Origin of the sequence: Polynucleobacter sp. (assembly GCF_030693775.1) — a bacterium.
Taxonomy (GTDB): domain Bacteria; phylum Pseudomonadota; class Gammaproteobacteria; order Burkholderiales; family Burkholderiaceae; genus Polynucleobacter.
In genome coordinates, this window is sequence record NZ_JAUXZY010000005.1 from 226337 (window position 1) to 339968 (window position 113632).

The 113632-nt window shown below is 50.0% G+C and carries 116 protein-coding genes, 2 tRNA genes and 4 pseudogenes (2 of these 122 cut by a window edge); 49 read left to right on the forward strand and 73 right to left on the reverse strand.

Translation table 11 applies throughout. The features are described from left to right. The 5 genes from aroE to mpl all read right to left on the reverse strand — a co-directional run. A protein-coding gene (aroE, locus tag Q8M75_RS09170; protein ID WP_305488745.1) for a shikimate dehydrogenase crosses the window boundary here: on the reverse strand, positions 1-366 show its start. It extends 552 nt beyond the left edge of the window; the window shows 366 of its 918 coding nt (coding positions 1-366); it begins with the start codon at positions 364-366; its stop codon lies off the left edge, out of view. 76 nt (positions 367-442) lie between these two features. Beyond that, positions 443-1300, reverse strand: a complete 858-nt coding sequence (locus tag Q8M75_RS09175; protein WP_305489110.1) for an energy transducer TonB — start codon at positions 1298-1300, stop codon at positions 443-445. A gap of 16 nt (positions 1301-1316) precedes the next feature. Continuing rightward, positions 1317-3413 carry a ribonuclease catalytic domain-containing protein gene (locus Q8M75_RS09180; protein WP_305488746.1) on the reverse strand — a complete coding sequence of 699 codons (2097 nt, stop codon included), beginning with the start codon at positions 3411-3413 and terminating at the stop codon, positions 1317-1319. Next, positions 3373-4107, reverse strand: coding sequence for a 3-oxoacyl-ACP reductase FabG (gene fabG / locus Q8M75_RS09185; RefSeq protein WP_305488748.1), 735 nt, complete (start codon positions 4105-4107; stop codon positions 3373-3375). The genes Q8M75_RS09180 and fabG overlap by 41 nt, the downstream gene beginning before the upstream one ends. A 21-nt stretch (positions 4108-4128) precedes the next feature. Then, complete coding sequence (gene mpl, locus Q8M75_RS09190) at positions 4129-5535, reverse strand: UDP-N-acetylmuramate:L-alanyl-gamma-D-glutamyl-meso-diaminopimelate ligase (RefSeq protein WP_305488750.1); 1407 nt, start codon at positions 5533-5535, stop codon at positions 4129-4131. Positions 5536-5561: 26 nt separating this feature from the next. Between mpl and Q8M75_RS09195 the strand changes: the two genes are divergently transcribed. From Q8M75_RS09195 to Q8M75_RS09225, 7 genes and pseudogenes are all read left to right on the forward strand, one after another. Next, on the forward strand, positions 5562-6089 hold the full coding sequence (locus Q8M75_RS09195) for a TlpA disulfide reductase family protein (protein ID WP_305488752.1): 528 nt from the start codon (positions 5562-5564) through the stop codon (positions 6087-6089). A gap of 270 nt (positions 6090-6359) precedes the next feature. Further along, positions 6360-6806 (forward strand): type II 3-dehydroquinate dehydratase, encoded by a 447-nt coding sequence (aroQ, locus tag Q8M75_RS09200; RefSeq protein ID WP_305488753.1) that lies wholly within the window; start codon positions 6360-6362, stop codon positions 6804-6806. Between the two features lie 46 nt (positions 6807-6852). Further along, positions 6853-7335, forward strand: a complete 483-nt coding sequence (gene accB / locus Q8M75_RS09205; RefSeq protein WP_305488755.1) for an acetyl-CoA carboxylase biotin carboxyl carrier protein — start codon at positions 6853-6855, stop codon at positions 7333-7335. A gap of 30 nt (positions 7336-7365) precedes the next feature. Next, positions 7366-8730, forward strand: a complete 1365-nt coding sequence (gene accC / locus Q8M75_RS09210; RefSeq protein ID WP_305488757.1) for an acetyl-CoA carboxylase biotin carboxylase subunit — start codon at positions 7366-7368, stop codon at positions 8728-8730. 22 nt (positions 8731-8752) lie between these two features. Beyond that, positions 8753-9682, forward strand: a pseudogene (gene prmA / locus Q8M75_RS09215) (50S ribosomal protein L11 methyltransferase); the annotation flags it as partial. Between the two features lie 132 nt (positions 9683-9814). Continuing rightward, the gene (locus Q8M75_RS09220; protein WP_305489112.1) at positions 9815-10336 is read left to right on the forward strand and encodes a DUF3426 domain-containing protein; all 522 of its coding nucleotides are present in this window, start codon (positions 9815-9817) and stop codon (positions 10334-10336) included. 26 nt (positions 10337-10362) lie between these two features. Continuing rightward, entirely contained in the window at positions 10363-11322 is a 960-nt protein-coding gene (locus Q8M75_RS09225; RefSeq protein WP_305488759.1) for a carbohydrate kinase family protein, read from the forward strand. Positions 11323-11435: 113 nt separating this feature from the next. Here the strand turns inward: Q8M75_RS09225 and Q8M75_RS10120 are convergent. From Q8M75_RS10120 to Q8M75_RS09250, 5 genes and pseudogenes are all read right to left on the reverse strand, one after another. Then, a pseudogene (locus Q8M75_RS10120) lies at positions 11436-11710 on the reverse strand (histone); the annotation flags it as partial. Between the two features lie 336 nt (positions 11711-12046). Then, a complete protein-coding gene (locus Q8M75_RS09235; protein ID WP_305488762.1) occupies positions 12047-13231 on the reverse strand; it encodes a ribonucleotide-diphosphate reductase subunit beta in 1185 nt (394 codons plus the stop codon). A gap of 46 nt (positions 13232-13277) precedes the next feature. After that, the gene (locus Q8M75_RS09240) at positions 13278-16241 is read right to left on the reverse strand and encodes a ribonucleoside-diphosphate reductase subunit alpha (protein ID WP_371131780.1); all 2964 of its coding nucleotides are present in this window, start codon (positions 16239-16241) and stop codon (positions 13278-13280) included. Between the two features lie 305 nt (positions 16242-16546). Then, the gene (gene ampD, locus Q8M75_RS09245) at positions 16547-17356 is read right to left on the reverse strand and encodes a 1,6-anhydro-N-acetylmuramyl-L-alanine amidase AmpD (RefSeq protein ID WP_305488764.1); all 810 of its coding nucleotides are present in this window, start codon (positions 17354-17356) and stop codon (positions 16547-16549) included. 2 nt (positions 17357-17358) lie between these two features. Further along, positions 17359-18207: an inner membrane protein YpjD gene (locus tag Q8M75_RS09250; protein ID WP_305488766.1), complete on the reverse strand. Its 849-nt coding sequence runs from the start codon at positions 18205-18207 to the stop codon at positions 17359-17361. Positions 18208-18227: 20 nt separating this feature from the next. Between Q8M75_RS09250 and ffh the strand changes: the two genes are divergently transcribed. Then, positions 18228-19610, forward strand: coding sequence for a signal recognition particle protein (gene ffh, locus Q8M75_RS09255; RefSeq protein ID WP_305488768.1), 1383 nt, complete (start codon positions 18228-18230; stop codon positions 19608-19610). Between the two features lie 24 nt (positions 19611-19634). On the opposite strand, the gene Q8M75_RS09260 is transcribed toward ffh, so the two are convergent. Then, positions 19635-21380: a proline--tRNA ligase gene (locus Q8M75_RS09260; protein ID WP_305488769.1), complete on the reverse strand. Its 1746-nt coding sequence runs from the start codon at positions 21378-21380 to the stop codon at positions 19635-19637. A gap of 48 nt (positions 21381-21428) precedes the next feature. On the opposite strand from Q8M75_RS09260, the gene Q8M75_RS09265 reads away from it, so the two are divergent. Further along, positions 21429-22004, forward strand: coding sequence for an RNA pyrophosphohydrolase (locus tag Q8M75_RS09265; protein WP_305488771.1), 576 nt, complete (start codon positions 21429-21431; stop codon positions 22002-22004). Positions 22005-22030: 26 nt separating this feature from the next. Beyond that, entirely contained in the window at positions 22031-22606 is a 576-nt protein-coding gene (locus tag Q8M75_RS09270) for a CNP1-like family protein (RefSeq protein WP_305488773.1), read from the forward strand. A 24-nt stretch (positions 22607-22630) separates the two neighbouring features. Here Q8M75_RS09270 and proB read toward each other — a convergent pair. The 4 genes and pseudogenes from proB to rplU form a co-directional block, all read right to left on the reverse strand. Beyond that, a pseudogene (gene proB, locus Q8M75_RS09275) lies at positions 22631-23407 on the reverse strand (glutamate 5-kinase); the annotation flags it as partial. Positions 23408-23431: 24 nt separating this feature from the next. Then, positions 23432-24538 carry a GTPase ObgE gene (obgE, locus tag Q8M75_RS09280; protein ID WP_305488775.1) on the reverse strand — a complete coding sequence of 369 codons (1107 nt, stop codon included), beginning with the start codon at positions 24536-24538 and terminating at the stop codon, positions 23432-23434. A 92-nt stretch (positions 24539-24630) separates the two neighbouring features. Continuing rightward, positions 24631-24891, reverse strand: a complete 261-nt coding sequence (gene rpmA, locus Q8M75_RS09285; RefSeq protein ID WP_305488778.1) for a 50S ribosomal protein L27 — start codon at positions 24889-24891, stop codon at positions 24631-24633. A 33-nt stretch (positions 24892-24924) separates the two neighbouring features. Next, complete coding sequence (rplU, locus tag Q8M75_RS09290) at positions 24925-25236, reverse strand: 50S ribosomal protein L21 (protein WP_108468359.1); 312 nt, start codon at positions 25234-25236, stop codon at positions 24925-24927. Positions 25237-25310: 74 nt separating this feature from the next. Here rplU and Q8M75_RS09295 point away from each other — a divergent pair, with 74 nt between their 5' ends. Continuing rightward, complete coding sequence (locus Q8M75_RS09295; protein ID WP_305488782.1) at positions 25311-26315, forward strand: polyprenyl synthetase family protein; 1005 nt, start codon at positions 25311-25313, stop codon at positions 26313-26315. Positions 26316-26411: 96 nt separating this feature from the next. After that, positions 26412-26488 (forward strand) — tRNA-Pro (locus tag Q8M75_RS09300). A 24-nt stretch (positions 26489-26512) separates the two neighbouring features. On the opposite strand, the gene Q8M75_RS09305 is transcribed toward Q8M75_RS09300, so the two are convergent. Next, positions 26513-27457: a reductase gene (locus tag Q8M75_RS09305; RefSeq protein WP_305488783.1), complete on the reverse strand. Its 945-nt coding sequence runs from the start codon at positions 27455-27457 to the stop codon at positions 26513-26515. A 55-nt stretch (positions 27458-27512) separates the two neighbouring features. On the opposite strand from Q8M75_RS09305, the gene Q8M75_RS09310 reads away from it, so the two are divergent. Then, positions 27513-28280: a fumarylacetoacetate hydrolase family protein gene (locus Q8M75_RS09310; RefSeq protein WP_305488785.1), complete on the forward strand. Its 768-nt coding sequence runs from the start codon at positions 27513-27515 to the stop codon at positions 28278-28280. A gap of 109 nt (positions 28281-28389) precedes the next feature. On the opposite strand, the gene Q8M75_RS09315 is transcribed toward Q8M75_RS09310, so the two are convergent. Both Q8M75_RS09315 and Q8M75_RS09320 read right to left on the reverse strand, forming a co-directional pair. Next, positions 28390-29409: a 2-dehydropantoate 2-reductase gene (locus tag Q8M75_RS09315; RefSeq protein ID WP_305488787.1), complete on the reverse strand. Its 1020-nt coding sequence runs from the start codon at positions 29407-29409 to the stop codon at positions 28390-28392. Positions 29410-29522: 113 nt separating this feature from the next. After that, the gene (locus Q8M75_RS09320) at positions 29523-30929 is read right to left on the reverse strand and encodes a sodium:solute symporter family protein (RefSeq protein WP_305488788.1); all 1407 of its coding nucleotides are present in this window, start codon (positions 30927-30929) and stop codon (positions 29523-29525) included. Between the two features lie 106 nt (positions 30930-31035). Between Q8M75_RS09320 and Q8M75_RS09325 the strand changes: the two genes are divergently transcribed. Further along, positions 31036-32010 (forward strand): squalene/phytoene synthase family protein, encoded by a 975-nt coding sequence (locus Q8M75_RS09325; RefSeq protein WP_305488790.1) that lies wholly within the window; start codon positions 31036-31038, stop codon positions 32008-32010. Here Q8M75_RS09325 and Q8M75_RS09330 read toward each other — a convergent pair. Further along, positions 31988-32503 (reverse strand): methylated-DNA--[protein]-cysteine S-methyltransferase, encoded by a 516-nt coding sequence (locus Q8M75_RS09330; protein WP_305488793.1) that lies wholly within the window; start codon positions 32501-32503, stop codon positions 31988-31990. The genes Q8M75_RS09325 and Q8M75_RS09330 overlap by 23 nt on opposite strands. Before the next feature lie 143 nt (positions 32504-32646). On the opposite strand from Q8M75_RS09330, the gene Q8M75_RS09335 reads away from it, so the two are divergent. Genes Q8M75_RS09335 through zapD form a run of 5 tightly spaced genes read left to right on the forward strand, consistent with a single transcriptional unit; the run spans position 32647 to position 36706 of the window. Next, positions 32647-33768 (forward strand): GspE/PulE family protein, encoded by a 1122-nt coding sequence (locus tag Q8M75_RS09335; protein ID WP_305488795.1) that lies wholly within the window; start codon positions 32647-32649, stop codon positions 33766-33768. Positions 33769-33770: 2 nt separating this feature from the next. Continuing rightward, positions 33771-34817: a type II secretion system F family protein gene (locus Q8M75_RS09340; protein ID WP_305488798.1), complete on the forward strand. Its 1047-nt coding sequence runs from the start codon at positions 33771-33773 to the stop codon at positions 34815-34817. Then, on the forward strand, positions 34814-35311 hold the full coding sequence (locus Q8M75_RS09345) for an A24 family peptidase (protein WP_305488800.1): 498 nt from the start codon (positions 34814-34816) through the stop codon (positions 35309-35311). Before Q8M75_RS09340 ends, Q8M75_RS09345 begins: the two co-directional genes overlap by 4 nt. Next, a complete protein-coding gene (gene coaE / locus Q8M75_RS09350) occupies positions 35272-35943 on the forward strand; it encodes a dephospho-CoA kinase (RefSeq protein ID WP_371131781.1) in 672 nt (223 codons plus the stop codon). The genes Q8M75_RS09345 and coaE overlap by 40 nt, the downstream gene beginning before the upstream one ends. A 10-nt stretch (positions 35944-35953) precedes the next feature. Continuing rightward, positions 35954-36706: a cell division protein ZapD gene (gene zapD / locus Q8M75_RS09355; protein ID WP_305488802.1), complete on the forward strand. Its 753-nt coding sequence runs from the start codon at positions 35954-35956 to the stop codon at positions 36704-36706. Here the strand turns inward: zapD and Q8M75_RS09360 are convergent. From Q8M75_RS09360 to secA, 4 genes are read right to left on the reverse strand one after another with little or no spacing between them, the layout of a single operon-like run. Beyond that, positions 36681-37124, reverse strand: a complete 444-nt coding sequence (locus Q8M75_RS09360; protein ID WP_305488804.1) for an NUDIX domain-containing protein — start codon at positions 37122-37124, stop codon at positions 36681-36683. The two genes, zapD and Q8M75_RS09360, sit on opposite strands and share 26 nt — an antisense overlap. A gap of 6 nt (positions 37125-37130) precedes the next feature. Then, positions 37131-37988, reverse strand: a complete 858-nt coding sequence (locus Q8M75_RS09365; RefSeq protein ID WP_305488806.1) for an ATP-binding protein — start codon at positions 37986-37988, stop codon at positions 37131-37133. Between the two features lie 4 nt (positions 37989-37992). Continuing rightward, the gene (gene argJ, locus Q8M75_RS09370; RefSeq protein ID WP_305488807.1) at positions 37993-39231 is read right to left on the reverse strand and encodes a bifunctional glutamate N-acetyltransferase/amino-acid acetyltransferase ArgJ; all 1239 of its coding nucleotides are present in this window, start codon (positions 39229-39231) and stop codon (positions 37993-37995) included. A 2-nt stretch (positions 39232-39233) separates the two neighbouring features. Continuing rightward, positions 39234-41984: a preprotein translocase subunit SecA gene (gene secA / locus Q8M75_RS09375; protein WP_305488809.1), complete on the reverse strand. Its 2751-nt coding sequence runs from the start codon at positions 41982-41984 to the stop codon at positions 39234-39236. A gap of 55 nt (positions 41985-42039) precedes the next feature. Here secA and Q8M75_RS09380 point away from each other — a divergent pair, with 55 nt between their 5' ends. Then, positions 42040-42558, forward strand: coding sequence for a hypothetical protein (locus Q8M75_RS09380; RefSeq protein WP_305488811.1), 519 nt, complete (start codon positions 42040-42042; stop codon positions 42556-42558). On the opposite strand, the gene lpxC is transcribed toward Q8M75_RS09380, so the two are convergent. The 19 genes from lpxC to bioB all read right to left on the reverse strand — a co-directional run bounded on the left by lpxC (position 42555) and on the right by bioB (position 63579). Then, a complete protein-coding gene (gene lpxC / locus Q8M75_RS09385; RefSeq protein ID WP_108468343.1) occupies positions 42555-43469 on the reverse strand; it encodes a UDP-3-O-acyl-N-acetylglucosamine deacetylase in 915 nt (304 codons plus the stop codon). The two genes, Q8M75_RS09380 and lpxC, sit on opposite strands and share 4 nt — an antisense overlap. Positions 43470-43514: 45 nt before the next feature. Next, positions 43515-44015 (reverse strand): peroxiredoxin, encoded by a 501-nt coding sequence (locus Q8M75_RS09390; RefSeq protein ID WP_305488816.1) that lies wholly within the window; start codon positions 44013-44015, stop codon positions 43515-43517. A gap of 113 nt (positions 44016-44128) precedes the next feature. Then, on the reverse strand, positions 44129-45472 hold the full coding sequence (gene ftsZ / locus Q8M75_RS09395) for a cell division protein FtsZ (protein WP_305488817.1): 1344 nt from the start codon (positions 45470-45472) through the stop codon (positions 44129-44131). A gap of 46 nt (positions 45473-45518) precedes the next feature. Continuing rightward, a complete protein-coding gene (ftsA, locus tag Q8M75_RS09400) occupies positions 45519-46748 on the reverse strand; it encodes a cell division protein FtsA (protein WP_305488819.1) in 1230 nt (409 codons plus the stop codon). A gap of 21 nt (positions 46749-46769) precedes the next feature. Further along, positions 46770-47627, reverse strand: a complete 858-nt coding sequence (locus Q8M75_RS09405; RefSeq protein ID WP_305488822.1) for a cell division protein FtsQ/DivIB — start codon at positions 47625-47627, stop codon at positions 46770-46772. Continuing rightward, a complete protein-coding gene (locus tag Q8M75_RS09410) occupies positions 47624-48601 on the reverse strand; it encodes a D-alanine--D-alanine ligase (protein ID WP_305489117.1) in 978 nt (325 codons plus the stop codon). Before Q8M75_RS09410 ends, Q8M75_RS09405 begins: the two co-directional genes overlap by 4 nt. Before the next feature lie 7 nt (positions 48602-48608). After that, positions 48609-50048 carry a UDP-N-acetylmuramate--L-alanine ligase gene (gene murC / locus Q8M75_RS09415; protein WP_305488824.1) on the reverse strand — a complete coding sequence of 480 codons (1440 nt, stop codon included), beginning with the start codon at positions 50046-50048 and terminating at the stop codon, positions 48609-48611. Beyond that, positions 50045-51118, reverse strand: coding sequence for an undecaprenyldiphospho-muramoylpentapeptide beta-N-acetylglucosaminyltransferase (gene murG, locus Q8M75_RS09420; RefSeq protein ID WP_305488826.1), 1074 nt, complete (start codon positions 51116-51118; stop codon positions 50045-50047). Before murG ends, murC begins: the two co-directional genes overlap by 4 nt. Next, positions 51115-52350, reverse strand: coding sequence for a putative lipid II flippase FtsW (ftsW, locus tag Q8M75_RS09425; RefSeq protein WP_305488828.1), 1236 nt, complete (start codon positions 52348-52350; stop codon positions 51115-51117). Before ftsW ends, murG begins: the two co-directional genes overlap by 4 nt. Then, positions 52347-54017 carry a UDP-N-acetylmuramoyl-L-alanine--D-glutamate ligase gene (gene murD / locus Q8M75_RS09430; protein WP_305488830.1) on the reverse strand — a complete coding sequence of 557 codons (1671 nt, stop codon included), beginning with the start codon at positions 54015-54017 and terminating at the stop codon, positions 52347-52349. The genes ftsW and murD overlap by 4 nt, the downstream gene beginning before the upstream one ends. 10 nt (positions 54018-54027) lie before the next feature. Further along, complete coding sequence (gene mraY, locus Q8M75_RS09435; RefSeq protein WP_305488832.1) at positions 54028-55197, reverse strand: phospho-N-acetylmuramoyl-pentapeptide-transferase; 1170 nt, start codon at positions 55195-55197, stop codon at positions 54028-54030. Beyond that, positions 55188-56630 (reverse strand): UDP-N-acetylmuramoyl-tripeptide--D-alanyl-D-alanine ligase, encoded by a 1443-nt coding sequence (murF, locus tag Q8M75_RS09440; protein ID WP_305488834.1) that lies wholly within the window; start codon positions 56628-56630, stop codon positions 55188-55190. Before murF ends, mraY begins: the two co-directional genes overlap by 10 nt. Further along, a complete protein-coding gene (locus Q8M75_RS09445) occupies positions 56630-58171 on the reverse strand; it encodes a UDP-N-acetylmuramoyl-L-alanyl-D-glutamate--2,6-diaminopimelate ligase (RefSeq protein WP_305488835.1) in 1542 nt (513 codons plus the stop codon). Before Q8M75_RS09445 ends, murF begins: the two co-directional genes overlap by 1 nt. Then, on the reverse strand, positions 58168-59883 hold the full coding sequence (locus Q8M75_RS09450; RefSeq protein WP_305489119.1) for a penicillin-binding protein 2: 1716 nt from the start codon (positions 59881-59883) through the stop codon (positions 58168-58170). The genes Q8M75_RS09445 and Q8M75_RS09450 overlap by 4 nt, the downstream gene beginning before the upstream one ends. 47 nt (positions 59884-59930) lie before the next feature. Then, the gene (gene ftsL, locus Q8M75_RS09455) at positions 59931-60197 is read right to left on the reverse strand and encodes a cell division protein FtsL (RefSeq protein WP_305488837.1); all 267 of its coding nucleotides are present in this window, start codon (positions 60195-60197) and stop codon (positions 59931-59933) included. After that, positions 60194-61168 carry a 16S rRNA (cytosine(1402)-N(4))-methyltransferase RsmH gene (rsmH, locus tag Q8M75_RS09460; RefSeq protein WP_305488840.1) on the reverse strand — a complete coding sequence of 325 codons (975 nt, stop codon included), beginning with the start codon at positions 61166-61168 and terminating at the stop codon, positions 60194-60196. Before rsmH ends, ftsL begins: the two co-directional genes overlap by 4 nt. Before the next feature lie 12 nt (positions 61169-61180). Further along, complete coding sequence (mraZ, locus tag Q8M75_RS09465) at positions 61181-61609, reverse strand: division/cell wall cluster transcriptional repressor MraZ (protein WP_305489120.1); 429 nt, start codon at positions 61607-61609, stop codon at positions 61181-61183. A gap of 297 nt (positions 61610-61906) precedes the next feature. Further along, the gene (coq7, locus tag Q8M75_RS09470) at positions 61907-62530 is read right to left on the reverse strand and encodes a 2-polyprenyl-3-methyl-6-methoxy-1,4-benzoquinone monooxygenase (RefSeq protein ID WP_305489122.1); all 624 of its coding nucleotides are present in this window, start codon (positions 62528-62530) and stop codon (positions 61907-61909) included. A gap of 14 nt (positions 62531-62544) precedes the next feature. Continuing rightward, entirely contained in the window at positions 62545-63579 is a 1035-nt protein-coding gene (bioB, locus tag Q8M75_RS09475; RefSeq protein WP_305488842.1) for a biotin synthase BioB, read from the reverse strand. An 87-nt stretch (positions 63580-63666) separates the two neighbouring features. Between bioB and bioA the strand changes: the two genes are divergently transcribed. From bioA to bioD, 3 genes are read left to right on the forward strand one after another with little or no spacing between them, the layout of a single operon-like run. Next, on the forward strand, positions 63667-65022 hold the full coding sequence (gene bioA, locus Q8M75_RS09480; protein WP_305488845.1) for an adenosylmethionine--8-amino-7-oxononanoate transaminase: 1356 nt from the start codon (positions 63667-63669) through the stop codon (positions 65020-65022). Positions 65023-65027: 5 nt separating this feature from the next. Further along, positions 65028-66302, forward strand: coding sequence for an 8-amino-7-oxononanoate synthase (locus Q8M75_RS09485; protein ID WP_305488847.1), 1275 nt, complete (start codon positions 65028-65030; stop codon positions 66300-66302). Further along, positions 66299-67045, forward strand: coding sequence for a dethiobiotin synthase (gene bioD, locus Q8M75_RS09490; RefSeq protein WP_305488849.1), 747 nt, complete (start codon positions 66299-66301; stop codon positions 67043-67045). Before Q8M75_RS09485 ends, bioD begins: the two co-directional genes overlap by 4 nt. On the opposite strand, the gene Q8M75_RS09495 is transcribed toward bioD, so the two are convergent. After that, the gene (locus Q8M75_RS09495) at positions 67016-68728 is read right to left on the reverse strand and encodes an AMP-binding protein (RefSeq protein WP_305488852.1); all 1713 of its coding nucleotides are present in this window, start codon (positions 68726-68728) and stop codon (positions 67016-67018) included. The two genes, bioD and Q8M75_RS09495, sit on opposite strands and share 30 nt — an antisense overlap. A gap of 109 nt (positions 68729-68837) precedes the next feature. On the opposite strand from Q8M75_RS09495, the gene Q8M75_RS09500 reads away from it, so the two are divergent. Next, positions 68838-70034 (forward strand): M20 aminoacylase family protein, encoded by a 1197-nt coding sequence (locus Q8M75_RS09500; RefSeq protein WP_305488854.1) that lies wholly within the window; start codon positions 68838-68840, stop codon positions 70032-70034. Positions 70035-70052: 18 nt separating this feature from the next. Here Q8M75_RS09500 and Q8M75_RS09505 read toward each other — a convergent pair whose 3' ends face one another. From Q8M75_RS09505 to apaG, 3 genes are all read right to left on the reverse strand, one after another. Further along, complete coding sequence (locus Q8M75_RS09505) at positions 70053-70829, reverse strand: enoyl-CoA hydratase (protein WP_305488857.1); 777 nt, start codon at positions 70827-70829, stop codon at positions 70053-70055. 46 nt (positions 70830-70875) lie between these two features. Beyond that, a complete protein-coding gene (locus Q8M75_RS09510; RefSeq protein ID WP_305488859.1) occupies positions 70876-72051 on the reverse strand; it encodes a murein transglycosylase A in 1176 nt (391 codons plus the stop codon). 128 nt (positions 72052-72179) lie between these two features. After that, positions 72180-72554 (reverse strand): Co2+/Mg2+ efflux protein ApaG, encoded by a 375-nt coding sequence (gene apaG, locus Q8M75_RS09515; protein ID WP_305488861.1) that lies wholly within the window; start codon positions 72552-72554, stop codon positions 72180-72182. A gap of 84 nt (positions 72555-72638) precedes the next feature. Between apaG and rpe the strand changes: the two genes are divergently transcribed. Genes rpe through trpC form a run of 5 tightly spaced genes read left to right on the forward strand, consistent with a single transcriptional unit; the run spans position 72639 to position 77251 of the window. Continuing rightward, positions 72639-73358 carry a ribulose-phosphate 3-epimerase gene (gene rpe, locus Q8M75_RS09520; protein WP_305488862.1) on the forward strand — a complete coding sequence of 240 codons (720 nt, stop codon included), beginning with the start codon at positions 72639-72641 and terminating at the stop codon, positions 73356-73358. Further along, entirely contained in the window at positions 73358-74863 is a 1506-nt protein-coding gene (gene trpE, locus Q8M75_RS09525) for an anthranilate synthase component I (protein ID WP_305488864.1), read from the forward strand. The genes rpe and trpE overlap by 1 nt, the downstream gene beginning before the upstream one ends. Next, entirely contained in the window at positions 74847-75419 is a 573-nt protein-coding gene (locus Q8M75_RS09530) for an aminodeoxychorismate/anthranilate synthase component II (RefSeq protein WP_305488866.1), read from the forward strand. Before trpE ends, Q8M75_RS09530 begins: the two co-directional genes overlap by 17 nt. A gap of 3 nt (positions 75420-75422) precedes the next feature. After that, entirely contained in the window at positions 75423-76451 is a 1029-nt protein-coding gene (gene trpD, locus Q8M75_RS09535) for an anthranilate phosphoribosyltransferase (RefSeq protein WP_305488867.1), read from the forward strand. After that, positions 76448-77251: an indole-3-glycerol phosphate synthase TrpC gene (trpC, locus tag Q8M75_RS09540; protein WP_305488869.1), complete on the forward strand. Its 804-nt coding sequence runs from the start codon at positions 76448-76450 to the stop codon at positions 77249-77251. The genes trpD and trpC overlap by 4 nt, the downstream gene beginning before the upstream one ends. Here the strand turns inward: trpC and Q8M75_RS09545 are convergent. Next, positions 77248-77823 carry a hypothetical protein gene (locus Q8M75_RS09545; RefSeq protein ID WP_305488870.1) on the reverse strand — a complete coding sequence of 192 codons (576 nt, stop codon included), beginning with the start codon at positions 77821-77823 and terminating at the stop codon, positions 77248-77250. The genes trpC and Q8M75_RS09545 overlap by 4 nt on opposite strands. A 131-nt stretch (positions 77824-77954) precedes the next feature. On the opposite strand from Q8M75_RS09545, the gene Q8M75_RS09550 reads away from it, so the two are divergent. Further along, positions 77955-78314 carry a winged helix DNA-binding protein gene (locus Q8M75_RS09550; protein WP_305488872.1) on the forward strand — a complete coding sequence of 120 codons (360 nt, stop codon included), beginning with the start codon at positions 77955-77957 and terminating at the stop codon, positions 78312-78314. Between the two features lie 6 nt (positions 78315-78320). Here the strand turns inward: Q8M75_RS09550 and ychF are convergent, their stop codons facing one another. Further along, positions 78321-79415: a redox-regulated ATPase YchF gene (gene ychF / locus Q8M75_RS09555; protein WP_305488874.1), complete on the reverse strand. Its 1095-nt coding sequence runs from the start codon at positions 79413-79415 to the stop codon at positions 78321-78323. 40 nt (positions 79416-79455) lie between these two features. On the opposite strand from ychF, the gene Q8M75_RS09560 reads away from it, so the two are divergent. The 5 genes from Q8M75_RS09560 to Q8M75_RS09580 are packed head-to-tail and all read left to right on the forward strand — an operon-like array spanning position 79456 to position 84371. Beyond that, positions 79456-80742, forward strand: a complete 1287-nt coding sequence (locus tag Q8M75_RS09560; RefSeq protein WP_305488876.1) for an FAD-dependent monooxygenase — start codon at positions 79456-79458, stop codon at positions 80740-80742. After that, a complete protein-coding gene (locus Q8M75_RS09565; RefSeq protein ID WP_305488877.1) occupies positions 80739-81476 on the forward strand; it encodes a DsbC family protein in 738 nt (245 codons plus the stop codon). Before Q8M75_RS09560 ends, Q8M75_RS09565 begins: the two co-directional genes overlap by 4 nt. 2 nt (positions 81477-81478) lie before the next feature. Beyond that, complete coding sequence (locus tag Q8M75_RS09570; RefSeq protein WP_305488879.1) at positions 81479-81775, forward strand: HigA family addiction module antitoxin; 297 nt, start codon at positions 81479-81481, stop codon at positions 81773-81775. A gap of 7 nt (positions 81776-81782) precedes the next feature. Further along, positions 81783-83540, forward strand: a complete 1758-nt coding sequence (locus Q8M75_RS09575; RefSeq protein WP_305488881.1) for a M61 family metallopeptidase — start codon at positions 81783-81785, stop codon at positions 83538-83540. Positions 83541-83561: 21 nt separating this feature from the next. Then, positions 83562-84371, forward strand: a complete 810-nt coding sequence (locus Q8M75_RS09580) for a uracil-DNA glycosylase (RefSeq protein WP_305488883.1) — start codon at positions 83562-83564, stop codon at positions 84369-84371. Here Q8M75_RS09580 and Q8M75_RS09585 read toward each other — a convergent pair. Beyond that, complete coding sequence (locus tag Q8M75_RS09585; protein WP_305488885.1) at positions 84351-84620, reverse strand: hypothetical protein; 270 nt, start codon at positions 84618-84620, stop codon at positions 84351-84353. The genes Q8M75_RS09580 and Q8M75_RS09585 overlap by 21 nt on opposite strands. Positions 84621-84651: 31 nt before the next feature. On the opposite strand from Q8M75_RS09585, the gene hemA reads away from it, so the two are divergent. The 7 genes from hemA to rmuC all read left to right on the forward strand — a co-directional run bounded on the left by hemA (position 84652) and on the right by rmuC (position 90670). Continuing rightward, positions 84652-86040 carry a glutamyl-tRNA reductase gene (hemA, locus tag Q8M75_RS09590; protein ID WP_371131782.1) on the forward strand — a complete coding sequence of 463 codons (1389 nt, stop codon included), beginning with the start codon at positions 84652-84654 and terminating at the stop codon, positions 86038-86040. Continuing rightward, a complete protein-coding gene (gene prfA, locus Q8M75_RS09595; protein WP_305488887.1) occupies positions 86041-87120 on the forward strand; it encodes a peptide chain release factor 1 in 1080 nt (359 codons plus the stop codon). 35 nt (positions 87121-87155) lie between these two features. After that, a complete protein-coding gene (prmC, locus tag Q8M75_RS09600; RefSeq protein ID WP_305488889.1) occupies positions 87156-88037 on the forward strand; it encodes a peptide chain release factor N(5)-glutamine methyltransferase in 882 nt (293 codons plus the stop codon). Between the two features lie 73 nt (positions 88038-88110). Beyond that, positions 88111-88419, forward strand: coding sequence for a Grx4 family monothiol glutaredoxin (grxD, locus tag Q8M75_RS09605; RefSeq protein WP_305488891.1), 309 nt, complete (start codon positions 88111-88113; stop codon positions 88417-88419). Positions 88420-88585: 166 nt separating this feature from the next. Further along, positions 88586-88885 carry a DUF1778 domain-containing protein gene (locus tag Q8M75_RS09610; protein WP_305488894.1) on the forward strand — a complete coding sequence of 100 codons (300 nt, stop codon included), beginning with the start codon at positions 88586-88588 and terminating at the stop codon, positions 88883-88885. Beyond that, positions 88882-89373 carry a GNAT family N-acetyltransferase gene (locus Q8M75_RS09615; protein WP_305488896.1) on the forward strand — a complete coding sequence of 164 codons (492 nt, stop codon included), beginning with the start codon at positions 88882-88884 and terminating at the stop codon, positions 89371-89373. Before Q8M75_RS09610 ends, Q8M75_RS09615 begins: the two co-directional genes overlap by 4 nt. A 19-nt stretch (positions 89374-89392) precedes the next feature. After that, the gene (rmuC, locus tag Q8M75_RS09620; protein ID WP_305488899.1) at positions 89393-90670 is read left to right on the forward strand and encodes a DNA recombination protein RmuC; all 1278 of its coding nucleotides are present in this window, start codon (positions 89393-89395) and stop codon (positions 90668-90670) included. Between the two features lie 106 nt (positions 90671-90776). Here the strand turns inward: rmuC and Q8M75_RS09625 are convergent, their stop codons facing one another. After that, positions 90777-91361 carry a phasin family protein gene (locus tag Q8M75_RS09625; protein ID WP_305488901.1) on the reverse strand — a complete coding sequence of 195 codons (585 nt, stop codon included), beginning with the start codon at positions 91359-91361 and terminating at the stop codon, positions 90777-90779. A gap of 173 nt (positions 91362-91534) precedes the next feature. Between Q8M75_RS09625 and Q8M75_RS09630 the strand changes: the two genes are divergently transcribed. Beyond that, positions 91535-92866 carry an MFS transporter gene (locus tag Q8M75_RS09630; protein WP_305488904.1) on the forward strand — a complete coding sequence of 444 codons (1332 nt, stop codon included), beginning with the start codon at positions 91535-91537 and terminating at the stop codon, positions 92864-92866. Here the strand turns inward: Q8M75_RS09630 and Q8M75_RS09635 are convergent, their stop codons facing one another. The 8 genes and pseudogenes from Q8M75_RS09635 to petA form a co-directional block, all read right to left on the reverse strand. Continuing rightward, on the reverse strand, positions 92867-93769 hold the full coding sequence (locus Q8M75_RS09635) for a hypothetical protein (protein WP_305488906.1): 903 nt from the start codon (positions 93767-93769) through the stop codon (positions 92867-92869). 3 nt (positions 93770-93772) lie between these two features. Next, positions 93773-94453: a hypothetical protein gene (locus tag Q8M75_RS09640; protein ID WP_305488908.1), complete on the reverse strand. Its 681-nt coding sequence runs from the start codon at positions 94451-94453 to the stop codon at positions 93773-93775. A 416-nt stretch (positions 94454-94869) separates the two neighbouring features. After that, a tRNA-Thr gene (locus tag Q8M75_RS09645) sits at positions 94870-94945 on the reverse strand. 57 nt (positions 94946-95002) lie between these two features. Continuing rightward, positions 95003-95371 (reverse strand): annotated as a pseudogene (locus Q8M75_RS09650) (ClpXP protease specificity-enhancing factor); the annotation flags it as partial. 46 nt (positions 95372-95417) lie between these two features. Beyond that, positions 95418-96029: a glutathione S-transferase N-terminal domain-containing protein gene (locus tag Q8M75_RS09655; RefSeq protein WP_108468304.1), complete on the reverse strand. Its 612-nt coding sequence runs from the start codon at positions 96027-96029 to the stop codon at positions 95418-95420. Between the two features lie 48 nt (positions 96030-96077). Next, a complete protein-coding gene (locus Q8M75_RS09660; RefSeq protein WP_305488915.1) occupies positions 96078-96854 on the reverse strand; it encodes a cytochrome c1 in 777 nt (258 codons plus the stop codon). A gap of 41 nt (positions 96855-96895) precedes the next feature. After that, positions 96896-98296: a cytochrome bc complex cytochrome b subunit gene (locus tag Q8M75_RS09665; protein ID WP_305488917.1), complete on the reverse strand. Its 1401-nt coding sequence runs from the start codon at positions 98294-98296 to the stop codon at positions 96896-96898. A gap of 11 nt (positions 98297-98307) precedes the next feature. Next, a complete protein-coding gene (petA, locus tag Q8M75_RS09670) occupies positions 98308-98910 on the reverse strand; it encodes a ubiquinol-cytochrome c reductase iron-sulfur subunit (protein ID WP_305488918.1) in 603 nt (200 codons plus the stop codon). Between the two features lie 140 nt (positions 98911-99050). Between petA and mscL the strand changes: the two genes are divergently transcribed. Then, positions 99051-99485, forward strand: a complete 435-nt coding sequence (gene mscL / locus Q8M75_RS09675) for a large conductance mechanosensitive channel protein MscL (protein WP_305488920.1) — start codon at positions 99051-99053, stop codon at positions 99483-99485. Between the two features lie 53 nt (positions 99486-99538). After that, positions 99539-100708, forward strand: coding sequence for a S1C family serine protease (locus tag Q8M75_RS09680; RefSeq protein WP_305488922.1), 1170 nt, complete (start codon positions 99539-99541; stop codon positions 100706-100708). A 1157-nt stretch (positions 100709-101865) separates the two neighbouring features. On the opposite strand, the gene Q8M75_RS09685 is transcribed toward Q8M75_RS09680, so the two are convergent. After that, complete coding sequence (locus Q8M75_RS09685) at positions 101866-103026, reverse strand: porin (protein WP_305488923.1); 1161 nt, start codon at positions 103024-103026, stop codon at positions 101866-101868. A gap of 206 nt (positions 103027-103232) precedes the next feature. Here Q8M75_RS09685 and Q8M75_RS09690 point away from each other — a divergent pair, with 206 nt between their 5' ends. Beyond that, complete coding sequence (locus Q8M75_RS09690) at positions 103233-104849, forward strand: sel1 repeat family protein (RefSeq protein ID WP_305488925.1); 1617 nt, start codon at positions 103233-103235, stop codon at positions 104847-104849. A gap of 117 nt (positions 104850-104966) precedes the next feature. On the opposite strand, the gene Q8M75_RS10125 is transcribed toward Q8M75_RS09690, so the two are convergent. The 9 genes from Q8M75_RS10125 to hisI form a co-directional block, all read right to left on the reverse strand. Next, positions 104967-105206 (reverse strand): DUF86 domain-containing protein, encoded by a 240-nt coding sequence (locus Q8M75_RS10125; RefSeq protein WP_371131785.1) that lies wholly within the window; start codon positions 105204-105206, stop codon positions 104967-104969. Between the two features lie 9 nt (positions 105207-105215). Further along, positions 105216-105338, reverse strand: a complete 123-nt coding sequence (locus Q8M75_RS10130) for a hypothetical protein (RefSeq protein ID WP_371131783.1) — start codon at positions 105336-105338, stop codon at positions 105216-105218. Beyond that, positions 105335-105625: a nucleotidyltransferase family protein gene (locus tag Q8M75_RS09700; protein ID WP_305488928.1), complete on the reverse strand. Its 291-nt coding sequence runs from the start codon at positions 105623-105625 to the stop codon at positions 105335-105337. The genes Q8M75_RS10130 and Q8M75_RS09700 overlap by 4 nt, the downstream gene beginning before the upstream one ends. An 82-nt stretch (positions 105626-105707) precedes the next feature. After that, positions 105708-106580 carry a twin-arginine translocase subunit TatC gene (gene tatC, locus Q8M75_RS09705; RefSeq protein ID WP_305488929.1) on the reverse strand — a complete coding sequence of 291 codons (873 nt, stop codon included), beginning with the start codon at positions 106578-106580 and terminating at the stop codon, positions 105708-105710. 3 nt (positions 106581-106583) lie between these two features. After that, positions 106584-107072 (reverse strand): Sec-independent protein translocase protein TatB, encoded by a 489-nt coding sequence (gene tatB, locus Q8M75_RS09710; protein ID WP_305488931.1) that lies wholly within the window; start codon positions 107070-107072, stop codon positions 106584-106586. 35 nt (positions 107073-107107) lie between these two features. Continuing rightward, positions 107108-107341 carry a Sec-independent protein translocase subunit TatA gene (gene tatA, locus Q8M75_RS09715; protein ID WP_305488933.1) on the reverse strand — a complete coding sequence of 78 codons (234 nt, stop codon included), beginning with the start codon at positions 107339-107341 and terminating at the stop codon, positions 107108-107110. Positions 107342-107358: 17 nt separating this feature from the next. Next, a complete protein-coding gene (locus Q8M75_RS09720) occupies positions 107359-107715 on the reverse strand; it encodes a histidine triad nucleotide-binding protein (RefSeq protein WP_305488934.1) in 357 nt (118 codons plus the stop codon). 47 nt (positions 107716-107762) lie between these two features. Beyond that, positions 107763-108149: a phosphoribosyl-ATP diphosphatase gene (locus tag Q8M75_RS09725; RefSeq protein ID WP_305488936.1), complete on the reverse strand. Its 387-nt coding sequence runs from the start codon at positions 108147-108149 to the stop codon at positions 107763-107765. 9 nt (positions 108150-108158) lie between these two features. Further along, complete coding sequence (hisI, locus tag Q8M75_RS09730) at positions 108159-108563, reverse strand: phosphoribosyl-AMP cyclohydrolase (protein ID WP_305488937.1); 405 nt, start codon at positions 108561-108563, stop codon at positions 108159-108161. Between the two features lie 111 nt (positions 108564-108674). Between hisI and Q8M75_RS09735 the strand changes: the two genes are divergently transcribed. Both Q8M75_RS09735 and Q8M75_RS09740 read left to right on the forward strand, forming a co-directional pair. Next, positions 108675-109028 carry a type II toxin-antitoxin system RelE/ParE family toxin gene (locus Q8M75_RS09735; protein WP_305488939.1) on the forward strand — a complete coding sequence of 118 codons (354 nt, stop codon included), beginning with the start codon at positions 108675-108677 and terminating at the stop codon, positions 109026-109028. A 3-nt stretch (positions 109029-109031) separates the two neighbouring features. Further along, positions 109032-109352: a helix-turn-helix domain-containing protein gene (locus tag Q8M75_RS09740; protein ID WP_305488941.1), complete on the forward strand. Its 321-nt coding sequence runs from the start codon at positions 109032-109034 to the stop codon at positions 109350-109352. Here the strand turns inward: Q8M75_RS09740 and hisF are convergent. The 4 genes from hisF to hisB all read right to left on the reverse strand — a co-directional run bounded on the left by hisF (position 109349) and on the right by hisB (position 112242). Continuing rightward, positions 109349-110107 (reverse strand): imidazole glycerol phosphate synthase subunit HisF, encoded by a 759-nt coding sequence (gene hisF, locus Q8M75_RS09745; protein ID WP_305488943.1) that lies wholly within the window; start codon positions 110105-110107, stop codon positions 109349-109351. The two genes, Q8M75_RS09740 and hisF, sit on opposite strands and share 4 nt — an antisense overlap. A gap of 3 nt (positions 110108-110110) precedes the next feature. Further along, positions 110111-110887, reverse strand: coding sequence for a 1-(5-phosphoribosyl)-5-[(5-phosphoribosylamino)methylideneamino]imidazole-4-carboxamide isomerase (gene hisA / locus Q8M75_RS09750; protein ID WP_305488946.1), 777 nt, complete (start codon positions 110885-110887; stop codon positions 110111-110113). Between the two features lie 15 nt (positions 110888-110902). Then, entirely contained in the window at positions 110903-111574 is a 672-nt protein-coding gene (gene hisH, locus Q8M75_RS09755) for an imidazole glycerol phosphate synthase subunit HisH (protein ID WP_305488947.1), read from the reverse strand. A gap of 80 nt (positions 111575-111654) precedes the next feature. Further along, positions 111655-112242 carry an imidazoleglycerol-phosphate dehydratase HisB gene (hisB, locus tag Q8M75_RS09760; protein ID WP_305488949.1) on the reverse strand — a complete coding sequence of 196 codons (588 nt, stop codon included), beginning with the start codon at positions 112240-112242 and terminating at the stop codon, positions 111655-111657. A gap of 139 nt (positions 112243-112381) precedes the next feature. On the opposite strand from hisB, the gene hisC reads away from it, so the two are divergent. After that, entirely contained in the window at positions 112382-113449 is a 1068-nt protein-coding gene (hisC, locus tag Q8M75_RS09765; RefSeq protein ID WP_305488951.1) for a histidinol-phosphate transaminase, read from the forward strand. On the opposite strand, the gene Q8M75_RS09770 is transcribed toward hisC, so the two are convergent. Continuing rightward, positions 113442-113632: the 3' portion of a DNA-binding transcriptional regulator gene (locus tag Q8M75_RS09770; protein WP_305488953.1), read on the reverse strand. It continues 130 nt past the right edge of the window; only the last 191 of its 321 coding nucleotides appear in the window; its start codon lies off the right edge, out of view; its stop codon occupies positions 113442-113444. The genes hisC and Q8M75_RS09770 overlap by 8 nt on opposite strands.

A 113632-nucleotide genomic window follows, 5' to 3' on the forward strand; every position in this document is an offset into this window, starting at 1 on the left:
CACTAGGCCAGCGCCATCGGTATTGTCGCCATAGAGCAGCCCCTCATGTTGCCAGAGGGTATTCACTGCGCCAGCAAGTTTTGCGCGCGGCGTCAAGACGTCAGCTAAGGCTTGTGCATCGAGCTTAAACGGCACCGTGACGTTCATGCCTTTGCCGCCCGCAGCAAAAAAAGTGTTTGCTGCCTTGGCAAATTCTCCCAGCTCTGGCATCAGCATGCCGTAATGCATGGCTTGCGCCGTTTGCTGTGCAAAGCGCCGATGGATGGTGGGCGACTTGCTGTGGGCAATGGGGTTGCCCGCAACCGCATACACATCCACGCCTGAAAAATCAGCGGGATTGGTTTGCAGTTCAGATGGCTTACTCATCTGCGGCTCAATGGGAGGTGTTGGTAAATTAGATGCATGCTATGAGTGTATCGAATAAAGCAGTATGCGTGCTCATCTATGGACGTAATTCCAAACGATTGCCTTCAAGACGGTTTATCGACCCATCCCGCGTGAACTCAAAGGTGGATACCCAATCGAGCACATCGATTTGCTTGCGCATCTCCGGCGGAAAAGGCCCATAGGGCGCAGCGGCCCGCACAATGGCGACTGCTTGGCGATCTAAGTCAGCGATACCCGAGGAGCGGCGTACCTCAACACCTTCCTTGCCGCTTGTACTGTTGGCAATTTTTCCTTGGGCATCGACACTCACGACTAACACCACACTGCCATAGAGCGGCCTGCCATTAACTCGCGGAAAAAACGTACTGCCGTATGCCTCAATCTTTTGCCGCATCGCATCGTAATAACTGGCAAAGACCACGGCTTTGGTGCTGCTCGCCGTCAATACCGCCCGACGCGGCTCTTTGCCATTAGCTTGAATACGTTTTGCTAGCTCTGCCTCTAAGGCATTGAGCTGCGAGACGACCCGTTGCTCTTCACCACTACGCCGACCTGCAGCAGCATCTTTTTCAGTCTGCATGCGCGAGAGCATTTGTTTTTGATTCTTTTCTAAAGCCTCAAGCTGGGCTTCGGCACTCAAGCGCGCCCGGTGAATCGCACTGGCATCTTGATCCAAGGTAACTCCGCCGCCTTGCAAATCGGCCTGCGCCAGTTTGACTGCTTTTTTAGGTGGCGTTGGACTGCTGGAGTTGACTAGCACCACACTCAATGGCGTATTGAGCCTGCGCTCTTGGATCTCACCATAACTCCAACAAACGGATAAGAAAATCGCATGCAAGATCAGCGATAAGATTAGGGCAAACCAAAATGGATGGTGACGCCACCACCAATGCAAACGATCCTTTAAGCGCATTTGCACGTAGCTACTCTCACGAAATCGGCGTATCGCCTACCGGGGCTGGATCTGCCGACGGCAGCTCGGCTTCTGGCGTATCCAATTCTGGCGGGGCGGATTCGGATTTTTCAATCTGATTGACGCGTACGCTAGCGCTGAGTTGCAGTAGATCGGTTTCTAAAATAGCAATCTCGGCACGGGTCATGCGGGGATGCGACGCAAGCTCCGGTATCGGCAAATGCAGCGGAATATCTTCTAGGCGACTCATTCCTTCTTTGAGATGGCGCGCAAAGACGGTGCGCGGCAGCGGCTCCTGCGCTAACCACCGCAAACACCAGTACTTCTCCATCCGATCTTGGTACTCCGCATAGGACTGATAGCAGGTTTCAAAATCGGCAGCAATCCCCATGAGGCTTGCGTCGCGCGGCTGAAACGGTGCCACCATTTTTGCCGTGACGCCATGCTTGGCCAAGGCAATCAATTGCCACTGATTCACCAAATCCGAATAGCGCCGCAACGGGGAAGTGCACCAGGCGTAATACTCCAAACCCAAACCTTCGTGCGGTGCCGGCGTCGTTTGCATGCGCGTGCGTTGTGGACCCCAGCCTTTCTGGGTTCGAAATAAAGCCGGCAAACCATGATCTGCAAGCAACTGCCCCCAGGTGCTATTGCAATAAATCATCCACTCCGCCACGATGGTGTCCAATACCGATCCCCGTGATCGCGGATGAATATCAACTTGCTCTACCCCATTGACTTGGCTAATCTGAAACTGAAAATCGCGCTGAAGGGCATTGGGATCGACCACGCCGAGTTGCTCGACACGCAAGCCATTTTTTGCGCGCTGCTCCTGACGCTTCGCATGCAATTTTTGTGCTGCGCGCCAGAGAATCAGTAATTCATGTTGAAACGTAAAGGTATTGTCAGCACCGGGAGCATATTCAGGGTCCGTAAATTGATTAACCGCTTCTTCCAAGTGCTCTAACCGTAAATTGGCAGCAATCGGCACCAATTCAATTCGCGTTTGCGCCGACTGATCAATCAAAGCACCTTCTGCGTCGATATCAACATAAATCGACACCGCCGGTCTTGCACTGCCCGTATCCAAAGAAAAACGTGCAATCACCGCATCCGGCAGCATCGTAATCTTGTCGCCCGGCATATAGACCGTTGACATACGGGCCCGCGCGACCTGATCGAGTGAATCATCCTTGCTAATCACCAGGCCCGGTGCAGAGATGTGCACACCAATCCGGTGACCTCCCTCCGGCAAGGCGGTGACTGACAAAGCATCATCAATTTCAGTAGTGGCAACATCATCAATCGAAAAGGCCTGAACTTCAGCAGTGGGCAATGTTGCAATCGCTGCGTCATAAACTGCATCGGCAATCGCCGCATCCGCATGGTGTCCAGAGCCGTTCGGAAAGTTTGCCTTTAAAAACATGCCCTGGTGATAGGCCAGCGGCGACTCTAAGGCACCGCAACGCATCATCATTTGCGGTGGCGATTCACCAGTCTCATTGCAGGCCGCTAAAAATGCTTTATAGGCTAAGGTATTTTTATCGGGATTAAAGAGGAGTTGTTTAGCTTGCGATACCAAGCCCTCTGGAAAGCGTCCTGCGACTAACTCTGCTTGCCATTGACCCTGCTGCTCCAGTTCACGCTGTTTGCGCTCGAGGGCTGCAATACCAGCATCGAGTTGTTCTTTGGGGGCACGCATAAATCGGCCACGCTGCTTGCGCCGAAAATACACCGGCGCGGATTGCAAAGCAATCGCTAATGCAGCCTGTTGTGCTGCACTAACTTGGCCACCAAAATACTCTGAAGCAATGTCAGTAAACGCGAACTCCCCTTCAGGGGCGCAATCCCAAAGCAATTGCAAATCAATCTCGGCAGCCAAGGTATTGGCTTCGTCCATCATGCTTTGCGCATCGGGCTTTTCAAAGCGCAGCCAAACTTCTTTGGCTTTTAGCTTGAGTTTCTTGCCTGATAGGCCAGTTGCCTGCCACGACTGGGCATCGCCCTCGCCCGTGGTCGATTGCACGGTAGCAGCTTTAATGTCGCCGCCTTCCTCATAAAGAAGGTGCATATTAAAGGGAGATCCCGCCGCTAACTTCGAGGGTACTGCCATTGATGTAGCTAGCTTCATCGCTGGCTAAAAATACATACACATTGGCGATTTCGTCAGGAGTACCAAGGCGCCCCATCCACGTGCGTTTCGCAATGTCTTCCAAAATGGCACTTGGCATTGCCATCACCATTTCAGTGCCCACAAAACCCGGGCAAACAGCATTGACTCGAATGCCTTTCGGGCCGAGCTCACGAGCCCAGGTTTTGGTAAAGCCAATCACACCAAACTTGGTTGCCGAATAATTGGTCTGACCAAAGTTGCCATACAGGCCGACCACGCTGGACGCATTCACAATAGCGCCACGTTTAGCTTCCAGCATGTGCGGTACTACCAATTGGGTGCAATTAAACACACCCTTCAGATTGACATCAATCACCGCATCAAATTGCATTTCGGTCATCTTCACGAGGCGCGCATCCTGCGTAATACCCGCGTTATTAATTAAGATATCAATCCGTCCATGCTTTTGCATGATGGCATCCACCGCCGCCTGAATGCTATCCCGATCGGTCACATTCATGGCATACGCTTCTGCATTCGGAATCTGCGCGGCACACTGTTCAAGCGCGGCTAAATTGATATCGGCCAGCATGACTTTTGCGCCCTCCTCGGCAAAGCGAATCGCGGTCGCTAAACCAATGCCCTTAGCGGCCCCTGTAATGATGGCAATCTTGTCTTGTAATCGTGCTGGCATAAAAATGCTTTCTATGTTGTTTTAGTTTGCTGCTGCAATCATGGCCTGCAGTAATTTTTGATGCACACCGCCGAAGCCCCCATTGCTCATGACCAATACGTGATCGCCTGGCCTCGCTTCCTTGCTAACCGCGCTCACCAAGCTCGCTAAATCATCAAATGCGGATGCGCGGCCCGGCTGATCCTGATTTAAGGGGCTAAGCACTTCCGCCAAATTCCAACCCAAGGTCTCTTTGCCACTAGGAGCGCCATAGGCATAAATGCGATCGGCTGCCTCTAGGCTTGCCGGTAACTGGGCCTTCATCACACCCAATTTCATGGTGTTGGAGCGAGGCTCGAGTACCGCCAATATCCGCGCATTGCCGACCCGGCGGCGCAAGCCATCGAGGGTGGTGGTGATTGCCGTAGGGTGGTGTGCAAAGTCATCGTAGATCGTGATGCCATTATGCTGGCCAACCGTTTCTAAGCGGCGTTTTACATTTTTAAATTGAGCTAGGGCGCTGGCCGCATCGCGTGGATTAATGCCAATGTGCTGTGCTGCTGCAATCGCAGCTAGGGCATTGAGTTGATTGTGGCGACCCATCACGCCCGAATCCGGGGCCCAGCAAACCGTAGCCACTTCATTGCCTTCATGCAGTACTGTGAAATCATCATTGGGATGCGGCTGCATCGACCAGGTGTTATTGGCATCCATACCAAAGCGTGCCACCGGCGTCCAAGTGCCGCGCTCGAGCACCCGCTCCAGTGAGGCTTCTGCGCCATTCACTACCAAACATCCTTCGCTCGGCACCGTTCGCACTAAGTGATGAAACTGGGTTTCGATGGCAGCGAGATCTGCAAAAATATCGGCATGATCGAACTCCAGATTGTTCAGCAAGGCAGTACGCGGCCGGTAATGCACAAACTTACTGCGCTTATCAAAAAAGGCAGTGTCGTATTCGTCGGCCTCAATTACAAAGTAGGGGCTTTTACCCAGCCGTGCTGAGACCGTGAAATTCAGTGGCACGCCGCCGATTAAATAGCCCGGCTCTTTGCCATTGAATTCCAAAATCCAAGCCAGCATCGCTGAGGTAGTGGTTTTGCCGTGGGTTCCTGCCACCGCCAAAACATGTCTGCCGTAGAGTACTTGCTCACCCAGCCACTGCGGGCCAGAGACATAAGGCAATCCTAAATTGAGAATCGCCTCCATTAATGGATTGCCACGCGAGACCACATTGCCGATGACAAATAAATCGGGCTTGCTACCCAGTTGCGATAATTGCTCGCTAGAGTATCCTTCGATAAGCTCTATACCTTGGGCCTCGAGCTGGGTACTCATCGGCGGATACACATTGGCATCGCATCCCGTTACGCGGTGGCCGGCCTGCCGTGCGATGGCAGCGATGCCGCCCATAAAGGTGCCGCAAATGCCCAAGATGTGTATATGCATGATTGAATTTTAGCGAAGGAGTGCGCATGAACCGAAGACAAATGGGAATCATCACTGGAATGAGTCTGGTTGGACTTGCTGCAGGCCTCATCACCGCCAGCTGGATTTACCGCGATGGCACTGCAAGCGAAGAGTCGGTTACCGCATTACTTGCCAATCCCTGGACCAAACCCGACAACACTGCGGTCAACACCGCGGAATGGCAAAACCGGGTGCTGGTAGTGAACTTTTGGGCATCCTGGTGCCCGCCTTGTGTCGAAGAAATGCCAGCCTTGAGCGATCTTCAGGATGAGTTTGCGGCTAAAAATGTCTTATTTGTCGGCATCGGTATCGATACGCCATCGAACATACGTCAATTTCTTGAAACGACCCTAGTTTCCTACCCCATCGTGATGGGTGGCTTACAAGGCAGCAAAATTGGCAAGGCCCTAGGCAATACCCAAGGCGCCCTACCCTATACCGTTGTCATCAACGCCAAAGGCAAGGTGACCAACACGAAATTAGGCAAGATAGACGAAGATGAGCTCAGAAAGCAAATTAAAGCAGCTCTTTAATTCAAATTATCTTCTTTTAGCGCAAGAATAAAGTAGATTTTCAGGCGATCTTGGGTAGCTAAAATCGCTTAATTTCCTTCATTTTGCAAAAAATAGATCTTTTTTTCAGCATTTCGCTTTTTTGCGGCCAGGCTAAGGGGTATACTTTCCCTCATGCTGAATGGATCCAACTCTGCTTTTCTGTGTGCCCTAAGCGAACCGAAAGTGCTGGAGCGTGATTTAAAAAGCCTGACATCATCTGTTCTTAACTGTTTCTAAAATTAGCGATCTATGTCAAAAAACCCGTCAGTTTTAGTTATTCAGGGGCCCAACCTCAATTTGTTGGGCAGCCGCGAACCGCAGGTTTATGGTCACACCACCCTCAGCGATATCCACCTGGGCCTAGAAACGCAGGCAAAAGCTGCTGGGATCGTACTAAGTACCTTTCAAAGCAATCATGAAGGCGAATTAATTGACTGCATTCAGAAGGCAAAACAGGATGGGGTTGATTTCATCATCATCAATCCGGGTGGCTTTACCCACACCAGTGTTGCCCTGCGCGATGCCTTGGCAGGCGTTGCCATTCCCTTTATTGAAGTGCATTTATCCAATATTCACCAGCGTGAAGAATTCCGTAAGCACTCCTATTTATCGGACATTGCAAAAGGTGTGATCTGCGGCTTAGGCCCAATCGGCTATACCTTGGCATTGCAAGCAGCTAGCCAGCAACTCAAATAATCGTCATTTTTCTTTCCCGTCATTTTTACCAGAAGGGCACACCTCCATGGATCTGAGAAAACTAAAAACACTGATCGACTTGGTTTCTGAATCAGGCATTTCGGAGCTTGAAGTCAACGAAGGCGAAGACCGAGTTCGCATTGTGAATGCGAATTTGGCGCAAGGGCAGCCAAGCAATGCACCGATTACCTATGCAGCTGCAGCAGCTGCCCCAGTTGCGGTGAGCGCGCCTGCACCCGCAGCACCTACGGCAGCTGAACATGCTGCGGCCGAAGAAGCTGCTGCTACCGCTGCGGGATTCGTTGCCAAGTCCCCTATGGTTGGAACCTTTTACCGCGCCCCCAATCCCGAATCACCCAATTTTGTGAATGTGGGCGACATCGTTACCGTGGGTCAAACCCTTTGCATCATTGAGGCGATGAAGCTCTTGAATGAAATCGAATCCGAGAAGGCGGGCATTGTTAAACAAATTTTGTGTGAGAACGGCCAGGGCGTTGAATACGATCAACCTTTGTTTGTGATTGCCTAATTTCTCCACATCCTTTCAAGCCAGGACACCATGTTCGATAAGATTCTGATTGCCAACCGCGGAGAAATCGCTCTTCGCATCCAGCGCGCGTGCCGCGAACTGGGTATTAAAACGGTGGTGGTGTATTCCGTTGCCGATAAAGAAGCCAAGTACGTCAAACTCGCTGATGAGGCGGTGTGCATTGGGCCTGCCCCTTCGCCGCTGAGCTACCTCAATATGCCAGCCATCATTTCCGCAGCGGAAGTCACGGACGCCGAAGCTATTCATCCAGGCTATGGTTTTTTATCCGAGAATGCCGACTTTGCGGAGCGCGTTGAAAAATCGGGCTTTGCCTTTATTGGTCCCCGTCCAGAAACCATTCGCCTGATGGGTGACAAAGTATCTGCGAAGCGTGCCATGATTAAAGCGGGCGTTCCCTGCGTTCCCGGCTCTGATGGTGCACTGCCAGACAATCCGAAAGAGATTATTGCGATTGCCAAAAAAGTGGGTTACCCCGTCATCATCAAGGCAGCCGGCGGTGGTGGTGGTCGCGGCATGCGTGTTGTGCATACCGAAGCAGCTTTAGTTAACGCAGTCAATATGACACGGGAAGAAGCCGGCCGGGCTTTCGGTAATCCCGAGGTCTACATGGAGAAGTTCCTAGAAAAGCCTCGCCACGTAGAAATTCAGGTTTTGGCCGATACCCATGGCAATGCAGTGTGGCTTGGCGAACGTGATTGCTCAATGCAGCGCCGTCACCAAAAAATTATTGAAGAGGCGCCAGCTCCAGGCATTGATCGTCGTGCGATCGCCAAAATTGGTGAGCGCTGTGCAGAAGCCTGCCGCAAAATGGGCTACCGCGGCGCAGGTACCTTTGAGTTTCTGTATGAAGACGGCGAGTTTTTCTTCATTGAGATGAACACCCGAGTTCAAGTCGAGCATCCCGTCACCGAAATGATTACGGGCGTCGATATTGTTCAAGAGCAAATCCGCATTGCAGCTGGACTCAAACTCGGGTTTCGCCAAAAAGATATTGTCTTCCAAGGGCATGCCATTGAGTGCCGTATCAACGCCGAAGATCCTTTCAAATTTACTCCCAGCCCGGGCCGCATTCTGTCATGGCATATGCCGGGCGGTCCTGGTATCCGGGTTGACTCCCACGCCTATGGTGGCTATATGGTGCCGCCCAACTACGATTCCATGATTGGTAAATTGATTTCCTATGGCAAGACCCGGGAACAGGCAATCCGTCGCATGCGCATTGCCCTCTCCGAAATCGTTATCGATGGCATCACCACCAATATTCCACTGCACCGCGAGCTCATGCTTGATCCCAACTTTGAGGAAGGTGGCACCAGCATTCATTACCTCGAACATCGACTGGAAGAACAAGCCGCCAGCCGGGTGAAGGGATAGCCTTTCTTGAAAGAGCAGGGCCATGCCGTACCGTGAACTGATTTTTACGGTTCATGCTGAAATAGCCGAGCCCTTGGGTGATGCGCTAATGGAGCTCGGCGCCCTCTCGATTACGGTCGAAGATGCTGCTGCAGGTGGCTACGATGAAAACCCCCTGTATGGCGAGCCCGGACTTTCTCCCGAGGTTCAGGCATGGGATCGATCGACTGTTACAGCCCTGTTTAATCCCGATGTAGATGATTCGGATGATGCGGACTTTATTCCAGAGTTGCTTCAGTCCTTAAACGATGCCGGCTTTTTCCTAAGGCGCCCTGAAGAAAAAATCGTAGCTGAGCAAGACTGGGTCCGTTTAACGCAAAGCCAATTTGCACCGATTCAGATTGGTGAGCGCATTTGGGTAGTGCCCTCTTGGCACGAAACCCCGACCGATCCCAACGCCATTTGTTTGGCAGTTGATCCCGGTCTCGCATTTGGAACCGGTAGTCACCCCACTACCCACCTCTGCCTCTTGTGGCTCGAGCAACAAAACCATTTACAGAATAAAAGTCTGCTCGATTACGGCTGTGGTTCCGGCATTTTGGCGATTGCCGCCAAAAAATTAGGCTGTAATCCCGTTGTAGGAACAGATATTGATCCCCAGGCGATGGTGGCCGCACGCAGCAATGCCGAAATTAATGACGTCGATATCACCTTTGCTTTGCCTGACGATGCAGTGCCGATGCTTGGCGCCAAGGCGCGCTATGACATCGTCATGGCTAATATTTTGGCAAACCCCTTGCAAGTTTTAGCACCAGCCTTGGTGCAGCGCATCCGCCCCGGCGGTCAAATCGTACTTTCTGGGGTACTGAGCCGTCAGGCTGATGAGGTCATCGCCACCTATAGCCAATGGCTACCGCTTTCGGTTTGGAAAGAGAGTGATGGCTGGGTCTGCCTTTCTGGCACATTAAAAGATCCTTCCGCCCCCCTACCGGGCGAAGGTGAAGTAAAAAAAAACAGCGCTGATTTAGCAGGCGCGCTCAGCCCGTCGGCAAAGAAGCCAGGCGTAGCTTTCGCAAGCCTCTACAAATGGGCGCTGATCATTGCATTGCTATGCGCCCTTGCGCTTGCTACCTTGCACTTCACTCGTGATCGCTTACTGCCGTTTGCTGCGCCACGGGTAGATCAAACGCCATCGGCATTCCATTTGCAAACATTTACTTCATTACTGCGTATGGATCAACTATTGTGCGAGTCATTTGGCTGCACAGAAGGGGCTATACGCGATTTTTCTGCATGGAAGATTACTTTGAGTGCGCTCGGCATGCAAACAGCGCAGCAAGGCTCTAAAGCGCCTGCAAATCCATCTGTACTTGAAGTTGAGATACAAAATCGATTGATGATGCCAATTGCACTACCGCATTTGGAACTCACCCTCACGGATACCGATGAATCTGCTGTGCAATTAGTTTCATTTTCGCCAGAAGAGTGGTTGCCCGCATCGTGGCGTGACGCCCATACCCAGTTTGCGCGCATCGGCGCTCCCGGCGGAGAACGTATTCGTGCCCTTATTCCCCTGCAGTTACCCAGCAATGCTGCTGGGTATCGTGTGCGGCTTTTTTATCCCTAACCCCCTACTTATTACGAAAGCACTTTATGGCTAGCCTTATCTGCGGTTCCATCGCCTACGACACGATCATGAACTTTGAAGGTCGCTTTCAGGATCAAATCCTGCCAGACCAAATTCATATACTGAATGTTGCTTTTTTAGTGCCGAGCATGCGCCGCGAATTCGGTGGCTGTGCTGGCAACATTGCCTACAACCTTAAGTTGCTCGGCGGCGAACCCGTGATCATGGCAACCGTGGGCGGTGACGCCGCGCCCTACCTTGATCGCCTCAGGGACTTGAAAATTGATGCAAGCCACATTCGTACCCTTGAAAATGCGTTTACCGCACAGGCAATGATCACAACCGATCTCTCCAACAATCAGATTACAGCCTTTCATCCTGGCGCCATGAATGAATCCCACCTCAATCAGGTTAGCGATGTCACAGCTGCACGCACGCAGAAAAAAAGTGCGCCCGTAAGCCTGGCGATTGTTGCACCCGATGGCCGTGCTGGCATGTGGGAGCATTGCCATCAATTAGCAGATGCGCAGATTCCATTCATTTTTGATCCAGGTCAGGGTTTACCCATGTTCGATGGTCCTGAGCTTTTAGAACTCACTGAACTCGCAAGCTACTTGGCGGTCAATGACTACGAAGGTGAAATGCTCTCCAAACGGACCGGCTTATCGCTTGCACAATTGGGTGAGCGGGTCAAAGCGCTGATCGTCACCAAAGGTGCAGAAGGCGCCCAAATTTATGCGGGCGGCAAATCGATCGCTATTCCACCGGTCAAAGCCACACAGTTGATCGATCCAACTGGATGCGGCGATGCATTTCGCGGGGGATTACTCTTTGGTTTAGAGAATGGCATGGATTGGGAAACCACCGGTCGCCTTGCTAGCCTCATGGGTTCGATCAAAATTGCCCATCAAGGTCCACAAAACCACCAATTGAGCCTGGATCAGATTAAAGATCAATTCAAAACTGCGTTTGGATTTGGGTTTTAAGGCGGGATAAGCCAAAGGCAGGCACTCTGCTACCTGGGTTTTATCAATTTGCCATAAAGAAATGGGGTCCCGAGGGACCCCATTGCATTACTACCTGGCCGATAAGCTTGCGCTTATGGGCGTGTGCCGGTTGGGAAAGGCCAAGCAGCAGCTGGATTCAACGCAGTTTGCGTGGTAGCAGCAGGCTTCTTAGCCGCGGGCTTTTTTACAGCAGAGCCCGCTTTCTTCTTGGCAGCAGGCTTACTTACTTTTTTTTTGCAGCAGGCTTGCGCTTTGCAGCTTTTTTAGCAGCAGGCTTCTTCTTTGCTACTTTCTTTGCAGCAGGCTTCTTAGCAGCTACTTTTTTCTTTGCAGCAGGTTTCTTTGCAGCTGGTTTCTTTTTGGCGATTGCCATAGTGATACTCCTTCACGTGAGGATTAGTACGAACTACCGATTAAGAAGACCCGACCATTCAGATCTACCGTGCCATAAGGCCTGGCGGACCGAGCGAGCGAGCCATTCATCGGCGCGCGGCTTGATGCTAAGTGCTGCACGCTAATGAATCCTGGAAAAAAAGCCGCGACCCCAAGGGGTGACGGCTTCTTAAAAATACTGGAAAAAAAGGAGAATAAATAGCAAACGCCTCGTTTGAGGGGTTTATTAAACTGTGTTTGCTTTAGATTACTAAAACTATCCAACCGTTTACTCTCCTGTGAACCAGTGAGGCGCTTATTAGGTAAACCATTACTCCCAGCTCAGCGCACCACCAGTTTGATACTCAATAACGCGTGTCTCAAAAAAGTTTCGTTCTTTCTTCAGATCGATCATTTCTGACATCCATGGAAATGGATTCTCTTCATTTGGGAACATTGCGTCAAGTCCTATTTGCATACACCGACGATTACAGATGTATCGGAGGTAGCCTTTGAACATCGGCGCGTTCAATCCAAGTACTCCGCGAGGCATCGTATCTTCGGCATAACGGTACTCTAATTCGACCGCTTGTTCGAAGATGCCGCGGATCTCTTCTTTGAACGCAGAAGTCCATAACTGCGGGTTCTCCAGCTTGATTTGATTAATCAAATCGATACCAAAATTGCAGTGCATTGACTCATCGCGCAAGATGTATTGGTACTGCTCGGCAGCACCCGTCATTTTGTTCTGACGACCCATTGCAAGGATTTGCGTAAAACCAACATAAAAGAATAAACCTTCCATTACGCAAGCAAAAACAATCAGCGAACGCAGTAACTTTTGATCGGCTTCTAAGGTGCCAGTCTTGAAATTGGGGTCAGTTAATACATCGATAAAGGGAATCAAGAACTGGTCTTTAGCACGAATGGACTCAATCTCGTTGTACGCATTAAAGATTTCAGACTGATCTAAACCCAAAGATTCCACAATATATTGGTAGGCATGAGTATGAATTGCCTCTTCAAAAGCCTGACGCAATAGGTATTGGCGGCATTCTGGAGCGGTAATGTGACGATAGGTACCCAAAACAATGTTGTTTGCGGCCAAGGAATCTGCGGTTGTGAAGAAACCCAAGTTGCGCTTAATGATGCGACGCTCGTCTTCCGTCAAGCCGTTTGGATCTTTCCAAAGGGCGATATCGCGGTTCATATTGATCTCTTGTGGCATCCAGTGGTTTGCACAGCCCGCCAAATACTTCTCCCAGGCCCACTTATATTTAAATGGAACCAACTGATTTACGTCAGTCTTCGCATTAATCACGCGCTTATCAGCGGCATTGACGCGCATGGCTGCGCCACCCGATAAATTAGCGGCCTGCACTGGCGCAGGTGCTGCAGTTTGGGGTGCAATTGCAACCTGATCTGGCTGCGGCGCTTTTTGTGGCTGTACTGCTGGCTGCGGTGCTAAACCGACTTTAGCCAGTGCTGGCGCCACTTCTTCTTCCCAATTCAACATAGTATTCTCCAAAATTCCATCATTTCACTACCAGTAAGCAAATGGCTTACTGGCACGCTTCACATTCATCAAACCCAGCATCACCTGGACGCATTGTGCAAACTGGACCATCTGCCTCTTGTGCTGCTTGAGCATCGGTACCGTTTACGCCGCCACCGCTCGAAACCGAGTTGAGCTGACCGCTTGCCACAGTGGACTTCTCCACGTGGGTTGCCGCCATCGTGCGTAGGTAATACGTGGTCTTTAATCCACGCAACCAAGCCAACTTGTAGGTGTCATCCAGCTTCTTGCCAGAGGCGCCAGCCATGTAAATATTCAAGGACTGCGCTTGATCGATCCATTTTTGACGGCGTGATGCTGCTTCCACCAGCCAACTTGGCTCCACTTCAAAGGCAGTTGCGTAAATATCACGCAAATCCTGTGGTACGCGATCAATCTTTGATAAGGTACCGTCAAAGTACTTCAAATCGGCAATCATCACTTCATCCCAGAGGCCGCGGTCTTTGAGGTCGCGCACCAAATACTCATTCACTACTGTGAACTCACCCGATAAATTGGATTTCACAAACAGATTCTGGAAGGTAGGCTCGATGCAAGCCGATACGCCAATAATATTGGAAATCGTCGCTGTTGGTGCGATGGCTACGCAGTTGGAATTGCGCATACCAGACTGCTTAATCCGCGCGCGCAAACTATCCCAATCCAATTTCGAAGACATATCCACTTCCAGATAGCCGCCGCGCTCTTCCGCCAGCAAACGCACGGAGTCTTGCGGGAGAATGCCACGATCCCATAAGGAGCCTTTGTAGCTGCTGTAGGTGCCACGCTCTTCTGCGAGGGCATTCGATGCCTGGTAGGCGTAATAGCAAACCGCCTCCATTGATGCATCAGCAAACTCAACTGCCTCATTGCTTGCATACGGAATGCGCTGCATGTGCAAGCAATCCTGGAAGCCCATGATGCCAAGACCGACTGGGCGGTGCTTGAGGTTTGAATTACGTGCCTTAGCAACCGCATAGTAGTTGATGTCAATCACGTTATCGAGCATGCGCATCGCAGTGCGGATGGTCTTTTGCAATTTCGCATGATCAAGCACCAAACGACCGTTCGCATCGGTTGTCATATGGGCAGTCAGGTTTACGGAACCCAAATTACAGACCGCGATCTCATCATCATTGGTGTTGAGGGTGATCTCGGTACACAAATTAGATGAGTGGACTACGCCAACGTGCTGCTGTGGGCTACGGATATTGCAAGGATCCTTAAATGTGATCCATGGGTGACCTGTTTCAAACAGCATGCCCAGCATCTTGCGCCACAACTGCTGCGCAGGGATGGTGCGGGATGGCTTCAAGGCACCACTTTCAGCCTGCTTTTCATAAGCTACATAGGCCTCTTCAAATGCCTTGCCGAATTTATCGTGCAAATCGGGCGTATTGGATGGCGAGAACAAGGTCCAGTTGCCGTTTTCCATCACGCGCTTCATGAACAGATCTGGAATCCAGTTGGAGGTATTCATGTCATGCGTACGGCGGCGATCATCGCCAGTGTTCTTACGCAGCTCCAAGAATTCTTCGATGTCCAAGTGCCATGTTTCCAAGTAAGCACAGACCGCACCCTTACGCTTACCACCTTGGTTTACCGCAACCGCTGTGTCATTCACTACCTTTAAGAATGGCACCACGCCTTGTGACTTGCCATTGGTACCCTTGATGTGGCTGCCGAGGGCGCGCACATTGGTCCAGTCATTGCCAAGACCGCCTGCAAACTTCGACAGCAAGGCATTCTCTTTTAAGGCCTCATAAATGCCATCGAGGTCATCTGCCACAGTGGTTAAGTAGCAGCTCGAGAGTTGCGGACGGGTTGTGGCTGAGTTAAAGAGGGTTGGCGTGCTGGACATAAAGTCAAATGTCGAGAGCACTTCATAGAACTCAATGGCACGGGCTTCACGGTCCAGCTCATTCAAAGCAAGGCCCATGGCTACGCGCATAAAGAAAGCCTGTGGCATTTCAATGCGGCGGTCTTCAATGTGCAAGAAATAGCGGTCATACAGAGTTTGCAGACCGAGGTAATTGAACTGCAGATCACGATCGGCATTCAGGGCAGCAGCTAAGCGCGCCAAATCATATTCACGCATACGGGGATCCAAGAGCTCAGCGCCGATACCCTCATTGATGTACTTGGCAAAGTAGGTGCTGTACTCCGCTTGCATATTGCCTTGTAGCACTTCGCGACCCAAAATCTCTTTGCGGATCACGTGCATCAGAATTCGGGCTGTTACCTGGCTATAGGCCGGATCTTTTTCAATCAAGGTACGGGAAGCAAGGATGGCAGAGTCATATACCTGCGCCATGGGTACGCCATCGTACAAATTCTTGATGGTTTCTGTAATGATTGGGGTGGCATCGATTGCATTGCCCAAACCTTCGCATGCCGCCTGAATCACCGTGCGCAGGGCAGCCATATCGAGGGGCTTGCTTACACCGTTATCCAGTACAGTAATGCCAGACTCTGCCTGCTGTGCTGCGGTTTGCGTCTCGGGTGCAGCTGCTTGCTGGCTTGCACGTTCTTGATTGCGCTTTTCACGGTACAAAACATAAGCACGAGCGACGTTGTGCTCACCGCTGCGCATGAGCGCTAATTCAACCTGGTCTTGAATATCTTCAATGTGGAAGGTGCCGCCATTGGGACGGCTACGCAGTAAGGCACGAACCACAGCATGGGTCAATTGCTCGACCTGCTCACGCACACGAGCCGAGGCAGCGCCCTGTCCACCATTCACCGCTAAGAACGCTTTGGTTACGGCAATCGCAATTTTAGAAGGTTCAAATGCGACAACGGAACCGTTACGACGGATGATTTTGTAATCGGATAACTGGGTTGCTTGAGTACCGCCGACACCACCAGAAACAAATCCAGCAGATGGGTTTTGGGTCATATTCGCGGTGGGATTGCCGCCGGAAGGAAGCCCTAATTGTGTCTCTGCTGCGGATTGGTTGGTATATGTCATAGCGCCCCTGCGTTTATCTAAGTTCGTGTAAGAAATGTCTTTTTAAAACAAGGATTTAACCTTATTTTGCAATTGTGTTTTTTGGCAAAATAACACTACATCTAGTGTTTTTTTTGCACCATGGCACTAAGTATAGGGAATTATTTCGAATTGCGTATGCTTTTTATTACAAAAAATACCTAGGATTTGCCCTTATTTTGATGCGCAATGTGAGAGTCAATTTTGGTGCAAATATAGAGGGCTTCTTAGGCATTGACGGCTAATGTAAGCAAATACTCACACACATAAAAATAGGCCCAAATGAACTAGCGTGATGCCAGGCCAAACGGTAATTTTTCAAGGGACAATCTGTTGTCTTTTTGAAACCGTACCCAGTCAAACTGAATCCCGGGATCCGTTTTTCGTTCTGGCGCAATGTCACTGTGGCCAGCGAAACGAAAATGCGGATTCTGGGATTGCAGCTGCGCAATCAGTTGCTGTAATGCCTGGTACTGGGACTCTTCAAAAACGGTATCGCCATCGCCTTCCAGTTCAATCCCAATCGAAAAATCGTTGCAACGTGCGCGCCCCTCAAACTGCGATTCGCCCGCATGCCAAGCCCGATTCTGCGTCGATACAAATTGAATGATGCGTCCTGAACGCGCAATCAAGAAGTGGCTCGAGACGCGTCGCTCCGCTATATCGGCAAAGTAGGGGTGGCCCTGTGGATCAAGCTGGTTCTGAAAAAAATCAACGATGTATTGGGTGCTGTTCTGCGTTTTAAATTGCCCTGGCGGCAAACTAATGTGGTGCAACACCACGAGATCCGTTGTAGCCTCCTTGGGTCGTGCATCAAAATTGGGGGAGACCCGCCATAGCGCTGATCCCAGCCAGCCCTTTGCATCAATCGCATCCCGGTGCGCGCTCGAGCAGTAAAAACGGTCTTCGTGCATTACCCCTTCAGTGCTCGGCAAATGCACTCCGCAATAGCGGCAAGGTCTGATTTCTTCTGACTCAGCGATGACTGGTGGGGGAGTTTGCGCTTTTGCTTTTTCTACTTGCGCAGCGCGGCCCTTGTTTTTGATCCAAAAGTAAATGAGACCAATGCCGACCAGCAGCAAAATCCATTTCAGCACAATTAGGTTCGCTGCAAAATAACTTCAAGCACAAAGCGGCTTCCCACATAAGCGAGAATGAGCGCAACGTAGGCGCCCAAGACCCAGCGAATCGCTACTAAGCCCCGCAAACCGACGCGCCACCGCGCCACAATGAGTCCGGCAAATAAGAACCAGGAGATCAAGGCAAAAATGGTTTTGTGATCAAAGACGAGTGGCCGACCAAACAGGGCCTGCGAGAAAAAGAGTCCGGAAAACACGGTCAGGCTCAGCAATGCAAAGCCCACGTAAATGAAGTTGAAGAGGAGGCTTTCCATCGCCATCAAGGGTGGCAAGGACTCGAGCCATTGGCTAATACGGCTTTCTGGGGAGTAGTTAAATTGGCGCCGCAATGCCCGGTCCTGAATGCTCATCAAAATCGCATGCATCACTGCGAGGCTTAACAAACCAACAGCGCTGGTTGCCACAATGAAATGCCCTTTGAACCAAGCATCGGAGACCGTTCTGGCTGAGAGTAAAGTCCCTGGAAAAATATCGGGCAGGATTGCGCATACCATTGCCAAGCTTAGGGCCATCAGGCGCATGCTGGAAATCGGCAACATCCAGCTCTGAAACCAATAAAACGCCAGTCCAACCCAGGCGATTAAGGAGAGGTTTTGCGCAAACCCAAAGACAAAGCCTTCAGGCGTAAAGATGGAATCATGCAAGACCGCGCCATGCACCAATAAAATAAGGAAAATGAGGCCTTGCACCAAAAAAATGAAGGGCTTGGTCTCGGGCCGGTTGCGCGGCCGCAGGCTTAATGTGATCAGCAAAAGCAGATAAAGTGCAGAGGGAAGCCAGTCGAAGCTGGAGTAACCTAAAATTGTCATTTGGAAAGTCTAATCGATAAATGCTAGAGAACCTCACAGATCGTCTTTCGCGTGTTGTTAAAACAATGCGCGGCGAGGCTCGCCTCACTGAAAAGAACACCGCAGACATGCTGCGCGAGATTCGTTTGGCCTTACTAGAGGCGGACGTAGCGCTTCCAGTTGTCAAGTCCCTACTCGAGCAGGTTAAATTCAAAGCCCTTGGTGAGGAAGTGGTTGGCAGCCTCAGTCCAGGACAAGCCTTGGTTGGTGTGGTGCAGCGCGAATTAACCAGCGTCATGGCAGGTGATGGCAGTCAAAGCAGCGAACTCAACCTCGCCACCCAACCCCCTGCCGTGATTTTGATGGCTGGCTTACAAGGTGCAGGTAAAACTACCTCGGTCGGCAAGCTCGCCAAATGGCTGCGCGAAACCAAAAAGAAAAAAGTTTTAACCGTCTCCTGCGACGTCTATCGTCCTGCCGCGATCGAACAATTGGAAACAGTCAGTAAATTAGTTGGAGTGGAGTGCTTTCCGAGCAATACCAATCAAAAGCCAGTGGAAATTGCCACCAATGCATTGGACTGGGCACGCCGCCACTACTTTGACGTACTGATTGTCGATACCGCGGGTCGCTTGGGTATTGATGAAGCCCTGATGCAGGAGATTGCGCAGCTGCACAGCGCCGTCAAACCGATCGAGACCCTCTTTGTGGTCGATGCGATGTTAGGTCAAGATGCTGTCAACACGGCCAAGGCATTCCATGAGGCGCTGCCCTTAAGCGGAGTAGTACTCACCAAACTAGATGGTGATTCCCGTGGCGGTGCTGCCCTATCGGTGCGCCACGTCACTGGGGTTCCGCTGAAATTCATCGGCGTGGCCGAGAAGATGGATGGCCTTGAGCCCTTTGATGCCGAGCGCATGGCCAACCGTATTTTAGGGATGGGCGATATTCTGGCCTTGGTTGAACAGGCCCATCAAAACATCGACGTTGCCAAAGCGGAGAAGCTGGCCGTCAAGATGCAAAAAGGCGGATTTGATCTAGCCGACTTTCGGGATCAAATTACCCAGATGCAACAAATGGGCGGCATGGCCAATATGCTCGATAAATTACCTAGTCACATGACGCAAAACGCAGGCAAGGTCAATATGAGTCAAGCTGATCTGCAAATCAAACGCATGCGCGGCATCATCGACAGTATGACCGCGCAAGAGCGTAGCAAGCCTGAGCTACTTAAAGCAAGTCGTAAGCGTCGCATTGCAGCGGGTGCAGGCGTGCAAGTCCAAGAAGTCAATCGCATGCTCGCGCAGTTTGAGCAAATGCAAACCATGATGAAGCAATTTAAGGGTGGCAAGATGGCCCGCATGATGGGCTCGATGGCAGCGCGTGGCGCGGCTAAAGGACTTGGCGGCCTATTTAAAAAATAAGCCGCCGTCACGCATCCTTTTATTTCATGAAAGGGTCTGTTGCTTGGCCGCTTGAACAGCGGCGATGACGTGATCCTTGATCGAGGCAAGCGCAATGTTTTGCGCGGCACTTTCCGTACGACCTTGAAACTCAACCTGCCCGTCTTTGAGTCCCCGTTCACCAATCACGACTCGGAATGGCACGCCGATTAACTCCCAGTCGGCAAACATGGCGCCTGGGCGCTCGCCCCGGTTATCTAGAACCACATCAATGCCTGCAGCCAAGAGTGCATCGTGCAAGGCATCGGCTTCAGCCTTGACGGACTCCGACTTATCGTAACCCACGGGGCAAATAACAACCTCAAATGGCGCCATCGAAATCGGCCAGACAATACCGCGATCATCATGGCCCTGTTCAATCGCCGCACCAAGTAAACGCGTTACGCCAATACCATAACAACCCATCACCATCGGCTGGGCTTTACCGTTCTCATCCAAATAGGTGCAACGCATTGCTTCGGAGTAGCGCGTACCCAATTGAAAGACATGCCCCACTTCAATGCCGCGGCAAATTTCGACAACGCCTTTGCCATCGGGTGACGGATCACCAGCCACGGCATTACGAATGTCAGCAACCTGCGGTAAGGGTAAGTCACGCTCCCAGTTCACGCCAGTCAAATGGAATCCAGTCGCGTTAGCGCCGCAGACAAAGTCACTCATATTCGCTACAGTGCGATCAGCAATCACAACAACATCGGAACGAACACCCACTGGGCCTAAGGAGCCTGGACTCGCATTGCAAGCGGCAGTGATTTCTGCTTCGCTTGCAAAACGGGATTCGGCTAGACCAGGAATTTTGCTGAGCTTGATTTCATTTAACTCGTGATCACCGCGGAGCAGAAGCATGAAGAGTTTGGCAGAGCCCTTCTCCTGATCCACTGCAAAAACCAGAGTCTTTACCGTTTGCTCAAGCGGAAGCGATAAAAACTGTGCGACTTGCTCGCAGCGAGTTTGATCCGGTGTTGCCACTTTTTGCATAGCGACGCTTGGGGCAGCACGAACGGGTATCAATGAAAGCGACTCCGCAGCCTCTAGATTTGCTGCGTAATCGGAATTGGGGCAATACACAATTGCGTCTTCACCGGTATCGGCAATCACATGAAACTCTTGACTGCCCGAGCCGCCAATCGCGCCGTTATCGGCGGTAACCGCCCTGAACACCAAACCCATGCGCTCAAAAATACGGGTGTAAGCATCAAACATCAACCGATACGATTGCTTCAGGCCAGCAGTATCGCGATCAAACGAGTAGGCATCTTTCATGCTGAACTCACGGCCGCGCATGATGCCAAAACGGGGACGGCGCTCATCGCGAAACTTCGTCTGAATTTGATAGAAGTTCACTGGCAACTGCTTATAACTGCGGATTTCATTTCGAGCCAAATCAGTCACGACTTCTTCGGAGGTAGGTTGAATTAAAAAATCACGCTCATGCCGGTCTTTAATGCGGAGTAACTCAGGGCCCATCTTCTCCCAGCGCCCCGTTTCTTGCCACAGTTCTGCTGGCTGAATCATCGGCATCAGGAGTTCAATCGCGCCTGCCCGATTCATTTCTTCGCGAATGATGTTTTCCACCTTGCGAATGACCTTTAAACCCAGTGGTAAGTAGTTATAAATTCCGGCACTTAACTTACGAATTAAGCCAGCACGCACCATGAGTTGATGCGAAACCACCTCCGCATCAGAGGGGGCTTCCTTGAGGGTCGCGAGAAAGGTTTGTGTGGCTTTCATGTATAGATATAATCAAATCACTGATTTTAATGGATTTGGAGCGCGATTATGCTCGACCGTGAAGGGTATCGACCCAATGTCGGCATTGTCCTCCTTAACGGCTCTAACGAGGTTTTCTGGGGAAAACGCGTTGGACAGCATTCGTGGCAGTTCCCGCAAGGCGGGATTCAGCATGGTGAAAGCCCAGAAGAGGCCATGTACCGCGAATTGCACGAAGAGGTTGGCTTGCTACCGGAACATGTCCAAATCATTGGACGCACCAGGGACTGGCTTCGCTATGATGTCCCGGAGGAGTTCTTGCGCCGTCAAACTGCCAACCGAATGCAACGTGCCAGCTACCGCGGGCAAAAGCAGATTTGGTTTTTGTTACGCCTGACTGGGCACGACAGCGACATTCACCTGCGCGCAACTGAACACCCTGAATTCGATGCTTGGCGCTGGCACCCCTATTGGATAGAGCTCGATTCCGTCGTGGATTTTAAGCGCGAGGTCTATGAATTGGCCTTATCCGAACTGGCACGCTACCTGACCCGCAATCTGAAATTACAGCAGCTGGTTTGGGGTGCGCCACTCGACCTCACACAACACATTCGGCGCCATGATTCAGACGCCCCATCCAACTAAAGTAGCGCCCTCCTTTTAGGCTAATCATGCATACACCCCTTTTTGCGCGCCCCCGCTGGTTTAGCTATACAGGCTGCATCCTTGTTTCGGCAAGCTTGATTGGATGCTATGGCGACCCCATGATCAGTGGCGTTGATCCTTATGCTCCCACGGTATTTAAAGAGGGCAACACCGCTATGCCGCTAGTAGCACCAAACCCCAAAACCCTACTGCCTTTTTATGTTTCTGAAACCACCATCTTCAAGTTTGCCATCGATACCCAATCGATCTTGGTTGGTAATGATGGCGTCACGCGGTATATGGTGCAAATCACGAGCCCGAGTGGATCAAAACAAACCCAATACGAAGGCATTCGCTGTGACTCCTATCAAGCGCGTCTTTATGGCACGTATGAAGCCAACTCCAGTTGGCGAGAAAATCCCCTTGGCGGCTGGTCTGCAATCAAAGACAACATCCCCAATCGCTATCAAGCTGCTTTAGCGCAAGGTGCTATCTGTAATTTATCGAGTCAAGTAAAAAGTGTGAATACCGTCATCCAGTCACTTAACCCCAATAGCTTTATTGGGGGCAATCAAGTGCCTGGCTTTAACAATTCAAATTAACTGTTTTACTTATTACTGTGGACTGAGGCAGGTACCAATTGGTTCGCCAGCAAGCAGTCGGGTTAATACGCCCGGCTCATGGCCAGAGGCTATCACGGTACTTGCACCAGTAGCCATAGCTGTCTTAGCGGCTAAGACTTTCGTCAACATGCCGCCTTTACTTAATGCACTTCCAGCGCCGCCCGCCATCGTTTCTAAATTTGGATCGCCAGCAATGGCATTGGCAACCAAGCTGGCGTTAGCGTCTTTTCTGGGGTCGGCTGTATAGAGACCGCCTTGATCAGTCAAGATCACCAGGGCATCTGCACTGACTAAGTTGGCAACAAGAGCTGCGAGGTGATCGTTGTCACCAAACTTAATTTCATCGGTCACGACCGTATCGTTTTCATTAATGATGGGCACTACACCCAACTGCAGTAATGTAGTGAGCGTTGCCTTTGCGTTGGCATTACGCTCGTTATTCGCCAAATCGGCATTGGTAAGCAAGACTTGAGCGCTACGCAAACCAAAACGGGCAAAAGAACTTTCATATACCTGCACTAAACCCATTTGACCGACCGCAGCGGCAGCCTGCAGCTGGTGAATTTCAGTGGGGCGCTGCGTCCATGCAAGGCGCTGCATACCCTCAGCAATTGCGCCCGAACTCACCATCAAGACTTCACAGCCGGATTTTTGCAAACCAGCCACTTGTTCTGCCCAGTTCGTGATGGCAGCGTGATCAAGGCCCTCGCCATTATTAGTGACCAGGCTAGAACCCACTTTCACCACAATTCGTTTTGCGTTCTGTATTCCCATGTACATCTCAATCGTATTATTTGTTCCTAATTAATCTTCGGCGTCCATCACCTTACGTGCGCGCTCATCATCATTGCCTTGATAACGCGGATCGATTGCGCGCTCCTCTGCAGCATCATGCTCACGGCGTACCGAGTCTAAATAATCTTGCAAGGCATAGCAGAGCTTTTCACAGCCAAGGCCTGTCAAGGCTGAAATCTCAAAGACAGGGCCCTTCCATTTAAAGCGCTTAATGAAGTCTTTTACCTTTGCGGCGCGCTCATCCTCAGGGATCATATCGATCTTGTTGAGCACCAACCAACGTGGCTTTTCAGCCAAAGCCTCATCGTATTTGTGTAACTCATTGACGATTGCTTTTGCATCGGCCACGTTATCCACGCCTTCATCAAAAGGGGCCAGATCAACCATGTGCAATAAAACGCCGGTACGCTGCAAGTGGCGCAAGAATCGATGACCCAAACCAGCGCCTTCTGCCGCTCCTTCAATCAAACCTGGAATGTCCGCAATCACAAAGCTACGCTCCTGCCCAACGCGTACCACTCCTAAATTGGGATGCAAGGTCGTGAACGGATAATCGGCAATTTTGGGTCTGGCATTCGATACTGCAGTAATCAAGGTCGATTTACCAGCATTGGGCATGCCCAGCAAACCCACATCGGCCAATACTTTTAATTCGAGTTTGAGCTTACGCCGGTCCCCTGGCTTGCCATTGGTCTTTTGCCGCGGCGCACGATTCGTACTGCTCTTAAAGTGAATATTGCCCCAGCCGCCGACGCCACCCTCAGCCAAACACAGGCGTTCGCCATGCGTAGTCAGATCAGCAATCAGATCGCCGGTTTCAAAATCGGAAATGATAGTACCTACCGGCATGCGCAATTCAATATCAACACCCGCCCTGCCATAGCAGTCAGCGCCCCGCCCCGGCTCACCATTTTTGGCGGTATGGGTTTTGGCATAGCGGTAATCAATCAAGGTATTGATGTTGCGATCAGCAACCGCATAGACACTGCCGCCGCGCCCGCCATCGCCACCATCGGGTCCACCAAACTCGATGAACTTTTCTCGGCGCATGGAAGCACTACCAGCGCCACCGTCGCCAGCAATTACTTCAATTCGAGCTTCGTCAATAAATTTCATGAATAAAAAAGGCCTCGCTGTGCGAGGCCTGTTCCTAAGAGTTAAATTTCGGTGTTGCGTTCAGAAATAAAACAGATCTCAGTCAGGCTGCCTTATGAACGAGGCAATACCGAAACTTGGGCCTTATTCAAGGCACCTTTGACGCCGAACTGAACTTGACCATCAATTAATGCAAACAAAGTGTGGTCTTTACCAATGCCGACGTTTGCGCCAGGATGAACCTTGGTGCCACGTTGACGAATGATGATGCTGCCAGCATTAATGTGCTCGCCGCCAAATACCTTCACGCCTAAGCGTTTCGATTCTGAGTCGCGGCCATTTCGTGTCGAGCCGCCGCCTTTTTTCTGTGCCATTGTTCTTCTCCTGCTATTTCAGCGTGTGCCTAATTAGGCCTTGATCGTATTAATCAAAATTTCAGTGAAATTCTGACGATGACCCTGGTGCTTTTGATAGTGCTTGCGCCGGCGCATCTTAAAGATTTTCACTTTGTCGTGACGTCCTTGGGAGATGACAGTGGCCATCACAGCGGCACCATTAACCAGTGGATCACCCAACTTCAGTGAAGCGCCCTCGCCTACGGCGAGAACTTGGTCTAAGGTAATTTCGCTGCCGATATCCGCTGGTATCTGTTCTATTTTCAATTTTTCACCAGCAGCAACTTTATACTGTTTGCCACCGGTTTTTATGACCGCGTACATGGTTTGAAACCTCAAATTAATGAAACATTGAAGCTAATCCACACGGACTAGCTGAGCCGATTATTATATCTTGCATGAGTACCACTGTCAAAACTACTGATCTGGCTGCCATTTTGGCCCCAATAGCCCCTGATTTAAAGGCTCTAGACGAGGTTATTAAGCGCCGTTTGGCCTCTGAAGTGGCCTTAATTGACCAGATTTCGGGCTATATCATCCAATCCGGGGGGAAAAGAGTACGTCCCGCCCTGTTAATTTTGGTCGCAAAAGCCCTCTCCAGCGGCCGAGAAATCCCCCATGTGCTGGATTTAGCCGCTGTTGTCGAGTTTATCCATACCGCCACCCTCTTACACGACGATGTGGTCGATGAATCCACCCTGCGCCGAGGGCGTGAGACTGCCAATGCGGCCTTTGGCAACGCTGCCAGCGTGCTCGTCGGGGATTTCTTGTATTCCAGGGCATTCCAAATGATGGTGGCCCCCAATGACATTCGGATCATGCAGATTCTGTCGGATGCCACCAATACGATTGCTGAGGGCGAGGTATTGCAGCTCCTCAATATGAATGACCCTGAGGTGGACGAGTCCAGCTACCTTCAAGTAATTCGCTATAAAACGGCCAAACTGTTTGAAGCTTCCAGTGAGCTGGGCGCTATTTTGGCCGGGGCGAGTAATAGCGAACGTGAACTTGCCGCGGCTTTTGGTCGTCATATCGGCACCGCATTTCAGCTGATGGATGATTTACTCGACTACACGGCCACCGCCACTCAAATGGGCAAAAACGCCGGGGATGATTTACGTGAAGGAAAACCAACGCTCCCGTTGATTTACTTATTGGAAAAGGGCAATACGGAAGAGCAGCTCTTAGTACGCGCAGCCATTACCCAAAATACCGATCTTCCGGAAGATGTATTTGAGCAAATACTGACTGCGGTACAGTGCTCTGGCGCACTCGAATACACCCAGCTGGCTGCCAAACGCGAAGCAGACTTAGCTCTGAGTAATATCAAAGCGTTCCCAAAGAATGCAGCGACAGACTCCTTGATTGCCCTTTGCGAATACTCCCTTGCAAGGCAAATGTAGTAGCCTGCATTAACCCCTATTCCAGGCAACACTAGTCAGATAAAATAGATGTATTGGCATCGCTAGTTGACAGCATCGCCATAGAGCAATACAAAACGGAATGTAGCGCAGCCTGGTAGCGCACCTCGTTCGGGACGAGGGGGTCGGAGGTTCGAATCCTCTCATTCCGACCACATCCCCTAGATTGATTTACTTGCTTACTTTCCCACCGTTTTTAATCGCAAGGCCTTAGCAGTCTCGCGTACGGCCTCTGCTTCGGCTTTTAAGCGCACCACCTCTTCAGGTGACAAGCGCTCAATATTGGAATAGTCGAGCTTCCAGCTTGGATCCTCATTCCAGATGAGCGGCGACTGCATCGTGGTTCGAGGTCCGACTGCCGACTCTAATAAACGCAATGCCAACTCAAAATTAGTTGCGCGCGACTCGGGGTCATTTGGTCTTGCCGCGGCATTGCCCAGCGGAAAATCGCTAAACAGCATGCGCGGCACACCGCAGTACTCAACAATGTCTTTTGCGCTCGCCATCACGACAGTAGAGATCCCTGCAGACTCTAAGGCCCTGGCCAGCAGACTTTGGGATTGATGGCAGATCGGACAGTTGGGGATTAACACCGCAACATCCACCGCATCTGCTTGGCACATGGCAATGATGGCGGGCGCATCGATCTCCACGGTATGGCGCTGGCTGCGATTGCTGGGTAATCCATAAAAACGGGGGGAGAGCGTTGCAATGCGGCCCGATTGCTGAGCGGCCTGCGCCGCCTCATATGGAAACCAGCATTCGCTATCGCTCATATTGGCGTGCTTACGATCAATCCCAACATGGGCAATACGTAAATCCGGCTTACTGGCCATTGATCCTGCATAAGGCTGATAAAACTTTGCACTCGCGTTGTATGCTGCGCCCGCACCCTGCGGACCTTTATCTGCCTGATAAGGGGCTGCCGTTGTCACCAAGGCCAGCCTAGATGCGCTCAGCGGTTTTTTGAGTGGTGCAAACGGTGCATCAATGTAATGGGCCCAAACGTAGGGATTTTCATAGCCTAAGCCTAAGTAATAGCTTCGGGTACGCAACATGTAACGCACGGGTTGATCGAATTCCGGTGCAAAACGGATTTCAGCTGGGGCCACAGGCTGGGACATAACCGATCCTTGATAAGATAGAACGCATCAATACTGAAAACAAAAGGAATTCATTATGACGCAATGGGTACGCTATCAGCACCAAGGTCAGATTGGCTTTGGGCAAATTCAAAACGATCAAATCACGGTGTACAGCGGCGATCTGTTTTGTAATCCCACGCCAACCGGGGCCACCCTAAAGCTATCCGATGTCGTGATTGATATTCCCTGCGTGCCAACGAAGATGGTTGCGCTCGTTGACAACTTCCACGCCCTGGTAACCAAGCTTGAGCATGCGGTACCAGCAGAGCCGCTGTATTTCTTGAAATCCAATAGCTCATTTCTGGCAGCCAATCAAACCATTCGTATGCCCAAGTCCTACTCCGGCAAAGTGGTGTACGAAGGTGAAATCGGCATCGTAATTGGGCGGCGTTGCCAAGGCATTAGCGAGGCTGAAGCCGCCTCCGCTATTTTTGGCTACACCTGCATTAATGACGTTACCGCGATTGAAATCCTCAACCGTGATCCCGGCTATGCCCAGTGGACACGCTCCAAGAGCTTCGATACCTTTGGTGTCTTTGGCCCCTACATCACCACTGGCATCGACCCAAGCCAGTTACACATTAAGACCATCTTGAACGATCAAGAGCGTCAAAACTATCCAGTTGCCGATATGATTTTTCAACCCGCCAAATTGGTGAGTTTAATTTCCCAAGACATCACACTCGAAGTCGGTGACATCATTGCCTGCGGCACTTCGGTTGGTGTTGGCTCGATGAAGCCTGGCAGCAAGGTCAGCATCATCATTGATGGCGTAGGGCAACTCGACAACACATTCGAGTAAATACACAGAGCTCATAAAAAAGCCTCAAGGCATTGCTGCTTTGAGGCTTTTTAACAATCAAACTAAGGTAATTCGAGTTTAAAACACCTTATCGCTTCGCCAACTCGGCTTAATATCCCGCAGCAAATGGCAAAGCCAAACTACCATTGGATGCTTGGACGTTTTCATCCAGCACTTTAGTTAATGCAAACACCGTACTGAGGCATGGTGTCGGGGTCTTGGTGATCTGACCGAGTTCGATAACGGAACCCAGCAAGGCATCAATCTCGAGCGAACGGCCCGCTTCCAAATCCTGCAACATCGATGTTTTATGTTTACCGACTTTTTCTGCGCCACCAATCCGGCGCTCGATATCTACCCGGAACGTCACACCCAGTTTCTCGCCAATGGTTTGTGCCTCAGCCATCATGTTGCGCGCCAGATCTTTGGTTAGTGGATGGCGACAGATTCCTTCAAGGTGGCCATGCGTTAAGGCGCTGATCGGATTGAAGGTCATATTGCCCCAAAGTTTGAGCCAAATCTCAGCGCGAATGTCTTCTAGAATCGGTGACTTAAAACCAGCTGCGGCCATCAACTCGGAAACCATTTTTGCGCGATCGGACACGGAGCCATCGAGCTCACCAATTGGGAAGCGCGTTCCTTCCACATGGCGAATCACGCCAGGGGCTTGGGTAAATGTAGCGGGATAAACCACGCAACCCAAAATATTGTTGGGGTTGATAGCGCGCATGATGAGGCCGCCTGCATCCACCGTCTCAACGGAGTGGTCTTGATACTCGCCAGGCAACTTCTGAAAGTACCACCACGGAATCCCGTTTTGCATGGGAATCAAGATCGTGTCAGGACCCATGATGGACGCCATGTCGTGCACGACTGGCTCCACTTGGTGGGCCTTGACCGCCAAAATAATGATGTCCGGCTTACCGGCATCGGTAATCTTTTCAACCGCAGTAACGGTGGCATGCAAGGGCTCGGGCTCTTCATTCGTGATTAGAGCCAGTCCCCTCTCCTGAATTGCTTTTAATGTGGCCCCTCGGGCGACCACCGTTACATCATTGCCAGCTCTCGCTAACATGACAGCTAGGTAGCCGCCAATGGCTCCACCCCCGCCGATCACACAGATTTTCATAACAACTCCATAAGAACAAAAAATTTTTCATTGCTTCCATCGTAGGCAACTTTTGCTGCGAGATCTCGCGCAGCGGATCAATCACAACAAAATACAAATTATTCAACCTGCACTTAACGCAGTGCAGAGCGGGGGACTAGACCACCCAGCAGCATCCCAGCGATGCTGGCCAAGAGTCCCGCCAATTGCGGCGGTAAAGTAGCTTCAGGAGCTAATATCTCAGCCCCAATCCAAACTGTCAAGCCAAAAACGACGGCAAGCAGACCGCCCAAGGAATTGGCCTTCGACCAGTAAATTCCGAAGGCAAGAGGCACAAATGCGGCAACTAAAGTGACTTTATAGGCACTTTCGACCATCTTAAAGATAGATAGCTCCGAATTCATTGCAAATAAGGTCACCGCCAATGTGAAGAAAAGGACCGTAATTCGCATAATTTTTAGCAAGCCTTGATCACTTAAGTTCTTATAAAACCCGCGCACGATGTTTTCCGCAAAGCTGACCGATGGCGCCAATAATGTTGCACTTGCACAACTTTTGATGGCCGAGAGCAGTGCGCCAAAAAATAGAATTTGGGCAAATACCGGCGCATGCTCAAGCACTAACTTGGGCAAAATCATTTGGGAATCGGTATTGATGTAGCGCTCTACCAAACCAGGATCAATTAAAGTTGCCGAATAGGCTAAGTACATTGGCACAAACGCAAAGATAAAATACAAAACACCGCCCAAAATCGACGCCTGCACAGCGATATTGACGTTCTTGGACGAACTAATGCGCTGGAAGACGTCTTGCTGCGGGATCGAGCCTAGCATCATGGTGCACAGCGCGGCTGTAAACCCGAGGATCGAGACGAGATTCATGTCGGGCCAAAAAGAGAACTTGCCAGCTGCAGCCGCATGCTCAACTACTACAGTAAATCCACCCGTGAGCGCGGTCATCTCCCCACTGATGTAGAGCATCCCAATCACAATCACAATCATCTGAATGAAGTCGGTAATCGCCACCGACCACATGCCGCCAAACAGGGTATAGATCAATACGCTGCAAGCGCCAATGATCATGCCCAGATTTTCTGAGATGGCACCATCCGAGACGACATGAAAGACCAGGCCCAGCGCTTTGATCTGCGCAGCCACCCAGCCTAAATAGGAAACGACGATGCATAAGGTAACCAAGACCTCGACTGTACGGCCATACTTTTCACGAAAGAAATCGCCGATCGTCAGCATCCGGCGGTTATAGAGGTGCTTGGCAAAAAAGAGGCCGACTAAGATTAAACAGAGCGCCGATCCAAATGGGTCAGCGACCACCCCGCCCAGACCCTCCTTAATAAACTCAGCCGGAATACCTAAAACTGCTTCCGAACCAAACCAAGTAGCAAAAACCATGGCAGTGACAATCGGCAGGGGGAGGCTATGACCTGCTGCTGCAAAATCGGCCGTATTTTTAACGCGCATAGCAGCCCACAGGCCGATGCCAACCGAGATTACCCAATAGATGACAACAAACCAAATCAGCACAGCAAACCGCCCTCACTCATCATTTGCACAAATTATATGACCTTGTTACTTATGGCAAATATGTTTTTGACGACCCCGGAAGCAGCCGCTCTGACATAATTCCAGCATGAGCAAGGCGCGCCCCCAATCCATGTCCGACATGGCTTATCAGCAGTCCATTTTGGGGGCGGTTTCTAGAACCTTTGCCCTCACTATTCCCCTGCTGCCTAAGGCGCTCGAAACTGTGATCGGGAATACCTATTTACTATGCCGCATCATCGACACGATCGAAGACGCCCCCACCTTGAGCATCGAAGCCAAGCAGGATTTATCTTCGCTGTTTCTAGATGCTGTTTTAGGCAAGCAACCGGTTGATGCCTTTGTAAGCCCGTGTCTACATGCACTCGAAGGGCATTGCAACGCAGACGAGCGCGATTTAATTGCCAATACCCCAACCGTACTGCGCATTTTTCATCGCTTTAGTGAAAACGAGCGCGCGGCTATTAGCCGCTGTGTTGAAATTATGTCGAACGGCATGCTGCGTTTTCATGACAAACAAACCTTAGCGGGTTTACGCGACCTGCCTGAATTTGAAGAGTACTGCTATGTAGTAGCAGGCGTCGTTGGTGAAATGCTCACCAGCGTCTTTGCGCTGCACTCCCCGGCATTTGCTCGCGCCATTGCTGGTAAAGAATATCTGGCGATTGGCTTTGGTCAAGCCTTGCAAATGACCAATATTTTGAAAGACTCGCCTGAAGACAGCGCGCGCGGCGTTTCTTGGAAACCCCAAGGCTACAGCCAACTAGCGCTACTAGCCATTGCTGATCAGAAGTTAGCAGAGGCAATGGACTACATACGCGTGATTCCATCCAATGAGGTGGGTATTCGGCGCTTTTGTTTTTTAGCCCTTGGATTGGCCGTGCTCACGCTCAGTAAGATTGCCGACCGAAGTCATTTTTCTCGTGGGAATGAAGTCAAACTGCCTCGCAGAACAGTCTGGCTTTTTTATTACTTCACATTGATTGCTGCACGTTCTGATTATGTGATGCAGCAATTTTGCACGATTGCAGGAAGACCAATCAAGCGCGCGCTTCGTGATTGAGCAGCCACAACTTAATATCCCGATAGAGGCCGGGAGCATCTTGTCCCATAAAACCACCTAGATTGGCTTTGGCAACAACTCGGTGGCACGGAATCACCAAGGGAAAATAATTGACGCCGCACGCACCGCCGACGGCGCGCGCCCCCGAATGCAAATGGGCTGCAATCTCCCCATAGGTAATTCGTTCACCCGCTTTTAGCTGCGCAACCGCATCCCAGACCCGCTGTTGAAACGCAGTGCCTTGGGGCTTTAGGGGCAAATCAAATACCGCCCTAGGATCCGCAAAATAGGCACGGCATTGCTCCTCTACCAAGGCTGCTAAGGCATTACCAGGCGCCTGATGCTTTGCCGATGCGGGCAGATAACGAATATGGGCAAGCATCAAACTGCCGTCGACCATTTCCGTAGTGATGCCCAGGCATCCAAACGGCGCAGCAATCACGCACGCACTGCTCTGGTGATTTGGATGTGGGCTAGACGTGGTTGAAGTCATGATTGGGATCTATGGTATCTGACAGGCAATTCAATCTCGCCCGATAGTACTTACGGCGAGCAATCGCTACAGTAAAACCAAGCGATTCCGTGCGCCAAATGCATGGCCTCTTACTTCAATATTGTTCAAGGTACTGTATTAATTTGACCCCACAAAATGATGACTTCATGGTTATTCGGGTATGGCAAGCCATCGTTACCCAAGCGATTCAGGCGCGCGCAAGCGATATTCATATTGAGGCGCTTGAATATAAAACCATCATTCGGATCCGTGTTGATGGCGTATTGCAAACACTGCAAATCCCGATTGCCGTCGAGCATGAACGCATCATTGCCCGCATCAAAATACTGGCCAGATTGGATATTGCCGAGCAGCGCATTCCCCAAGATGGCAGACTCTCGGTGGGACTCAATTACACGCACCCCAATATCGATTGCCGCGTATCCATACTTCCGACGCTGCATGGGGAAAAAGCCGTAGTGCGTTTATTGCCATCCCCCACTACTGCATTGGATTTGAGTTTGCTGGGCCTGCATGCACCGCAATTGGCGCACTTCGCTGATGCTATTGCTCAGCCCGATGGTCTGATCCTCGTTACAGGGCCGACTGGCAGCGGCAAAACCCGCACGCTCTACAGCTGCTTAAACCAATTAAATACCAGCGGCCGAAATGTATGCACCATCGAGGACCCGATCGAGATCCGTCTTGCTGGCGTGAATCAGATTGCCTACCATCCAAAGGCGGGCTTGGATTTCAATGGCATTATTCGCGCCCTACTTCGGCAAGATCCTGATGTCATTATGATCGGTGAAATTCGCGATGCGGTGACCGCCGAACTGGCCATGCAGGCTGCGCAAACCGGCCACTTGGTATTGAGCACCTTGCACACCCGTGGCGCTCTGGCGAGTATTCAACGGCTGCGCAGCTTGGGTATAGCCAGTGATGTGTTGCGAGCTTGCTTGCGCTGCGTTAGCTCACAGCGCTTGGCACGTCAGATCTGTTCCAAATGCGATGCTAAAACGTCAATGGATGACTGCCCACAGTGCGGCGGAATAGGCCTATTTGATCGGATTGGTATCCATGAGGTTTTACCATTTACGAATACCATCGCTAATGCATTTGAGAGTGCAGCCACTGCCGCTGACTTAACTGAGCAAGTTCAAAAAAACGGTTTTCAAGATATGCGCTCTGCTGGAATGATCCATGTTGATCATCACCGCATCACACTTGCCGAGCTCAATGCCCAGATTGGCTCCTGGCATTAATCATGGCCCTCAGAAAACAAGAGCAGCTGTATTTCGTTGAGCGCATGCTCGTCTTGCTGGATGCCGGACTACCATTGTTAGAAAGCATCACGCTAATCCATCAATCAGCTTCGCCTGCGTGGCAAAAAGTCACAGCATTCATTGCGCATCACCTCAAACAAGGTGAGCGCTTCTCGCAATGCCTATCGATGCAACATGCTGTTTTTGATCCGGCCTTTATCGGCTTAATCCGCGTCAGTGAAGAATCCGGCGAAATCAATCTTGCCCTGCGCACCATCCAACAGCAATTACGCACTCAAATTGAATTTCGTCGCCAGATACGACAGGCCCTGGCTTATCCCACGATTACTCTAGGCTCAGCATGCTTACTCATGCTTGCGATGCTCGTCTGGGTCATTCCCGTGTTCAGCGACGTATTCAGTCACTTCAATGCACGCCTACCCTGGGCAACGCAATTGCTTCTTAATGCGGCGGAGCAATTCATGCTGTACTTGCCGGCAATAGGCGGTGGAATTGCACTCACTTTAGTTAGTACCTCCACACTATGGCTGCGTCATTCGGGATTTCAGAAACGCTGTGATCAGTACTTATTACGGATTCCCATAATTGGAGATATGTTTCGTCAGTCGACCTTAGCGTGCTGGTGTCGTAGCTTAGGCTATTTAATGCAGGCTGGTTTACCTGCATTAGAGGCCATGCGCATTACAGCGCAAACCTCAAATCAATGGCTTTCCCATGATCTCTGTGCCCATATCTTTAAATCGCTTGCACAAGGATGGTCTTTTGGTGAAGCCTTGCAACGCGCCGATCCGCGGCAGCAGTTTTTTGATCACGAGACAGCACAACTGTTACATATAGCTAGCGCTAGCGGCTCCTTGGCAACGATGCTCAGCAATCGCGCTGATGCCCTCGAACGGCAGCTTACTAGCCAACTTACCTTATTGAGCCATAGCTTAGAACCTATACTCGTAGTATTCGTAGGACTTTTGATTGGTGGATTGGTGATAATCCTGTACTTACCAATTTTTAACTTAGGGCAAATTGTTTGACTGATCTCACCTTACTTGCTGATGTGATTCGCTATGGCTTAATTTTGCCCTTGGCCTATGTGGCCTATGTGGATTTTCGAACGTTTCGGATTCCGGATGCCATCACCTTTCGGCTGATTGCCGGGGGCTTACTGTTTAATCTGTTTTTGGATATACGCTTTTGTAGCCCCCAAGAAGCCATTCTCGGTGCGACGGTTGGTTTTGGATTCTTCTGGGGGTTAAATTGGCTTTATCGCGCACTTAAAGGCCGTGACGGCTTGGGCATGGGAGATGCAAAGCTTCTAGCGGCGCTGGGTGCTTGGCTGGGCTGGCAAGCCTTGCCTGGCATCGTGTTGCTATCCGCACTGAGTGGCTTGCTGGGTGGCCTAATATGGCTTTACTGGCAAAAACAAGGTCGTGCACAAGCCTTTCCATTCGGGCCCTTTTTGGCATTTGCTGGCATTATTTATCTAATATGGCCTCAACTCCTGCGCATTCCACTCTCGCTGCACTAAAAGGGAAAATTCCGCTCATTGGATTAACGGGCGGAATAGGATCCGGCAAATCACTAGTAGCGAAGCGCTTGGCTGAGCTAGGGGCAACGGTAATTGATTCGGACCAAATTGCCCATGACATTACTACCCCCCATGGAGCTGCTATTGCCCCAATTCAAACTCGTTTTGGCTCTGAATTATTGGCCGCCGATGGATCCCTGGATCGGCCTAAGATGCGGAATCTTGTATTTAAAGATCCAAGCGCCCTTAAATCGCTGGAGGCGATAACCCACCCTCTAATACATGCAGAAACTGCCCGGCAAGCTAGCGTAGCACATAAAAACGGTGCTTTATACTTGGTCTTTATGGTACCCCTCTTGGTGGAATCAGGTACGTGGTCCAAATTAATCGACCACCTGCTTGTGGTTGACTGCCCCGAGGAGCTGCAAATTGCACGGGTCATGCAGCGCAGCAATTTAGAACGCAGCCAAATTGAGCAGATTATGAGCAAACAAGCATCGCGCGAGGATCGGCTAGCGGCAGCAGATACGATTCTTCTCAATGACGGAGACCTCGATACGCTGATTCCCCAAATCGATGCCTTGCACCAATTGATCATCAAAAATGGGTTCAAGCCCGGAAATTCCGCATAGAATAGATTCCGTGATTGTTTATGAATATCCTTTCAATGAGTTGGTCCGCAATATGCTCCGTTTGGAGTATTTGTTTGGGCGCTATACCCATTTTGCTAAATCGGATGACCCTGAACTACACCAATGTGCCATTGCAACTCTATTTGAGTTAGGTGACATTGGCGCACGGGGTGATATCAAATCATTGCTCTTAAAAGAGTTTGAGCGGCAAAAGCAGGCACTACACGGCCTCAAATCATCAGCAAAGGTAGATCAAGCTGCATTGAGTCAAGCGCTTGCCGAGATTGATGGCGCATCAGCACACCTCAATCAGTCGCTTGGTAAACCCAATTCAGCGATTACCGAAAATGAATGGTTAAACGGCATTCGTACGCGTCTCTCGATACCAGGAGGTACTAGCCCGATTGATCTGCCCAATTTTCATGCATGGAAATGCAGCGCACCAGGTGATCGGCGTGAGCTGCTACAGAATTTCATAGCACCCCTACTGCCGTGGAATGAGTCATCTCAATTATTTTTAAAGTTGCTGCGACAGTCGGGAGAGTCACGCGATGCGGTTGCTCACCAAGGCGCATTTCAACAAGCGCCATCTGGCAAGGTCTACCAACTCATGCGCATTGGGGTTGAGGATGATTCCGTCTTTTCCGAAATCAGTGCAAACAAATACTTGCTATCTGTTCGTTTCTTAAAAAGCGAACGGGACAAAAAGCCGCACCCCATTCTAGAAGACATCCCATTCAAACTAACTTTGTGCCAGTTTTAATCTCGGCATAAAACTGTTTCAACTCTTGAATCATTGGTAGCGCTGCCGGTAGCAGCGGATCCACAGTAAGCTGATCGCTATTTAAATCTTGCCACGACAGAGCTTGGTTTTCACACCCAGTAGGCTCGCCGCTCCAATCCTGAATCACGCTAACGTGAATGCGCACATACGCATGCGGATAATCATGCTCAATCGTCATTAAGTCGACGCTACCATGAATGGTGATTCCGAGCTCTTCCTGGAGTTCACGCTGCAGAGCCAGAAATAGTGTTTCACCTACCTCAACTTTACCGCCCGGAAATTCCCAATAGCCCTCATAGGGTTTGCCGGTGGGTCGCTGACCCATCAAGAAGCGCTGCCGCGCATCGAGCAAAATACCGGCTGCCACCTCGGTTACTGGGCGACGAGCATCACTCATAAAGGCTTAGGCGTGCGTGCCAGTCCAATGTTTTGCAAACTGCCATGCAACCCGGCCCGAACGTGATCCGCGCTCCAATGCCCAAACCAGAGCCTCCGATCGAGCAGCCTCAATTTGGACATCACTCAAACCAAAATGCCGCAGCCAATGCGCCACGATGGCGAGGTATTCATCTTGCTTGGGCGGATAAAAGGAAAGCCACAAACCAAAGCGCTCCGATAAAGAGATCTTTTCTTCCACCACCTCACCTGGATGAATTTCACCATCGTCATCGTGATGATACGTTTGGTTGTCTTTCATGTACTCGGGCAATAAATGGCGGCGATTCGATGTGGCGTAAATCAAAATGTTATCAACCTGGGCGGATATCGAACCGTCTAAAGCTGACTTCATTGCTTTGTAGCCAGACTCCCCTTCCTCAAAGGAAAGGTCATCGCAAAAAACGACAAAGCGCTCCGGGCGATCGGCCAGTAAATCAGTAATGTCTGCTAAGTCCGCTAAGTGCTCTTTTTCAACCTCAACCAAGCGCAGGCCATCTTTTGCAAAGGCATGCAGACTGGCCTTAATTAATGAAGACTTACCAGTGCCGCGTGCGCCGGTGAGCAGAATATTATTAGCTGGTTTCTTTTGTACAAAGTTGCGGGTATTTTCTTTAATCGCATCGCGCTGACGATCAATGTGTTGCAGGTCTTCATACGAAATATCAGCAACGTGTTTTACGGGTTGTAAAAAACCAATGCTGCCAAAGATACTATCGCGACGGCGCCAACGAAATGCAGTTGATGATTTCCACTGCGCCTCATCCAATGGTTTTGGAAGAAAGGTTTCGAGGTGACTCAGTAATCGATCTAGTTTTTCGTTCATGGAATTAAGAGCGGTAATCGGCGTTGATCGAAACGTATTCATGGGATAAATCACAGGTCCACATGGTCTGCTCGGAAGCGCCGCGACCTAAGTCGATTTTGACCGCAATCTCGGTAGCCTGCATCACGCGTTTACCATCGGCCTCTTGGTAGCTGGGATTGCGTCCACCATCTTTTGCGACCCAAACGTCACCTAGCCAGAGCTGAACTCGGTTCACATCCAGATCGGCAATTCCGGCATAGCCAATGGCAGCCAGAATGCGGCCTAAATTGGGGTCACTGGCAAAAAAAGCGGTCTTTACCAAAGGAGAATGGGCTACTGCCTCTGCCACTAAACGGCACTCTTCGTTTGTCTTGCCGCCCACAACTTCAATCGAAATAAATTTCGTAGCGCCTTCGCCATCGCGCACAATCATTTGCGCCAGTCGGCGCGCAAATGCGATGAGTGCAGATCGCACAATGGGGTAGCTGGCATCGGCCGTATTCTTAATCTTTACTGGAGAAACGCCAGTCGCCATCACAATAAATGAATCATTGGTGCTGGTGTCGCCATCGATCGTGATGCTATTAAAAGAAAGGTCAGCCACTTCTTTGGTTAGATTTTGCAATACCTCTGGCGCAAAGCCAGCATCCGTTGCAATAAAGCCCAGCATCGTAGCCATGTTGGGGTGAATCATGCCGGCACCCTTGCAAATGCCGGTGAGCGTGATGAGTCCATCCGGCGTAATAACAACTTGCGACAGGGCCTTGGGCTGAATATCCGTAGTCATGATTGCTTCGGCTGCATCGAACCAGGCATCATCAGTTAACTTAGCGATGGCAGTGGGGAGCGCAGCAGTCAGCTTTGCAATCGGCAAGGGCTCTAAGATGACGCCGGTGGAGAAGGGCAGCACTTGCTCTGGCTGGATATTCAAAGCGGCCGCCAAGGCGCAGCAGGTCTCCAGGGCATCGCGCATTCCTTGCTCGCCAGTTCCCGCATTGGCATTGCCGGTATTCACAACCAATGCACGAATTCCACTACCAGTTTGGGCAACCCAGTCTAAATGAGCTCTACAGAGCTGCACTGGGGCAGCGCAAAATCGATTTAAGGTAAATACACCAGCCACCTGTGTGCCAGGACTAAGGGTGATGACTAAAACATCCTTGCGATTGGCTTTCTTGATACCCGCCTCAGCAATACCCAACTGCACTCCAGCAACTGGGCTCAGCGCTGAGCGCTCTGGCAAGGGTAAATTGACTGGCATGATTAACTCAAGGCACCGCAGCAGGCTTTGTATTTTTTGCCACTGCCGCATGGGCAGGGATCGTTGCGACCGACTTTGGGTCCCGATCGAACAGGAGCAGGCGCCGCAGCAGGCTGTTCGCCCTCGGCCGAATCCGTAGTCACATCGGCATGCTGATACTGCACATCCTTGACTTGACTCATGTCTTCATTAATGGATTCTGAGGCAGCATCTAACTCATCGGCAGTCCGAATTCTGACCGCCATGATGCTCTTGACCACATCATTCTTAATCACATCCAAGAGTTCGCCATAAAGCTCAAATGCCTCACGGCGGTATTCTTGTTTTGGATCTTTTTGTGCGTAGCCCCGCAAATGAATGCCTTGGCGCAAGTGATCTAGAGCAGCCAAATGCTCACGCCAGTGGCTATCTAAGCTGTAGAGCATGACTGAACGCTCATAGCCAGCAAATGACTCGCGTCCCGATAGCTCTACTTTGCCGTCATAGGATGCTTTCGCGGCGGTCAAGACGTGCTCGACTACATCCTCTGCCTCGATTGAGTCGGCTGACTGAACCAGCCCAGTTAAATCAACACCGAGACCCCATTCATTCGCTAAGCTATTTTCGAGTCCCGGTAAATCCCATTGCTCTTCCATCGACTCTGGCGGAACATACAACTGGCAAAAGCTGCGCAGCGCATCTTCGCGTAAGTTGGCGATTAAATCGCCAATGTCTTTACTTTCAAGCACTTCGTTGCGCAAGCGGTAGGTCTCTTTACGCTGATCATTGGCAACGTCGTCGTACTGCAACAGCTGCTTTCGAATATCAAAGTTACGGGCTTCCACCTTACGCTGTGCAGACTCGATTGAGCGGGTAACCATCCCGGCCTCAATTGGCTCGCCCTCTGGCATCTTTAGGCGATCCATCACTGCCCGCAAACGATCGCCTGCAAAAATGCGTAAGAGTGGATCGTCTAAAGACAAGTAAAAACGCGATGAGCCTGGATCGCCTTGGCGACCCGATCGACCACGCAATTGGTTATCAATACGGCGACTCTCGTGGCGCTCGGTACCAATAATATGCAAACCACCTGCAGCCAATACTTGGTCGTGTAGGCCCTGCCACTCATCATGCAAGACTGCAATGCGCGCTTCTTTATCCGCAGGCGCTAAATTGCCATCGGCCTCAATGAGCGACGCTTGCTTCTCGACATTGCCGCCGAGCACAATGTCAGTACCGCGACCAGCCATATTGGTCGCAATGGTAATCATTTTTGGGCGGCCTGCCTGCGCAATAATCTCAGCCTCTTTTGCATGCTGCTTTGCATTCAAGACCTGATGTGGCAACTTCTTCTGATCCAATAAGTGCGAAATCAACTCGGAGTTTTCAATCGACGTGGTGCCCACCAATACAGGCTGACCTCGGCCGTAGCATTCTTCAATGTCTTTGACTACGGCGGCGTAACGCTCTGCGGATGTTTTATAGATTTGATCTTGGCGATCGGTCCGCTGACTCATGCGGTTGGGCGGAATAACGACGGTCTCTAAATTATAGATTTCCTTGAACTCGTAGGCTTCGGTATCGGCAGTACCGGTCATGCCAGCCAACTTCCCGTACATGCGGAAATAATTTTGGAAGGTGATGGTTGCTAAGGTGCGATTCTCACTCTGAATCGGCACACCTTCTTTTGCCTCGACTGCCTGATGCAGCCCATCTGACCAGCGGCGGCCCGTCATTAAACGGCCCGTGAACTCATCCACAATGATCACTTCTTGGTTTTGAACCACGTATTGTTGATCGCGGTGTTGCAAGCAATGTGCTCGCAACGCAGCATAGACGTGATGCATCAAGGTGATGTTCTGGGGTGCGTAAAGTGAATCACCTGGATTTAAAACACCAATTTGCGCCAAGATACTCTCGGCTTTTTCATGGCCAGTCTCGGTTAAGTAGACTTGCTGGGTTTTTTCATCAACCCAGTAGTCACCTGGCTTTTCAACACCGGTGCCATCAGACTTTTCTTCGCCAATCTGCCGCTCTAAGTGCGAAGGCAATTGATTCATTTTCAGATAGAGGTCGGTATGATCTTCTGCCTGCCCTGAAATAATCAATGGCGTACGCGCCTCGTCAATCAAGATCGAATCGACCTCGTCAACGATGGCGTAGGCTAAGCCGCGCTGAACCCGCTGCGCAGCATCTTGCACCATGTTGTCGCGCAAATAATCAAAGCCAAATTCATTGTTGGTGCCATACGTAATGTCAGCTGCGTAGGCTGCTTGCTTTGCCTCGTGATCCATTTGGGATAAATTGATCCCAACCTGAAGACCCAAGAAGTTATAGAGCTTGGCCATCCACTCGGCATCGCGCTGTGCCAGGTAATCATTAACCGTCACCACATGAACGCCCTTACCTGCAATCGCATTGAGGTAAACAGCTAAGGTTGCAGTCAGGGTTTTGCCCTCGCCTGTACCCATTTCAGCAATCTTGCCTTGGTGCAGAGCTAAGGCGCCCATAATCTGCGCATCAAAGTGACGCATCTTCATGACGCGGCGACTGGATTCGCGGACTACGGCAAATGCCTCGGCAGTAAGGTCATCCAGAGATTCGCCGGCAGCAAGGCGTGATTTGAATTCTGCTGTTTTTGCTTGAAGCGCAGCATCATCGAGTGATTGCAAGGTAGGCTCAAGTGCATTAACCTTGAGCACGACTTTGCGGTATTGCTTTAAGAGTCGATCATTTCGACTGCCAAATAGAGTTTTTAGAATGCCGATTGCCATGGGATTTTGACCAAAATTAAGCCTTTGAGTTTATCACCCGAATCCCCTTTTCCCCATGAATCTAAAGCCAAAAACCCCTTATTCTGCCAAGCCCAAGATAGCCCGAGAGTGGATAGACTGCTTGCGTGGGCCAGAAGGAATCAGTGGTATTTTGGCGCGTACTGAAGATTTGGCCAAACTGAAGGCTTGCCTGCAGCAATGCCTAAAAACCCTGGAATTAGCTCACTTTGGCTCTAAGGTAGAGCCGGTTTGGGTCTCTGGCAAGCCTACCGAGCTGTTGCTGATGGTGCCCAATGCCACCATTGCCGCTCGCTTACAGCAGTCTTTACCTAGCTTAATCAACGAGTTAGTGAAAAATGGTCAGAATTGCTCGGCTATAAAAGTGAGCCTAAAGCCGGCCCTTCCTCAGTCGGAGTGGGTTATTCAGCCACGAGCCCCAGCCAGGGAAAAGCCCAAAGGGCTTAATCCGGTCGCTCGTTCAGCGTGGCTTGATTTGCTGAATAAATTGGAGCCGGAGTCGGACCTCAGCAAGGCAGTCCAGCGCCTGCTGCAATCGAAAACGGGTGCGCCTTAAAAAAAGAGGGGCTGATTTTCTACGGTGTAGGCTGCTGGCGCTTTATTGAGCGGAAACGACTCAATTGCAAAAGCGCTGGGATCTTCAAATAATTTGCGCAATAAGGCGTTATTCAGTGCATGGCCTGATTTTTTTGCAACATACGATCCCACAATCGGATGTCCTGCTAAATACAAATCACCAATGGCATCGAGGATCTTGTGGCGCACAAACTCATCCTCGTAACGTAATTCTTCATTATTGAGAATGCGGTGCTCATCTAAAACAATCGCATTATCTAAACTACCGCCGCGCGCAAGACCAATTTCGCGCAAGGCCTCAACCTCGTGCGCAAAACCAAATGTACGTGCACGACCGATTTCGCTGCGGTATGCATGCTCTGCAAAGTCGACCACAAAATGCTGGCCTGTTTTATCCACAGCCGGATGCTTAAAGTCTATCGTGAAATCCAGCTTGAATCCGAAAAAAGGATCGAGGCGAGCTAACTTATCGCCATCCCGCACTTCCACGGATTTCTTAATCACCATGAACTGACGGGGCGCATCTTGCTCCGCTATGCCGGCAGACTCCAGCAAAAAAAGGAAGGATGCAGCGCTGCCATCCATGATTGGAATCTCTTCGCAATCCACTTCAATTAATACATTATCTAACCCTAGCCCGGCACAAGCAGACAGCAAGTGTTCGACTGTAGACACACGCACACCGTCTTTTTGTAAAACCGATGCCAAGCGCGTATCGCCAACCAGCATGGCATCTGCCGCAATCACGACCGGCTCAGGTAAATCAATACGGACAAACTGAATTCCCGAATTCACGGGCGCAGGCTTAATTGATAGGCTTGCTTTACGACCCGAGTGCAAGCCAATGCCAACCGTTTTGATGGGATTGGCAATGGTGCGTTGCTTGAGCATGGTCGCGTTCGTAAATTCGGGGGATCGATGAAACGAGTAATTGAATTACAGCTGTTTTAATACCGAGGCAGCATCGCTCACCTCAAACTTACCCGGGGCTTCGAGGGATAGTGATTTCACTACGCCGTTCTCTACCACCATGGCGTAACGCTGGGAACGAATTCCGAGTCCACGCTTGGTTAAGTCAAATTCCATACCCAATTTGCTGGTGAACTCAGCGCTACCGTCACCGAGCATACGTACTTTTTTACCTACATTCAGATCGCGACCCCATGCACCCATGACAAATGGGTCATTCACGGACACACACCAAATTTCGTCAACGCCTTTTGCTTTAATGGCATCAAACTGGGCAACATAACCTGGCACGTGTTGTGCGGAGCAGGTTGGCGTAAAGGCGCCAGGCAAAGCAAAAATCACAATTTTTTTACCAGCAACTAACTTCTCCACTTCAAACGCATTAGGGCCAATAGAGCAGCCTTCGGTTTCTTCATTCAGAAACTCATACAGGGTGGCGTTCGGTAGTTTTTGTCCAACTGCAATCATAAAATCTCCAATTCAATAGTTATAAATGGGTGAGCCAACGCAAGCGCAGGATTCGTCGTCCGGAGGGGCGCTGCGCTGGCATCTCTCATAACACTATTGTATTGAGCAATTCATTAGTCAGCCTGTTTCCGCAGAAAAGCCGGAATTTCATAGAAATCCGCCCCTTTATCCAGCATGGTTTTGGCCTGTGGCGAGCTATCTGCACCCAAGGTTGGCGCACTGCTCGGCTCTGAACGGGACCGAAATACCCGTGGCAAATCATATTGGCTATAGTCGACCCCGGCCGGCTGGGCTGGAGCAGCGCCAAATGCATTGCCACTAGCTGAAGCCATCCCTGCGCCAGAACCCACTGCCGAAATAGTGGAATCCATACCTGCCATGCTCATTGCAGCCGATGGGCTAGATGGAGCAAAGCTATTTAAGTCAGCCATCGTAGGCATTGCATCGTGTGTACCCGTTGCTTTACGCCAAATGACTTCGGGCTGGCTTTTTTGCATGGCTTGGGGGTGATTAAGGCCTGTCGCTACCACCGTAACGCGCAAGGCATCGCCCAAACTATCGTCGTACACCGTACCAAAAATGACCGTGGCATCATCCGCGGCATAACCACGAATGGCTGCCATGACTTCACGTGTTTCCGATAACTTGAGGGAACGGCTAGCAGTAATGTTGACCAAAACACCACGCGCACCCGATAGATCAACACCTTCCAACAGGGGCGATGCTACTGCTGCCTCTGCGGCCAAACGAGCGCGGTCCATTCCAGAAACAGTAGCAGTTCCCATCATGGCTTTGCCCTGCTCGCCCATCACCGTCTTCACATCTTCAAAGTCGACGTTAATCAAGCCTTGGACATTGATGATTTCAGCAATGCCTGAAACGGCATTATGTAAAACATCATCAGCGCAGGCAAATGCTTTATCAAACTCGGCATCTTCACCCATGACTTCGAATAACTTCTCATTGAGAACAACGATGAGCGAATCGACATACGCCTCTAATTCATGCGCTCCATCTTCTGCCACCTTTAAGCGCTTAACGCCCTCAAAATCAAATGGCTTACTAATGACACCAACTGTCAAAATTCCCATTTCCTTGGCGACTTGAGCTACGATGGGCGCAGCGCCCGTACCGGTTCCGCCGCCCATACCAGCGGTAATGAACACCATATGAGCGCCCTGCAATGAATCCGCAATCCGAGCGCGGGCCTCTTGTGCAGAAGCTGCGCCAATTTCTGGTTTTGCACCTGCGCCAAGACCGCTTGAGCCTAATTGCAAGTTAATCGATGCCGCGGAGCGCTGCAATGCACCCGCATCCGTGTTCATGCAAATAAATTCCACTCCGTCCACACCGCGACGAATCATATGCTGGACAGCATTGCCACCAGCGCCCCCGACTCCAACCACTTTAATAATGGTCTTGCCGGCTAAATCTTGATCTACCATTTCGAATTCCATAAACCCTCCTGAGTTACTTAGTTACATTGACGACGACGAAAAAAACTTAAAAATTACCCGCGAACCATTCCTTCATTCGCGAAAAAACACCTTGAAAAGAGCCGGATTGCGATACGCGACGACCCCGCATCAGCTGCGCCTGACCTTCCATTAAGAGTCCAATGCCCGTTGAAAAGCGTGGACTGCGTAATACCTCATGAAGATGGCCGCGGTACTCTGGGGTTCCAATTCGTGCAGGCCTCAAAAAAACCTGCTCTGCTAACTCGACCATGCCAGGCATCAAGGAGGTGCCGCCCGTCAGAACAATGCCTGACGAAACCATGCCCTCATACCCCGAGTCACGCACAACCCCCAATACCAAAGTAAATAATTCTTCGACGCGTGGCTCAATCACCGCAGCGAGAGCCTGCTTTGAGATCGGCCGTGGTTCGCGATCACCCACACCAGGCACATCGATCATGGCAGTGGAATCCGCCATATCTTGGCGGGCAATTCCATAATGAATTTTGAGGTCTTCGGCCTCTACCGTCGGAGTGCGTAATGCCATTGCAATGTCATTGGTAATTTGATCGCCTGCAATCGGAATTACCGCGGTATGGCGAATCGATCCTTGGCTGTAGATTGCAATGTCCGTTGTACCGCCACCAATGTCGACTAACACCACACCAAGCTCTTTCTCATCATCCGTAAGGACTGCAAGACTAGATGCAAGGGGTTGCAGAATGAGATCGTTCACCTCTAAACCACAGCGTCGAACACACTTCACAATATTTTGGGCCGCACTCACAGCGCCGGTAACAATATGAACCTTCACTTCCAAACGCAGTCCACTCATGCCAATTGGCTCGCGCACATCTTCTTGCCCATCGATGATGAATTCCTGAATCAGGATATGCAGAATTTGTTGGTCCGTCGGAATGTTGATGGCCTTTGCTGTCTCCAGTACACGCTCTACATCGGTGGAGCCCACCTCTTTGTCCCGGATGGCAACCATGCCACTCGAGTTAAAACTAAAAATATGATTGCCTGCAATGCCAGTAAAGACCTGAACAATGCGACGATCCGCCATGACCTCGGCTTCCTCGAGCGCTTTTTGAATCGATTGCACTGTGGCCTCAATGTTGACCACAACGCCCTTCTTCAAACCCTTGGACGCGGTTTGGCCAACGCCAACCACATTAAATTGCCCATCCGCATCAAGCTCAGCAACCAAAGCAACTACTTTTGATGTGCCAATATCAAGACCGACCAAAAGGTCTCGGTTATCCTTACTCATCAAATTTCCTCATGATTAAATTCACCGTTGTACCCCACTCTTTTTTGTATCGAGCTCGGGCTTTTTGTTAGCCGCACTAGCAAGGTGTATTGCAAATCCATTGCCGTACCGTAAATCAATTGCATCAACACGGCCCGTCAGGCGCTCTTGTGCCTTTGGCCAGTATTCAATGAGGCGAGCAACACGCTCTTCGGTTAAGGCTTTGCCTTGGGCCTCCTCATCGCGGCCAAATTCCACACGGATGCCATTGGATAGCTTCACGCTCCAGGAATACCGATCCGATAAAGTAACGCCAACAACGTCGACATTCCAAGGCGCAAACCAACGGGTCGCTTTTTGATAGAGTTGCATGACTTCTTTGCTCGAGTCATTCGGCCCCGATACTTCAATTAAATGGGAAGGGTCGTCGACCTGCGAAAGGCTGCCGCTAAATACTTCGCCAAAACCATTCATGAACTTTTGCTCGCTGCGGTTACCCCATATGGCAAATGGCTTTTGCTCTTCGATACTCACGGCGATGCCATTCGGCCATACGCGCCGCACACTAGCGTGGCGAACCCATGGCAGATCTTCAAACGATTCTTTGATGTTTTCGAGGCGTACTGTAAAAAAGTTACCTTGGACTTGTTCCAGTACTTGATTTTTTACTTGGGATAAATTGACGTGTTTGACAACTTGTCCTGGTAAGGGCTCAACTTGCATTTGGCGTAAGGCAAAAACAGGTCGCTGGCTTAGCCACATTAATCCTGCAACTGTTGCCAGCAGAAAAAAGAGACGCATTAACCAACGACTCACTTCGGTCATTCGCGCAGGATTATTCAGCAAAGGTGTTGACATACCTAGGAGAAAATGGAATGAGCGCTTCGCTAAATTACTCATTGCCTTACATCCATTGTTTGGCTTAATAACCACAACACTAAATCGGCGTAACTCACGCCTGCTGCTTTTGCTGCCATCGGCACTAGGGAATGGGATGTCATGCCAGGGGATGTATTCATCTCCAATAAATACGGTGTGCCATCGCGGCTATCCAACATCACGTCCGCACGACCCCAGCTACGGCAACCCAATGCACGATAAGCAGCCAGCGCTAGGGCTTGAACCTTTTGGTTAACCGCCTCATCCAAGCCAGTAGGGCAACAGTATTGCGTATCGTTTGAGAAGTACTTATTGTGGAAATCGTAATTGGCATCTGGTGGAACAATCCGAATGACTGGCAGCGCTTCGGCGCTTTCCCCCTCACCCACCAATGGGCAAGTCAGTTCATCACCAATAATGCAAGTCTCTGCAATGACTTTGGTATCCAAAGCGGCTGCTTTTGCATAGGCGCTCGGAAGCTCATCTACGGTTTTGACTTTGGTTAAACCCAATGATGAGCCTTCATGGGCTGGCTTGACGATCAATGGTAAGCCCAGGAGCTTTGCTACTGCAGTCCAATTGCTTTGAGGCGTTAGCTCTTCGAATTCAGGTGTTGATAAACCATTACTGAGCCAGATTTGCTTGGTTGCAATTTTGTCGATGGATAGCGCGGAAGCAAGGACACCACTGCCGGTATACGGAATTTCCAGCAACTCAAGCAAGCCCTGAATCGTGCCATCCTCGCCATACCGGCCATGCAGGGCAATAAAGACCCGATCAAACCGTTCCTTCGAAATCTCAGTAGGGCTGCGCGTACCGGGATCAAAGGCGTGCGCATCAACCCCTTTTTCCAGTAAAGCGCTTAAAACACCATTGCCCGACAAGAGGGAAATTTCCCGCTCGCCTGATTTGCCACCGAGCAATACTCCGACCTTACCCAAATCACTCGGCTTAAGCTTAGCAAGATCAGTCTTGACTCGCTCTCCCCAGGGCATCGTGCGATTAAGCATGCTGCGCTCCCGATAGAATAGCGGGCAACGTGGATATGGATCCGGCGCCCATCGTAATAACCACATCACCATCACGCAGCATGGTCGTAATCGCTGCAGGCATATCCGCTACTTTGGCTATGTAAATAGAGTCGGCATTCTGTAGCAATGCTGACTTGGCTTCAGCGTCATTACTGCAGGTTGCTTTAAAGAGACTCTCCCCATCAGCACCTTTGATGCGGGGCTCTCCGGCGGGATAGACATCCGTCAACACCAAGGCATCGAAGCCGCGCAACACATCCACAAAGTCACCAAAACAATCGCGTGTTCGGGTATAGCGGTGGGGCTGAAATGCCAAAACCAGTCGGCGACCCGGATAAGCCCCACGTGCTGCCGCCAAAGTGGCTGCCATTTCAACGGGGTGGTGTCCATAATCATCGATTAAGGTAAAACTTCCACCCTTTGCCAATGCAATATCGCCGTAGCGTTGGAAACGCCTACCGACGCCGCCAAACTCCGATAAAGCTTTGACAATAGCTTCATCGCGTATACCCAATTCAGTCGCTATACCAATCGCAGCAAGCGCATTGCGCACGTTATGCAATCCCGGAAGGTTCAACTCGATTTGCAAGGGTCCGGGCTTAGCGCCATGACGCCGAATCGTACGGCGCTCCACCGTAAAGCGCATCCGCGTTCCGTCGGCCTGAATGTGGTGCGCGCGGATGTCGGCATCATCAGCAGTGCCGTATTTCAGAATAGGTTGCGATACAAATGGGATTAGATCCCGCACGTTGGCATCGTCTGCACACACAATCGCAATGCCATAAAAAGGCATGCGCTGCGTAAATTGCACAAACGCTTGCTTGAGGCGCGCCATATCATGCTGATAGGTATCCATGTGATCGGCATCAATGTTGGTGATGACTTCCATCGCCGGAAATAACTGCAAGAATGAGGCATCCGATTCATCTGCCTCGACCACAATAAAATCGCCCTGCCCCAAGCGTGCATTGGCATTGGCTGAATTGAGTTTTCCGCCAATTACAAATGTGGGATCAAGCCCGCCCTCAGCGAGCACCGAAGCAACTAAACTGGTCGTTGTGGTTTTTCCATGCGTTCCTGCAATCGCAATGCCTTGCTTTAAGCGCATCAGTTCACCCAGCATTACTGCCCGCTGAATAATCGGAATTTTTGCAGCGCGTGCAGCAATCACTTCAGGATTGTTGCCAGCGACTGCTGTTGAAATCACCACGGCCTCAGCAGTACCAACATGACTCGCCTTGTGGCCAATCTGAATATCGGCACCTAGCCCACGCAAGCGTTTCGTTGTCGCGCTTTCAGCCAAATCGGAACCCGAAACTTGGTATCCCAAATTGAGCAGTACTTCGGCAATGCCGCTCATGCCCGCGCCGCCAATACCGACAAAATGAATCTGCTGAACAATATGCTTCATTTATTTGCTCCTGCAGACTCGGCGCATATGGCTGCCACGCGCTCGGTTGCCTGCATCTTTGCTAGAGTGCGAGCACGCTCTGCCATTGCCATTAGTTCAGGGCGCCGTAAAGTTTGTAACCAAGCAGCCAGTGCGCTTGGATTAAGCTCAGTTTGTGGCCACAACTTAGCGGCATCTGATCTTGATAAAAACGCTGCATTGGCTGTTTGGTGATCATCAATGGCAAATGGAAATGGCACGAAGCAAGCGGCAACGCCGCAGGCAGCAATCTCCGATACGGTCATTGCACCCGAACGGCATATGATGAGATCGGCTGCAGCATACGCCTCTGCCATGTCGCCAATAAAGGCGCGAACATCTGCAGTAACCCCGTAATCAGCATAGCGCTGCTTGAGTTCAGCGACGTGTTTTTCACCCGCCTGATGCAGCACCTGAGGCCTTTCCTCAGCAGGCATCAGGGCTAACGCAGCGGGAATCGTTTCATTTAGGGCGGCGGCACCCAAACTACCACCAACAACCAATAATGTCAGGCGGCCAGTACGCGCGCCGTAACGCTCAACAGGGGATGCGATTGATTCAAACTCACTGCGAATCGGATTACCAACCCACTCGCCTTCGGGCAACGTATTCGGAAATCCCGTCAGGGTTTTAGTCGAAATCCTGGAGAGATAGCGATTGGCGCTGCCAGCAACTGAGTTTGCCTCATGCAAAACCAGTGGTCGCTTCAGCAAGGCGCTCATTAATCCACCAGGAAAAGTAATGTAGCCGCCCATGCCCAGTACGACACTGGGCTTGAGCCTACGAATAATCTGCCAGCTTTGCAAACATGCTCTTGCTAGATTAAAAGGCAGCATTAACTTAGTCAGCAAACCCTTACCGCGCAGGCCGCCAAAATTGACTGCCTCAAACGGAAACCCGCGACTCGGCACCAAGCGGTATTCCATGCCAGAAGCATTGCCTAACCATGCCACCTGCCAGCCACGCGCACGCAAAAGCTCAGCCACTGCTAATCCGGGGAAGATATGCCCGCCAGTACCGCCGGCCATGACTAAGATGGAAGGCTGATTCATAACTTGCCTCCCCGCATTAAGACGCGGTTTTCGTAATCAATCTTGAGCAATACGCCAATAGCAACGGCATTCATCAAAATTCCAGAGCCGCCATAACTAATTAATGGCAGGGTTAAGCCTTTTGTCGGTAATAGGCCTAAATTCACCGCCATATTGATAAAGGCTTGCCATCCAATCCAAATACCAATCCCCTTTGCTACCAAACCAGCAAAGCTACGATCTAATTGCAGTGATGTTCGGCCAATCAGAAAAGCACGGCGCACAATCCAGTAAAACAAAAAGATAATGACGAGTACTCCGGCAAAGCCAAGCTCCTCACCAATTACCGCCAAGATGAAATCGGTATGCGCTTCGGGTAAGTAATGCAATTTTTCGACACTGCCACCAAGGCCAGTACCAAACCACTCGCCGCGTCCAAACGCCATCAGCGAATGGGTTAGTTGATAGCCTTTATTCGCCGCATGATCTGCTGCCCAAGGATCTAGGAATGCAAAAATGCGTTCGCGACGAAATGGTGAGAGAGCGATGATGATGGCGGCGCTGGTAATTCCAGCAACCACCAAGCCACCAAATAACTTCACATTAATTCCGCCCAAGAAAAGAATACCAAAGGCAATTAAAGCAATCACTACGAAAGCGCCCATATCCGGCTGCCATAGCAGCAATGCGCCAATGATCATGACAGCAACACCCATTGGTACCAAACCCTTCACGAACGAGTGGAGATACTCTTGGCGCTGAACGGTATAGCTCGCAGCAAAAATGACAACGGCAAACTTCATCAGCTCCGATGGCTGGAAATTCATAAACCCAAAGGAGATCCAGCGGCGCGCTCCGTTCACGCCTTTACCGATTCCAGGGATCAGGACTGCAATCAACAATAGGATGGTAATTCCGAATAGAATCGGCGCAAGCTTGTCCCACATCTTTACTGGAATCCGAAACACACACAAGCCAACTACCGTGGCAATCGTGAGTGAAATCAAATGCCGAATCAGAAAGTGATTGCTACTGTAGTTTTTATACTTCGGACCGTCGGCTAAGGTAATCGATGCGGAGTACACCATCACCAAACCAATGAGCGCCAATGAAACGACTGCCCATACCAGCAACTGGTCATATTCCATCATGCGCGAGCGCGTTTGCTCTACTCCTGTAACGGCATCACGTAAGCCAGTTCGAAAGCCAGTGATACCGCCGCGGGAGTAATTCCAAAAGCGATTAAGGTTCATGCGCTTACCCCAGACGAACAATCTGCCTCAAGACTAGAGTCGGAAAACTGCATTCCCAGCTCTTCCACCTCAGATACAAATACAGCAGCACGGTGGACGTAATCCTTGAACTGATCAAAGCTGGCGCATGCTGGAGAAAGGAGAACCACATCTCCTGAAGTTGCGCGCTCTGAAGCAGTCTTCACTGCGACCGCAATCGTTTCGCAGTGCTCTACTACAACGCCGGTTGCTTGCAGCGCATCTTGAATAAGCGGCGCATCCTTACCAATCAATAGAACGCCTTTTGCAAAACGCTGCACTGGATCAAAGAGGGGCGAAAAATCTTGGCCTTTGCCATCGCCGCCCGCAATTAACCAAATCTTTTTAGAACCGGTTGCGTCGCCAAGGCCATTCAGAGCCGCAACGGTAGCACCTACATTGGTTCCTTTACTGTCATCAACGTACTCGACATCCCGAATGACAGCAACGCTTTGTACGCGATGCGGTTCACCGCGGTACTCGCGCAAACCATGCAGTAATTTATTGAGCGGCAAGCCAACTGCGCGTGCTAATGCCAAGGCAGCCAGGGCATTGAGAGCATTGTGTTTGCCGCGGATACGTAGCGCATCTGCCGGAATTAAGCGCTTTAAGCGTAGTGGCTCAGCTTCTTCTGCCATCGCTTTGCGTCGCCGCTTGGGCTTTTCTAACTCAGCATTCTCATCCACCTCAGCCCAAACTAACCAATCAATTCCTCCAGCCTGAGGATCGCGCTCAATACCAAATGACCCTGGCTCATCCGGCCGATTTGAGCCGAAGTGAATGATCTGCCGATCTTCTAATTGACTGCTTAGCAAGCGATTTAATTCAACTTCATCCCGGTTCACAATACAAATGCTGCTGGGTCCAAAAATAGCGGCTTTAGCAGTGGCATAGGCCTGCATATCGCCATGCCAATCCAAGTGATCCTGACTTAAATTGAGAACCGTTGCTGCGCTGGGATTGAGGCTATAGGTAAAGTGCAATTGAAAACTCGATAACTCGAGCACCCATAACTCCGGCAGATCATGCAATCCATCGGCGCTATCCAGGCAAGCCATTAGCTTATCCAGTGCTGCGGGGCTAATATTGCCAGCCACTGCCGCTGTTTTACCGGCACGCTCACACAACTGGCCCACTAGTGCCGTTGTGGTTGTTTTGCCATTCGTGCCAGTAATGGCGATGATTTTAGGTTGGTAAGTCCAACCCTCATGGTCCACTACCTCGGCAACCGATTCCCGCTCCAGCGCGGCAATACCGCGGGCAAAGAACTCGATCTCACTCCACACCGGAATACCTTTTTCCTGTGCTGCTGCCAAAATCGATTGTGCTGGCTCCGCAATTGGCGATAGCCCTGGTGATATGCCAATCACATCAATGTGATCCAACATACTGGCGTCCCAGCTACCAAAATGCATGTCGGTTAGACCAGCAAGCTCCAGTTCGCTTAGTTGTGCCCGTTGTTTTTCATTGAGGGCGCTTCGCTCGCGCGTATCAACCAAGCGAGTATGCGCACCATGACGCAAGCACCATTTCGCCATTGCGATTCCAGACTCACCCAGCCCCAGAATTAAAAAGCGTGTTGGCTCAACTGAGAGTGCTTGCGCTCTACTCAGCTCAGGACAAATAAATGGATCTTTTACATTGCGCATCGTCTACTGATTACCGTAATTTCAAGCTAGATAAACCAACCAGCACCAATAAGATAGTGATGATCCAAAAACGAACAACGACTTGGGTTTCGCGCCAACCACCCAGTTCAAAATGGTGGTGCAGTGGTGCCATCCGAAAAATGCGGCGTCCTTCGCCATAGCGTTTTTTGGTGTATTTGAACCAAATCACCTGCATCATCACGGAAACCGTTTCGGCAACAAAAATACCGCCCATCACAAACAAAACAATCTCTTGGCGCACAATCACCGCAATGGTTCCAAGGGCGCCGCCTAGAGCTAAAGCGCCAACATCGCCCATAAAGACCTGTGCAGGATGGGTGTTGTACCAAAGGAAGGCGAGGCCCGCGCCGCCCATGGCGCCGCAGAAAATCATCAACTCACCTGCCCCAGGAATAAATGGAAACAGTAAATACTTCGCGTAGATTGCGTTACCCATTACATAGGCAAACGCGCCCAGTGCAGCCCCGACCAAAATCACGGGCATGATGACCAGACCATCAAGGCCATCCGTTAAATTGACTGCGTTACTGCTGCCAACAATTACCAAGTAACTCAAAATGATGAAGCCCATCACTCCCAGTGGATAGCTAACTTCTTTCACAAAGGGAAGATAGAGGTTTGATTTGGCTGGTAGGTCCAATGAAAAACCGCTCTGCACCCAGTCAATGAATAACTGCAGCACTTTTAAGTTGTTAACCTCAGATACAGAGAATGCCAAATAAATTGCAGCAAATAATCCAATTACGGTTTGCCAGAAAAACTTTTCGCGCGACGCCATTCCCTTTGGGTCTTTGCGAGCAACTTTGCGGTAATCGTCAACCCAGCCGATCAAGCCAAAGCCAAATGTAACCAGCATCACAATCCAGATGAATCGATTGGTCAGGTCAGCCCATAAAACACATGAGGTAAATATGCCAATCAGAATGAGCACACCGCCCATGGTTGGCGTTCCTGATTTGACTAAATGCGTTTGTGGTCCATCAGTACGAACTGCCTGACCCATTTTTAACTCAGTCAATCTCCGAATAACCCAGGGCCCCGAAATCAAACCAATCAACAATGCCGTCAATGTCGCCATCACGGCGCGGAAGGTAATGTAATTAAATACTCGGAAAAAACTGTAATCGTCTTGTAACCACTGCGCCAAGATTAAGAGCATGCTTTAACCTCCGCCAGCGTGTCTTTTAACGCCGCTACTACTCGCTCCATGCGCATAAAACGTGATCCTTTTACTAGTACTGCATAGGGCTGAGATACTGAGGCGCCCTCAGAAAATAAATCGGCAACGGTCACCGCCCGTGCGTTTAAGGCGTCGATGCTTTCAAAATGGATTGCCGCATTACTACTTCCGATGCGTCCATTGAATTCATTAAAGCCGCGTACTGAAGCCTGCGTTTGCTCTCCTAGCGCCCATAAGTGCGCAATGCCACGCTCTGCCGCATAGGCGCCAACCTCATAATGAAACTCTGGGCCATTTGATCCCACTTCACCCATGTCACCCAGGACCAAACAGGTTTTTTGGCTAGCCTGACTAAGGGCGTCAATTGCAGCGCGTACTGAGTCGGGATTGGCGTTATAGCTGTCATCAATCAACAGGCAAGTGCCCAATTGGTTTGCCATCATTCGGCCGCTGACCGCCTGAAATGATTCCAATCCAAGGCGAATAGCCTCTAAATCTACCTTTGCAGCTAAGGCTACAGCCGTCGCGGCAAGGGCGTTACGCAGATTGTGCTCACCGAGCACGGAAAGTCGAACATGGATGATTCCGTCGCTTGTTTTTATTTCAAGCGCACCGTCTTCCAAGAGCATGCCACTAACTGCTGCAGGGCCATTGAGTGCAAAGTCAATGTAGCGGCGCCCGCTGGCTTTTTTGCGCCACTCGGCACTAAACGAAGTGTCTGCTGGAAAAACCGCAACACCATCTGCTGGCAACGATGCAATTGCATCCGCATGCTCATGCGCAACCGCATCAACGGTCTCCATAAATTCTTGGTGTTCCCGCTGGGCATTGTTGATAAGCGCAATTGTTGGCTTAGCGATATTAGCAAGGTAGGCCGTCTCGCCCGGATGATTCATTCCGAGCTCAATCACAGCCAATCGATGGTGCTCACGCAAACGCAATATCGTCAGCGGCAGTCCAATATCGTTATTCAAATTGCCTGGCGTAACCAGAGTTGCTTCTTTACCTACTGCCGCGCTAAAGATAGCTGCGATCATCTCTTTCACGGTAGTCTTGCCGTTACTACCAGTTACCACCACTAGCGGTAATGTAAATTGCTGCCGCCATGCTGCAGCAAAATCACCTAAACCAATTCGCGTGTCAGCAACGCATACTGCGGGAAGCTGATTTGGGCACGCCTTCTCATCTTCAATCAGTGCGGCGCTTGCTCCGGCAGCACTAACCGCGCCTAGGAATTGATGCGCATCAAAGCGCTCGCCCTTAAGTGCGATAAAGAGGGACCCACCCTCAATCGCCCTACTATCCGTAGAAATGGAATCGATTAGATAGCTTTGCGCAGCCGCCTTAGAAATATTGATCAATTTACTGGATGGTAAAAATGCATGGATTTGGCCCAAGGTAGTCATCGCCATTAGACGGAGCCTCCACTAGCCAATAAAACATGTTCTTGATCTGAAAAATCTACTTTTCTGCCATTAATCTCTTGGCTTGTTTCGTGGCCCTTACCTGCAATCAATACAACATCATTCACTTCTGCGTGCCGAACTCCGCTAAGGATCGCTGCAGCACGATCTAGGATGACTTGTACTGACTTGCCATTACCCATTCCAGCTTGAATATCGGCGCTGATTTTTTCTGGATTCTCGGAGCGTGGGTTATCGCTGGTCAAAATAGTATGGTCAGCTAACTCTGCCGCAATCTGCCCCATGAGCGGTCGCTTGCTCGCATCGCGATCACCGCCACAACCAAAAATGCACCACAACTTTCCTGCTCGCTGGCTTGCGATGGGGCGCAAGGTACTCAATACTTTTTCTAGTGCATCTGGGGTATGGGCGTAGTCAACAATAACTAATGGGCCTGTGCTACGTGAGTTGCCGAGCACCATTTCCATTCTTCCGCTGACTGGCTTTAAAAGTGCAATGCGCTTACCTGCCTCAATCACATCCATGCCACTAGCCAATAGGCAGGCCCAGACTGCAAGGCAATTACTTAGATTAAAGTCGCCCACAACCGGAACATTGACTTCAGTCCTGCCATGGTCTTGCCATTCAAATACACCCTGATAGCCATAATCCTTAAACTGCATGCCGCTTGAAAAAATAGCATGCAGTCGCTTACCGAACTTTTCAAAGCCGGCAAAGACCTTGTGGTCAACCGCATAGCCCCACACCTGAACGCCTGTCTTTGCCAACATCTGCATGGCTAATTCACGACCCAAAGGATCTTCTAAGTTAATGACCGCATTCTGTAAGCCAGGGAACTGAAACAAACGAAACTTGACTGCTGCATATTCCGCCATACTGCCGTGGTAATCCAAGTGGTCTTGACTCAAATTGGAAAACACAGCGGTGCTGAATTGGACGCCATGAACGCGTCCCTGTTCTAGGGCGTGTGAAGAGACTTCCATGGCAATTTGCTTTGCATTGGAATCTAAAAGTGTTTTGAGTTCGGTTTGTAAGCGTGCAGCATTTGGCGTGGTGTAGCCTGTTGCCTCTAAATGCCCTGGAAAACCAATACCTAAGGTACCGATTACAGCTGCACGCGACTTAGGGCGATCTAAGGCTTGAGAAAGCCATTGCGTAATGCTCGTCTTGCCATTCGTTCCAGTTACCCCAAACACCATCATCTGACTGCTCGGCTTACCGTACCATTCAGAGCAGATTGGCCCCGCATGGGCAGATAAATTTTCTAGCGGGAAACAACGTGGATCACTCAAGGCTGGAATTTCTTCTAAATCCCTTAGGTCATAAATAACCGCAGCGACCCCAGCATCTAAAGCCTCTGCAATGTAGGCGCGGCTATCCTGTATGGCAGCACCATGCCCTACCCGGTAAGCAAAAAAGATATCGCCCACCTTGATTTGCCGTGTATCGCTCACGATGCGCGCCGTTGGCAAAGCCAATCGCCGTAGGTGATCGATGGCTTGCTCTGGCTTAATGAAAGTAGCCATCATTGTGTTAACACGACGCGTTGAATTGGCGCAGCTGTAGCGGGCTTAATCGCATCATCTCGCTGCACCATATTTTTAACTGTGCTATCCGGCGCAACATTCATTGCGCGAAGCGTTTCAGAAACAATAGTTGAGAAAATAGGCGCCGCAACTTGGCCGCCATAGTAACCATTTGCAGTGGGCTCATCGACCATCACTGCCACCACAATCCGTGGGGCGCTCATCGGCGCAATACCCGTGAAATAAGCTAAGTATTTATTGGTGGCATAGCCCTTGCCTGCTACCTTATGGGCCGTACCTGTTTTACCGCCAACGCGATAACCCTCAGCGTGGGCTTTCAGCGCAGTACCCCCAGGCTCAGTTACCGACTCCAACATGCTACGCATCTCGATTGCTGTTTTTGCCGAGATAACGCGTGTACCGGGTTTGTAATCTGGGCTATGTTCTATCGTGACCGGAACCAACTCGCCATCGCGAGCGAAGATGGTGTAGGCGCGAGCCATCTGAAAAAGTGAGGTTGATATGCCATAGCCGAACGCAATCCGCGCTTGATCAGTTGGCATCCATTTTTGATGGGGATGCACCCGGCCCGCAACGGCACCGGGAAATCCAACCTTGGGAGCTTGACCAAATCCAACAGCAGTAAATAAGTCCCACATTTCGCTGGCTGGCATATTCATTGCCAACTTAGAGGTACCAATATTGCTGGATTTTTGGATTACCTCTGCCACCGTCAGCGATGGATAAGGGTGGGTATCAGTAATAGGTTTAGGTCCAACCAAATACTTAGCGCCAATCGCCATCACTGTATTGGGGTTCACTTGCCCTTTTTCCATGGCCAGTGCAACGGTAAATGGCTTAATGGTTGAGCCCGGCTCAAACGTATCGGTCATCACACGATTGCGTAACTGTTCGCCACTTAATATCTTGCGATCGTTTGGGTTATAGCTTGGCCAATTGGCGAGCGCTAAAATTTCACCCGTCTGCACGTTAATGACAACTGCTCCGGCCGCTTTGGCGCGATGTTTTTCAACCGCATCTTTCAATGCGTTATAAGCAATGTATTGAATCTTGCTATCAACCGAGAGTTTTAAATCCTTGCCGTTTTGCGGTAACTGCAAAACGCCCATATCTTCGACGATGCGCCCCAGGCGATCGACCACAACACGTCGCTTACCGGTACTCGCAGCCAAATCGTTTTCGCGCGATAGCTCCATCCCCTCTTGACCGCGATCTTCCACATTGGTGAAACCCACTACGTGGGCCATTGCCTCGCCTTCGGGATAAAAGCGACGAAACTCATTATTTAATCCAATGCCTGGAATTTCTAACTTGCGGATTTGCTGAGCCACTGCAGGATCAACCTGCCGCTTTAAGAAAACTTGGTTACGCTCATCTTTTAATTTTTTTCGAACATCAGCTTCACGCATCTCGAGCAAGGCTGCAAGCTGCTTGATTTTTTCATCGGATAAATCTTTTGGAATCGTATCGTTATAGGCAATCACTGCTTTTGCCTCAAGGCTGGTTGCAATGACTTGGCCGTTGCGATCCAATATTTTTCCGCGGCTAGCCGACATCTCAAGTTCACGCTGCGTTCCCTTAACTGCCTTGGCCTCGTAGAACGCATTACCAGGACCCTGAATCCAAAGTGCGCGTAGTACAAGGGCAGCAAACGCGACAAACAACATGAACAGCATTAAGCGCGACCGCCACATCGGCAGGCGCAACACTAAATTAGGCGTGGTTGAGAATCCGACTCGCTTCACCGATCTTCTCGCAAATAAATGGTTCGATTGGGTGAGATGGGACTCATATTGAGTTGATTGCGCGCCACATCCCGAATCCGAGCTGATTTAGACAGATTGCGTTGTTCGTATTCAAGGCGAAGCCACTCTTGATTGAGTTTGCGCTCTTCTATTTGTGCGCGCTCAATTGCAGTAACCAGCTTGCGACCACGCTGCTGTGCCGATACGAGCGATAGCGCACAGATTAGTAATAAAGCGAGTAGGGTTAGTGTGGCCCGATTCATTGGCTCACCTGTCGTCGATAAATGAGGCCGGCCTCTAGACTGCGTTTTTGCGCTACCCGCATTACTGCTGAACGTGCGCGCGGATTCTCACTAACTTCAACGCTGCTTGGCTTAACTCTAGCAATGAGTTCTAAATCTCCCTGCGGTAAATCTTTTGCACGAATTGGCAAACCACGTGGCACCTCCACTGCTGAGTGCATTTGCATAAACTGCTTGACGATGCGGTCTTCTAGGGAGTGAAAGCTGATGACAACTAAACGTCCACCTGGCTTGAGTAAATCCAAGGCTGCTTTCAGCCCACTGGCCAGATCATCTAACTCTTTATTGATGAAGATGCGCAGCGCTTGAAAGGTCCGCGTTGCTGGATCCTGTCCTGGCTCGCGTTTTTTAACAACGCCAGCAACCAGGTTGGCTAAATCTAAGGTGGTCGCCAAGGGCTGATTCAATTCACGGCGCGCAAAGATCGCTTTCGCAATCGGCAAGGCGAAGCGCTCTTCGCCGTAGGTTTTAATTACGCGCGCAATATCATCCACGCCAGCTTGATTCAACCACTGTGCCGCCGTTAATCCAGTCGTAGTATTCATGCGCATATCAAGCGGCCCATCGCGACGAAATGAAAAGCCACGCTCGGCTTCGTCTACTTGTGGCGAGCTGATACCCAAATCGAGCAGCACCCCTGCTACCGATGCAGGCTCGGCATGCTGATCCATGTATGCAAAGCTGCTGTGAACAATCTGAAAGCGCGTGTCGCTTATCTTTTTTGCTTCTGCAATCGCTTGCAGATCCTTGTCGAATGCAATCAAATTTGCATTGGATGGAATCGCTTCCAAGAGTGCTCGTGTATGACCGCCGCGCCCGAAGGTACCGTCGATCAAAATGGATTTCTCGGAGGATTCTGCTTGCAATAAAGGACTTTCCAATAGTGCAGTTACCGCCTCGGCCAGTAAGACTGGGCGATGAGTCTGATTCATGCGGCCCTGTCATTAATAAGTAAATTGTTTGAGGGCGTCCGGCACACCTTGCATCATTGCGGCCTGCTCTTTTGTTGCGTACGTTGCTGCATCCCATAACTCAAGGTGACTACCCATACCAAGCAGAATGACTTCACGCTGAATACCCGCAGCGGATCGTAGTTCGGGGCTCACCAAAATTCGCCCTGCACTGTCGAGATCAAGTTCGGTTGCATTGCCTAGAAAAATTCGACGCCACCAATGGGCATCCATTGGTAACTGCGCTACACGCGCTCGAAAGGCTTCCCACTCAGGGCGTGGGAAAACCATCAAACAACCATCGGGGTGTTTTGTTAAGGTCACTCTTCCCTCACCTTGCACGAGCAAGGCGTCACGATGCTTTGCCGGCACAGACATGCGGCCTTTTGCATCTAAATTGAGAGCTGACGCACCTTGAAACACCATTTACCCCACTTTTTCACACTTCTTCCCACTTTAGAGGAAGGGATTCAGAGGGTCAAGTGTTTTAATGGGTTTTTTTTGGATTTTCTCTATTGTTTACAGTCACTTAGCGATGACTATTCATTTAAGCTTTTGAAAAATAGTCACCCGAAACAAGGGCTTGGAAAATATACTTAAGAAGGTATCTTAGATATATTACTTAATTATCTAAATTAATACTGTTTATATATACAGTATTATTATACTTAGAGCGAATAATATCCTTAGTTTTATTGGGTTTAGATAATCAAACCCGATTTACACCTTATATGCTGTCGTCGTCATGATTTTGGATATGGCCTCCATGGCATTTTTGATGGGCTGCGGCAAAGGCTGGCCGCCGGCATCCCATGCTGATTGGCCGTGATCGATTTCATCGCGGCGCATCTGATCAACAATGGCACGCGAGCGCGCATCTGCTAGCGGCAAGGTTTCAAGGTGGCTATTGAGGTGCTTTTCGACCTGCTTTTCGGTTTCCGCAACGAAGCCCAAACTCCATCGATCGCCGGCCAAGCCAGCCAGTAATCCGATCCCAAAAGAACCGGCATACCAGATCGGATTTAGATAACTGGTGTGCGAGCCGAGCTCAGACAGGCGCTCTTCACACCAGGCCATATGGTCCATTTCCTCTTGTGCCGCATGGTCGAGCATGGCGCGTGTTTCTGAGCTGCGTGCCACGATTTTTTGCGATTGGTATAGGGCTTGGGCGCACACTTCGCCCACGTGATTAACACGCATGAGCCCAGCCGCATGGGCACGTTCAGCAGCATCAAGGGTGCTTGCACTTTCTGCTGTTGGCATTACACGATGGGCCTGAGCGCCGCCAGCAAGGGATCGCAAAGCGACATCAAACTCCGTAATGAATCGGTCCAGCAATGACATAGGCATGGACAAAACTATACCGTGACTTCCGCCTTCACGTGTTGCTTTGTCTTGAGGCCCAATTCGGCCAGAAGTGCGCGATCTTCCTCGGCTTCTGGGTTACCCGTTGTCAGCAATTGATCGCCATAAAAAATCGAATTGGCGCCTGCCTGAAAGCACATTGCTTGGACGGCTCGGCCCAGCTCTTGCCTTCCGGCCGATAAACGTACCCGGGCTTTTGGCATGGTGATGCGTGCCACGGCAATGGTCCGCACAAACTCCAGCGGATCCATCGGCGGCTGATCAGCCAGTGGCGTACCGGCTACCGGAACCAAGTGATTGATGGGTACCGACTCAGGATACGGACTCAAATTAGCTAAGCGGGCAATAAAAGCGGCGCGCTGCTCGCGCGATTCACCCATACCCACAATGCCACCACAGCACACCGACATTCCAGCAGCACGAACATGAGAGATCGTATCCAAGCGATCCTGATAGTCACGGGTCTTAATGACCGAGCGATAAAAATCTTCGCTGGTATCCAGATTGTGGTTATAAAAATCCAATCCCGCGCCCTGCAGCGCCTTGGCCTGCTCTGGCTCGAGCATGCCCAGTGTGGCGCAGGTTTCGAGACCCAGCGCTTTGACGCCCCGAATCATGGCGGACACCTTTTCAATATCACGGTCTTTGGGTTCACGCCAGGCTGCGCCCATACAGAATCGATTAGAGCCAGCCGCTTTCGCTGCCTTCGCCGCCTCAAGCACTTCCTCTAAATCCATCAGTTTGTTGGCCTTCACATCGGTGTTGTACCGCGCCGCTTGGGGGCAATAGCCACAATCTTCTGGACAGCCACCGGTCTTAATGGATAGCAGGGTAGCTAATTCCACGTCACCTTCGGGGAAATAAGCGCGGTGCACTTCTTGGGCACGAAAAAGCAAATCATTAAACGGCAAGGCAAACAAGGCTTCGACCCCCGCTACCGTCCAGTCACCCTCGGAAACACTTGCTTTGGCGACCGATGCGGACTTCGCTTGAATCAGGGGTTTTTCGAGGACTTGACTTTGGGACATAAGGAAATTCCAAAAAAGGTGGGAATAAGCCATAAACATAACAGATGAATCCACTTCAAGCCGAAAACTAATGGTCAAATATCACTCATGACGACATCGGTAAGCCAGCCCAAGCAAACAGACGAGTGGATTTTGCGCAGTCTTGCGTCGGTATGGCACCCGTGCACACAAATGAAGCACCATGAGCACATGCCCTTGGTGACAATTGCGCGAGGGAAGGGTGCTTGGCTGTATGACGATCAAGATAAGCCCATTCTGGATTGCATCAGCTCCTGGTGGACCAATTTATTTGGTCATTCCAACCCCTTTATTAATCAACGCATTCAGGCTCAACTCGAAAAAATTGAGCATGTAATGCTGGCAGGGTTTACACACCAGCCCGTCATCGAGCTCTCGGAACGCCTCTCCGCTTTAACGCAGCATCGCTTAGGCCATGCTTTTTACGCATCGGATGGTGCTTCTGCCGTTGAGATTGCCTTAAAGATGAGTCACCACTATTGGCAACTTTCCGGCAAGCCTGAGAAATCACGCTTCGTCTGCTTACAAAACAGTTACCACGGCGAAACCCTAGGGGCATTGGCCGTAACCGATGTACCTTTGTTTCGGACCGCGTACGGATCACTGCTTTCAGATGTGTTCACCGTGATGTCGCCTGATAGTCGTCAAGCGCAGGATGGAGAATCAGCGACTGAGGTTGCGCTGCGTGCCGCGGATGCATTAGAAAAGCTTTTGCAACGGGAACACCATCATATTGCTGCTCTCATACTCGAGCCACTTGTGCAATGTGCAGGACAAATGGCGATGCACCCGCCAATCTATCTTCAGCGTGCCCGTGCACTGTGTGACCAGTATGGTGTTCACCTGATTGCCGACGAAATTGCCGTGGGATGCGGCAGAACGGGCAAGTTTTTTGCCTGTGAGCATGCGGGCATTTGGCCTGACTTCATCACTCTCTCCAAAGGAATTAGTGGCGGCTATTTACCGCTGTCACTGTGCCTGACAACTGACGCCATTTATCAGGCCTTCTATTCGGATGACACTACCCGCGGATTTTTGCATTCCCACTCTTACACTGGCAATCCCTTAGCCTGCGCTGCTGCGCTAGCCTGCCTTGATCTTTTTGAAACGGAAGATGTTTTAAATAGCAATCTGCAGCGCGCGCACGATCTAGCATCTGCATTTGCGTGGACCAAGTCAGATAAGCGCATTGAACACCCAAGACAACAAGGTATGATCTTGGCTTTTGATGTTGTCCATGATGCATTGAATAAGCCAGGTGCCTTTGCACGTGAAGTCTTTACACGCGGCATTGAGGAAGGTGTTTTGGTAAGACCCATTGGCTCTACTGTCTACGTCATGCCGCCCTACATACTGAGCGCCGATGAAACCATGGCAATGGGTCAGCGCATTCAGCGAGTAGTGGAAGACGTCCTGCGCGCATAAAAACCATGAAGTCCAGCACAACTCCGTTCACTGCCCTTGCGCTTGCGCAGCAACAGCTAGACGCCCTGGATGCCTCACTGTTGAGACGTCGCCTCAAGCAAACGCAAAGCGCTTGCGATGTCGAAGTCAAAGTAGCAGGCCGCCTACTGAAGGCATTTTGCAGCAATGATTACCTGGGGTTTGCTAATCACCCGCGGCTTATCGCAGCAATGGCTGAAGGCGCAGAACGGTATGGTGTTGGTAGTGGCGCTTCTCACCTCATCAGCGGTCATAGTGTGGCACACGACTTACTTGAAACAGAATTAGCTCGCACACAACAGAAACATATCGACGATGCGCGCGCGCTCTTCTTTTGCACAGGCTATCTTGCCAATATCACTGCGATTACTGCGCTAGCGGGATTGGGAGTGGGATTGCAAGCAGCAAAACAGAATGCTGGCATTAGCATCTATTCCGCCAAGTTAAATCATGCATCCTTAATCGATGGCGTCAAACTGGCGGCGGCGCAGACAAAAGCAAGCGTTCATTTATTCGATCACACGAAGCTGGCTGCTTTAAACGAAATGCTGCAAGCGGATTCAGCGGCACACAAATTGATTGTGACGGACGGTGTCTTTAGCATGGATGGCGACCTAGCTCCGGTAGCCGATCTACTAGCGATTGCAGAAGCCCATGATGCACTGCTGATTGTCGATGACGCACACGGCTTTGGTGTGCTCGGAAAATACGGTCACGGTATTTTGGAGCACTTCCAAATTCAATCGAATCGCATTGTCTATATTGGCACCCTCGGTAAGGCTGCTGGTGTTAGTGGCGCCTTTGTCTGCGCTCATAAACTACTAATGGAGTGCTTGATTCAAAAAGGACGGCCGTACATTTACAGCACTGCCACCCCTCCCGCCATTGCGCATACGGTGCTGGCGAGTTTGCATTTGATTGAAGGTGAGGAGGGTCAGGCACGACGTGCCCATTTAAATCAACTGATTGCTATTTGGCATCAAGAATTACAACTTGATCATTGGCAAATTAGTTCGTCGATGACTCCGATTCAGCCGCTGGTATTGGGGAGTAATGCCGCGGCACTATCAGCATCAAAACAATTAGACGAGGCAGGTTACTGGATTCCGGCGATACGTCCGCCAACCGTTCCGGAAGGCAGTGCGCGCCTGCGGATTACGTTCTCGGCCAATCACAGCACCCAAGCAGTGCGCGAACTCATTGCCGAGTTACAAAAAATAGAAGCCCTCGTTTATATCTCTAGCGAAACGAAATCAGTATGAGTCAATTACGTAAGCGTGGATTTTTTATTACCGGTACCGATACCGAGGTAGGTAAGACGCTGATTGCTTCTGCGCTAATTCTCAAAATCAAAGCGCTTGCACCCAATCAACCGGTCATCGGATTTAAACCCGTGGTCGCTGGAACAAGTCAGTCGTCCGCAGGCCTTACAGTGAATGAAGACCTGGAGTCACTCAAATTAGCATCGGGCTATCCGGGGAATGCAAATGATCTATGCCCTTATGTATTACCAACCCCCGCAGCACCCCACTTAGTAGCCAAATCCATGGGCGTCACGCTAGCGCTCTCCACCATGCTTTCGGCGTGCGAGCGTATCAGGGCGCAGGCCGACTGGATTGTGGTGGAAGGCGCAGGAGGCTTTTTGGTGCCAATCAATGCAGAGCAGGATTTAGGGGATTTAGCCGAGGCCCTGCAGATGCCAGTCATCCTCGTGGTTGGGCTGCGCCTGGGCTGCATTAATCATGCCCTCTTAACCGTTGCAGCAATTGCCCAGCGTGGCCTTACGCTTGCCGGATGGGTAGCGAATACCATGGATGCGGATATGCCCTACTTGCATGAGAATATCGACACACTACGGTCACGAATTTCAGCGCCCCTCTTAGGGGTTGTACAGTCACTGCCCGCAGAATGTCGACACCAAAGCAATCATGCTTATCCCTTAGCAGCAATGCAGTTTGCAGCTGATGCGCTTGACTCAGACCGTGTTGCGCGCTTGATCGCGTAGTACGCGCCGCAGTATCTTGCCGACGTTATTTTTAGGCAGGCTCTCCGTAAACTCGATCGCACTCGGGCGCTTGTAGGGGCTGAGCTGCTCTCCGCATACCGCCATAATCCGCTCCGCAGTCAAATCAGGGTCGTCTGACACAACGAACAGCTTCACAAGTTCACCCGATGCGGATTCGATGCCGATAACAGCGCATTCCAATACGCCGGGTATTGATGCAACGACATCCTCTACTTCATTCGGATACACCTTAAATCCAGCAACCGTAATCATGTCTTTTTTACGATCGACGATACGAAAAAAACCAGTCGAGTCCATCACGCCGATATCACCTGTTTTAAAGAATCCATCTGCTGTGATTGCATTCGCGGTTTCTTCTGTTTGATTCCAATACCCTTGCATTACTTGCGGACCGCGAATATAAATCTCGCCCGCTTCTCCTGCTGGCAATGGCGCTCCTAATTCATCTCGAATCGACAACTCCGTATCGGGGAGTGGATAGCCAATGCCGCCAGTAAATGATTCAATCAAGGGCGTATTGCAACAGGCTACAGGTGCGGTTTCGGACAGGCCGTAGCCCTCAGCGATCGCAACACCGGTCAGGGCTTTCCAGCGGTCTGCTACCGATTTTTGTACCGCCATGCCGCCACCAATCGTCAGTACCCATTGCGAGAAATCCAGCTTAGCAAAGTCAGCATTATTCAGCAGGGCCTGAAACAAGGTATTTACACCGGGGAAAAAATTAATCTCCGGAAACTCTTTTAAGATTCCGACCAAATTGGGAACATCACGGGCATTCGGAACCAAGATAATTTTTGCGCCCAAGCGCATACCCAAAAGGCCGCATCCCGTAAAAGCAAAGATGTGATACAGCGGCAGTGCACATAAAAAATTCCATTGCCGAATAGGCTTGACCTTCTCAATTGGCCTGAGCCAAGTTTCGACCTGCAATAGATTGGCCAGTAAATTACGGTGCGTCAAAATGGCGCCTTTGCTCACACCCGTAGTACCGCCGGTGTATTGCAATAAGGCAATTGAATCGCCATTCAGAGGCGGTCTTTGGTATTGCACCCGCTTACCCAAATCAAGCGTTGGCTTAAGTTGCAAGCAATTGAGGTTTTTTGGCAAGGTATAGGGCTCGACCTTGCGTTTAAATGTTCGAATAAAACGATCTAGCCAAGGACCACGCCAACCCAAAAACTCGCCAATGCTACTGACAAACGCATGCTTGATTGGCAGCCCTGGATTAATGCGGAGCGCTTGCTCTAGGGTGTTACCAAAATGCTCCAAAAACACAATCGCTTCTGCGCCGCTGTCGCGCAACTGAAACTCCAATTCATGAGCGGTGTACTGAGGATTAACGCTCACCACCACATACCCTGCCCGCATAATTCCGTATAAGGCAACGGGGTATTGCGGCAAATTGGGCAACATAATCGCTACGCGTGCACCTTTACTCAAACCAATGCTTTGTAAGTAGCCGGCAAATTGCAGTGATGCCGTGTCGAGCTCCCGGTAGCTCAGGCCTTTGCCCATGCACCAAAACGCCGTCCGCTCTGCATAGCGGCTGAACGCATCTTCCAGTACCTCGACCAGGGACTGATGGGCGCTGTAGTCCAGCTGCGCAGGTACGCTAGCGGGGTATTGCGCAAGCCAAGGAAGGGATGGGGCAGTGTTTGACATAGGTTCCAGAATGTTGTTTCCGTACTGTAGCAATATTCGTATTTTTTAGGATTTATACCGTATTGCATTGCAATATGCAGGTGATTTGCCTTTCAGATAAGATCTTCGTATGCGATTACTTCCCGAAATCGTCGATTCAGCGGCAAGCATACAAGCCATTCGACGTGACATCCACGCCCATCCCGAGTTGCGCTTTGAGGAAATCCGTACAGCTGAACTGGTAGCAAAAGCGCTGACCAGCTGGGGCATTCCGATTGTGCGCGGCCTAGGCAAGACTGGTGTGGTCGGTCGCGTTGACGGTGAGGCAGGCCCAGGAAAGATGATTGGTTTGCGCGCCGATATGGACGCCCTGCCGCTGCAAGAAAAAAATGTGTTTGCGCATGCATCGCAACATGCCGGAAAAATGCATGCCTGCGGTCACGATGGACACACTGCCATCTTGCTCGGGGCCGCACACTACTTTTCAAGCCACCGTAACTTTGCCGGCTCGATCATTTTTATCTTCCAGCCGGCTGAAGAAGGCGGTGGCGGCGCTCGCGAAATGATTAAAGATGGTTTGTTTAAACAATTTCCATGCGATGCTGTATTCGGCTTACACAATTGGCCCGGTTTAGCGGAGGGTCACTTTGGGGTTACTCCAGGGCCAATGATGGCATCAAGCAATGAGTTCGCGATCACCATTCGCGGTAAAGGTGGTCATGCTGCCTTACCGCACAACAGCGCCGATCCAGTTCTTGCTGGAGCGCACGTGGTGACAGCACTGCAAAGCATCATTACCCGCAATAAGCGTCCAGTCGACGCCGCTGTTCTATCGGTGACGCAGTTTCATGCAGGCGAGACCAGCAATGTCATTCCCGATAGCGCACAGATTGGGGGTACAGTTCGCACCTTTACCAACGAGGTGCTCGACCTAATTGAGCGACGCTTAAATGACGTTGCCCAGCATGTTGCAGAAGGTTTTGATTGCAAAGCCGATGTTGTCTTCACACGCAATTACCCACCTACGATCAACCATGAGCAGGAAACGCAATTTGCCATCGGCGTCATGCAGGATCTTGTGGGCACAGAAAACGTCAATGTCCGAATTGATCCCACTATGGGGGCAGAAGACTTTGCCTTCATGTTACAAGAAAAACCCGGATGCTATGTGTTTTTAGGTAATGGTGATGGCGATCACCGCAGTACCGGTCATGGCATGGGCCCGTGCCACCTACACAATCCCTCGTACGACTTTAATGACGCACTGATCCCGGTCGGCGTGAATTACTGGGTTGCATTGGCACAAAAATTTCTAGCCAAATCCTAAACGCAGTAAATAATTCGATTACGAGTTTTTAAATTGGGGTGGTCGCTTTTCAATGAATGCGGCCATGCCTTCTTTTTGATCCTCTGTTCCAAAACAGCTATGAAAGAGGCGACGCTCAAAGCGAATGCCCTCACTTAAAGGCATCTCATAGGCCGCATTGATGCTTTCTTTGACCATCATGGTGGTGAGTAGCGGCATGTCGGCAATGGTCTTTGCAATCCCGCCCACTTGAGTGAGTAATTCTGCGGCAGGGAAAATACGACTCACCAAACCAGCGCGCTCAGCCTCTTGAGCATCCATCATGCGCCCAGTAAGGCACAGGTCCATTGCCTTGGATTTAGAGACTGCTCTGGGTAAGCGCTGCGTGCCGCCTGCACCTGGCAAGATGCCTAATTTCACTTCGGGCTGACCAAACTTAGCGCCATCGCCAGCAATGATCATGTCGCACATCATGGCAAGTTCACAGCCGCCGCCAAGTGCATAGCCATTGACCGCCGCAATTACCGGCTTACGAATTTTCCGAATGGTTTCCCAATTACGGGTAATGAAGTCTTGTCGATACACTTCATGAAATCCATACTCAGCCATCTTTGCAATGTCTGCGCCAGCAGCGAATGCTTTCTCGCTCCCCGTAATAATGATGCAGCCAATCTGGTCGTCTGCATCAAATGCCAATAAGGCCGCGCCCAACTCATCCATCAAGTCATCGTTTAAAGCATTGAGGACCTGTGGGCGATTTAAGGTAACCGTTGCTACTCTGCCATCGACGGCGGTAAGTATGGTGTCGTAATGCATTTTTTCCTTTAAGCGATTGCGATTTGGTGCGCATCATTGCGCGCATTTACTTCGGTAATAGTAACCACATCTGCCCGTCTTGCTTCATCCTGCCTGCAAGCTCTCCAGCAGCATCACCCGTACCCCAATAGTAATCGGCACGAACGCCGCCCACAATAGCCGTCCCCGTATCTTGCGCCATCACTAAGCGGCGTAAGGTTTGTTTACTCAAAGGCCGTGTGGTTGTAATGAAAACAGGCGCTCCGAGCGGCATTGCTTTGAGGTCAACGGCAATGCTGCGCTCTGCTGTTAATGGCACGCCCAGCGCGCCGATCGGACCTAAGTCGGGACTAACATTACTCGGCAACTCTTTAAAGAACACAAACCGTGGATTGGCATTGAGCATCTCTTCCACGCGGCGGGGGTTGCGTTTAGCCCAGCTCTGAATGCCCTGCATCGTCGCTTGGCTGCGGGTGATCTCGCCTTTATTTAAAAGCCATTGCGCAAACGACTTAAATGGTTGCTCATTGGTGCCAGCAAAGCCAAAGCGCAAAACCGTACCATCATCCAATTTCACTTTGCCCGAGCCCTGAATTTGCATGAAGGCTGCAGCGACTGGATCTTCGACCCAAACGAGCTCTGAGCCGCGCAATAGATTCGAATCCATTAACTCAGCGCGTGTTGGTCCTGGATTCGGTTTATTGCGACTCCATGCTGCGGGATAGCCATATAGGGGGACGGTATATCGCGACGTACGTACACGCGAGCCATTCATGATCGGCTCGTAATAGCCCGTCACTAAGCCTGTTTCACTGCCAGAGGAATTGCTACGAATGGCATATGCCTGAAACGCATCTTCAAAATAGCGTCGCACTGCCTGTGGATTCGAACCAGAAACGGATTTGGCGCGATCGCAAACGCCGCTCCATGAGCGCGTGCTGTTGCGCTTCACCATGGCTTTGCAACTTTCAAGCCATGCAGACCACGCCGCGCTCAAATCATCCTCTTGCCAGCCGGGTATTTGCTGCCACGCGACCGGACTAAATGTAGCGATCGGGCTATTAAAGCTGGCTGCGGGAGCGCTGCTATCAATCGATGGTGTTCGTTGTCCAGGGCCTCGTGTAGGTGGAGTAGCGCAGCCCACGAGCAAAACCAGCACTAGAGCGCACATCGCGATAAGATGACAGCGGTACAGCGATTGCTGTTTCGTGGCTTTACAAAAAGGGTACCAATTCATCATCATGATTGCCAATTTACTCGATCAATACCCCATGCTACTTTTTGTACTCGAGGGTCTGCTTGCCTTATGCCTACTTTTATTCATTGTTTTTTGGACCAGCAAGGGTAGAAAAGAGGACTAAGCTAATACCCTTAATGCAGGGTGCGCGGCATCACGAGGGCAAATTCAGCAATCGGCGCCTGAAAAAAGTGGGCATCCTCCGTAACGCAGAAATATTCACCGCGCATCGTTCCCGCCGGCGTGGGCAAAGTAGCCCAACTGGTGTACTCAAACTGCTCACCTTCGCGCAAAAGGGGCTGTTGCCCCACAATCCCAAGGCCACGAACTTCCTGCACGGCATTGTCCCCATCGGTGATGTGCCAGTGGCGTGCAATGAGCTGCACCGGGGTGGTGCCAATATTGCGAATCGTGACCGTGTAGGCAAAGGCAAATTGCCGGTTATCGGGGTCGGACTGCTCTGGCAAGTACTGGGTGCGTACAGAAATACGGATTTCGTGGGAATTCATGGAGGCATTCTGCTTCATCCTGAGGGCAACTGCAAGCTAGAATCTAGGTATGGACCGTCAAAAACTCTTTTCTTTCAAGCCAATATGAGCCAAAAGCCAGAACTAGGTCAATCAAAGCAATACCTTATTGCCCCCTCCATTCTGTCCGCTGACTTTGCTCGCCTTGGCGCGGAAGTCACTGACGTTCTGTCTGCAGGGGCAGACTGGGTGCACTTTGATGTGATGGACAACCATTACGTGCCCAATCTCACCATTGGGCCTCTGGTTTGCGAAGCCATCCGCTCTTATGCCGTGAAAGATGGCAAACCAGCCATGATTGATGTCCATTTAATGGTGGAGCCCGTTGACCGCATCATTCCAGACTTTGCTAAGGCCGGGGCCAATTTAATTAGCTTTCACCCCGAAGCGAGTAGTCATGTGCACCGTAGCCTCAACTTGATTCGCGATCAGGGCTGCTACGCCGGCCTTGTGTTTAATCCAGCTACGCCACTGGATCATCTTGATCACACCTTGGATTTAATTGATTTGGTTTTGCTGATGTCGGTAAACCCCGGTTTTGGGGGGCAATCCTTTATTCCGAGCACGCTAGAGAAAATTGCAACAGTACGTGCTCGCCTGGATCGCTACGAACAGGAGACCGGCAAACACATTCGCCTCGAAGTCGATGGCGGCATTAAGGCCGACAATATTGCGGCGATTGCCAAGGCGGGTGCCGACACCTTTGTTGCGGGATCAGCTATTTTTGGCAAACCAAATTATGTGGATGTCATAGCGGCCATGCGAACGGAAGTGAGCAAAGTCTAATGCAACGCACTGAATTTGATGCCCTCGCTGCGCAGGGTTTTAATCGCATTCCGCTTGTACAAGAAACCCTAGCGGACTTAGAGACGCCACTCTCTCTGTACCTCAAACTGACCAGCACCAGCGGTCAAAAAAATACCTATTTACTCGAGTCCGTTGTTGGGGGCGAGCGCTTTGGGCGTTTTTCGTTTATTGGCCTTCCAGCAAAAACCATTCTTCGCTCGATTGGCACGCCGCTCGCACCCGTTACCGAAGTCGTTACCGATGGCACGGTTGTTGAAACCAATCACGACAATCCATTGGATTTTGTCGATGCCTACTTTAAGCGCTTTAAGGTAGCTGTTCCTCCCGGCCTCCCACGCTTCTGCGGTGGTCTCGCAGGGTATTTTGGCTATGACACGGTGCGCTACATCGAATCCCGTCTGGCGCAACATACGCTACCAGACGAATTACATGTACCCGATATTCAATTGATGCTCACTGAAGAGCTCGCCGTGATTGATAATGTCGCGGGCCGCATTTACTTAATTGTGTATGCCGATCCCACTATCAAAAACGATTTTGAGCGGGCCCAAGCCAGATTAGATGAACTGCGACAGTGCATCGGTCGGTCAATCACCATGCCAGCAACACCGCCAAGCACCAAAACCGAACTGATTCGCCGCTTTGATGCAGCTGATTTTGAAGCAGCTGTTCGTCGCACCAAAGACTACATCTTGGCGGGAGACTGCATGCAAGTGGTAATTGGTCAGCGCATTAGTAAGCCGTTTACTGAATCGCCCTTAGCGCTTTATCGCGCACTACGCTCATTAAACCCATCACCGTATATGTACTTCTATGACTTTGGGGACCTACAGGTAGTCGGCTCATCACCCGAGATCTTGGTACGGCAAGAGCTGCGTGAATCACAAAAGATTGTGACCATCCGCCCTCTCGCTGGAACGCGTCCGCGCGGCGCTACCCCCGAAGAAGATGCGCGCCTGGCAACCGAACTCTTAGCCGATCCAAAAGAAATTGCCGAGCACGTGATGTTGATTGATTTAGCACGCAACGATGTGGGTCGCATTGCTAAGACGGGCACGGTCAAGGTCACGGACTCGATGGTGATTGAAAAATACTCCCACGTGCAACACATCGTCAGCTCGGTCGAGGGCGAGTTACTCGATAACATGAGCAATATGAATGTGCTCCGAGCTACTTTTCCAGCAGGCACTTTATCGGGCGCTCCTAAAATACGCGCCATGGAAATTATTGATGAGATGGAGATTACTAAGCGTGGCATTTACGGTGGCGCAGCCGGCTATCTGTCTTTCTCTGGCGACATGGATGTGGCCATTGTGATTCGTACGGGCGTCATTCGCGATGGCATGCTGCACTCGCAAGCGGGTGCTGGGGTTGTGGCTGACTCTGACCCAGCTGCTGAATGGCGCGAAACCGAAGCCAAGGCACGTGCGGTTCTAATGGCTGCGGATTTAGTACAAGGAGGTCTTGATGCTCCTCATGATTGATAACTACGACTCGTTCACCTATAACTTGGTGCAGTATTTCGCTGAACTGGGTGAAGATGTTCGTGTGTATCGCAACGACGAAATCACCCTAGCGCAGATTGAGGCACTCAAACCAGATCGAATCTGTATTTCACCAGGGCCTTGCAGCCCAAGCGAGGCAGGCATTTCAGTGGATGTGATTAAGCACTTTGCTGGCAAAGTACCTATCTTAGGAGTTTGCCTTGGCCACCAGGCTATTGGTGAAGCCTTCGGGGGCGATATCATTCGCGCGCAAAAAGTCATGCATGGCAAAACCGATGCGATTACACATACCGGTGCCGGTGTATTTGAAAATCTTCCAAGCCCATTTACGGTCACGCGCTATCACTCGCTCGCGATTGATCGCAAAACTATTCCAGCGTGCTTAGAGATTACGGCGCAATCTGCCGATGGTGAAATCATGGGCGTACGGCACCGCGACTTACCGATCGAGGGTGTCCAGTTCCACCCTGAATCGATTTTGTCGGAGCAAGGCCATGCCCTACTCAAGAACTTCCTGCAATTAAAGGTGCATTAAGCCATGCCGATTACGCCATCCGAAGCTCTGCAATGCTGTATTGACGGTCGTGAACTGAGTCATGACGACATGACTGCCATGATGCGCCACATCATGAGCGGCGACATTCCGCCTACCCTGGTCGCTGCTTTTTTAGTCGCGCTGCGAACCAAAAAAGAAACTGTGGGCGAAATCGCAGCTGCGGCGCAAGTCATGCGCGAGTTTGCCACTCCAGTTCATATCAAGGACACACGGCATTTAGTCGATGTAGTTGGTACCGGCGGTGATGGTGCGCATACCTTTAATATTTCAACCGCAGCGATGTTTGTAGCCGCTGCTGCCGGCGCCAAGATTGCTAAGCATGGCAATCGCAGCGTGAGCAGTAAGTCCGGTAGTGCCGATGTTTTAGAGTCCTTGGGCGTCAATCTCAACGTCAGTCCAGAGCGTGTTGCAGAAAGTATCTCAACACTTGGTGTGGGCTTCATGTTTGCACCCAACCACCACCCTGCAATGAAGAATGTGGTTCCCATTCGCAGAGAGCTTGGGGTTCGCACTGTATTTAACATTTTGGGTCCGCTGACCAACCCAGCTAATGCAAAGCATATTTTGATGGGTGTGTTTAATGCGGAGTTGGTCGGCATTCAGGCGCGCGTACTGCAATCCCTTGGTATGACCCATGCCATGGTGGTATTTGGTCGCGATGGCCTTGATGAAATCTCCCTAGAAGGCCCCACACTCATTGGTGAACTCAAAAATGGGCTGGTGAGTGAATATGAGATTCATCCCCGTGATTTTGGTTTAAGCACCGCGCCCACCAGCGGCTTTCAGGTAGCTAATGCCGAAGAGTCAAAGCAGATTGTCTTGCGCGTCCTAGGTGGTGAGGCAGGTCCTGCGAGTGACATTGTTTGCCTCAATGCCGGCGCCACAATCTATGTTGCCGATCTAGCGCCCGACATTGCCACCGGAATTGCCATGGCTAAAGCGGCCATCGCAAATGGCACTGCACGTAGCACCTTAGATCAGTTCATTGCGGCAACGCAGCTTAAATCATGAGCGATATCTTAGAGCGCATTATTGCGACTAAGCGCGTTGAAGTCGCGCACGGCCTGAACACCATGCCAATGAACGCATTGCGTGATCAAGTCGAAGCGCAGCGTCAAGATCCTTTCTATACACCGCGTGGATTCGTGGCGGCGATTGAGGGCAAGATCACCAACGGTAAATCAGGCATCATCGCTGAAATTAAAAAAGCCAGTCCCAGCAAGGGCATCTTGCGCGCCGAGTTTGATCCTGCATGGATTGCAAAAAGCTATGCGCAGCACGGCGCAGCTTGCCTTTCTGTATTAACCGATGTGCAGTACTTTCAGGGCTCCAGTGACTATTTAAAAGTAGCACGCGCAGCTTGTGCCCTCCCAGTGCTACGCAAAGATTTTATGATCGACCCCTACCAGGTGCTTGAAGCGCGTGCCATGGGTGCAGATGCGATTCTGCTCATTGCAGCGGCGCTCGATTTAGATCATATGCGTGAGCTTGAGCAATGCGCACACGATCTGGGCATGGATGTCTTGGTTGAAGTGCACAATGCAGAAGAGCTTAGGGCTGCACTCCAGCTTAAAACACCCTTATTGGGCATCAATAACCGTAACCTCAAAACCTTTGAGGTTACGCTAGAAACCACCATTGACTTACTCAGCAGCATTGGCGACGACAAGATCATCGTGACTGAATCCGGCATTCTGGAGCGAGCAGATGTTCTGCGCATGCGAGAGCATCAGGTCAATGCATTTTTAGTGGGCGAAGTATTTATGCGAGCGCCTGACCCTGGCGTAGCACTCGCTGCACTTTTTGCCTAAGGGCCTTTAGGCAGGCGACGCCGCATTAAATCAATACCGTATTTAATGAGGGCGATCAGCAAAATCGATCCGGCGACGTCACCGGCAAACATCACAAAAAAATGATTAATGCTGCCGGACTCTAAATCGCGCAACATAAACCAATACTGATGGAATGCCGAACTCATTAAGGCATAGATCACAATGCAAAGAAGAATTTTTTGCATGCTTAAATTACTGAGATCATTACTAATATAAGTATTCGAAACAACAACCCACTTTGCAAATAAAGGTGCAAATCCGGATATCAGGCCTATACCAATACAGGTTACTAAATCGGGTATGAAAACCCCAAAATACGAAATAGCGAAGGAGGCCGCTGCAATACCGATAGCGCCAGCCAAACCAAATATCAAAATAAGAAATAAACGCAGGCCCGCTGGTAAGTAAATCCAGCTCACACCGAGATCGTATTTCAAGGTCTCAGTGATCCAGTCATTGAAAAAAAATAAAGCACTGTACAGTAGCGCACTAATTAATGTGCCCACCAGAAATACCGACAAACGATTAGAAAATGTCCTTACAGATTCCATACTTTCTTCTTGCGCGACAAAAGAGTGCGTCACACTTACAAAGGGTTTATACTTAGCTCAACGGTGTACACCATTGTTTGTTTATATATTTACTAATATAACGAAGGTTTTTGAGTTTAAAAATTTAAATAATGCCAGGCCCATCCAACTCTAAGAATTCTGCCTATATTCGCTTCCTCAATTTAATTGACGTGCTGGATCGCATTAATCCAGGCAAGAAATTGGACGCCACAGAAGAAAGTTTACTCAATAAGATTGTTTTAAGCGCGCACCAAGGTCGGGTTATGTTGGTGGGTGATCTCATTTCGCTCGCTGAGTTCGGTTCGCAAGCGACCTTACACGGTCGACTTAAAAATTTACGCGCGATGGGTTTAATTGAGATGACCGCAGATGAAGATGGTCGCAAAAAACACGTCGTGCCCACCAAGTCCGCTATGAAGCGCTATGAAGAGTTATCCAAATGTCTGGAAAAAGCGGTTCGCGCGAGCTAAATTGACTTAGACGTTAAATAAGAAATTCAGTACGTCGCCATCTTTAACGACGTACTCCTTCCCTTCGGCACGCATCTTGCCTGCCTCTTTGGCGCCCGATTCCCCTTTGTATTGAATAAAGTCATCAAATGCAATGGTTTGTGCCCGGATAAAGCCGCGCTCAAAATCAGTATGAATCACGCCTGCTGCATTCGGCGCTGTATCGCCAATGCGAATCGTCCATGCACGTACCTCTTTTACGCCTGCCGTGAAATAGGTCTGTAAGCCAAGTAAAGCATAGCCCGCACGAATCACCCGATCGAGGCCAGGCTCTTGCATACCCATGTCGGCTAAGAATTCGGTTTTATCCGCATCGTCGAGATCAGCAATCTCAGCTTCGATGGCGGCGCAAACCGCCACAACTGGGGCGCCCTCTTTTGCAGCATGCGCAATCACGGCATCCAAATGGGGATTGTTCTCAAAGCCATCGTCTTTCACGTTAGCCACATACATGGCAGGCTTAGCAGTAATTAAGCAAAGGGGTTTGAGAAGCAACTTCTCGTCATCACTCAGGCTCATGCTTCGTACTGGCTGAGCCTCATTCAAATGAGCCTGGACCTTGCTGAGAACGGCAACTAAGGCAGCCGCTTCTTTATCGTTACCTGACTTGGCTGCTTTACTGGAGCGATTCAGGGTTTTTTCAACCGTAGCCAGGTCGGATAGCGCCAACTCCGTATCAATCACCCCAATATCCGCAATGGGATCGATCTTGCCAGCAACGTGAATCACGTTCGGGTCATCAAAACAACGCACCACATGGGTAATCGCATCAGTTTCCCGAATATTGGCCAAAAATTGATTGCCAAGGCCTTCGCCCTTGGATGCACCAGCAACCAAGCCCGCAATATCAACGAACTCGACCGCCGCCGGCACGATGCGCTCTGGAGTCACGATGGCAGCCAAGGCAGCTAAACGGGGGTCAGGAACCTCGACTACGCCTACATTGGGCTCGATCGTGCAGAAGGGATAGTTTTCTGCCGCGATGCCAGCTTTGGTAAGCGCATTGAAGAGGGTGGATTTGCCGACGTTAGGCAGGCCGACGATGCCGCATTTTAAAGACATGCCTCCATTGTAATTCGGCTTGTTTCGATATCATCGGGTTATGGCATTCAATTCACCCAAATCCACTTCTTCAGCCAAGACGCCCATACCGGCTACCGGCAAAACGCGTCGGTGCGATATTGCCATCATTGGCGGGGGTATTGTCGGTAAAGCCTGCGCTCTGGGCTTAGCCCAACAGGGTTTTGATGTGGTTCAAATCGCGCCCGATATAGATCAGCAAACCCCCAAACCAAGCGGGGATCACTGGGCTGAACGCATTTATGCCATTTCTCCTGGGACTCGCTCCCTATTGCAATCCCTGCAAGTGTGGGATGCCATTGATCACCACCGCCTCCAAGTCGTCCGGGATATGCGCATTTATGGCGACCGCGGCGAACGCAGCGATGGGCTGCATCTCTCCGCATTTGAGGCAGGCGTTCCCGAGCTTGCCTGGATCGGAGAGTCCGATTTACTAGAGCACATACTTGAGCAAGCCTGCCGCTTTCAGTCGAAATTGGAGTGCATTGTTGGATCACTCGAGAATCTGTTTGTCGAGCCCGATGGTGCCTTGCTCCGATTCGATGGTGCGCAATCGCTTGGTGAGATTAAAGCCAGTTTGGTGATTGCAGCCGATGGTGCGAATTCATCCCTGCGCTCCATGCTCGAAATCCAAACAGATCACAAATCATATGAACAACGCGCAGTCGTCGCCAATTTTGTATGCACGAACGCCCATTTAGAAACCGCATATCAGTGGTTTTTACCAGGTGGCGACATTCTCGCGATGCTACCCCTCCCAGGCAAACAGGTGTCGATGGTGTGGTCAACCTCACCTGAAAACGCGGCCCGGCTGCTTACCCTCGAAGCAAACCAATGGCAGTCTGAGTTTGCAGCACTTCAGGATGGCGCGATTGTCCATGCCCTTGGAACACTGTCCCCACACTCGAAACCAGGCTCGTTTCCGTTGCGCAAAATCCGTGCGCAGCGCGTGATCGGCCCGGAGCTCATGCCTAAAGTGATTTTGATTGGCGATGCTGCGCACGTCATTCACCCCTTAGCTGGGCAAGGATTAAATTTGGGCTTGCGCGATGTAGCCGCCCTACTGCGCATCCTGCGCGAACGTGAATCATTTCGAGCAATTACGGATCCGGTCTTGCTGCGTCGCTATGAGCGTGGACGCCAAGGTGATACCGGTGCCATACTGTGGGTGACCGATCGACTGAAGCAATTGTTTACAAGCACGAGCCCTCTGCAGCAAAAAATTCGTAATTGGGGAATGGGCTTAGTGAATCGCAGCCATTTGATGAAACGGCATTTAATAAAAGAAGCGTTAGGAGAAGTGCAATGAAAACCAGTCTACGAAATACCGCTTCCGCCTTGGCATTTTGCGCTAGCGTGATTGGCCTATTGGCCAGCTCTTCTATTGCACAAGCTCAGAACACACAGCAGATTAAAGCGGAGTTACAAAAACGCTTAGGCAGCACTGCCAACATTAAAGGCGTATCAGCCTCACCAGTACCAGGCTTATTTGAAGTGCAGCTCAATAGCGAAATCTTTTATACCGACGCCAACGCAAAATACCTGATTCAGGGTGAAGTTATTGAATTGGCTACTGGTCAAAACCTGACAGAAAAACGTCAGGCTGACCTCAATCGCATTCGCTGGTCTGATCTGCCTCTGAGTAATGCCATCAAAATGGTGCGCGGCAATGGTAGTCGTCAACTTGCTGTTTTTGCTGACCCCAATTGCGGTTACTGCAAGCGTTTAGAAAAAACATTTCAACAGCTAGATAACGTGACGGTATACACCTTTTTATTGCCAATTCTATCTGCAGACTCGGTACAAAAGTCCAAGCAAATTTGGTGCTCTGCGGATGCCACGAAAACATGGATTGACTGGACCATTAATAACACCGCGCCCAGTGGCAAAGGCGAGTGCACTACGCCGATTGATAAGAACCTGGCCTTGGCTAAGTCCTATGGCATCACTGGCACACCCACCATCTTCTTTACTGATGGCTCACGCTTCCCGGGCGCAGTGCAATTGAGCGACATTGAAAAGAAGTTTGCTTCGCTAAAATAGCAATGATGAATATGCTTAATCCAGCACACCCTGGTGAAGTATTGAGGCAGTGGCTTCCCGAAGGCATGCGCATTGAAGATGCGGCCGAGCAACTGCACATTTCACGCACATCACTATCCAAAGTCCTTAACGCCAAATCTGGACTCACTGCACCCATGGCATTACGACTTGCCTCTTGGCTTGGCACTTCGCCAGACTTATGGCTTGGTATGCAGCTCCAGTGGGATCTGCGCCAAGCAAGAAAATTACGCCTTCCAAAGATAAAACCATTAAAACGTGTAGAAGCATCCACTTCCTAAAGTCAATATGCCTCTCCCAGCAATTCAATACACCGTCCATGCCGCCGACTTAGATGGCCATCGCTACGAAGTTGCCCTGCGGATTGCCAATCCCAATCCTGTAGGACAAGTGCTCCGTATGCCAGCCTGGATTCCCGGCAGTTATTTAATTCGGGACTTTAGCAAGCATATCGAAACCATCACTGCTTTTTCCGTCACGGATACAGCAGAGACTGAACTGCAGCTTGAACGCATCGATAACGACACCTGGAAATTACCTGCAGTATCTGCAGATACCGTGATTGAGGTTCGCACTACGGTGTATGCCTTTGATACCTCGGTTCGCACGGCATATCTAGACTCAGAGCGTGGCTTCTTTAACCCTAGCAGTTTGTGCTTGGCTGTGGAAGGTCAAACTCACTTACCTACTGCGCTCGCGATTGCGCCTGTCGGTACCTGGTCAGTACAAACCACTTTGAGTCGTGTAAAAACCGATGCTGCGGGATTTGGTTTTTACCTCGCGCCCAACTATGACGCCTTATTAGATCATCCCGTTGCGCTAGGGCATTTTCAGACGGTTGATTGGAAATCTCGCGGCACCGCCCACAGCATGGTGATTCAGGGCTGCCTACAGGAAGTCGATCGCCAGCGTTTAGCAACCGACTTGGCCGCTATTTGTGAATCTATCGTTGATTTATTTGAGCCGAAGACAAAGCAAGCGCCATTTCAGCGGTATTTGTTTTTAGTCAATGCGGTTTTATCGGGCTACGGCGGTTTAGAGCACGCAGACAGCACAGCCTTGCTATGCAATCGTGATCACTTACCGCAACACGGTCTCCCACTCAATGAAGATGGCTATCGTGAATTTTTAGGTCTTTGCAGCCACGAATATGTTCATGCCTGGTTAGTGAAGCGTATTCAGCCCAAGGCATTCCAGCCCTACGATTTACAAGTCCGCAATCACACACGTCTGCTTTGGCTCTTTGAGGGCTTCACCAGCTACTACGATGACTTGCAGTTACTGCGCAGTAAGCGCATTACCTTACAGTCCTATCTCGACTTAGTCGCCAAGAATTGGAATATGGTTTTGCGCGGCCCTGGTCGTCACAAACAAAGCGTCGCCGATAGCTCCTTTGATGCCTGGACCAAGTATTACCAGGCAGATGAACACACTCCCAATGCCGTAGTGAGTTATTACGCCAAAGGCGCTTTAATTGCGCTTGGCCTCGATCTACTCATTCGGGTGCAAACCCGCCAACGCAAATCCTTAGATAAGGTCATGCAATTGCTCTGGGCCGCCCATGGCAAGACGCAAGAGGGTTTGGTGGAAGATGGTTTTGACCGGATTGTGCTGGCTGCGATTGGTCCTGACTTTAAAAAGCCGTGGCTGCAATTTAAGGCGCGCTACATCGAGGGCACGCATGACCTACCCCTGGTTCAGTGGCTTACAGCCCAGGGTATTGTGGTTACCGACAAAAAAATGAGTCTACTCGAGCATATGAAATTGCAATGGGCCATGCGCTACAGCGATCAAAATGGCTGGGTTAAGGTAACGCATGTGTTGGACGGAGGCATCGCTCAGCGTGCTGGTTTGGCTCCAGGTGATTTAATCGCTAGCATCAATGGCCAACGCATTACTCCAAGTCGACTGGATGCGGTGTTTGCCCAATTGCAAATGGGGATGACTGCGCGCTTGCGTTTTTATCGCCAAGACTGTGAGCATGAGAGCCAATTTGTACTAGAGCCCTCCAGTCCCGTTATGCAGTACCAACTTTCTGCACAGTAAATCAACTCTTCGAAACATGGCATGGCAATGCTCAATGTAGAGGCGCTAATACCAAGCGATTGGAAATTACTGCTTGGGGATTACCTCGCTTCACCGGATTGGCAGCAGCTGCGTACTAATTTACATAAGGCAATTGAAGAAGATGCGAATGCGATTTGCCCTCCGCCCCCGCTGTTCTTTCGGGCTTTAGAACTCACTCCATTAGAAGCGGTATCGGTGGTTATTCTTGGGCAAGACCCCTACCACTCGCCGGGCCTCGCGCAGGGTCTCGCATTTTCAATACCCGCTTCCGTTGTTCCCAGCTCACGCAGCTTTCCGAGCTCGCTGCGCAACATCAGCAAAGCCTTAGAGCTCGAAGGGTTTGGTTCCTTGGCACATGGTGACTTACGTGATTGGGCCGAGCAAGGTGTCTTGCTTTTAAACACCGCGCTTAGCGTCAAACAAGGAGAGGCTGGCAGTCACTTTCATCTGGGCTGGCAGCATTGCATCAATGCATTGATCCGGCAACTGTCGATTGCTAAGCCCAATTTAGTTTGGCTACTTTGGGGGGCGCACGCCCAATCCAAAATACCCCTGATTGAGCATGGGGAGCTTGGTTTAGAAGAGTCTAGCCATCTGATATTGCAAGCCTCGCATCCTTCGGGCTTGGGGGTTTATAAAACGGCACAGCCTTTTTTAATTCAGCAGCGCGCGGGTGAACAGCCCGATGCGAGCTGCGGGCATTTCACTAAAACCAATGATTGGTTGATTGCCCACGGCAAAGACCCCATTCGCTGGATTGGCCCCCAGCAGCAATCGAGACAAACCGGCTTATTTGCGGATAACCGTTAACAACAAACCCGCGAGCCAGGCCGATCCGATGGCAGTCAGCCATTCTGCAATCTGACCTGACTGAAATAGCCCTAAGGCCTGACCACCATACGATCCAGCAGTAGCCCCCAGAGAACCCACTAAGAAAAGGCCACAGAGCCCCAATAGGCCGGTTTTTTGGCGTGAGCGGCCAGGGTAAAAGTAATGTGCCGACCACCCAACGGCCGACCCAATCAGTAGAAAAGCCAAAAACCCCATGCGCATCCCCATTAAAACGCCATCAAACCTATAATTAGGGCCTATGAAGCTGTTGACCCTCGGCATCAATCATCACACAGCGCCAGTGGACGTTCGGGAAAAAGTCGCCTTTGACCCTGAATACCTCCAAGAAGCGTTGCATGACTTGCGCCAGCACCTCAGCGGCGTCAGTCAATCTGGCTTGCCTGAAGCCACCATTTTGTCGACGTGCAATCGAACCGAACTGTATTGCGCCGCCAACGATGCCGACTCTGCCTCCCTCTTGCACAGCGCTACCTTTGATTGGCTCGCAAAAAGCCAGCAACTGGCTCCCAGCAGTTTAGAGCCCCATATTTATTCCTTGCCCCAGTCCGATGCTGTACGCCATGCGTTTCGGGTTGCGTGCGGCCTGGATTCCATGGTCCTTGGTGAAACCCAAATCCTCGGGCAAATGAAAGATGCGGTTCGTACAGCCAATCAAGCAGGGGCACTCGGCACCTACTTAAACCAGCTCTTCCAAAAAACCTTTGCGGTTGCCAAAGAGGTACGGGGCTCAACCGAGATTGGCGCGCACTCGATTTCGATGGCGGCAGCAGCAGTAAGGCTCTCCGAGCGCATCTTCGAAAAAATTGCCGAGCAGCGCGTTCTCTTTATCGGCGCAGGGGACATGATCTCCTTGTGCGCCACCCACTTTGTGGCACGCCAGCCCAAGCAAGTGGCGATTGCTAATCGCACGATTGAACGTGGCCAAGAATTAGCCGACTCAATTGCATCGCAAAATGTCGAAGCAGAATCATTCAAACTATCTGATTTACCGAGTCGCCTCCATGAGTTCGACATCATTGTGTCGTGTACCGCAAGCTCCTTGCCTATCATTGGGCTTGGTATGGTTGAGAGCGCTCTAAAGCAACGGCGCCGCAAGCCCATGGTGATGATTGACCTGGCGGTACCACGTGACTGCGAGCCAGAAATAGCCCGCTTAAATGACATTTACCTCTACACCGTCGACGACCTAGGTGTGATGATTCAGACGGGTAACTCGATGCGGCATGCGGCGGTAAGCCAAGCAGAAGCTATTATCGAAGACCGCGTTGGCAACTTTATGCATTGGCTCAATGGCCGCAATACTGTGCCATTAATTCAGGACCTCCAGCAGCATGGCGAGCGCCTGCGTCAAATTGAACTCGAGCGTGCCATGAAACGCCTGATGCGCGGTGATGACCCTCAAGATGTCCTCAATGCTATGGCGCAAGGCTTAACCAATAAGTTCTTGCATGGCTCACTCCATACCTTGCAGCACTCCAATGGTGCTGAACGCGATTCCTTGATTAAACTATTACCTAAATTATTTTCTACCCACTCGAGCGCCTACTCGCACACCTATCATCATGCCGAGCCAGACTCTAGTAAACCTCCTCGTACAAACGACACATCCGACAAGAACGATCTTTAGATGAAACCCAGCATGCGCGCCAAGCTGGAGCATCTTGATACTCGCTTGGCTGAATTAAATTCCCTGTTAACGCTTGAAGAGTCCACCAAAGACATGGACGTCTATCGCAAATTAACGCGCGAGCACTCGGACATTGCAACGGTTGTTGAGCAATTTGGCTTGTATCGTCAAGCAGAGTCCGACTTGGCCGCGGCCGAAGGCATGCGCTCAGACCCAGAGATGAAGGCCTTTGCCGACGAAGAGCAAAAGGCGGCATCGGCGAAGATGATTGAGCTGGAAGCCAGTCTGCAAAAGGCCTTGCTGCCCAAAGATGAAAACGATGATCGCAACGTCTTTCTGGAAATTCGGGCGGGTACGGGCGGCGATGAGAGCGCCCTCTTTGCAGCCGATTTATTGCGCATGTATACCCGCTTTGCAGAGCGTCAGGGCTGGAAAATCGAGCTTGTAAATTCCGCTGAGTCGGATCTCGGCGGTTACAAAGAAGTGGTGTTGCGCCTCGTTGGTCAATCGGTGTACTCCCGCCTTAAGTTTGAATCTGGGGGGCATCGGGTACAGCGCGTCCCCCAAACCGAAACCCAAGGGCGCATTCATACGTCGGCATGTACTGTAGCAGTGATGCCTGAAGCCGATGAAATCGAGGCTGTCAAAATTAATCCCGCTGAATTACGCATCGATACCTTCAGGGCTTCGGGCGCTGGCGGCCAGCACATCAATAAAACCGATTCGGCTGTGCGCATTACGCATTTGCCTACTGGCATCGTGGTGGAGTGCCAAGATGACCGAAGCCAACACCGCAACAAAGAGCAGGCCATGAAAGTCCTAGTCTCCCGCATCATGGATGGACGCCAACGCGAACAGCATCAACAGGAAGCGCAAACCCGCAAATCCCTTATTGGATCCGGTGATCGCAGTGACCGCATCCGGACCTATAACTTCCCCCAGGGCCGAATTACTGATCACCGCATTAATCTCACGCTCTACAAGATTGATGCCATGATGGATGGCGATATTGATGATTTATGCAATGCCCTGGCCAGCGAGCATCAAGCGGAGTTACTTGCAGCCCTTGGCGAGAGCTAAGCCGCCTCAATCCTTTTTGGCGTTCATTTGAACCGATGACGACTCTGCGTTCCTTGCTAAATGAAACTGGCTTGCCCAAAAATGAAGCGCGCCTGCTTCTAGCCCATTTGCTTGAAATCCACCTGCAGCTACCCAAGTCGGCTTTACTAACGCACGATGGCATGGAAGTCAGCAATACCTTTTTAGAAGAGTGGCAACTGCTCGAGCAACGCCGCCTGCAGGGGGAGCCGATTGCCTACCTCATGGGTAAGCGTGGCTTTCATGCGATCGACCTTATGGTGGGCCCAGGGGTCCTTATTCCTCGGCCAGAGACTGAGCTCTTGGTTGACTTAGGATTGGATGAATTGAACCGTATCATCAATAATGAAAATGCTTTAAATGAGAGTAAGCATTCGCTTACTATACTTGATTTGGGTACGGGCTCCGGTGCAATAGCCCTGGCGATTGCAGCCAGCCAGCCCAAGGTGAGAGTGGTGGCGACCGATGCATCACAGGCTGCACTGGGTATTGCGCAGCAGAATGCAGCGCACCTGAAGCTGAAGGATCGGGTCTCGTTTTGCCTTGGTCATTGGTATGGGGCACTGCATACCCCTGGCAATACTCACTATCGTTTTGATCTGATTCTTAGCAACCCGCCCTACATTGCGGCGAATGATCCGCACCTCAGCAAGGGTGATCTGCGTTTTGAGCCGCAAAATGCTCTGACCGATTTTGGCTCGGGACTCACATGCCTGGCCACCATCATCGATGGCGCCTTGGCCCATTTGAAGCCTGGCGGTCTCTTGGCAGTAGAGCATGGGTTTGATCAGTCCCCTCATGTTTTAGAGCAGCTGGCTTTGGCTGGTTTTCAGGACATTACGCCACATCGGGATTTGGCTGGCCATTGGCGGGTCGCCTCTGGCCGCAAACCCATTTAGGGCAAATCGATAACCCTATTTTTGATTCGGTCTTAAAATTGCTTAACTAATTTTGTACACATGGAGTAACGCAATGGATACCCAAGCTCAAATCAAAGAAATTGTCACCAGCCACCCCGTCGTGCTGTTTATGAAAGGCACCCCCCAGTTTCCGCAGTGCGGCTTTTCCGGCAATGCGATTAACATCCTGCGGGCTTGCGGCGCCGACAATCTGCATACCGTCAATGTGTTTGATGATGAAAGCATTCGTCAAGGCATCAAACAATACGCCAACTGGCCAACCATCCCCCAGCTCTACATCCACGGTGAATTTATCGGCGGCTCGGACATCATGACCGAGATGTTTCAAAGTGGCGAACTCAAGCAGTTGATTCAGGGTTAATTTTTTAGCGGCTTGTGGTGATTAGCGACCTAGCTAAAACTGCGGGCCTCTTTTTTGAATTACCCGGTATTTTGAGTTAAATTGTAATAACAATGTCATTACAAAGTGGTATTCTGTCGATATGCGTTCCTCTAGCGCACTTCTGAACTGAGACTACTGACTGACAATGCCCGCAGCACTCCGAAATCACAGCAAACGCGAAGCACTCAATCTGCGCATTAAGGCAGAGGAGCGGGACTTAATTGATCGCGCCGCCAAGGTACAACACAAAAATAGAACGGACTTTATTTTGGATGCAGCCCGGCTAATAGCGGAAGAGGCCTTATTAGATCAGCGCCTCATTCAGGTCGACCCCAAAACCCATGCCGAGTTTATTGCGCGACTGGATGCACCAATTGTTCAATCAGATGTAAATGCACGCCTGCGCAAAACCATGGCTACCCCCGCACCGTGGGATAAGCAGTGAATTTAGTAGGGCCGGCTTTACTTGATACAACACACCACCTTGACGCATTTCAATCCGGTGTGGATACATTGGATTATTGGCTAAGGCATAGGGCCCGTAAAAATCAAGCGTCGGGTGCATCACGCACCTATGTGGTTTGTAAGGCATCTACCGTATTAGCGTATTACTGCCTAGCTAGTGGGTCTCTGACAGGCGAGCATTCCTCTTCTAGCCGCTTTAGTCGCAATATGCCCAATCCCATTCCGGTTGTCATACTCGGGCGACTTGCCGTCGATCAATTACTCCACGGCAAAGGGATTGGCAGGGCATTGGTTCGTGATGCCTGCCTACGCGTTGAGCAAGCAGCCGATGTATTGGGAATTCGGGGGATTGTGGTGCACGCACTTTCTCTGGAAGCAAAATCGTTTTATGAAAAAATGGGGTTTGATGCGGCAAAACACGATCCCATGATGCTGATGATCACCTTAAAAGATTTAGAGTCACTTTAATCTAGCGTAATCTATGCCCATGTCTTTTGATCTCAGCGCCCTTCTCTTTCTTGGTCTACTCATTGCAGTCTGCACTGGGCTGTTGATCTACCTTTTGACCTTGCGAAGCCGCTTTAGCAGTGCGGAGCTTGCCCTTGCCGAACAAACAGCTTTAGTTGCAAGTCTACGTACGGAGCGCGATACAGCCTTGCAAAATGCCATTCGCCTAGAGGCGGCACTGGACTCGGAACGCAAGCAAGGCCTTGGTCGAATTGAGTCACTCAACGAAGCGAAAGAAGCTCTAACTACTCAGTTTAAAAATCTCGCGAACGATATCTTGGACGATAAAACACGCCGCTTTACTGAACAAAATGCCTTAAGTCTGGATGCTTTGCTGAAGCCTTTGCAAACCAAGTTGACGGAGTTTAAAGAGCAGGTATCGACCTCCTATGCCAATGAATCCCGCGAGCGTTTTGCTCTCAAAAGTGAGATCGAGCGACTCTCGGCATTAAATGTCAAGATGTCGGATGAGACCCGATCGCTTACGCAAGCATTAAAGGGTGACTCCAAAATCCAGGGCAACTGGGGCGAGCTCGTTCTGGAATCCATTCTCGAATCGTCCGGTCTTCGCAAAGGCGAAGAGTACCTTGTGCAAGATAGCCATACTCAAGTGGATGGTTCACGCTTACAGCCCGACATTGTGGTGCGCTTACCCGAAGGTCGCCATTTGGTAGTCGATAGTAAGGTATCGATTACCGCCTATGCGCGCCATGCGGAATCAGCAGATGCCGATACAGCACAGATTGAACTCAACGCCCACATACAGTCGCTGCGCCAACATATTCAGGGGCTCTCCAGTAAGAATTACAGCTCCCTTTATGGAGTTGGCTCGGTGGACTTCGTCTTGATGTTTATTCCAATTGAACCTGCATTTTTATTGGCCCTTAAGTCTGCTCCCAATCTCTATCAAGAGGCGCTCGCAAAGAATATTGTTTTGGTATGCCCTAGCACCCTGATGGCGACACTCCGTACCGTTGCCCATTTATGGCGGCAAGACCACCAGAATAAAAATGCCTTAGAAATTGCCCGCCAATGCGGCGCGCTCTACGATAAATTTGTTGGTTTCATTGATGATATGGAAAAGCTAGGTCAACGGATTGATCAGGCTCAAACCAGTTACCACGATGCCTTTAACAAACTTAAAACGGGTAAAGGCAATTTAATACGTACGGCAGAGAAGGTGCGTGAGCTGGGTGTGAAGCCCAGTAAAACACTACCGACAGGCTTATTGGATTCCACAGCCGATACCGACGAATAATTATTTTTCGGGTTATGTGACTATATAAAAAAATCCCACCGCATCACTGCAGTGGGATTTTTGCTTATTAAGCTGCCAACTAAGGCACTAAAGCGGGCGCACCAAATTAAGCAGCTTTGCGGCTACGTGTTGCTGGTGTTGCTGCTTTTTTCACTTGAGCAACTTGACCCTGAAATGCTTCAAATGCTTGCTCAGCGTTTTTCTCAGCAGTAGCCAATGCATCCTTGCTTACTGCGCGGAATTGCTCAAAGCCCTGCAAGGCGCTACCGTAACCAGTTTTGATTGCGGATACAAATGCATCTGAACCAGCTGGTGCGTTAGCAGAAATGGTGTTGATCCACTCTTGCATGCCCTTTTGAAACTGGTCAATGCTGGACTCAACCACGTTGTTCAATTCTTTATTGCTGTCACGCAATACTTTAGTTACTTTCTTTTGGTATGCAGCAGCTTGTGTGCCAGCATCTTGCAACAGATCAGCAGTGATCAGATCAGTCACTTGCTTTGGGTCTTTCGCGCTCAGTACTTGAGTAATGCTATCTTGTACGTTCACTAATGCATCTTTGGATGCGGCGTAGTTCAGTTCGGCTAATTTTTGTGCATTCTCTAAGGCAGCTTCGCTGAGTGCGAATGAGCTTTCTAAGCCCTTGCTGCTGATTTGCGACAATTTAGCGTTGATTTGGTCTTGGTTCATGTGATGCTCCGTTTCAATAAGTAAGATTGCAAAATAGGATTTAAGGTAATGCCTAATTTGGTAGCGCACTATCTGTTTGATATTGCACCGCACCATATAAATGTAACTGATGCAGTGCAACAAATCAAGTGTTTTTGTTGCAAAGCAACAAAATAATAGAAAAAGAGTCTAAATTGAATGAAATCAGCACATTAGATCGTAAAAAAGAGGCCAAATCCTACCGAAAAGTGGCCTCTGCCGCCTGCTTTGGTACTTTTTTAGAGTGGTATGACTTTCTAACCTTTGCCACGTTGGCGGTCACCTTTGGACCCCTCTTCTTCCCCAGCAGTGATCCCGCAGCCAGTCTGTTATTCAGCTTAGCTACATTTGGGGTTGGCATGGTGGTACGGCCACTCGGCGCAGCCTACTTTGGGTCTCTCGGTGATCGGATTGGACGTAGGCCCGTCTTCATGATCACGATTGCCCTGATGGGCTTTGCTACCCTCGCAGTGGGTTTTTTACCGACCTATGCACAAATTGGAATTGCGGCCCCGATCATGCTGGTGATTCTGCGCTTATTGCAGGGACTGTCTGCCGGTGGTGAGATTGGTGGCAGTGCTGTCTTTTTAACGGAGCACGCTGGGGATTCCAATCGGGGATTTAAAACCAGCTTTCTGTCGACCATGGGCCCGCTCGGTATCTTAGCGTCCACTTTGCAAATTGCCTTATTGCAATTCTTCTTAACGCCAGAGCAATTTCAGGAGTGGGGCTGGCGTGTACCGTTTTGGGTTTCCCTTGTGCTATTCGTGATTGCCTTTAAGGTGCGCATGGCCCTGGAAGAAACGCCCATCTTTACGGAGATGCGCAAAGAGAATAAGCGATCTTCTTCACCCTTAATGGATAACTTTCGGGATCAGGAGACCCGTAAGCGGATGTTCTTATTGTTCTTCTGTATCTCAGCAGGCGGCGCAGTCCTGTTCTTTTGCATGCAGGTCTACACCGCGATCTTTCTCAAAACGGCACTGGGCATTGCGCCCAAGACGGTCGATGCCTTAAGCATCACCGCCACACTCGCGCTACTACCCCTCACCATTCTGGCTGGGGCGATCTCAGACCGAGTAGGCAGAAGACCGGTTGTGATTAGCGGTTTAATTATTGGCGCGCTCGCGATATTGCCGGCCTTTCAGTTCTTGCAATACCTGGCAGCGGCAGTGCAATTAAATCTCCTGCTCGCCGGCTTCACTCTCATTTGCCTATCAATTCCATTGGCGCTGGTGGTTGGGCCTCAAATCGCCTTACTGGCGGAGCTCTTCCCTGCGCGCACCCGAAATAGTGCAGCAACTCTACCGCACAACTTAGCCGCAGGATGGATCGGAGGGATGCTACCGTTCATTGTGACTTGGCTGAACAAGGCAACGGGAAACAATTTAGCGGGCTTGTGGTATCCGACGCTCTTCTTGGCGACAGCTGCGATCGTGGCGGTGTTTTATTTACCAGAGACGCGGGATGTCAATTTGGCCAAATAACTACGGCCGCAGTAGATTTAACCTGGTGGAAATCTTATTCCGAATAAATTCTTTATAAGCGCCCCACCAATGGATAGTTTTTGCTTGAAGTGTTGCTATTTCATCTGGGTTGGATATTGCAACCGATTTCATTCTATCCAAAAATGCTGGTAGCTCATTCCAGCCTGCAAGGATAGGAAACGGAACGGGCCCAATTGCTGCAAGCGCATTATCTGATGTTAAAAATGCATGTGGAAGCGATATTGGAATACAGCCAAGCTCTAATGCGTCATACAAGCGGATTGTTTCGGGGGAATTGCCAGCGGGGCATGGCGCAAAAATACTATCTTCCATAACGGCTGAATATAACCCTACGTTATACCCAGCGGAAAAACCGTTGGAGGCTAAAACAAATAAATTCTCTCCACAACCTTTTGCGGACTCAACGAAGGAGTTTCTCTCGTTTTGATATGAATTTGAATTATCTAACCAGCCCAAAAAGGAAGCAATACAACCACGATCAGTCGCATTTTTTAAATGCAAGGCGGCTCTAGGACCAACCCCAGTTCTATAGCCATTTGGGGCCCAACTAATTTTCCCAGCAAATCGTGGATCATTTTGGATGCGAGAAAAATAGTAATTTCTAATAATAAAATCACATTCCAAATAAGCTTCAATATTTTTATTAGCAAGCTCGTCACCCATGTGATACAAAATTATATTGTTACCAGATGACTTTATTGCGCGAATAAGGTCAAGATTAATTTCACCGAGCTCCAAATAGATTACTAGGGTATTTTTTGTATTGGCTAAATCAATACCCAAAGCATATGGCGCGCCATTAAACAGATTATTCTGAATAAACCAAGTTTCAAGTGCTCCGTTTAGTGAATCTGGATTACTTAGAATTTGAAGCTTACTCATCAATTAGCCCTGTTGATGGTACTGAATAATAGAGTCTGATTTAGCATAGTAAGCTGTTAGCTCATCGAATATAGGCGGGGGGTCTGAATAGTCATGCCAAATTTTGATCGGCCCAAAAAAACTTTTATGCCATATGGGTCGAAAATTCCAATTTAATGGCAGCACAAATGGATTGAATTTCGCTTTGTCCACTGCAAGTGCAAAAGGACCTTGATCATTTGAAGACATGGTTGCAATTTGTCCATCATTGACGAAAACAATTGATGAATCAATGCTGCCTGCCAATAGCTTCCACATATCGAATACACATTGTGCTTGCTTAGTAAAGAAAATAACGCCAGTGTTATATTCAATTTGATCACCCTGAAATATTTTAGGGTAGCGCCTGCCCCAAGGGGCCTCGCAAATAGCAAGTGCCATGCCATGTTGTGCCGCCTTTTCAAATCCGAAATCAAGTCTTCCAAGTACAACCGTATCTAGGTCTAAAAATAGTGTTTCATCAAAGGGAGATAGATCAAGCATCGCAGCTTTTTTGTTTAGGCTACTAGGATTTCCACTAGGAGCCTCAACTTTAATAATCTCATGCTGAAGCTCTGGGTGGTATTTTTTTACTGACGCCTTTAGCCGATCGATGGGCAATTTTGATTCATCACCCCAGTAAATTGAAAGTATGCCTCTAGTCATTTATGACCAATCGCTTTGTAATTCGAAACTTATTTTATTAAATTTGTTCTCGGTAAAGATGTGATCCACAGCCAGAGCATATGTATGTCTTATAGTGAATAACACCTTCCGATGTATTCTTAAAAAAACCGAAGCTTAATATTTCAACACTGCCGATCTCAGGGCCTGGAAAAATCCTTAATGAACTGCAGAAATTACATTGAAGAACATCTGGATTTGTGGAGGCTCTAAGTAAATACTCTTCTTTGGTAGGCTTTTCTAAAAGCCACTTTTCCCAAAATAGCTTCTTCTTGCTTTCCCCACGCACCTCAAGCCAATTCCTAAAGGGAAAGACTAGTAAAAAAAGTATTAAAGCAACAACTATAAAGAATATAAATTTGTAATTATGCAAATTGAGCTGACGGCTTTTTAGTTGATGGTGCCCCATGTCCGACTCGAACAGACCACCTACTGATTACAAATCAGTTGCTCTACCAGATGAGCTAATGGGGCAATTTTTTACAACGCTTAAATTTTATCCTACTTCACAATCGTCAAGCTGGGTCTTGGCTTTTTGGGCGCATCGCTAGCGCTCTCGCTGGCATTGCTTGGATCTGGGTTTTTAGCACCGTCAAAGGGGAAAGACATACCCTGGCCATTTTCCCTAGCGTAAATCGCCAGAACATGGGTCACTGGCACCATCACGCGCTTGGGTACACCGCCAAAGCGCGCCTGAAAACTCACCCACTCATTGCCCAGATCAAGTTGATGACAAGCCTCGGATGAGAGGTTTAGCACAATCTCGTCGTTCTTTACAAACTCCATGGGTACTTCAACTCGGCCATCGACAAACACCGCAATAAAGGGCGTAAAGCCGTTATCCGAGCACCACTCATGCAGTGCGCGGATTAAATACGGCTTCGTGCTCGGAATTGAAATGCCGTCGGCAGCCATGGTAATGATTGCAGACCTTAACGCCCCGCGATTAGCGGCGCATCACCTTCTCAGAAGGGGTGAGCGCTTCGATGTAAGCAGGCCGACTAAAGATGCGCTCGGCATACTTCAAGAGTGGCGCTGCATTGCGCGATAAATCAATGCCGTAGTGCTCAAGGCGCCACAAGAGTGGTGCAATCGCAACGTCGAGCATCGAGAACTCATCACCGAGCATGTATTTGTTTTTAACAAAGATCGGGGCCAGCTGCGTTAAACGATCCCGAATCGCTAAGCGGGCTTTTTCATGGGTCTTTTCTGCGGCCTTACCTTTTTCATTCTCGAGTGCAGCAACGTGTACGAATAACTCTTTCTCAAAATTAAAGAGGAAGAGGCGCGCACGTGCGCGTGCGACTGGATCAGGCGGCATTAATTGTGGATGCGGAAAGCGCTCATCAATGTATTCATTAATGATGTTGGATTCGTACAGAATCAGGTCTCGCTCAACGAGGATTGGAACCTGGCCATAGGGATTCATTACGGAGATGTCTTCCGGTTTGTTGAACAAGTCAACATCGCGGATTTCAAAATCCATGCCTTTTTCAAAAAGCACCAGGCGGCAGCGTTGCGAGAATGGGCAGTTTGTGCCCGAGTACAACACCATCATATGCAAAGATCCTTAAAAATGTACTTCATTCATGCCACAGCAAAACGCTTACTTCACATCTTTCCAATAGGCTTTGTTTAAGCGCCATGCAACGAATGTAAAGATCGCTAAAAACAAGAGCACAACCACGCCGATGCGCTTACGCTGCAATTGCATTGGCTCAGCCATCCACGACATAAAGGACACTAAGTCAGCGATATTGTCATCGTATTCTTGTGGCTTCATGGTACCTGGGGTAACTTGCTCGTAACCTACAAATACTTTTTGAATGCGGCTTGGATCCTTTGGATCTTTCCGCTCTTCAAAGTTCGCAGTACGAATACCTTGCAGCTGCCAAAGGGCGTGGGGCATGCCAACATTGGGGTAGACCAAGTTATTCCAGCCTGTTGGGGTCGAGTCGTCTTGGTAGTAGGTGCGGAGATAGGTGTAAATCCAATCGGTGCCGCGTGCCCGTGCTTCAACCGATAAATCGGGTGGCACTTTACCAAACCACGCCTTCGCGTCTTTTGGTGTCATCGATACGGTCATGACATCACCTACCTTGGCGCCATTCAAAATCAAATTGTCTTTGATTTGCTGATCGGTCAGCCCAATATCGCGCAAAGAAGAATAACGTACGCTGACAGCAGAATGGCAGGCCGCGCAGTAATTGACGTAAAGCTTAGCGCCGTTTTGCAAAGCTGCGTTACTACTAACGCGATCCGGCGCCTTATCGAGGGGATAGTCACCACCAGCCGCATGAGCAGCAGTTGCTGTGAGGGCCAATGTTGCTGTGACAGCAATTGCACGAAGGCTCGCTTTTACGGTGTGCAGAAAATATGTCATACGGATTCCTAATCGTTCTTTTGTTCTATCTGCAGTCATGATTAATGCGCATGGTAGACAACGCGGTCTGGCACGGGCTTAAACGTACCCATCTTGCTCCAATACGGCATCAAGAAGAAGAACGCCAAATAGTAGATGGTGCAAATCTGCGACATCTTATCGAACAGCGGTGAAGGCGGCTTAATACCCAAGTAACCCAAGATAACGAAGCTCACCACAAAGCTGCCGTAGATGTAAAGATGGAACTTGGGGCGATAGCGAATCGAGCGCACGGGTGATTTATCAAGCCATGGCAAGAAGAACAAAATCACGACGGTGCCGCCCATGATGACCACACCCCAAAACTTCGCATCGAAGAAATAAAAGCCTGCAGCTAAGCCGAGCAAAATTGCAAAGTAGCCGCCCTTGAGGCGAATGTCTTTGGCATTTTTAATCGCTAAGCCAAGTACCACAGCAAAGAAAATCCACAGCGGTACTAAGAACTCAGTCGTGGTCGCACGCAACATTGAGTAGAAGGGCGTGAAATACCAAACGGGTGCAATGTGCAATGGCGTCTGCAATGGATCAGCTGGGATGAAGTTGTTGGCTTCTAAGAAGTAACCGCCCATCTCAGGAGCAAAAAATACAATCGCCGCAAAGACCATCAAGAACATACCCAAGCCCATGACGTCATGCACCGAGTAGTAAGGGTGGAATGGAATGCCATCGAGGGGAACGCCTTTTGCGTCCACATTGGATTTGATATCAACACCGTCTGGGTTGTTGGAGCCAACTTCATGCAAGGCGATGATGTGGGCAGCAACCAATCCAACCAATACCAAAGGCAATGCAATCACGTGGAATGCAAAGAAACGGTTCAGGGTGGCATCGCCGACAACGTAATCACCGCGGAGCCACAAAGAAAGGTCTGGACCAATGAGCGGAATAGCTGAGAACAAGTTCACGATCACCTGCGCGCCCCAATAGGACATCTGACCCCATGGTAGGAGGTAACCGAAGAAAGCCTCACCCATCAAACACAAGAAAATCGCGCAACCAAAAATCCAAACGAGTTCGCGTGGCTTTTGATACGAACCGTAGATCAAACCACGGAACATGTGCAGGTAAACCACGGCGAAGAACATCGATGCGCCAGTGGAATGCAAGTAGCGAATCAACCAACCAAATGGCACTTCGCGCATGATGTACTCGACCGACTCAAACGCTTTTGCTGCGTCGGGCTTGTAGTTCATCGTCAGGAAAATACCGGTGATGATTTGCAAAGCCAACACAAAAATCGCGAAGGAACCAAAGAAGTACCAGAAGTTAAAGTTCTTCGGTGCGTAGTACTCGGTTAAGTGCGCCTTGATTGTTGCGGTTAACGGAAAACGCGAATCAACCCAAGCCAATACCTTCTCTTGGACTGGTGCATTTTCAGCGGTTTTAATTTCATGAAATGCCATTGTATTTCTCCTTAGGCCTTCTTATCGTCGCCAATCAGAATCTTGGTGTCGCTCAAATACATGTGTGGCGGCACTTCCAAGTTATCTGGTGCGGGTTTGTTCTTGTATACGCGACCGGCTAAATCAAAGGTCGAGCCATGGCATGGGCAGAAGAAACCGCCTGGCCAATCGTTGGGCAATGAAGGTTGTGGACCCGCCTGAATTTTGGGCGATGGAGAGCAACCGAGGTGGGTACAAATGCCAACCACCACTAAATATTCTGGCTTGATCGAGCGATAGCCATTTTGCGCATACTTTGGCGTATACACGGCAGGGTCGCGCAAGGAGTTTGGATCTGCCAACTCGCCATCGAGTTTTGCCAACTCAGCAACTTGCTCCGGCGTGCGGCGAATCACCCAGACTGGCTTACCGCGCCACTCTACGGTTCTCATTTCATCGGGTTTCATCCCTGAAATATCCACCTCAACTGCGGCGCCTGCGGCTTTAGCACGCGCCGATGGCTCAAAACTATTAACGAAGGGATAGAGGGCTGCTGCGCCGCCAACACCGCCAACCGCGGTAGTGGCGATCAGCCATTTGCGGCGATCCGGATCCATACTGGGCTTATCACTCATTTACAAGGCTTTCACAAAAGAAACAAGATAGGTGGAAATTGCTTAATGCAGCGATTTTAAAGTAAAAAGTGGTTTAGCATCGGAGTTACGCCTTGAATAGAGCGACTTTCACCAACACGCGATCTGAAAGGATTGGATTTATGGCAGTTTTACAAGAATTTAGGGAATTTGCAGTCAAAGGCAATGTGGTTGACTTGGCCGTCGGCGTCATTATTGGCGGGGCTTTTGGCAAGATTGTCGACTCCCTCGTAAATGACATTGTGATGCCCGTGATTTCCTCCCTATTTGGCGGAAAACTCGACTTCACCAATCTCTTTATTGTCTTAGGCAACGTACCCGATGGCGTGCCCCGTACCTTTGATGCCCTCAAGAAGGCCGGCATCCCCCTTTTTGCTTACGGCAACTTCATTACGATCTCGATTAACTTCATTTTGCTGGCCTTTGTGATCTTTCAAATGGTCAAAGTGGTCAATCGCATCCGCTCTACCGAGCCCCCTCCCCCAGCGGTGACACCTGAAGATATCCTTCTCTTGCGTGAAATCCGTGACAGCCTGCAGAATAAAAAAGGCAACTGATCCCAATAGAATTATATAAATTAATCATATAAATCAATTACTTAGATAGATTAATGAACCGCCTTTGGCTCCTCTTTTGCCAAGCCATCACCATTCTGCTGGCAGCGTGGTTCGTGCTTACCACCCTCAAACCGGAGTGGGTCTCCAGCCCGCAAGTGAGCTCCCTGGTGGGTCAAGTGACTCTGCGGGAAGCCCCTGACAGCATCAGCCAGAACCCAGGCTCTTTGGCCGAGGCAGCCAAGATATCGAGTCCAGCTGTCGTCAATATTTTTACGAGCAAGGCCAATAAGCCAAAGCCAGGCAAAAAAGCGGCTCCTCATCAGAATGAACCCTGGTTTCGCTTCTTTTTTGGTGATCAAGCCCCAAACGACGAGCCTAGCTCTAGTCTTGGATCTGGAGTCATCGTCAGTCCCCAGGGAATTATTTTGACCAATCATCACGTGATTGAGGGAGCGGATGAGATTGAAGTAGCTTTTGCGGATGGTCGCAAGCGCAACGCCAAACTCATTGGCAGTGATCCGGAAACGGATATTGCCGTCCTCAAGATTGATGCGACCGACCTGCCAAACCCCATTACCCTGGGGAAAATGGAATCGGTCCACGTGGGCGATGTGGTGCTAGCTATTGGCAACCCCTTTGGTGTTGGGCAAACCGTCACCTCGGGTATTGTTTCTGCGCTTGGCCGTAATCAACTCGGCATCAATACCTTTGAGAACTTCATTCAGACCGATGCGGCGATTAATCCAGGCAACTCCGGCGGCGCCTTAGTCGACACCAAAGGCAATCTGATTGGAATTAATACCGCCATCTACTCCCGCAGTGGCGGCAATATGGGCATTGGTTTTGCTATCCCCATCAACACAGCCAAACAGGTGATGGAATCGATTCTGACCAATGGCTCGGTAACGCGGGGGTGGATTGGCGTAGAACCCCAAAACCTCAGTAAGGAACTCGCTGAATCACTGAATCTCCCCAAAGACACGACTGGAGTACTCATCTCTGGAGTGCTAGAGGGTGGCCCTGCAGATAAGGCGGGCATCAAACCAGGTGATGTGCTTACCCAAGTCAATAGTCAAACAGTAAATGATGTGGTCACTCTCTTAAACCGCATTGCGCAGACAAGCCCGGGCGATGAAGCCAAAGTCAATCTGATCCGTAAAGGCAAAGAAATCACCCTAAAGGTACAAGTGGGGAAACGGCCCAAATCGAAGGCGAAGAGCTAAGGCGCTGACCTAGCCGAACAAAATAATCTTGGGATTTTAGTGTGGGCTGGAGGTTTTTTGCGACCACCGGGATCACCATTCCATTCAATAATCAAATTAAGAAATTATTTCATTTAGTCACTAGCTTGAGCACCCACTTTCGTTGATTGTTCACACTTATTAGTGTTTGCTGGTTCAAGCTTGGTAGGCATTCCGTAGCAATTTCTTCATTCTTTACTTTATTCTGTATTTACAGAATCAGGCCATTAAATCCATCACCATTAAGAAGTACTTGGATTTACTTAAGCGAATACTGCAGTTTGCTCTAGACGAAGGAGCGACCTACAAATTCGCCACTTTTCCAAAACTGAAAACCAAACCATCACCAGGGGAAGTTTTAGCTTGCAGAAGTATTGGGCGCTGGTGAAGGCCAGCAAGCAATTGACAGACCCAGTTAATGCTAAAGATGAAAAAATAGTACTTGCTCACCGCAGCACCTCTGCTGGAGCTTACAAAAAGCGAGATAGCGTTCCGTTGTAGATGCGCCGGTTGATCCGCTTCATGGTGAACTCCTTCATCAGGCCGGTCGACATTAAGCTCATTCAACATTAACACATTGAGGAAATAACCGGTCCAAGCACCTACCTTCGATTGAACCTTCCGGAAACCAAATAACATAACGGGCAGGTGGTTACCATGCGCGCAGCCAATGCGTGTATAAGTCGCTTAAGCAGTATCAAGAATCTAGGGGCTATGGAAAGCCCAATGATTATTTGTTTACCCCAGAAGCAAAAGAGCGGAAAGTGGCAATCCAACTCATCACAACCCACTTCAGAAAAATACTGGAAAAGACCAATCTGAGAGGTGGGTAATATGGTTAACTTCGAACCCTATATAGCCTGCGCCATACCGCGATCACCTTAAGGCTGCTCTACGGTAATGGCATTGATTTACTAACGTTGGCTCGTAATGACAAAACCTCTGTCGAAATGATTGAACGTTTTGATTCTTCCAACTTAACAGCAGAAATGAATATTGAAATGCTGCAAAGTATACGAACCAGAGGATATCTTGTGCAGTCAAGATTCGTGTTGCATAAATAAGAAAACCCACTGCGTTGCCGCAGTGGGTTGATTTGATACCAGACTAATTGTCAACTAGCTTGCGCTAGCATTAAATTAGAAAGTGTGACGTACGCCAACAGCAAACTGAGAAGCGGCTGAAGCAGAAGTTGCGCTCGTTGATGAAGTTTGTGTTACACCGTAAATACCATATAAATTGGTACGCTTGCTGAGATAGTAATTTGAACCCAACTGCCAAGCAACAAAGTTTGCGGTTGGTGAAGTTGGACCAAACGCATCGTAACGGCCATTACCGCCAGATGCCCAACCTTCAATTTTTGGTGTAATGAAGCTACGAACACCAATCTGTTGACCAGTACGCTTTAAGTAGTTATTTGAAGCAACATTTGAAGTTACCTTACGATCAATCCAACCGGCAAACGCTTTGAGAACGCCGAAGTCATATGTAGCGCCGACATAGGTACCGTTATCGGTAGTGTTAGGAAGGGTGGCACCGGTAACGCCGGCACTAGCACCAGCTGCGATCTGAGCTGCCGTCAATGTTTGAACGCCGTTATCGTTAACGTTCTTAAAGGATTGATATGCAGCTGTCACGTAGAGCTTTTTCCATGTGTAATCTGCTGATAGACCCCAGCCGCTATAGTTTGTATTACCACCATTTGTTGCATTTGTTGTACCGCTAGCACTCTGAGTTGTATCAGTACCGTTGGACACATACATCGCGTTTCCACGGAAGCCTGCAAATGTATCGCTGTTTGCGATGATCATGTTTGTAGATTGAACAACATATGCGTTAGACAGAGTTCCCTGTCCGCTATCTGTTACAGGACCAGCCGGACGAATAATGCTACCAGTCACGTTATTTGATGCACCTGGATCGGTTGCAACAATGGCGTTATGCTCAACGGTGTACTGGTTACCGATGGAAACCGCACCCATACCCTTACTTCTTAATCCAACAAAAGATTGGCGGTTGTTAACGCCAGAAAAATTTGATCCTTGGGGTGTAAGGCCAGTTTCAATGGTGAAGAATGCAGACAAGCCGCCGCCCAAATCTTCCGTACCACGGAAGCCTAAACGGCTGGATGTGGAGCGTGACTGATCAAACAAATTATTGGTTGTTTTTGTCGCGCCATTTTTGGCGTAACCGCTAGCAAAACCAACATCCAAAATACCGTATACAGTCACTGAGGACTGTGCTTGAGCTGCACCAGCAAATGCTGTTACCGCTGCGATTGCAAATAGCGATTTTTTCATTCTTTAAATCTCCATAAATTAAAAGTAATGCCCAAATAAATTGGGACCTATGAATTTTCTCTCTTTTGACCCGCTAGACTAGGTGTAGAGGCACATGCAGGTACTTTTGCTTGTGAAAAGGATGTTTTTTGGCTTTCTTTGTTGTATCACGGCAACAAGGGCTTGGTTTTTTGCTCTTTTTAGCCTGTTAATGCCAAAATTGTCAGATGGCAAGCCGTCAATTCCTAAAAATTCTGCAGTCAGCCCGTTTTGGTGATGTTTCTGCGCAACAAAGTTTAGCCTCTGCTTATTTAACGGGCGCATTTAAAACGCCGCCACAACCAGCTAACTCCTTGGTTTGGTTAGAGAAATCCTATTTAACCATTACAAATCAGATAGTTATAGATACAAGCTCAGGTGATGCCTCTGATTTGGGTTTTAGTGAGCCCCTTCTTCCTATTTTTAGTCTGCTGAGCGCCATTCCCCTGGTCAATACCGTGGGCTCCCCTGCTTTTCCATTTGGCTGGAAGCTGTTTTGGAAACTAGCGGATGTTTCACCGTCTTCCAAAGCGGCATCGTCACCGCTTTCGCAAGCTGCGCTGAATGCCCGATGGCAGCTCATTCAATTTTTATTATCGCCAGAGCATGCGGATGAACAGACTCGTTTGCGCGATTGGCTTGCCTCTAGCGACGCTGGTGAGATCGATTCACTCCCAGCTGCTGATATGCCCGCACTTCAGTTGGTCTGCAAATCCTACTTACAGTCGCTTGCTGAAACTGAAAATACCTTTACCCAAGCAGCGAAAGAATTATTACTGCGACTGCAGCCCAAAGACGAGACCCTCTCTGGCCTTTGGTCACAATGGCTGGCAAGCGGCAAACAAGATTACTTACTCGAAGCTGCAGAGATTGGCTTAACGATTGCACGCCTGACGCTTGGTTTGCAGTTGGCGCAATTGGATGGTGCTTGTGATTCTGTTTCTGATGCTGTTTCTAATTCTGCTTCTTCCTCTGGCAGTAGCAATGTCGATAAGGGTCGCTCGAACGCCTCTCTCAAGAAAGCCGTCTACTGGTTAGAGTTGGCAGCCAAGGATGGTGATCGTGATGCCTGGTTTGCGCTCGGTGAAATTTATCGCCGTCCGCAGTTCTCGGGATACAACGCAAGTGAGAGTGATCGCTGCTTTGATCGCGCTGCCGATCTGGGGCATGCACAAGCACAGTTTCGGAAAGGCGCCAATCTATGGCGCAAGCGCGAGAAGTTAGACGAAAAAGTAAAAGGATTACAGGCCTCTTATTGGGTATGGCAAGCACAGCAACAAGGCGTACATGAAGCAAAGGACTTACTGACAAAGATTCTGGAAAGTTGCCCTAAGCCCGCCGCCAATGATTGGCATGATTTAGCGCTGCTGGCGGAGCAAGCGATTAATCGTCACGCTGAATACAAAATTGAATACGAGTGGCTCTTGCTTTGCCATCGCCTGGTGATTGCCAATCAGTTTCATTTTAGTAAAGCTGAATTGTTATTGGCGGACATCGCTCAGCTGCAACATGAGCACTGTGTGGTGGTGGATATTCGCTGGGAGTTACCTAAAATTTTGCCCAGGCTAATTCAGATTGAAACCATTGGGCAGCGCCGCGCTCTGCTCGCTGCTGGAAAAGTATTCGCCGGAAACAATGGCAGTGAACTGGGCGCAGTGTCCAAGTCACGGGATCCCATCGTGCGCAATACAGATGAGTACGAAGACGACTTGTTTAATAGTAGAGAACGAGAGGGTAACTTGCGGCAACGACGCTACCGTTTTGATAAGGTAAGCCAGTGGTTGCTTAGTACATTTGCTAAATAAGCGAATGTGCCCTCAAGGCAGAAATTGAAGGGTCAAAATCAACGTAAGTGATTGAACTCTAATTTTCAATAGTTTAGGTTTTAGATTTTGATTGCTTGATCTTTTTCGTACATCCCCTTACGAGGCACCTTTTTCAATTGCAGCCAAAATACCTCGAATTTGTTTATGCAATGCAGGAAGCTCACCATGGATTGTCTTCCAAATAATTTCAAAATCAATCTTGAAATATCCGTGTGCAACTGCATTACGCATTTGATAAGCCGAAGAAAGCGGTAGCTCAGGATGATCGGCCACAAAAGACGGATATCGCTTTTCAAGGCTATTGGATGCTTCACCAATAATTTCTAAATTACGAATTACTGCGTCTTATACTAATTTATTATTTAAAAATACTATTTCGTCCATATCGTAGACGTACTGCTCAATCCGCTCGATGGCTTCCAGTATGTACGCCAAATAATCACGCAAACGCTGCGGATCACGAATCATACGGGACGTGCTTCAGCTATAACCTGTGCGCGAAATGAATCGGGCAACGCATTGGGTGTTAATACATCAACCTGAATGCCAAGTAATTGAAGTAATTCATGCCGAATTGCACCAATATCAAACATCGTTGTTTCCGGTGTTGGATCGATCAGAATATCAAGGTCGCTTCCCTCTTGATCATCGCCGTGGAGCGCCGAACCAAAAACACGAGCATTACATGCGCGATGACGTTCAACGACAGAACGAATGGCGGCGCGATTTGCTTGTAATAGTAGGGATGGCTTCATGGAATTATCTCCAATGTGAAGCTTTGATTTAATCACATAGGAGGGCTACTTGCAATACAAAGCAAGCGCGAATACCCCAAGTCTAAGGCTGTTGCTCTGCCTCAGCCCTGGCCTTGTCGAGCTCTGCATCCCTTAAATCATCCGCAATGTCTTCGGCTGATTTTTTGGGCTCATAGAAACGGGCAATGAGTAAACCCAGCTCGTAGAGCAAAGTCATCGGAATAGCCAACAACAATTGCGAGAGCACATCGGGCGGCGTCACAATCGCTGCGATAACGAATGCACCCACAATTACATACGGCCTAGCTTCCTTGAGTTTGGCTAAGGTAACAATGCCCATACGTACCAACACTACAACTACTACTGGCACCTCAAAGGTAATACCAAAGGCTAAGAAAGTCGTCATGGCAAAACTCAGGTACTTATCAATATCGGTTGTCATCTCCGCGCCCAAGGGAGCGTTGTACTGCGCCATGAAATTAAATACCGTTGGAAAGACAATGAAATATGCAAACGCCATCCCGAACAAAAAGAGGCTATAGCTACTCACTACCAGTGGAATGACTAATTTACGTTCGTGCTGATAAAGGCCCGGCGCAATAAATGCCCACATCTGATAGAGCACCCATGGCAAGGCAATTAAGAATGCCACCAGCATGGTGACCTTCATTGGCACAAAGAAAGAGCCCGTAATGTCGGTCACGATCATCTTGCCGCCTTCAGGCAAAGAGCTTAAGAGGGGCTGCGCAAAAATATGAAAAATATCAGGCGCCCAGTAGGCCAAGCTGGCAAACACAATAATGATGGCAAGGCCCGCTTTGATAACACGATCACGCAACTCAAATAGGTGCGATAAAAAACTCTCTTGCAAGCCCTCGCCTACCGTTGCATCCGCTTTTGCATCGTAGTCTGCTGCATCGTGATTAAGTTTATTGCTGTCGTTTGGCTGCGTCATACATTACTTCACAGAAGAGGTGTGGCGATAGCGCTTCATGCGCGCTGCGCCCGACTGCACACGCGTACGTGTGCCTGAGGAATGCTTGAACCAAGTTGGGCGATTACCGCGTTTTACACGCCAACTATCACGGCCCTGACGCAAACTCTCGCGATAGACAGCAGCCTCATCAAGGCTCATATTGCTGCCAAAGTTAGATACGTAAGTGCTGGAGTCGGCTTGATCACTTAAATTGAGCTGAGCCTCTTGCACCGTTGAATTAATACTGCTTTCGACCTCTTTGAACATTGAGGTGCTTTCTTCGCGGAGCTTCTTGAATTCATCGATCTCCATTTGGCGATTCACCTCGCTGCGCACTTCCGACATATAGCGCTGCGCACGGCTAAACAAATTTCCAGCCATGCGGGCGATCTTAGGCAAACGCTCTGGCCCGACCACTACCAATGCGACGACTGCAATCAATGCGAGTTTTGAAACTCCAAGATCAATCATGTAACAGCACTGCGGGGATTGCAATCATGTCTGGATTACTTATTGAGGTCTTTAGCCTGAACATCCACGGTTTTGTCAGCAGACGCGGTTTGCTGCGTTGCTGTCTGCGGAATTTGCTCTGCTTTGTCTTCGCCGGATTTCATGCCATCTTTGAAGCCTTTGACGGCGCCACCCAAATCACTACCCATATTGCGCAGCTTTTTGGTACCAAATACCAGCATCACGATAACCAGAACAACCAGCCAATGCCAAATACTGAATGAACCCATTTTCTGCTCTCCTTGTCTTATTTATTCCAGGGGCGCGGTCCGCCCATCACATGCAAATGCGTGTGATAAACCTCTTGACCCCCATCTGCACCATTATTCAGCGATAAACGGAAGCCGCCTTCCCGTCCGGGACGGCAACCTTGCTCGACCGCCAAGCGTGGTGCTAATGCCATCATTCTACCCAGCAATTGGGCGTCTAGGGGCGCATCTGCCTCTAGGGTGGTGATGTGGCGCTTTGGTATCAATAAAAAATGAATGGGGGCTGCCGGATTAATATCCTTAAAACCAAAAACCTCCTCATCTTCATAGACTTTTTGGCAGGGAATGGTTCCGGCAACAATTTTGCAAAAAATGCAGTTTTCGTGATTTTCCATGGTGTACTCGATCGAAATAGGGCTTTAGTACTGCAAAAGCAATGGTTTTAGCGTGTTCTGGCGGCTTTCTCGGCAATGCCAGAAACCCCCTCACGCCGAGTGAGCTCTGCCAAGACATCCTCGGGCCGCAGGCCAAACTGGGATAAAGCAACCAGGCAATGAAACCACAAATCAGCCATCTCTCCAACCAGAAGGGCTTGTTGCTCCGAAGCTAAATTGGCATTGCGGCTATCTTTTGCAGCCATCACGGTTTCGGTAGCCTCTTCCCCAATCTTTTTGAGGATGGAGTCATCCCCCTTAGAGAAGAGCTGGGCAATATAAGAGGATTTGGGATCAACCTTGCCTGCTGCCAAATCCGCCCGGCGACCATCCACCACATCCGCCAAGTGGGCCAGCACCGCATCTAAGTTAGGGGAATTATTGTCATTACTCATAAATGCATTCTATTCCACTGGCTTTTTCCAAGCACTCGTATTGGCATCCCAGTCTAAGAAAAAACAGCTGTGCTCACCCGTATGGCATGCAATGCCGTCTTTTTGATCCACCATCAACAAGATCGTATCGCCATCGCAATCCAAGCGAATATCCTTGACCGTTTGGGTGTGGCCAGATTCTTCGCCCTTGTGCCATAACTTTTGGCGTGAGCGTGACCAGTACACTGCCTCACCGATTTGCATGGTTTTAAGTAAAGCATCGCGGTTCATCCACGCCATCATGAGCACATCACCAGAGCCAAACTCTTGAGCAATCACCGGCACTAAGCCTTGCTCGTTCCAACTCACTGCATCCAGCCATGCGCCTGGAGTGAGATTGGGATTACGCTTAAATGATGGGGCGGGGGTATTCATAGGGTTTCATTCTGACAGAGTTGTCTACCGCACCCCAACTCGAGGCATGACTGTAAAAAAAATGAGCTGGGCGCCCATTGATAAATTATATCTAAATGGGTATAATTCGAAATGGATAAGTCATATAAACACGTACTATGGGTAGGGTCGTCTAAAAAAGATTTAATGGCGATGCCTGATGAGGTGAAGTCTGCGTTTGGGTTTGCACTGTATTTGGCACAACAGGGCAAGAAACATCAGAATGCCAAGCCGTTAAAAGGATTTTCTGGGGCTGGTGTACTGGAAGTTGTAGAGGATTGCCTTGGGGATACATTTCGTGCTGTTTACACCGTAAAGATTGCAGAAAATATTTACGTCTTACATTGTTTTCAAAAGAAGTCAAAGCGGGGCATAGAAACACCGAAACAAGATATTGATCTAATACGCGATAGACTAAAAATGGCCCAAGATCATGCTAAGGAGTAAGGAATGAATAGTATTGAAAAAAGTTCTGGAAACATCTTTGCTGATATCGGATTTGCCAATGATCAGGAGATGTTGGTAAAGGCCAACTTGGCTCTCAAGATTTCTGAAATTATTAGCCAACGTCGTCTAACCCAAATGGAAGCGGCTTTGGTCTTGGGTATGCCCCAGCCTAAACTATCCAAACTATTGCGCGGTCAATTTCATGGGGTGAGTGAGGCAAAGATGTTGGAATGCCTTAACAAACTGGGCCGAGATATTCAGATTGTGATTCGCAAAGCCAATCGAGATAAACGCATTGGGCGAACTAGCGTCGTCTTTGCCTAAAGCCGAACCGCTATTCCCTGGGCCGCCATAAATTCCTTGGCCTGCCTAACTGTATAGGTGCCGTAATGAAAGATGCTGGCCGCCAATACGGCGTCGGCCCGGCCTTTTGTAATGCCATCGACCAAGTGCTGCAAGTTACCAACGCCGCCGCTGGCAATCACTGGAACCGGCACGGCTTTGCTGACAGCTGCCGTAAGCGCAAGATCAAAACCATCTTGGGTGCCATCTTGATTCATGCTGGTGAGCAAAATTTCTCCGGCGCCTCGGCGACTGACTTCACTGGCCCACTCCACCACATCCAGGCCAGTTGCGGTTCTACCGCCGTGGGTAAATACTTCCCAGCGATTATCAGCAACCCGCTTGGCATCAATCGCCACCACAATGCACTGCGAGCCGTAGTGCGCAGCAGCGTCCGACACTAAATCAGGATTAGCGACCGCAGAAGAATTCATACTCACTTTGTCGGCGCCCGCATTAAGTAAACGGCGGACATCGCCAACGGCGCGCACACCACCGCCAACGGTCAGCGGAATAAATACTTGCGCAGCAACAGCTTCAATGATGGGCAGTAATAAATCACGACCATCGGATGTGGCGGTAATGTCTAAAAAGGTTAACTCGTCAGCGCCCTGCTCGTCGTAACGGCGGGCAATTTCGACGGGATCACCGGCATCGCGCAAACCTACAAAATTGATGCCCTTCACTACGCGCCCTGCAGTCACATCCAGGCAAGGAATAATTCGTTTCGTTAGCACAGTTTAGCTACTGAGCTTTTTTGCAATTAGCGCGGCGTACTTAGCCGTCTGCTCATCCGCATACTTCTGCGCGGTAGTCAGATCCAAATCGCCAGAATAAATTGAGCGACCGGCAATCACACCCATCACGCCCTCTTCTTCTGCTGCACAGAGCGCTTCAATGTCTTTGTTGTTGGATAGGCCACCACTCGCAATGATCGGAATGCGCACGGCTTGTGCCAGCTTAATCGTCGCCTCCATGTTCACACCCTTGAGCATGCCATCACGGCCAATGTCGGTGTAGACGATTGCTTCGACGCCATAGTCCTCAAACTTTTTAGCAAGATCAATTACTTCATGGCCGGTCAGCTTGCTCCAGCCGTCGGTAGCGACCTTGCCATCACGGGCATCAATACCCACCATAATGTGTCCGCTAAATGCAGTACAAGCGTCTTGCACAAAGCCAGGGCTCTTCACTGCCGCAGTTCCAATGATGATGGTACTAATGCCATCGTCGAGCAAACGCTCAATTGTTTCTAAATCCCGAATGCCTCCACCAAGTTGCACTGGAATGTCATCGCCTACTGCTTTAAGAATGGCTTTGATAGCGGACTCATTTTTAGGTTTGCCGGCAAAGGCACCATTAAGGTCCACCAAATGCAAACGGCGTGCGCCTTTGCTGACCCAATGTTTTGCCATTGCAGCAGGGTCTTCTGAAAAAACCGTAGCGCGGTCCATATCCCCCTGCTCCAAGCGAACGCAGTGGCCGTCTTTAATGTCAATTGCAGGAATCAGCAGCATGATGAATAGAAAAAATTAAGGTTGCCAGGTAGTAAAGTTTTGATAAAGCCGTAATCCGTATTCTGCACTCTTTTCTGGATGAAACTGCGTAGCAAAAATACTATCGCGTGCGATCGCAGATGTAAACCATGCACCGTACTCCGTACTACCTATAGTGTGATTTGCGTTTGCGGGCACCGCATAAAAGCTATGCACAAAATAAAAGGGGGTGAGATCCGGAATGCCTGCCCATAATGGGTGATCTTTGTCTTGCCGAACTTGATTCCAGCCCATGTGCGGCACTTTGTATTCTGATCCGTCGCTCTGCAATTGGCCGGTGAGCTCAAAACGCCGTACCTCACCCGGTATCAATCCCAAGCAGGGTGTCCATGCATCGCCGCTACTGCCTTGCTCTGCCCGAACCTCGCTACTACGATCCAGCAGCATTTGCTCGCCCACGCAAACGCCGAGTAGCGGCTTATTGTTTGCAGCGTGCAGTAAGGCGTCTAGTAAGCCTGATTCACCCAACTGTTTCATGCAGTCCGGCATTGCGCCTTGACCAGGCAAAACCACCCGATCGGCTTTTTGAATCTGTTCTGGCTTAGTCGCAATCAGAATATTGGCATCGGGCGCAACGCGATGGAAGGCCTGGTAAACGGAACGTAAATTACCCATTCCGTAATCAACGATGGCGATGGTTTGGGTCAACGGGAGACCTGTGGCTTAGCGACTAATGTAAGGACTGTAGTGCACGCAATGCAGAGCAAACCATGCACTTCCAACTTTGATTAGAGGCTACCTTTCGTGGAAGGAACCTGACCAGCTGCGCGCGGGTCTGGGGTCAGCGCCATGCGCAAGGCACGACCGAAGGCCTTAAACACCGTCTCGATTTGATGATGCGCATTGACGCCCCGCAAATTATCGATGTGCAGGGTCACACCAGCATGGTTTACAAAACCACGGAAGAACTCAATGCTTAAATCCACGTCAAAATCACCTACCCGCGCACGGGTAAATGGCACATGGAACTCCAAACCAGGGCGGCCAGAAAAATCAATCACGACCCGGGAGAGAGTTTCATCGAGGGGAACATACGAATAGCCATAGCGCGTAATGCCAGCCTTATCGCCCACTGCTTTGGCAATCGCTTGCCCCAAGGTAATTCCTACGTCTTCCACGGTGTGGTGGTCATCAATGTGGGTATCGCCTTTGGCGATGACCTTGAGGTCAATCATGCCGTGACGGGCGATCTGATCGAGCATGTGGTCTAAGAAGGGCACGCCCGAGGCGAGCTCGGCTTTGCCTGTGCCATCTAAATTGATGACTATCTGAATTTGGGTTTCCGAAGTGTTTCGGGTAACGTCAGCTTGCCGCATACATCTAAGCGCCTGTAGGCGAAGTGTTGATTGAAGCCTCATAATATCATTGCCGTTGGATTTGTTGTATTTAAATCATTCACTTAGCCTTTGGTTTTTTGCCCTGCGGCATTGTTTAACGTTACCGAGAAGAATTTCGATGAGTCGCTTTTGGAGCCCCGTTGTACAAACACTAACGCCCTATGTTCCAGGGGAGCAGCCGCAGATGGAGCGGCTGGTGAAGCTCAACACCAACGAAAGCCCTTACGGCCCATCGCCCAAAGCGCTTGCCGCAATTGCCGCTGAAAATACCAGCGACTTACGCCTTTATCCGGATCCCGAGGGTACCCGACTAAAGCAAGCAATCGCCACCCTCCATGGCCTAGACCCCAAACAGGTGTTTCTGGGCAACGGTTCAGACGAAGTCTTGGCCCACGTTTTTCAGGGTCTACTCAAACAAAAATCGGCCATTTTGTTTCCGGACATTACGTATAGCTTCTATCCGGTCTATTGCAAACTGTTTGGTATCGAATATGAAACCGTTCCTTTGAGTGCTGATTTTGCAATCAATCTGGATGATTACGCCAAACTCAATGGCGGTATTATTTTTCCCAATCCCAATGCCCCCACTGGCAGGTCCATCCCCCGCTCCGAGATTGAGCGACTGCTCAAGAAAAACTCCGGCTCCGTGATCGTGGTGGATGAGGCCTATGTCGACTACGGTACCGAATCCTGCATACCCCTACTGCGTGGCCCAAACTGCCCTGAGAATTTATTGGTTAGCCACACCTTATCGAAGTCCCGTGCCCTAGCAGGACTGCGAGTTGGCTTCGCTGTAGGTCACCCTGCTTTGATTGAAGGTTTGGAGCGAGTCAAAAATAGTTTTAACTCCTACCCCTTGGGTCGCCTTGCTCAAGCAGGTGCGATTGCCGCGATTGAAGATCAAGCCCACCTGGAGGCAATGTCTGCCAAGGTAAGCAAAACACGAGAAGTACTAACAAGCGCGCTAGACCGCCTGGGCTTTGAAACGCTTCCATCCACTGCCAATTTTGTTTTTACACGCCACCCTAAGCATGCTGGCGCCACGCTTTATCAACAACTGCGTGAACGCGGCATCATCGTACGTCACTTTAAGTCACCTCGGATTGATGCCTTCTTGCGCATCACCATTGGCACAGATGAGCAGAATCAGGAATTGATTAGGGCCTTAGAGGAATTCGTTAAATAAAGGCCTCAAGCCCTTTATTTTTTAGAATAGACAACAGCTTTAGCGATGGGCCGCTTGGTTTCTTTTCACCAGTCTCCCATTTTTGTACTGTTGATGTGCTGGTATTGAGCACAAGAGCAAAAACAGCTTGGCTGAGTCGCTCCCTCATTCGCAATTGCTTGATTGATTTAGGCTCTATGGCTT

Coding starts and splice junctions, on each gene's coding strand:
- Q8M75_RS09265 (WP_305488771.1), top strand. CDS start 21,429: ATGCTCGACCGTGAAGGGTATCGACCCAATGTCGGCATTGTCCTCCTT.
- ftsA (WP_305488819.1), bottom strand. CDS start 46,748: ATGAGTAAGGATAACCGAGACCTTTTGGTCGGTCTTGATATTGGCACA.
- murF (WP_305488834.1), bottom strand. CDS start 56,630: ATGGCGATGACTACCTTGGGCCAAATCCATGCATTTTTACCATCCAGT.
- ftsW (WP_305488828.1), bottom strand. CDS start 52,350: ATGAACCTTAATCGCTTTTGGAATTACTCCCGCGGCGGTATCACTGGC.
- prmC (WP_305488889.1), top strand. CDS start 87,156: ATGACGACTCTGCGTTCCTTGCTAAATGAAACTGGCTTGCCCAAAAAT.
- Q8M75_RS09270 (WP_305488773.1), top strand. CDS start 22,031: ATGCATACACCCCTTTTTGCGCGCCCCCGCTGGTTTAGCTATACAGGC.
- bioD (WP_305488849.1), top strand. CDS start 66,299: ATGAGTCAATTACGTAAGCGTGGATTTTTTATTACCGGTACCGATACC.
- grxD (WP_305488891.1), top strand. CDS start 88,111: ATGGATACCCAAGCTCAAATCAAAGAAATTGTCACCAGCCACCCCGTC.
- Q8M75_RS09240 (WP_371131780.1), bottom strand. CDS start 16,241: ATGACATATACCAACCAATCCGCAGCAGAGACACAATTAGGGCTTCCT.
- Q8M75_RS09740 (WP_305488941.1), top strand. CDS start 109,032: ATGAATAGTATTGAAAAAAGTTCTGGAAACATCTTTGCTGATATCGGA.
- secA (WP_305488809.1), bottom strand. CDS start 41,984: ATGGCAATCGGCATTCTAAAAACTCTATTTGGCAGTCGAAATGATCGA.
- Q8M75_RS09550 (WP_305488872.1), top strand. CDS start 77,955: ATGCCAGGCCCATCCAACTCTAAGAATTCTGCCTATATTCGCTTCCTC.
- obgE (WP_305488775.1), bottom strand. CDS start 24,538: ATGAAATTTATTGACGAAGCTCGAATTGAAGTAATTGCTGGCGACGGT.
- Q8M75_RS10130 (WP_371131783.1), bottom strand. CDS start 105,338: ATGATTCGTGATCCGCAGCGTTTGCGTGATTATTTGGCGTACATACTG.
- Q8M75_RS09565 (WP_305488877.1), top strand. CDS start 80,739: ATGAAAACCAGTCTACGAAATACCGCTTCCGCCTTGGCATTTTGCGCT.
- ftsL (WP_305488837.1), bottom strand. CDS start 60,197: ATGAATCGGGCCACACTAACCCTACTCGCTTTATTACTAATCTGTGCG.
- mpl (WP_305488750.1), bottom strand. CDS start 5,535: ATGCATATACACATCTTGGGCATTTGCGGCACCTTTATGGGCGGCATC.
- bioA (WP_305488845.1), top strand. CDS start 63,667: ATGACGACATCGGTAAGCCAGCCCAAGCAAACAGACGAGTGGATTTTG.
- Q8M75_RS09260 (WP_305488769.1), bottom strand. CDS start 21,380: ATGAAAGCCACACAAACCTTTCTCGCGACCCTCAAGGAAGCCCCCTCT.
- Q8M75_RS09235 (WP_305488762.1), bottom strand. CDS start 13,231: ATGTTGAATTGGGAAGAAGAAGTGGCGCCAGCACTGGCTAAAGTCGGT.
- murD (WP_305488830.1), bottom strand. CDS start 54,017: ATGCGCAATGTAAAAGATCCATTTATTTGTCCTGAGCTGAGTAGAGCG.
- accC (WP_305488757.1), top strand. CDS start 7,366: ATGTTCGATAAGATTCTGATTGCCAACCGCGGAGAAATCGCTCTTCGC.
- Q8M75_RS09720 (WP_305488934.1), bottom strand. CDS start 107,715: ATGGAAAATCACGAAAACTGCATTTTTTGCAAAATTGTTGCCGGAACC.
- Q8M75_RS09250 (WP_305488766.1), bottom strand. CDS start 18,207: ATGACAATTTTAGGTTACTCCAGCTTCGACTGGCTTCCCTCTGCACTT.
- Q8M75_RS09680 (WP_305488922.1), top strand. CDS start 99,539: ATGAACCGCCTTTGGCTCCTCTTTTGCCAAGCCATCACCATTCTGCTG.
- bioB (WP_305488842.1), bottom strand. CDS start 63,579: ATGTCCCAAAGTCAAGTCCTCGAAAAACCCCTGATTCAAGCGAAGTCC.
- ychF (WP_305488874.1), bottom strand. CDS start 79,415: ATGTCTTTAAAATGCGGCATCGTCGGCCTGCCTAACGTCGGCAAATCC.
- Q8M75_RS09660 (WP_305488915.1), bottom strand. CDS start 96,854: ATGACATATTTTCTGCACACCGTAAAAGCGAGCCTTCGTGCAATTGCT.
- trpC (WP_305488869.1), top strand. CDS start 76,448: ATGAGCGATATCTTAGAGCGCATTATTGCGACTAAGCGCGTTGAAGTC.
- trpD (WP_305488867.1), top strand. CDS start 75,423: ATGCCGATTACGCCATCCGAAGCTCTGCAATGCTGTATTGACGGTCGT.
- Q8M75_RS09390 (WP_305488816.1), bottom strand. CDS start 44,015: ATGATTGCAGTTGGACAAAAACTACCGAACGCCACCCTGTATGAGTTT.
- rpe (WP_305488862.1), top strand. CDS start 72,639: ATGAGCCAAAAGCCAGAACTAGGTCAATCAAAGCAATACCTTATTGCC.
- argJ (WP_305488807.1), bottom strand. CDS start 39,231: ATGCCAGTCAATTTACCCTTGCCAGAGCGCTCAGCGCTGAGCCCAGTT.
- coq7 (WP_305489122.1), bottom strand. CDS start 62,530: ATGTCATTGCTGGACCGATTCATTACGGAGTTTGATGTCGCTTTGCGA.
- Q8M75_RS09225 (WP_305488759.1), top strand. CDS start 10,363: ATGGCTAGCCTTATCTGCGGTTCCATCGCCTACGACACGATCATGAAC.
- Q8M75_RS09410 (WP_305489117.1), bottom strand. CDS start 48,601: ATGCCCTGGGGAGAGCGAGTCAAGACTGATCTTGCTAAGCTTAAGCCG.
- Q8M75_RS09315 (WP_305488787.1), bottom strand. CDS start 29,409: ATGAAAATCTGTGTGATCGGCGGGGGTGGAGCCATTGGCGGCTACCTA.
- tatB (WP_305488931.1), bottom strand. CDS start 107,072: ATGATTGATCTTGGAGTTTCAAAACTCGCATTGATTGCAGTCGTCGCA.
- Q8M75_RS09180 (WP_305488746.1), bottom strand. CDS start 3,413: ATGGCAGTACCCTCGAAGTTAGCGGCGGGATCTCCCTTTAATATGCAC.
- Q8M75_RS09330 (WP_305488793.1), bottom strand. CDS start 32,503: ATGACTTCAACCACGTCTAGCCCACATCCAAATCACCAGAGCAGTGCG.
- rpmA (WP_305488778.1), bottom strand. CDS start 24,891: ATGGCACAGAAAAAAGGCGGCGGCTCGACACGAAATGGCCGCGACTCA.
- Q8M75_RS09685 (WP_305488923.1), bottom strand. CDS start 103,026: ATGAAAAAATCGCTATTTGCAATCGCAGCGGTAACAGCATTTGCTGGT.
- Q8M75_RS09690 (WP_305488925.1), top strand. CDS start 103,233: ATGGCAAGCCGTCAATTCCTAAAAATTCTGCAGTCAGCCCGTTTTGGT.
- Q8M75_RS09500 (WP_305488854.1), top strand. CDS start 68,838: ATGCGATTACTTCCCGAAATCGTCGATTCAGCGGCAAGCATACAAGCC.
- lpxC (WP_108468343.1), bottom strand. CDS start 43,469: ATGCTCAAGCAACGCACCATTGCCAATCCCATCAAAACGGTTGGCATT.
- rsmH (WP_305488840.1), bottom strand. CDS start 61,168: ATGAATCAGACTCATCGCCCAGTCTTACTGGCCGAGGCGGTAACTGCA.
- Q8M75_RS09405 (WP_305488822.1), bottom strand. CDS start 47,627: ATGAGTAATTTAGCGAAGCGCTCATTCCATTTTCTCCTAGGTATGTCA.
- Q8M75_RS09575 (WP_305488881.1), top strand. CDS start 81,783: ATGCCTCTCCCAGCAATTCAATACACCGTCCATGCCGCCGACTTAGAT.
- mraY (WP_305488832.1), bottom strand. CDS start 55,197: ATGCTCTTAATCTTGGCGCAGTGGTTACAAGACGATTACAGTTTTTTC.
- hisB (WP_305488949.1), bottom strand. CDS start 112,242: ATGCGGCAAGCTGACGTTACCCGAAACACTTCGGAAACCCAAATTCAG.
- coaE (WP_371131781.1), top strand. CDS start 35,272: ATGGCCTCAACTCCTGCGCATTCCACTCTCGCTGCACTAAAAGGGAAA.
- Q8M75_RS09560 (WP_305488876.1), top strand. CDS start 79,456: ATGGCATTCAATTCACCCAAATCCACTTCTTCAGCCAAGACGCCCATA.
- Q8M75_RS09365 (WP_305488806.1), bottom strand. CDS start 37,988: ATGAACGAAAAACTAGATCGATTACTGAGTCACCTCGAAACCTTTCTT.
- prfA (WP_305488887.1), top strand. CDS start 86,041: ATGAAACCCAGCATGCGCGCCAAGCTGGAGCATCTTGATACTCGCTTG.
- Q8M75_RS09625 (WP_305488901.1), bottom strand. CDS start 91,361: ATGAACCAAGACCAAATCAACGCTAAATTGTCGCAAATCAGCAGCAAG.
- Q8M75_RS09610 (WP_305488894.1), top strand. CDS start 88,586: ATGCCCGCAGCACTCCGAAATCACAGCAAACGCGAAGCACTCAATCTG.
- Q8M75_RS09640 (WP_305488908.1), bottom strand. CDS start 94,453: ATGACTAGAGGCATACTTTCAATTTACTGGGGTGATGAATCAAAATTG.
- Q8M75_RS09310 (WP_305488785.1), top strand. CDS start 27,513: ATGACGCAATGGGTACGCTATCAGCACCAAGGTCAGATTGGCTTTGGG.
- Q8M75_RS09655 (WP_108468304.1), bottom strand. CDS start 96,029: ATGATGGTGTTGTACTCGGGCACAAACTGCCCATTCTCGCAACGCTGC.
- Q8M75_RS09585 (WP_305488885.1), bottom strand. CDS start 84,620: ATGGGGATGCGCATGGGGTTTTTGGCTTTTCTACTGATTGGGTCGGCC.
- Q8M75_RS09635 (WP_305488906.1), bottom strand. CDS start 93,769: ATGAGTAAGCTTCAAATTCTAAGTAATCCAGATTCACTAAACGGAGCA.
- Q8M75_RS09495 (WP_305488852.1), bottom strand. CDS start 68,728: ATGTCAAACACTGCCCCATCCCTTCCTTGGCTTGCGCAATACCCCGCT.
- Q8M75_RS09570 (WP_305488879.1), top strand. CDS start 81,479: ATGATGAATATGCTTAATCCAGCACACCCTGGTGAAGTATTGAGGCAG.
- Q8M75_RS09530 (WP_305488866.1), top strand. CDS start 74,847: ATGCTCCTCATGATTGATAACTACGACTCGTTCACCTATAACTTGGTG.
- murG (WP_305488826.1), bottom strand. CDS start 51,118: ATGAATCAGCCTTCCATCTTAGTCATGGCCGGCGGTACTGGCGGGCAT.
- hemA (WP_371131782.1), top strand. CDS start 84,652: ATGAAGCTGTTGACCCTCGGCATCAATCATCACACAGCGCCAGTGGAC.
- Q8M75_RS09175 (WP_305489110.1), bottom strand. CDS start 1,300: ATGCGCTTAAAGGATCGTTTGCATTGGTGGTGGCGTCACCATCCATTT.
- Q8M75_RS09380 (WP_305488811.1), top strand. CDS start 42,040: ATGAATCTAAAGCCAAAAACCCCTTATTCTGCCAAGCCCAAGATAGCC.
- ftsZ (WP_305488817.1), bottom strand. CDS start 45,472: ATGGAATTCGAAATGGTAGATCAAGATTTAGCCGGCAAGACCATTATT.
- Q8M75_RS09580 (WP_305488883.1), top strand. CDS start 83,562: ATGGCAATGCTCAATGTAGAGGCGCTAATACCAAGCGATTGGAAATTA.
- murC (WP_305488824.1), bottom strand. CDS start 50,048: ATGAAGCATATTGTTCAGCAGATTCATTTTGTCGGTATTGGCGGCGCG.
- Q8M75_RS09725 (WP_305488936.1), bottom strand. CDS start 108,149: ATGAGTAATGACAATAATTCCCCTAACTTAGATGCGGTGCTGGCCCAC.
- fabG (WP_305488748.1), bottom strand. CDS start 4,107: ATGCCAGCACGATTACAAGACAAGATTGCCATCATTACAGGGGCCGCT.
- Q8M75_RS09545 (WP_305488870.1), bottom strand. CDS start 77,823: ATGGAATCTGTAAGGACATTTTCTAATCGTTTGTCGGTATTTCTGGTG.
- tatC (WP_305488929.1), bottom strand. CDS start 106,580: ATGACGCAGCCAAACGACAGCAATAAACTTAATCACGATGCAGCAGAC.
- Q8M75_RS09700 (WP_305488928.1), bottom strand. CDS start 105,625: ATGAAGCCATCCCTACTATTACAAGCAAATCGCGCCGCCATTCGTTCT.
- Q8M75_RS09340 (WP_305488798.1), top strand. CDS start 33,771: ATGGCCCTCAGAAAACAAGAGCAGCTGTATTTCGTTGAGCGCATGCTC.
- Q8M75_RS09450 (WP_305489119.1), bottom strand. CDS start 59,883: ATGTGGCGGTCGCGCTTAATGCTGTTCATGTTGTTTGTCGCGTTTGCT.
- Q8M75_RS09510 (WP_305488859.1), bottom strand. CDS start 72,051: ATGATGATGAATTGGTACCCTTTTTGTAAAGCCACGAAACAGCAATCG.
- ffh (WP_305488768.1), top strand. CDS start 18,228: ATGCTAGAGAACCTCACAGATCGTCTTTCGCGTGTTGTTAAAACAATG.
- rmuC (WP_305488899.1), top strand. CDS start 89,393: ATGTCTTTTGATCTCAGCGCCCTTCTCTTTCTTGGTCTACTCATTGCA.
- petA (WP_305488918.1), bottom strand. CDS start 98,910: ATGAGTGATAAGCCCAGTATGGATCCGGATCGCCGCAAATGGCTGATC.
- Q8M75_RS09665 (WP_305488917.1), bottom strand. CDS start 98,296: ATGGCATTTCATGAAATTAAAACCGCTGAAAATGCACCAGTCCAAGAG.
- Q8M75_RS09445 (WP_305488835.1), bottom strand. CDS start 58,171: ATGATGGCTACTTTCATTAAGCCAGAGCAAGCCATCGATCACCTACGG.
- hisC (WP_305488951.1), top strand. CDS start 112,382: ATGAGTCGCTTTTGGAGCCCCGTTGTACAAACACTAACGCCCTATGTT.
- hisI (WP_305488937.1), bottom strand. CDS start 108,563: ATGAATACCCCCGCCCCATCATTTAAGCGTAATCCCAATCTCACTCCA.
- Q8M75_RS09305 (WP_305488783.1), bottom strand. CDS start 27,457: ATGTCCCAGCCTGTGGCCCCAGCTGAAATCCGTTTTGCACCGGAATTC.
- Q8M75_RS09360 (WP_305488804.1), bottom strand. CDS start 37,124: ATGAGTGATGCTCGTCGCCCAGTAACCGAGGTGGCAGCCGGTATTTTG.
- accB (WP_305488755.1), top strand. CDS start 6,853: ATGGATCTGAGAAAACTAAAAACACTGATCGACTTGGTTTCTGAATCA.
- Q8M75_RS09505 (WP_305488857.1), bottom strand. CDS start 70,829: ATGCATTACGACACCATACTTACCGCCGTCGATGGCAGAGTAGCAACG.
- Q8M75_RS09295 (WP_305488782.1), top strand. CDS start 25,311: ATGAGTACCACTGTCAAAACTACTGATCTGGCTGCCATTTTGGCCCCA.
- Q8M75_RS09195 (WP_305488752.1), top strand. CDS start 5,562: ATGAACCGAAGACAAATGGGAATCATCACTGGAATGAGTCTGGTTGGA.
- trpE (WP_305488864.1), top strand. CDS start 73,358: ATGCAACGCACTGAATTTGATGCCCTCGCTGCGCAGGGTTTTAATCGC.
- Q8M75_RS09485 (WP_305488847.1), top strand. CDS start 65,028: ATGAAGTCCAGCACAACTCCGTTCACTGCCCTTGCGCTTGCGCAGCAA.
- rplU (WP_108468359.1), bottom strand. CDS start 25,236: ATGTACGCGGTCATAAAAACCGGTGGCAAACAGTATAAAGTTGCTGCT.
- hisA (WP_305488946.1), bottom strand. CDS start 110,887: ATGCTGCTGATTCCTGCAATTGACATTAAAGACGGCCACTGCGTTCGC.
- Q8M75_RS09325 (WP_305488790.1), top strand. CDS start 31,036: ATGAGCAAGGCGCGCCCCCAATCCATGTCCGACATGGCTTATCAGCAG.
- apaG (WP_305488861.1), bottom strand. CDS start 72,554: ATGAATTCCCACGAAATCCGTATTTCTGTACGCACCCAGTACTTGCCA.
- mscL (WP_305488920.1), top strand. CDS start 99,051: ATGGCAGTTTTACAAGAATTTAGGGAATTTGCAGTCAAAGGCAATGTG.
- tatA (WP_305488933.1), bottom strand. CDS start 107,341: ATGGGTTCATTCAGTATTTGGCATTGGCTGGTTGTTCTGGTTATCGTG.
- aroQ (WP_305488753.1), top strand. CDS start 6,360: ATGTCAAAAAACCCGTCAGTTTTAGTTATTCAGGGGCCCAACCTCAAT.
- Q8M75_RS09735 (WP_305488939.1), top strand. CDS start 108,675: ATGGATAAGTCATATAAACACGTACTATGGGTAGGGTCGTCTAAAAAA.